Annotated in this window: 95 protein-coding genes and 1 tRNA gene (1 of these 96 running past the window's edge); 56 read left to right on the top strand and 40 right to left on the bottom strand. The window is 65.2% G+C overall.

Features of this window, described 5'->3' with window-relative positions; all coding sequences use genetic code 11:
* The 7 genes in view from ACODS0_RS18395 to ACODS0_RS18365 are tightly spaced (at most 60 nt apart) and all read right to left on the bottom strand, a layout consistent with a single transcriptional unit that may run on beyond the window.
* Positions 1–1,164 carry the 5' portion of an ABC transporter substrate-binding protein gene (locus tag ACODS0_RS18395; RefSeq protein ID WP_488836292.1) on the bottom strand. Its footprint begins 72 nt before the window's first position, so only the first 1,164 of its 1,236 coding nucleotides appear in the window; it begins with the start codon at positions 1,162–1,164; its stop codon lies beyond the left edge, outside the window.
* Between the two features lie 60 nt (positions 1,165–1,224).
* The gene (locus tag ACODS0_RS18390; RefSeq protein ID WP_488836290.1) at positions 1,225–2,490 is read right to left on the bottom strand and encodes an MFS transporter; all 1,266 of its coding nucleotides are present in this window, start codon (positions 2,488–2,490) and stop codon (positions 1,225–1,227) included.
* Positions 2,490–4,409: an IucA/IucC family protein gene (locus ACODS0_RS18385; RefSeq protein ID WP_488836289.1), complete on the bottom strand. Its 1,920-nt coding sequence runs from the start codon at positions 4,407–4,409 to the stop codon at positions 2,490–2,492. The genes ACODS0_RS18390 and ACODS0_RS18385 overlap by 1 nt, the downstream gene beginning before the upstream one ends.
* Before the next feature lie 25 nt (positions 4,410–4,434).
* On the bottom strand, positions 4,435–5,574 hold the full coding sequence (locus tag ACODS0_RS18380; protein ID WP_488836346.1) for an NAD/NADP octopine/nopaline dehydrogenase family protein: 1,140 nt from the start codon (positions 5,572–5,574) through the stop codon (positions 4,435–4,437).
* Positions 5,575–5,585: 11 nt separating this feature from the next.
* On the bottom strand, positions 5,586–6,629 hold the full coding sequence (locus tag ACODS0_RS18375) for a PLP-dependent cysteine synthase family protein (protein WP_436131619.1): 1,044 nt from the start codon (positions 6,627–6,629) through the stop codon (positions 5,586–5,588).
* Between the two features lie 4 nt (positions 6,630–6,633).
* Positions 6,634–8,139, bottom strand: coding sequence for a Y4yA family PLP-dependent enzyme (locus ACODS0_RS18370; RefSeq protein WP_488836287.1), 1,506 nt, complete (start codon positions 8,137–8,139; stop codon positions 6,634–6,636).
* A 9-nt stretch (positions 8,140–8,148) separates the two neighbouring features.
* Entirely contained in the window at positions 8,149–10,374 is a 2,226-nt protein-coding gene (locus ACODS0_RS18365; RefSeq protein WP_488836286.1) for a TonB-dependent receptor, read from the bottom strand.
* Positions 10,375–10,629: 255 nt separating this feature from the next.
* On the opposite strand from ACODS0_RS18365, the gene ACODS0_RS18360 reads away from it, so the two are divergent.
* A complete protein-coding gene (locus ACODS0_RS18360; protein ID WP_488836284.1) occupies positions 10,630–12,450 on the top strand; it encodes a chorismate-binding protein in 1,821 nt (606 codons plus the stop codon).
* Between the two features lie 118 nt (positions 12,451–12,568).
* Here ACODS0_RS18360 and ACODS0_RS18355 read toward each other — a convergent pair whose 3' ends face one another.
* Positions 12,569–12,928 carry a 5-carboxymethyl-2-hydroxymuconate Delta-isomerase gene (locus ACODS0_RS18355; protein WP_121507342.1) on the bottom strand — a complete coding sequence of 120 codons (360 nt, stop codon included), beginning with the start codon at positions 12,926–12,928 and terminating at the stop codon, positions 12,569–12,571.
* 397 nt (positions 12,929–13,325) lie between these two features.
* On the opposite strand from ACODS0_RS18355, the gene ACODS0_RS18350 reads away from it, so the two are divergent.
* Entirely contained in the window at positions 13,326–14,084 is a 759-nt protein-coding gene (locus tag ACODS0_RS18350) for a carbonic anhydrase (protein ID WP_121421052.1), read from the top strand.
* 65 nt (positions 14,085–14,149) lie between these two features.
* Here the strand turns inward: ACODS0_RS18350 and bioF are convergent, their stop codons facing one another.
* The 9 genes from bioF to ACODS0_RS18305 all read right to left on the bottom strand — a co-directional run bounded on the left by bioF (position 14,150) and on the right by ACODS0_RS18305 (position 21,678).
* Positions 14,150–15,418, bottom strand: a complete 1,269-nt coding sequence (gene bioF / locus ACODS0_RS18345) for an 8-amino-7-oxononanoate synthase (RefSeq protein ID WP_488836281.1) — start codon at positions 15,416–15,418, stop codon at positions 14,150–14,152.
* Complete coding sequence (gene bioD, locus ACODS0_RS18340) at positions 15,415–16,086, bottom strand: dethiobiotin synthase (RefSeq protein ID WP_121507339.1); 672 nt, start codon at positions 16,084–16,086, stop codon at positions 15,415–15,417. The genes bioF and bioD overlap by 4 nt, the downstream gene beginning before the upstream one ends.
* A complete protein-coding gene (gene bioA, locus ACODS0_RS18335) occupies positions 16,086–17,411 on the bottom strand; it encodes an adenosylmethionine--8-amino-7-oxononanoate transaminase (protein WP_488836279.1) in 1,326 nt (441 codons plus the stop codon). The genes bioD and bioA overlap by 1 nt, the downstream gene beginning before the upstream one ends.
* Positions 17,412–17,413: 2 nt before the next feature.
* On the bottom strand, positions 17,414–17,794 hold the full coding sequence (gene panD, locus ACODS0_RS18330; protein WP_488836277.1) for an aspartate 1-decarboxylase: 381 nt from the start codon (positions 17,792–17,794) through the stop codon (positions 17,414–17,416).
* A gap of 62 nt (positions 17,795–17,856) precedes the next feature.
* Positions 17,857–18,231, bottom strand: a complete 375-nt coding sequence (locus ACODS0_RS18325; RefSeq protein ID WP_008903449.1) for a 6-carboxytetrahydropterin synthase — start codon at positions 18,229–18,231, stop codon at positions 17,857–17,859.
* 23 nt (positions 18,232–18,254) lie between these two features.
* Positions 18,255–18,890, bottom strand: a complete 636-nt coding sequence (queE, locus tag ACODS0_RS18320; protein ID WP_488836276.1) for a 7-carboxy-7-deazaguanine synthase — start codon at positions 18,888–18,890, stop codon at positions 18,255–18,257.
* On the bottom strand, positions 18,887–20,476 hold the full coding sequence (nadB, locus tag ACODS0_RS18315) for an L-aspartate oxidase (RefSeq protein WP_488836274.1): 1,590 nt from the start codon (positions 20,474–20,476) through the stop codon (positions 18,887–18,889). The genes queE and nadB overlap by 4 nt, the downstream gene beginning before the upstream one ends.
* 67 nt (positions 20,477–20,543) lie before the next feature.
* Positions 20,544–21,407, bottom strand: a complete 864-nt coding sequence (locus tag ACODS0_RS18310; protein WP_370641480.1) for a segregation and condensation protein A — start codon at positions 21,405–21,407, stop codon at positions 20,544–20,546.
* A gap of 64 nt (positions 21,408–21,471) precedes the next feature.
* Entirely contained in the window at positions 21,472–21,678 is a 207-nt protein-coding gene (locus ACODS0_RS18305; protein WP_055402867.1) for a DUF3460 family protein, read from the bottom strand.
* A gap of 77 nt (positions 21,679–21,755) precedes the next feature.
* Between ACODS0_RS18305 and ACODS0_RS18300 the strand changes: the two genes are divergently transcribed.
* The gene (locus tag ACODS0_RS18300; protein WP_488836272.1) at positions 21,756–22,268 is read left to right on the top strand and encodes an outer membrane protein assembly factor BamE; all 513 of its coding nucleotides are present in this window, start codon (positions 21,756–21,758) and stop codon (positions 22,266–22,268) included.
* Positions 22,269–22,294: 26 nt separating this feature from the next.
* On the opposite strand, the gene ACODS0_RS18295 is transcribed toward ACODS0_RS18300, so the two are convergent.
* Positions 22,295–23,974: a SulP family inorganic anion transporter gene (locus ACODS0_RS18295; RefSeq protein WP_488836270.1), complete on the bottom strand. Its 1,680-nt coding sequence runs from the start codon at positions 23,972–23,974 to the stop codon at positions 22,295–22,297.
* A 324-nt stretch (positions 23,975–24,298) separates the two neighbouring features.
* Here ACODS0_RS18295 and ACODS0_RS18290 point away from each other — a divergent pair, with 324 nt between their 5' ends.
* Together ACODS0_RS18290 and ACODS0_RS18285 are read left to right on the top strand one after the other, a co-directional pair.
* Positions 24,299–24,949, top strand: coding sequence for a YitT family protein (locus ACODS0_RS18290; RefSeq protein ID WP_176888632.1), 651 nt, complete (start codon positions 24,299–24,301; stop codon positions 24,947–24,949).
* Between the two features lie 398 nt (positions 24,950–25,347).
* Entirely contained in the window at positions 25,348–27,528 is a 2,181-nt protein-coding gene (locus ACODS0_RS18285) for an FG-GAP repeat protein (protein WP_488836268.1), read from the top strand.
* A 116-nt stretch (positions 27,529–27,644) separates the two neighbouring features.
* Here ACODS0_RS18285 and metG read toward each other — a convergent pair whose 3' ends face one another.
* A complete protein-coding gene (gene metG, locus ACODS0_RS18280; protein WP_431152090.1) occupies positions 27,645–29,744 on the bottom strand; it encodes a methionine--tRNA ligase in 2,100 nt (699 codons plus the stop codon).
* A 174-nt stretch (positions 29,745–29,918) separates the two neighbouring features.
* On the opposite strand from metG, the gene ACODS0_RS18275 reads away from it, so the two are divergent.
* Positions 29,919–31,034, top strand: a complete 1,116-nt coding sequence (locus ACODS0_RS18275) for an SMP-30/gluconolactonase/LRE family protein (protein WP_488836266.1) — start codon at positions 29,919–29,921, stop codon at positions 31,032–31,034.
* A 19-nt stretch (positions 31,035–31,053) separates the two neighbouring features.
* Here the strand turns inward: ACODS0_RS18275 and ACODS0_RS18270 are convergent, their stop codons facing one another.
* The gene (locus tag ACODS0_RS18270; protein WP_218298618.1) at positions 31,054–32,319 is read right to left on the bottom strand and encodes a patatin-like phospholipase family protein; all 1,266 of its coding nucleotides are present in this window, start codon (positions 32,317–32,319) and stop codon (positions 31,054–31,056) included.
* Between the two features lie 68 nt (positions 32,320–32,387).
* Here ACODS0_RS18270 and pyrF point away from each other — a divergent pair, with 68 nt between their 5' ends.
* Positions 32,388–33,212 carry an orotidine-5'-phosphate decarboxylase gene (gene pyrF / locus ACODS0_RS18265; RefSeq protein ID WP_488836264.1) on the top strand — a complete coding sequence of 275 codons (825 nt, stop codon included), beginning with the start codon at positions 32,388–32,390 and terminating at the stop codon, positions 33,210–33,212.
* Positions 33,213–33,300: 88 nt separating this feature from the next.
* On the opposite strand, the gene ACODS0_RS18260 is transcribed toward pyrF, so the two are convergent.
* Positions 33,301–33,870, bottom strand: a complete 570-nt coding sequence (locus ACODS0_RS18260) for a restriction endonuclease (RefSeq protein ID WP_488836344.1) — start codon at positions 33,868–33,870, stop codon at positions 33,301–33,303.
* Between the two features lie 142 nt (positions 33,871–34,012).
* Here ACODS0_RS18260 and apbC point away from each other — a divergent pair, with 142 nt between their 5' ends.
* The 24 genes from apbC (at position 34,013) to ACODS0_RS18140 (ending at position 61,388) form a co-directional block, all read left to right on the top strand.
* A complete protein-coding gene (gene apbC, locus ACODS0_RS18255) occupies positions 34,013–35,104 on the top strand; it encodes an iron-sulfur cluster carrier protein ApbC (RefSeq protein ID WP_487262120.1) in 1,092 nt (363 codons plus the stop codon).
* A 25-nt stretch (positions 35,105–35,129) separates the two neighbouring features.
* Positions 35,130–36,086, top strand: a complete 957-nt coding sequence (locus tag ACODS0_RS18250) for a LysR substrate-binding domain-containing protein (protein ID WP_488836261.1) — start codon at positions 35,130–35,132, stop codon at positions 36,084–36,086.
* A gap of 197 nt (positions 36,087–36,283) precedes the next feature.
* Complete coding sequence (locus ACODS0_RS18245) at positions 36,284–38,182, top strand: NAD(P)H-dependent oxidoreductase subunit E (RefSeq protein WP_488836259.1); 1,899 nt, start codon at positions 36,284–36,286, stop codon at positions 38,180–38,182.
* Complete coding sequence (fdhF, locus tag ACODS0_RS18240; RefSeq protein ID WP_488836257.1) at positions 38,179–41,079, top strand: formate dehydrogenase subunit alpha; 2,901 nt, start codon at positions 38,179–38,181, stop codon at positions 41,077–41,079. The genes ACODS0_RS18245 and fdhF overlap by 4 nt, the downstream gene beginning before the upstream one ends.
* 66 nt (positions 41,080–41,145) lie before the next feature.
* Positions 41,146–41,697 carry a DUF3305 domain-containing protein gene (locus ACODS0_RS18235; RefSeq protein WP_121507325.1) on the top strand — a complete coding sequence of 184 codons (552 nt, stop codon included), beginning with the start codon at positions 41,146–41,148 and terminating at the stop codon, positions 41,695–41,697.
* Entirely contained in the window at positions 41,690–42,451 is a 762-nt protein-coding gene (locus tag ACODS0_RS18230; RefSeq protein ID WP_488836255.1) for a DUF3306 domain-containing protein, read from the top strand. Before ACODS0_RS18235 ends, ACODS0_RS18230 begins: the two co-directional genes overlap by 8 nt.
* Positions 42,411–44,492 (top strand): 4Fe-4S binding protein, encoded by a 2,082-nt coding sequence (locus tag ACODS0_RS18225; RefSeq protein WP_488836342.1) that lies wholly within the window; start codon positions 42,411–42,413, stop codon positions 44,490–44,492. The genes ACODS0_RS18230 and ACODS0_RS18225 overlap by 41 nt, the downstream gene beginning before the upstream one ends.
* On the top strand, positions 44,489–45,124 hold the full coding sequence (locus tag ACODS0_RS18220; protein ID WP_488836253.1) for a TorD/DmsD family molecular chaperone: 636 nt from the start codon (positions 44,489–44,491) through the stop codon (positions 45,122–45,124). Before ACODS0_RS18225 ends, ACODS0_RS18220 begins: the two co-directional genes overlap by 4 nt.
* 147 nt (positions 45,125–45,271) lie before the next feature.
* Entirely contained in the window at positions 45,272–45,481 is a 210-nt protein-coding gene (locus ACODS0_RS18215; RefSeq protein WP_055402831.1) for a formate dehydrogenase, read from the top strand.
* A 13-nt stretch (positions 45,482–45,494) separates the two neighbouring features.
* Positions 45,495–48,455, top strand: a complete 2,961-nt coding sequence (locus tag ACODS0_RS18210) for a formate dehydrogenase subunit alpha (protein ID WP_488836251.1) — start codon at positions 45,495–45,497, stop codon at positions 48,453–48,455.
* Between the two features lie 23 nt (positions 48,456–48,478).
* Complete coding sequence (fdh3B, locus tag ACODS0_RS18205; protein ID WP_108616030.1) at positions 48,479–49,096, top strand: formate dehydrogenase FDH3 subunit beta; 618 nt, start codon at positions 48,479–48,481, stop codon at positions 49,094–49,096.
* Complete coding sequence (locus ACODS0_RS18200) at positions 49,096–49,338, top strand: hypothetical protein (protein ID WP_055402825.1); 243 nt, start codon at positions 49,096–49,098, stop codon at positions 49,336–49,338. The genes fdh3B and ACODS0_RS18200 overlap by 1 nt, the downstream gene beginning before the upstream one ends.
* An 8-nt stretch (positions 49,339–49,346) precedes the next feature.
* Positions 49,347–50,564, top strand: coding sequence for a formate dehydrogenase subunit gamma (locus ACODS0_RS18195; RefSeq protein ID WP_436131597.1), 1,218 nt, complete (start codon positions 49,347–49,349; stop codon positions 50,562–50,564).
* A gap of 11 nt (positions 50,565–50,575) precedes the next feature.
* Entirely contained in the window at positions 50,576–50,962 is a 387-nt protein-coding gene (locus tag ACODS0_RS18190; protein ID WP_121508802.1) for a hypothetical protein, read from the top strand.
* Positions 50,963–51,105: 143 nt separating this feature from the next.
* Positions 51,106–52,095, top strand: coding sequence for a formate dehydrogenase accessory sulfurtransferase FdhD (locus tag ACODS0_RS18185; RefSeq protein WP_488836248.1), 990 nt, complete (start codon positions 51,106–51,108; stop codon positions 52,093–52,095).
* Positions 52,096–52,204: 109 nt separating this feature from the next.
* On the top strand, positions 52,205–53,836 hold the full coding sequence (locus ACODS0_RS18180; RefSeq protein ID WP_488836246.1) for a C13 family peptidase: 1,632 nt from the start codon (positions 52,205–52,207) through the stop codon (positions 53,834–53,836).
* Positions 53,837–53,876: 40 nt separating this feature from the next.
* A complete protein-coding gene (locus tag ACODS0_RS18175; protein ID WP_055402814.1) occupies positions 53,877–56,396 on the top strand; it encodes an ABC transporter permease in 2,520 nt (839 codons plus the stop codon).
* A gap of 94 nt (positions 56,397–56,490) precedes the next feature.
* Positions 56,491–56,922, top strand: coding sequence for a group II truncated hemoglobin (locus tag ACODS0_RS18170; RefSeq protein WP_488836243.1), 432 nt, complete (start codon positions 56,491–56,493; stop codon positions 56,920–56,922).
* 72 nt (positions 56,923–56,994) lie between these two features.
* Positions 56,995–57,477 carry a RidA family protein gene (locus tag ACODS0_RS18165; RefSeq protein ID WP_121507317.1) on the top strand — a complete coding sequence of 161 codons (483 nt, stop codon included), beginning with the start codon at positions 56,995–56,997 and terminating at the stop codon, positions 57,475–57,477.
* A gap of 75 nt (positions 57,478–57,552) precedes the next feature.
* Complete coding sequence (locus ACODS0_RS18160) at positions 57,553–57,960, top strand: GFA family protein (RefSeq protein WP_488836241.1); 408 nt, start codon at positions 57,553–57,555, stop codon at positions 57,958–57,960.
* 5 nt (positions 57,961–57,965) lie between these two features.
* Positions 57,966–58,358: a GNAT family N-acetyltransferase gene (locus tag ACODS0_RS18155; protein WP_228898553.1), complete on the top strand. Its 393-nt coding sequence runs from the start codon at positions 57,966–57,968 to the stop codon at positions 58,356–58,358.
* A 14-nt stretch (positions 58,359–58,372) separates the two neighbouring features.
* Positions 58,373–58,591, top strand: a complete 219-nt coding sequence (locus tag ACODS0_RS18150; RefSeq protein WP_488836239.1) for a DUF7661 family protein — start codon at positions 58,373–58,375, stop codon at positions 58,589–58,591.
* 125 nt (positions 58,592–58,716) lie between these two features.
* Complete coding sequence (locus ACODS0_RS18145; RefSeq protein WP_488836238.1) at positions 58,717–60,738, top strand: bifunctional 2',3'-cyclic-nucleotide 2'-phosphodiesterase/3'-nucleotidase; 2,022 nt, start codon at positions 58,717–58,719, stop codon at positions 60,736–60,738.
* A gap of 122 nt (positions 60,739–60,860) precedes the next feature.
* A complete protein-coding gene (locus ACODS0_RS18140) occupies positions 60,861–61,388 on the top strand; it encodes a midcut-by-XrtH protein (protein WP_228898550.1) in 528 nt (175 codons plus the stop codon).
* Between the two features lie 105 nt (positions 61,389–61,493).
* Here ACODS0_RS18140 and ACODS0_RS18135 read toward each other — a convergent pair whose 3' ends face one another.
* Positions 61,494–62,243: a Smr/MutS family protein gene (locus ACODS0_RS18135; RefSeq protein ID WP_488836340.1), complete on the bottom strand. Its 750-nt coding sequence runs from the start codon at positions 62,241–62,243 to the stop codon at positions 61,494–61,496.
* Positions 62,244–62,428: 185 nt separating this feature from the next.
* Positions 62,429–63,142, bottom strand: a complete 714-nt coding sequence (gene radC, locus ACODS0_RS18130; protein ID WP_488836237.1) for a RadC family protein — start codon at positions 63,140–63,142, stop codon at positions 62,429–62,431.
* 90 nt (positions 63,143–63,232) lie between these two features.
* Between radC and ACODS0_RS18125 the strand changes: the two genes are divergently transcribed.
* Positions 63,233–63,697 carry an FKBP-type peptidyl-prolyl cis-trans isomerase gene (locus tag ACODS0_RS18125; RefSeq protein ID WP_488836236.1) on the top strand — a complete coding sequence of 155 codons (465 nt, stop codon included), beginning with the start codon at positions 63,233–63,235 and terminating at the stop codon, positions 63,695–63,697.
* A complete protein-coding gene (ispH, locus tag ACODS0_RS18120) occupies positions 63,697–64,692 on the top strand; it encodes a 4-hydroxy-3-methylbut-2-enyl diphosphate reductase (protein WP_436131589.1) in 996 nt (331 codons plus the stop codon). The genes ACODS0_RS18125 and ispH overlap by 1 nt, the downstream gene beginning before the upstream one ends.
* A 134-nt stretch (positions 64,693–64,826) precedes the next feature.
* Here ispH and ACODS0_RS18115 read toward each other — a convergent pair whose 3' ends face one another.
* Positions 64,827–65,555, bottom strand: coding sequence for a CBS domain-containing protein (locus tag ACODS0_RS18115; protein WP_487262136.1), 729 nt, complete (start codon positions 65,553–65,555; stop codon positions 64,827–64,829).
* A 168-nt stretch (positions 65,556–65,723) separates the two neighbouring features.
* Here ACODS0_RS18115 and ACODS0_RS18110 point away from each other — a divergent pair, with 168 nt between their 5' ends.
* From ACODS0_RS18110 to mnmH, 4 genes are all read left to right on the top strand, one after another.
* Positions 65,724–66,665 (top strand): threonine/serine dehydratase, encoded by a 942-nt coding sequence (locus ACODS0_RS18110; RefSeq protein ID WP_055402251.1) that lies wholly within the window; start codon positions 65,724–65,726, stop codon positions 66,663–66,665.
* A gap of 32 nt (positions 66,666–66,697) precedes the next feature.
* Positions 66,698–68,020: a serine--tRNA ligase gene (gene serS / locus ACODS0_RS18105; RefSeq protein WP_488836235.1), complete on the top strand. Its 1,323-nt coding sequence runs from the start codon at positions 66,698–66,700 to the stop codon at positions 68,018–68,020.
* 142 nt (positions 68,021–68,162) lie between these two features.
* Complete coding sequence (selD, locus tag ACODS0_RS18100) at positions 68,163–69,233, top strand: selenide, water dikinase SelD (protein WP_488836234.1); 1,071 nt, start codon at positions 68,163–68,165, stop codon at positions 69,231–69,233.
* 2 nt (positions 69,234–69,235) lie between these two features.
* Complete coding sequence (mnmH, locus tag ACODS0_RS18095) at positions 69,236–70,348, top strand: tRNA 2-selenouridine(34) synthase MnmH (protein WP_488836233.1); 1,113 nt, start codon at positions 69,236–69,238, stop codon at positions 70,346–70,348.
* Between the two features lie 293 nt (positions 70,349–70,641).
* On the opposite strand, the gene ACODS0_RS18090 is transcribed toward mnmH, so the two are convergent.
* The gene (locus ACODS0_RS18090) at positions 70,642–71,568 is read right to left on the bottom strand and encodes a LysR family transcriptional regulator (RefSeq protein ID WP_488836232.1); all 927 of its coding nucleotides are present in this window, start codon (positions 71,566–71,568) and stop codon (positions 70,642–70,644) included.
* 111 nt (positions 71,569–71,679) lie between these two features.
* Here ACODS0_RS18090 and ACODS0_RS18085 point away from each other — a divergent pair, with 111 nt between their 5' ends.
* The 4 genes from ACODS0_RS18085 (at position 71,680) to ACODS0_RS18070 (ending at position 78,458) form a co-directional block, all read left to right on the top strand.
* Positions 71,680–72,885 (top strand): alpha-hydroxy acid oxidase, encoded by a 1,206-nt coding sequence (locus ACODS0_RS18085; protein WP_488836231.1) that lies wholly within the window; start codon positions 71,680–71,682, stop codon positions 72,883–72,885.
* 384 nt (positions 72,886–73,269) lie between these two features.
* A complete protein-coding gene (locus ACODS0_RS18080) occupies positions 73,270–76,059 on the top strand; it encodes a type II secretion system protein GspG (protein WP_488836230.1) in 2,790 nt (929 codons plus the stop codon).
* Positions 76,060–76,066: 7 nt separating this feature from the next.
* Positions 76,067–77,419, top strand: coding sequence for a hypothetical protein (locus ACODS0_RS18075; protein ID WP_488836229.1), 1,353 nt, complete (start codon positions 76,067–76,069; stop codon positions 77,417–77,419).
* A gap of 319 nt (positions 77,420–77,738) precedes the next feature.
* Positions 77,739–78,458, top strand: coding sequence for a hypothetical protein (locus ACODS0_RS18070; RefSeq protein ID WP_488836228.1), 720 nt, complete (start codon positions 77,739–77,741; stop codon positions 78,456–78,458).
* A 489-nt stretch (positions 78,459–78,947) separates the two neighbouring features.
* Here ACODS0_RS18070 and ACODS0_RS18065 read toward each other — a convergent pair whose 3' ends face one another.
* The gene (locus ACODS0_RS18065) at positions 78,948–79,331 is read right to left on the bottom strand and encodes a hypothetical protein (protein WP_488836227.1); all 384 of its coding nucleotides are present in this window, start codon (positions 79,329–79,331) and stop codon (positions 78,948–78,950) included.
* 168 nt (positions 79,332–79,499) lie between these two features.
* Positions 79,500–79,589: transfer RNA gene (locus ACODS0_RS18060), tRNA-Ser, on the bottom strand.
* A 234-nt stretch (positions 79,590–79,823) separates the two neighbouring features.
* Here ACODS0_RS18060 and ACODS0_RS18055 point away from each other — a divergent pair.
* The 7 genes from ACODS0_RS18055 to ACODS0_RS18025 all read left to right on the top strand — a co-directional run bounded on the left by ACODS0_RS18055 (position 79,824) and on the right by ACODS0_RS18025 (position 89,452).
* The gene (locus ACODS0_RS18055; protein ID WP_218298593.1) at positions 79,824–80,444 is read left to right on the top strand and encodes a hypothetical protein; all 621 of its coding nucleotides are present in this window, start codon (positions 79,824–79,826) and stop codon (positions 80,442–80,444) included.
* A 110-nt stretch (positions 80,445–80,554) separates the two neighbouring features.
* A complete protein-coding gene (locus tag ACODS0_RS18050; protein ID WP_121421007.1) occupies positions 80,555–81,172 on the top strand; it encodes a hypothetical protein in 618 nt (205 codons plus the stop codon).
* A gap of 91 nt (positions 81,173–81,263) precedes the next feature.
* A complete protein-coding gene (locus tag ACODS0_RS18045) occupies positions 81,264–84,203 on the top strand; it encodes a hypothetical protein (RefSeq protein ID WP_488836338.1) in 2,940 nt (979 codons plus the stop codon).
* On the top strand, positions 84,200–84,841 hold the full coding sequence (locus ACODS0_RS18040; RefSeq protein ID WP_488836226.1) for a tail fiber protein: 642 nt from the start codon (positions 84,200–84,202) through the stop codon (positions 84,839–84,841). The genes ACODS0_RS18045 and ACODS0_RS18040 overlap by 4 nt, the downstream gene beginning before the upstream one ends.
* Positions 84,842–84,882: 41 nt before the next feature.
* Entirely contained in the window at positions 84,883–86,292 is a 1,410-nt protein-coding gene (locus ACODS0_RS18035; protein ID WP_488836225.1) for a hypothetical protein, read from the top strand.
* Entirely contained in the window at positions 86,279–87,136 is an 858-nt protein-coding gene (locus tag ACODS0_RS18030) for an FkbM family methyltransferase (protein ID WP_488836224.1), read from the top strand. Before ACODS0_RS18035 ends, ACODS0_RS18030 begins: the two co-directional genes overlap by 14 nt.
* Entirely contained in the window at positions 87,137–89,452 is a 2,316-nt protein-coding gene (locus ACODS0_RS18025) for a glycosyltransferase (RefSeq protein ID WP_488836223.1), read from the top strand. It begins immediately after the preceding gene.
* A gap of 12 nt (positions 89,453–89,464) precedes the next feature.
* Here the strand turns inward: ACODS0_RS18025 and ACODS0_RS18020 are convergent, their stop codons facing one another.
* Together ACODS0_RS18020 and ACODS0_RS18015 are read right to left on the bottom strand one after the other, a co-directional pair.
* The gene (locus ACODS0_RS18020; protein WP_488836222.1) at positions 89,465–90,976 is read right to left on the bottom strand and encodes a protein kinase domain-containing protein; all 1,512 of its coding nucleotides are present in this window, start codon (positions 90,974–90,976) and stop codon (positions 89,465–89,467) included.
* 17 nt (positions 90,977–90,993) lie between these two features.
* Positions 90,994–91,989, bottom strand: coding sequence for an FHA domain-containing protein (locus tag ACODS0_RS18015; protein WP_121421001.1), 996 nt, complete (start codon positions 91,987–91,989; stop codon positions 90,994–90,996).
* A 520-nt stretch (positions 91,990–92,509) separates the two neighbouring features.
* Here ACODS0_RS18015 and ACODS0_RS18010 point away from each other — a divergent pair.
* The 3 genes from ACODS0_RS18010 to ACODS0_RS18000 are packed head-to-tail and all read left to right on the top strand — an operon-like array spanning position 92,510 to position 95,627.
* Positions 92,510–93,178 (top strand): hypothetical protein, encoded by a 669-nt coding sequence (locus ACODS0_RS18010; RefSeq protein WP_488836221.1) that lies wholly within the window; start codon positions 92,510–92,512, stop codon positions 93,176–93,178.
* A 4-nt stretch (positions 93,179–93,182) separates the two neighbouring features.
* Complete coding sequence (locus tag ACODS0_RS18005; protein ID WP_488836220.1) at positions 93,183–93,821, top strand: glycoside hydrolase family 25 protein; 639 nt, start codon at positions 93,183–93,185, stop codon at positions 93,819–93,821.
* A gap of 57 nt (positions 93,822–93,878) precedes the next feature.
* Positions 93,879–95,627, top strand: coding sequence for a hypothetical protein (locus tag ACODS0_RS18000; protein WP_488836219.1), 1,749 nt, complete (start codon positions 93,879–93,881; stop codon positions 95,625–95,627).
* A gap of 275 nt (positions 95,628–95,902) precedes the next feature.
* Here the strand turns inward: ACODS0_RS18000 and ACODS0_RS17995 are convergent, their stop codons facing one another.
* From ACODS0_RS17995 to ACODS0_RS17965, 7 genes are all read right to left on the bottom strand, one after another.
* Positions 95,903–98,254, bottom strand: a complete 2,352-nt coding sequence (locus ACODS0_RS17995) for a CHASE2 domain-containing protein (RefSeq protein WP_488836218.1) — start codon at positions 98,252–98,254, stop codon at positions 95,903–95,905.
* 42 nt (positions 98,255–98,296) lie between these two features.
* Positions 98,297–100,060: a FecR family protein gene (locus tag ACODS0_RS17990; protein ID WP_488836217.1), complete on the bottom strand. Its 1,764-nt coding sequence runs from the start codon at positions 100,058–100,060 to the stop codon at positions 98,297–98,299.
* An 80-nt stretch (positions 100,061–100,140) separates the two neighbouring features.
* Complete coding sequence (locus ACODS0_RS17985; protein WP_010463363.1) at positions 100,141–100,839, bottom strand: response regulator transcription factor; 699 nt, start codon at positions 100,837–100,839, stop codon at positions 100,141–100,143.
* A 97-nt stretch (positions 100,840–100,936) separates the two neighbouring features.
* Complete coding sequence (locus tag ACODS0_RS17980; RefSeq protein ID WP_488836216.1) at positions 100,937–102,001, bottom strand: formylglycine-generating enzyme family protein; 1,065 nt, start codon at positions 101,999–102,001, stop codon at positions 100,937–100,939.
* 8 nt (positions 102,002–102,009) lie between these two features.
* Entirely contained in the window at positions 102,010–102,273 is a 264-nt protein-coding gene (locus tag ACODS0_RS17975; RefSeq protein WP_055393485.1) for a hypothetical protein, read from the bottom strand.
* A 249-nt stretch (positions 102,274–102,522) separates the two neighbouring features.
* Positions 102,523–103,827, bottom strand: coding sequence for a tryptophan--tRNA ligase (locus ACODS0_RS17970; protein ID WP_488836215.1), 1,305 nt, complete (start codon positions 103,825–103,827; stop codon positions 102,523–102,525).
* Between the two features lie 35 nt (positions 103,828–103,862).
* Positions 103,863–104,531 carry a site-2 protease family protein gene (locus ACODS0_RS17965; protein WP_055393480.1) on the bottom strand — a complete coding sequence of 223 codons (669 nt, stop codon included), beginning with the start codon at positions 104,529–104,531 and terminating at the stop codon, positions 103,863–103,865.
* A gap of 277 nt (positions 104,532–104,808) precedes the next feature.
* Here ACODS0_RS17965 and ACODS0_RS17960 point away from each other — a divergent pair, with 277 nt between their 5' ends.
* A complete protein-coding gene (locus ACODS0_RS17960; protein ID WP_488836214.1) occupies positions 104,809–105,966 on the top strand; it encodes a methyl-accepting chemotaxis protein in 1,158 nt (385 codons plus the stop codon).
* A 146-nt stretch (positions 105,967–106,112) separates the two neighbouring features.
* Here ACODS0_RS17960 and ACODS0_RS17955 read toward each other — a convergent pair whose 3' ends face one another.
* On the bottom strand, positions 106,113–106,748 hold the full coding sequence (locus ACODS0_RS17955; protein WP_121420991.1) for an L-threonylcarbamoyladenylate synthase: 636 nt from the start codon (positions 106,746–106,748) through the stop codon (positions 106,113–106,115).
* Between the two features lie 18 nt (positions 106,749–106,766).
* The gene (locus ACODS0_RS17950; RefSeq protein WP_176888678.1) at positions 106,767–107,636 is read right to left on the bottom strand and encodes a 3',5'-nucleoside bisphosphate phosphatase; all 870 of its coding nucleotides are present in this window, start codon (positions 107,634–107,636) and stop codon (positions 106,767–106,769) included.
* 276 nt (positions 107,637–107,912) lie between these two features.
* On the opposite strand from ACODS0_RS17950, the gene ACODS0_RS17945 reads away from it, so the two are divergent.
* Together ACODS0_RS17945 and ACODS0_RS17940 are read left to right on the top strand one after the other, a co-directional pair.
* The gene (locus ACODS0_RS17945; protein ID WP_488836213.1) at positions 107,913–109,721 is read left to right on the top strand and encodes a methyl-accepting chemotaxis protein; all 1,809 of its coding nucleotides are present in this window, start codon (positions 107,913–107,915) and stop codon (positions 109,719–109,721) included.
* A 164-nt stretch (positions 109,722–109,885) separates the two neighbouring features.
* Positions 109,886–110,110, top strand: coding sequence for a tautomerase family protein (locus tag ACODS0_RS17940; protein ID WP_488836212.1), 225 nt, complete (start codon positions 109,886–109,888; stop codon positions 110,108–110,110).
* A gap of 347 nt (positions 110,111–110,457) precedes the next feature.
* On the opposite strand, the gene recJ is transcribed toward ACODS0_RS17940, so the two are convergent.
* Both recJ and ACODS0_RS17930 read right to left on the bottom strand, forming a co-directional pair.
* Entirely contained in the window at positions 110,458–112,173 is a 1,716-nt protein-coding gene (gene recJ / locus ACODS0_RS17935; RefSeq protein WP_488836211.1) for a single-stranded-DNA-specific exonuclease RecJ, read from the bottom strand.
* The gene (locus ACODS0_RS17930; RefSeq protein ID WP_488836210.1) at positions 112,170–113,126 is read right to left on the bottom strand and encodes a phosphoglycerate mutase; all 957 of its coding nucleotides are present in this window, start codon (positions 113,124–113,126) and stop codon (positions 112,170–112,172) included. Before ACODS0_RS17930 ends, recJ begins: the two co-directional genes overlap by 4 nt.
* Positions 113,127–113,206: 80 nt before the next feature.
* On the opposite strand from ACODS0_RS17930, the gene ACODS0_RS17925 reads away from it, so the two are divergent.
* Positions 113,207–114,460, top strand: a complete 1,254-nt coding sequence (locus ACODS0_RS17925; protein ID WP_488836209.1) for a lipoprotein-releasing ABC transporter permease subunit — start codon at positions 113,207–113,209, stop codon at positions 114,458–114,460.
* Complete coding sequence (lolD, locus tag ACODS0_RS17920) at positions 114,453–115,142, top strand: lipoprotein-releasing ABC transporter ATP-binding protein LolD (RefSeq protein WP_121422573.1); 690 nt, start codon at positions 114,453–114,455, stop codon at positions 115,140–115,142. The genes ACODS0_RS17925 and lolD overlap by 8 nt, the downstream gene beginning before the upstream one ends.
* Positions 115,143–115,343 lie beyond the last annotated feature (201 nt).

The raw sequence follows: 115,343 nt of genomic DNA, 5'->3' as shown, positions 1-115,343 counted from the left end.
GCCGGGTTCATAGGGCACGGGCAGAAAGCGTTTGTGCATCTCACGGTAGGTGGCGTCCGGGTCGAGGTCTGTGAACAAGGCTGGGTGGAACCACTTGGCCAACTGCTGGATGGCTACAAACTCGTACGGGCTGTTGTAAAACTGGTGCCAGATGGCATGGAACGCGCGGTCTTGCGCAGCTCGGATGCCTGCGTAGGCGGGGCGGCGGGTATAGGTTTCGAGCTTGCGCCGGGCCTCTGCCAGGTCGGCACCGGGGCCCACGCCAATCCAGTGGCCGGAGGGTACGTAGGCCTCCCAGTTGGCGCTGGTGACCACGACCTGGTCGGGGTTGGAGGCGATTACCTGCTCAGGGTTGAGCTGGCCGAAGGTGCCGGGAATCACGCCCTTGGCAACGTTCGTGCCCCCCGCCACTTCCACGTATTTGCCGAAGTTCTCGTTGCCAAAGCTCAAGCAGCAGTCTTCGGTGTAGCCGCCGATGCGTTCGATGAACACCTTGGGGCGCGGGGGCTGCTCGGCGGCGATGGTGTCTGCCACGCGCCGGATCTGCGCCGCGCGGTACGCGATGAACTCTTCAGCGCGCGCTTCCTTGCCAAGCAGCCGGCCCATCAGGCGCATGGTGGGCTCGGTGTTCTCCATGGGGCGATGGCGAAAGTCCACATACACCACCGGAATTCCCAGCGCCGCCAGCTTCTCGATGTAGCGGGCGTCATCGGTGGCCCGTTGGGCCTCGATGTTCAGCAGGATCACATCGGGCTTTTGCGCAATGGCCTGCTCGATGTCGAAGGTGCCGTCTTCAAAGCCCCCAAAGGTGGGAATGTCGGCGATGCGCGGAAATTTCTTGGCGTACGCCGAATAGGTGTCAGGGTCGGCCTGGATCAGATCCTTGCGCCAGCCCACGATGCGCTGGATCGGGTTGTCCGTATCGAGTGCGGCCACCAGGTACAGCTGCCGCCCTTCGCCCAGGATCACGCGCTGCACAGGCACCCGCACCTGCACGTTGCGCCCCAGCAGGTCGGTCACCGTGACGTGGTGGCTGCTGGAGGTCGTGGGGGATGCAGCGCCTTCGGGGGCTGCGGCCGGGGAAGCCAGAAAAATGCCGGCGGCGGCGATGCCTGCCAGCACAAGGATAAGAAGCGCGATGCGCCAGCGGTGACCCATTGCCATGTCAAAGACTCTTTGTGAATGAAGGGGTGGGGAGAAAAAAGATGCGATGCGCCGTGGGGGTCATGGCCCGGCAAGGCTGGCTGCGCCTGGCCGGGTGCGGCGCATGCGCAGCACGGCGACGATGACCGCGAGGGCGCAGGCATAGGCCCCCGCTACAAGGAAGTAGGTGGTGTGCAGGCCCAGCAGTTGGGTCAGGCCCCCGCCCAGTGCGATGCCGGCCATGGACGAGAACTGGGCGGTGCTCTGCGCCACGCCCAGAATTCGCCCCTGGTGTTGCCCGCTCGTGGCATGCGAAATCTGGGCCATCAGCACAGGTGTGGTGGCGCCCAGCAGCACGCCCCAGGCAAAGTGCAGTGCAATAAAAATAGCCACGCTGTGAGTAGCCCCCGCCAGCACCATCAGCAAGGCGCAGGCGGCAGCCACCCAGGCCATGCGGATCAGGGCGTCGGGGCCCTGCAAGCGCTCGAAGTAGCGCGCCCAGAGCGTGGCCGACACGATGAACCCCATGGAAAGAAGCCCGTAGCACAGGCCCACCACCCAGTTGTCCACGGCAAACACCGAGCGGACATACATCGCAAACGGGGTTTGCGTGAGCATGCGGGCCACCAGCAGGATGCCCAACACGGCCAGCAGCCCGGCCACGGGGGACGCAAACCAGGATGGTGGTTGCAGCGGCGCTGCGTTGCCTGACGTGGGTGGCAGTGATGGCACTGCCTTCACGCCCTGGGCGCTGCCTGCGGCAGGACGGGGCGGCAGCAGCACGGCCACGGCTGCAGCGCACACTGCGCACAGCAGCGCTGCGATGAGGTTGATCCAGAAGAACGTGGCGTGGTCCAGGATGAGCCCGCCCGCCAGCGCCCCTGCCAGCGAGCCCACGTTGGTGGACACCTGCAGGTAGGCAAACAGGCGCCCCCGGACCGCAGGCACCACGGCGCTCACACCGTAGGCCTGCGCCGGTGCCAGATAGCCTGCGCACGCCCCTTGCAGAAAGCGCAGTGCAAGGATTGTCCAGACATCCTGCGTAAAGGCCAGGGCCAGCTGTGTGATGGCCAGCCCCAGGAGCGCACGGACCATCATGGGCTTGTGCCCGAAGCGGTCCCCCACCTTGCCCCAGAACGTGCTGGTGAGCGCCACGCCCAGCATGGGACCCACATACACGGCAATGCCCGCAAACGCCAGCACGCCGGGCGATGCGCCCAGGGACTGCAGGTGCACCGGCCAGAAGGGCCCGCTCATTTCCATGGCGCCCATGGAAATGAGCTGGATCACGAACAGCGCGTGAACCAGGCGGGGCAGGGCCCCGGAGGCGGCTGGCGTGGGGGCCATCACACCTTCCCGCAGGTCGGGGGCGCGCCCAGCGGGTTGGGCAGCCGGTGCTGCAGGCGGTAGTCTGCGTATTGCTGCAGGTGCATGCGCAACACCGAGCGCGTGGGCCAGGCCGCATGCAGAAACTGTTCGCGCTCCGCGCGCCACAACTGCGGCTCGACACGCGCCTGCACCGCATCGAAGGCGCCCTCGGTTTCCTCGCGAAGAATCTCCCAGAGCCAGGTAGGGGGCAACCGGTACTCGTGTGTGAGCGCCAGGGCCAGTTCATGCAGATGACACACAAAACAGGCGTCCAGCACGAAGGTGCGTACGGGTTCGATGTCGTCCCGGAAAACAGTGGGCAGGATGCCCGGGTGCACATAGGGCTGCAGGGTGTAGCCACGCGCTTCCAGGAGCGGGGCAAACGTGCGCCCGTCGCCAAAGTCCCGGATCAGCAGGCCCCGGGGGCTGCCATCCTCGGAACACAGCACGGACGTGTTTTGCTGGTGGGCCTCCAGGCCGATGCCGTAGAGCAGGTAGATCGCCACCACAGGCCGTGTGACGGCGCGCGCGTATTGCCTGAAATACGCGCCCACCGTTTCAGGCGTGGCACGGCCTGCAGTGCGCTCGATCAGTTCCGTCACCAGCGGCCGTCCGTCCAGCGGCGAAGCCGTGAACAAGGTGGCCACCGTGATGGGCAGCAGACCGTCGCTGCGGTCCAGCGCTTGGCAGGCCCCGCGGTAGGCCACCGAGAGGTGCCGCCCCGGGCGGTCCTCCTGGCGGACCGCGTGGCGGTAGTGCAGCGCCACTTCTTCGGGAAAAATTTCAAGGCGGCGGTCAAAGCCGTTTTCCTCGGCCAGGATGCGTTCGATCACTGCGCTGATGCGCGGCCCCATGTGGATCGACTTGGCCTGCAGGCTGCGTTGTTCGCTGGTGAGCCACAGCGCCAGGGGCAGCTTGATGAACGGCGTGGCCCCGGGCAGCTGCGGCACCATGGTGCGAAAAGACATGGTGGGGCGGGTGTCGATGTCGATGCCGTCGGTGATGAGCACACCCTCGGCAATTTCGTCCGCGTAGGCTTCCTTCACGTAGTGCTCCAGGTGCCACGTGTGGATGGGCAGGGGCAGCCAGTCGTCAGCGTTCTGCTGCCGTCCCCGAAGGCTATCGCTCCAGCGCTGCCACACGTCCGGGAACTGCTGGGAAAACCAAGTGCGGTAGTCCTGCACATGGGGCATGCGTTCCACATAGGCCATGTCGGCCCGCAGTGCAGCGATGCGCACGGGCACGCACGCATTGAATTCCGGTGACAGCTGTGCGACTTCGGTGGGGCTCAGCTGGGGCTTGGTTTTCCAGGTGGGGTAGAAGGGGTGCCCTTCGAGCGAGCCCCACTGCTCCAGCAGCACCGCAGCATCCCGCGCGGTACGGTGGTGGCGCACATAGTCCACCAGGCCTTTGGAGCCGGTGTCCAAAATGGCTTGCCGCAGTTCTTCGTTCCAGTGGCGGCGGTGGCCGCGTGCCAGCGCGTCATTGGCGACGCTGTTGGCCATGTCGTTCTTCAGCCCGGCGAGGCCCTGCGCTGTGGCGGTGAAATCAAGGTAGGGCGCGAGCAGATCGATGAGTTGGCCGGGTGTGTCGATGGCCGTGTTCTTGCCGCTTGGCTCCACGAGGGTGATCGTGCCGTCGAGCAGGAACGTGCGGGCGGGTGCGGCCCGCAGCGCGGAGAAATACACCAGGGCATGGTGCTCCCACAGCGGGAACCAGGCCGTATCGCCGTGCGGGGCAAAGACCAGCGACCCACTGTCGAGAATGCCCTCGGCGAACAGGCAGCGCACCAGGCGCCGCAGTGCGTTGTGCTGCGCGAGAGCCTGTGCGTCTTGTGGCGGAGGGATGGAGGCCGAGCTGGGTTCTGGCCGGGCCAGGGTATGGGTAGAGAGGTGCATGGGAAAGCAGGGCAGGGCACGCCCGTCAGGCGGGCCAGGTGGATGGGAAGTAGTCGAGCGCCGAGCCGCGCAGGCCCTGCATGTAGTCCACGTTCCAGTCGAAGATCTCCTGGATGTGGGGTAGTGGCACGTTGAGCCGCCGTCCCATTTCCACCAGCACGGCCAGGCCGTAGGCGACATCCTCCTGGAACGCGCGGCTGTCCTTGTCGATCACGTAGCCGGGCTGGCCAGCGGCCTGCACCATCGGGGCTTCGATCGCGTCATAGGCCTGGTTGGAGCGCAGCACGGACAGCAGGGTGCGGGGGTCGCGTACCTGGTCTCCGTAGGCTTCGACGATCTCCTGGTGCAGGGGTTTGACCGACGACAGGTTGATGCCCAGGCGTTGCTCGGCGGCCTTGCACAGCCGCTGGTTTTCTTCGTCGCTGCGCGCGAGAAAATACGCGCCCAGCTCGGTGCAGTCCGTCCACCAGCAGACGGGTGCAGGAAAGGTGCGCTCGTGCCACTGGCTGTAGGGGCCTGCCAATCCATAGACCACCGAGCTGTGCATGATGGGATTGCCCGGCGTCAGCGTGATTTCGAGGTAGTGGTCGAGCAACTCCACCGGTGCTGCGTACAGGCGCTGCAGCATCCGTTGCAGGGCAGTGCGTGCGCTGGCGCCCTCTCGGGCGTGGGTGCCCACGTGCAGCACCTGCTTGGCGCCCCCCATGCGCACCGAGACACCGGGGTGCAGGTCGTACGCGGTGTGGGGCACGTCCTTCATGCCCCAGATCACCGCGTTGGGCCGTTCTGCCAGGATCTGCTCGGCCAGCCAGTCAAAGCCGCAAAAGCCCGGGATGGCCCCTACATACACGGGCTTGTCGCGCGGGAGCGCCTGCACCATGCCGCGCAGCCAGGCGGCGCGCACGTGGGCCGGCACTGTGAGGATCACGAGGTCTGCGTCGGCGACCAGGGTGGCATCGTGGCCCACTGCATCCAGCCGCGCCCGCAGCGGGGGCGAGTCCGGCACCAAGGCGGTCAGGCCGTCGGGACTCTTCTGGTGGCGCGCGATGACATCCTGCCGCGTGGTGAGCAGCGACACGCGAACGCCGGGCACCTGCTTGAACAGCACCGCGTTCAGGTGCCCCGTTCGCCCGCCGCCGCAGACAACCACGTCCAGGTCTTGCATGGCATCCACGTTCAGGCCACCTTCAGCCGGTCGTTGGTACGCGGCAGTTCTTCCACCACGTCCTTGGCCAGCCAGCCGTCGAGCTGCGCCCAGACCGTAGGGTCGATGATGTTGCGTTCCTTGAGCCATGCCTCGTTGAACACGGTGTGCAGGTACTTCTCGCCCCCGTCCGCCACCACCGCCACCACGTTGCCCGCGATCATGCCGCTGTGGATGAACTCCAGGGCCTTGTAGAGCACGCCGCCGGTGGAGCCGCCCACCAGCAGGCCCGTGTGCTGTGCGAAATAGCGGGCGGTTTCAAAGGCCTGCGCATCGGTCACCTGCACGCCCAGGTCGATGCAGCTGTAGTCCAGCACCAGACCCACGGTGTCGCCCTTGGGTGTGCCCGTGCCCGACTGGTAGTACGGCCGCCCAGGCTGCCCGAAGATGATGGAACCTGCAGGTTCGACTGCGATGGTGCGGGTGCGGGGGTTGTGCAGCTTGAGTCCGCGCGCAATGCCCGTCATCGAGCCGCCCGTGCCCACGCAGCCCACATACGCGTCCACCGGGCCTTGGACCTGGTCGATCACTTCGCGCACGAAGTCGAAGTAGCCGCCCGCATTGGCCACGTTGTCCGACTGGTTCATGAACACCGCACCGGGAATCTTGGAGGCCACCTCGGCCGCCAGGCGCTGGCGCTCCACCACGGCCACCTCGTCCTCGCGGTAGTCGCCCTCCACGTAGCGGATCTCCGCGCCCAGTGCGCGCATTACGGCGATCTTGTCGGGCGCGGCATGGTGGTCTACCACCGCGATAAAGCGCAGGCCGAACTCGATGGCGGCAATGGCCAGTCCAATGCCGGTGTTGCCTGACGAAGACTCCACCACCACGCCCCCGGGCTGCAGGCGGCCGGAGCGCATCGCCGCGACGATCATGTTGCGCGCCATGCGGTCCTTGATGCTCCCGCCCGGGTTGTTCTTCTCGATCTTGAGCAGCAGCCGCGTTTTCTTCGAAGGAATCGGGATGCCCAGGATGGGCGTGTTTCCGATCAGGTCCGTCACTTTGCTGAGAATCATGTCTTTACTCCGTTCGGTCGTCGTCTGGCGAAAAGGCCATGGCACCTGCCGCAGTGCGGGTGACTGCAATGCGGCGGGGCATGGGATGGCGGTGAAACTCGTTTTCCAGCAGGTCCATCTGGTAGCCCGCTGTGTTGGCATACACCAGCAGGTCACCGGCCTGCGGTACACGCGCAAAACTGATCCAGCGGTGGGTCAGAACATCGTCGTCCAGGCAGCTGTGCCCGGCGATGTAGGCATGGCAAGCCTGTGGCGGCGTGGGGGGCGATCCATGGGCACTCCCTGGCACCAGCACCGGGTCCACCAGGAACTCGGAGCCGAACCAGGTCTCGCAGGCGCTGAAGCTGCTGCCTTCCACAAAGATCACATACCGTCCGTCGGCCAGCGGTTTCACCCGCGTGGCGCGAAAGACCGAGATGGCGGCTTGGTCCACCAGGCTGCGCCCGGGTTCGATGGCCAGTGTCAGGCCTGCCGCGTTCAGGGCCTGTGCCACGGTCATGCCATCCATGCACGCCGAGCACAGCAGTTGCTCCATCCACATGCAGGCGTCCACAGGCCCGCCATAGGGGTAGAACGATGTGGGCACCTTGCCGCTGCGGTAGTGCGCGCCATCCTGCGCTGCGAGAAAAGCGCTGTAGGCGGCGGTGTCCACATACCGAATGGGCAGGCCGCCGCCGATGTCCAGCATCCGGGCGTTCAGCCCCATGCGGCGGGCTTCGTGCACCCAGGGCAGCAGCTCGCGCACGGCTTGCACACGCGGCTCGACCGCATAGCCCGACAGATGAAAGTGAAAGCCCTCCAGAACCATGCGTGCTTCTGGGTTGGCCAATCGGGCAAGGCCTGCGCGCAGGTCGCCAGCGCCCATGCCAAAGCGACTGGTGGGCAAGGAGTGGGGCCGGTAGCGCAGCAGCACGCGCGTCCCCTGGCCCGCGCCAGCAGACTGCAGGCAGTGATCCAGGTCCTGTAGCTCCTGCAGCGAGTCGACGGAAATGAGGGATGCGTTGTCCAGCAGCAGCTTGTGGAACGCCCGGTTCTTGGCCGGGCCGGTGGCGCACAGCCGCGTGGGGTCCGCACCCGCACGCAGTGCGTCACCCGCCTCGTAGAGGCTGGATACGTCCACGCCGATGCCAGCCTGCACGGCCGCGCGGACCAGGGCGGGCGACTTGTTGACCTTGGCCCCGTAAAAAATCTCAAAGGGCATAGGGTGGGACTGCAGCACGGCCGCCAGCTTGCGCACGTTGTCTTCCAGCTGCTGGGGCCAGACGAGGTGCAGCGGCGAGCCGTATTGGGCAACCAGGCCCGGCAGCATTGCGGGTGATGCGTGCACCAGTGCTGCCACCGCTTCATCCAGCAGCGGTGGCAGGGCTGGGTACACCTTGGCTGCCGTGGCCGCTGGCGGGGGCAGCGGCGTTGGCGCCGCTGCGGGTACGGGTGGTGCATGCCGGTGCGCCACCGTAACTTTGTTCATGCCCGCCAGGTCCGCCAACTCACCATGGTGCTGGGCTCGCATGGTGGTGCCTCAGAAATCAACGGTGGCCGACACGACCAAGGAACGTGGCGCACCCTGCACCAGGCTGCCGTACTGCGATACGCTGGCCCAGTAAGCGCGGTCTGCCACGTTGCGCAGGTTGGCACGGAACGTCGTGGGCTTGCCGGCGATCTGTGTGCGGTAGCGGGCGCCCAGGTCTGCGGTGGTCCACGATGGAATGCCCAGCGTGTTCGCGCGGTCCACATACTGCTTTCCGGTGTGGGTGATACCCCCGCTCAGTGCCAGGCCCGGCACCCAGGGCAGATCCCACTCCAGCCCCAGGTTGGCTTGCACCGAGGGGACGCCGATGGCTTTCTTGCCCTGCGTGGCCGCGCTGTTGGTCTGGCTCAGCACACCTTGCAGCAGCGTCACGCCGCCGGTGACGGACACGCCAGGCACCACACGGCCGGAGGCGTTCAGTTCCACCCCCCGATTGCGCTGCTTGGCATCCACTGCAAACAGGCCGTTGGTCTGCTGGCCGCTGGGCTTGGTGATCTCGAACAGGCTCAGCGAGCTGATCATCCGGCCCCATTCGAACTTGGCGCCGATTTCCTTTTGTTTGGCCTTGTAGGGCGCAAACACCTCGCCCGCGTTGGAGGCCGTGGCCGGAGCGATGTCGCCCTTGCTCAGGCCTTCGATGTAGTTGGCGTAGAGCGATACGTTCTGCCAGGGCTTGACGACCAGGCCCGCCAGCGGCGTCACTGCGCTCTGGTCGTACGACGAGGTGACGGCGCCTGTGGTGGTGTTGAAGTTGTCGGATTCCACACGCTGGCGGCGCACGCCCAGCAGTACCTGCACCCGGTCGTCCAGCATCGACAGGGTGTCGGCCAGCGCGATGCTGGACAGCTCTGTGTCGGCCACCCGCGCGACCTGGGCCGGGGCGGCCACGTTCTGCGCCGGGCTGTTCACCGGCGCGTAAATGTTGGACAACACGGTGGTGCCGTTGACGGACCCACGGCCCAGGCGGTCGTGGTAGGTGCTGGCCTGCAGCGTGACCGTGTGGCGGACGCTGCCGGTGGCGAACTTGGTGCGCAGCCCGGCGTCCGCCGTGCTCCGGTCCACCTCGAACTGAAAGCGTTGCGGCAACGTGCTGGTGTCGCCCTGCACATTGAGCAGGGTGGGGTTGCCAAAGAGCCGGTCTACCCGTGTGCGTCCGCCGCCTGCGTTGGCGAACGCGGTGGTCTGGTCGTTCAGATCGTATTCCAGGCGCAGCAGCAGGGAGCGGTCGGTGGTTTCAAACCATTCCCAGGGCTGGCTCACGTTGCGCCGGCCATCGGGTGCGGCCGGTACGGCCGTGGCCCCTGCGGCCAGAAATGGCCGGCGCTGTGGCGCATCGGCACTTTCCTTTTGCGCGATGGCGTCCACGGTGGCGCGCAGCAGTTCGCCCTGGTAGTCGAGCGCGATCGCTCCCACGTCCGCCTTGCGCGACTGGTTGTCCAGCAGCGTGTCGCCCTGGTGGTGGCTGCCGTTGATGCGCACGCCCCACTGGCGTTCGGGGCCAAACCGGCGGCTCAGGTCGATCTGGCCACCCCCCTGTGCGGAGGGGCCAACGTCGGCGGAGATGCGTGTGAGCGGGGCGCTGGTGGCACGCTTGGGCACGATGTTGATGGTGCCGCCCACGCTGCTGGCCGGGGACATGCCAAACAGCAGCGCTGCGGGCCCTTTGACCAGCTCGATGCGCTCCGCGTAGTCGGCCAGCACGCGGTAGTTGGGGGCGATGCCATAGACGCCGTCAAAGGCGACTTCGCCTGAGTTCTGATCGCCCACAGGGAAGCCGCGGATGAAGAACGAGTCCAGCTGGTCGCCGGAGTGGCCCGAGAGCCGGACCGACGAATCGTTCTTCACGATGTCGGCAATGGTGACAGCCTGTTGGTCCTGCACCATCTGCGACGTGTAGCTGGTGGCGCTGAGCGGTGCGTTCAGGGTGTCGGTGTTGCCCAGCAGCCCCAGTCGGCCGCCGCGGGCTGTGTGCCCGTTGCCGATGGTGGCGGGCAGCCCTGCATCGCCGCCTGCCGTGACCTGGACCTCGGGCAGGGCATGGGGGCGGTCGGCGGCGTCCGGAGATGCGGTCTGAGCGTCTGCCGGGGCCATGATGCCGGCCGTGACCAGACTGGCGAGCGCCAGGCGTGTGGCGGCCGCGAGGGGGTGAAGGGGGGCCGCGCGAGCGGCGTCCAACGAAGAAGAAGGCAGAGAGCCTGGCACGGTCGGTGGCAGCACAGTGGTTCCTTGAGGGGGCAGGAGGCTGGCTGGCGACGGCTGGCTGCTTGGGGCGCATGGCAATGCACCGTATGGCAAAAATTATAAACAAGAATTATTCGCATTTGATGGATTTTTTGCTTGCACTTGCAACAGGACCGCGCTGCCCACCCTCCGCAGAGTCCGTGCCCTGCGGCGTTTACGATAGGCAGCTGCCCTTGTTTGCCTCAAGGCGCCCGTTTCCTTCAAGGTGCTGCCGCCGCGCCCGCCATTTCCATGAATTCCTGCATCGACTTCAGTGCCGCGCTGGCCCCGTCAGCGCCCCGCCTTCGCCATGCCTTCCGCGCGCCCCGCGCCGTGCTGTCGGCCCGTGACCTGGCCGAGGTGCGCCCCGTTCTCGATGCCGTGTTTGCTGCCGCGCAGGCAGGCGCATGGTGCGTGGGCTACGTGCGCTACGAGGCGGCTCCGGCCTTCGATGCAGCCTTGCAGGTGCATGCCGCCCAGGGGCCGCTGGCCTGGTTTGCCGTCCATGACGAAGCGCTGCCGTGGCCCGGGGAAGCCGCTGCAGATTCGGCCGATGGGGCCCATGTGGAGTGGACCTCGGGCCCCTCGCGCGCGGAGTTCGATGCAGCCTTGGCCCGCATCCACCAGGCCATCGGCGATGGCGAGCTGTACCAGGTCAACTACACCGCGCCGCTGTCGGGCCAGTTGCTGCAGGGCAGCGCGCAGGCCTTGTTCCAGGCTTTGCAGCGCTCGCAGCCCGGCGGCTATGCCGCGTTCATCGACACCGGCAACGAACAGGTGCTTTCGGTGTCGCCCGAATTGTTCTTTGACTGGGAAAGCGGAGCCCATGGTGACCCGGCGGGTGGAGCCATCCTGGCGCGCCCCATGAAAGGCACCGCGCCACGTGGCGCCACGCCTGCGCAGGATGTTGCCAACGCTGAGCACCTGCGCTCGTCGCCCAAGGAGCGGGCTGAGAACGTGATGATCGTGGACCTGCTGCGCAACGACATATCCCGCATCGCGCTGCCGCACAGCGTGCGTGTGCCCGCGCTGTTTGCCACCGAAGCCCTGCCCACCGTGTGGCAGATGACGTCGGACGTGACGGCCCGCACGCGGCCCGGTACCACGCTGACCGACGTGTTTGCTGCGCTGTTTCCCTGCGGCTCCATCACCGGTGCGCCCAAGGTGCGCGCCATGCAGATGATCCATGCGGTGGAGCCCGCACCGCGCGGCGTGTACTGCGGCGCCGTGGGCGTGGTGCGGCCTGTGGGTGCCGGCGGGGCAGATGGGCGGCACCGCGTGGCGGCCACCTTCAACGTGCCCATTCGCACCGTGGTGCTGCGCACCGACGGCGGCCACACCCAGGCCACCTGCGGCATTGGCAGTGGCATCACCTCGGGCGCGCAAGCGGACGCCGAATGGAACGAGTGGCGCCACAAGCGCGCCTTCGTGGAGCGTGCGAGCCAGCCTTTTGACCTGCTGGAAACTTTGGCGCTGGTGGACGGCCAGTGGCGCCATCTGCCCGAACACCTGGCGCGACTGCAGGCGGCGGCGGTGCATTTTGGCTACCCCTTTGATGACAAACTGGTCGAGCAGTGCGTGCGGATGCTGGCAGCGGGACATGGCGCAGGCCTCTGGCGTGTGCGCCTGCTGCTCAATGCCGCAGGTGAGCCCCGGGCCGAGGCCTTTGCACTGGCCCCCACGCCCGAGCCCGTGCGCCTGCAGCTGGCGCGCAGCCCACTACCGGAGGCCCATGGCGAATTCGTGCGCCACAAGACCACGCGCCGCGCGCACTACGCGGCCTTTGCGCCCACGGCCGCCGGGGTGTTCGACACGGTGTTGTGGAACGAGGCGGGTGAGATCACCGAAAGTACCTTCGGCAATATCGCCCTGCTGCTCGATGGCCGCTGGGTCACGCCGCCGCTGGCCTGTGGCCTGCTGCCCGGCGTGGGCCGCGCGGTGGCGCTGCGCGAGGGGCGTGTGGCAGAAGCCGTGGTGCAGCTGCAGGACCTGCCCCGCGTGCAGGGCTGGGCCTTCATCAACAGCCTGCGCGGCTGGTTGGCTGCGGAGTTGGTGGCAGAAGACCCAGGCTGATGCATCAAGGCACCCGCGGGGCTTTTGGGGTACACAGTTTGTGCTATAAAAATAATAGCTAACAATGACTGTGGATAAGCGATAGGGCTAAATTTATTCAAAAATTGCCGCCGCTGGTTCAGAGTCGCTCCTTGGCGTACGAGCCCCGGTCCATATCGACGATCTCCACGCTCAGCTGCACCATCACGCCCTGGGGCTTGGGCGTGCGTTCGCGCAGCACGGCGGCGATGCGGTCGGACAGCTCCTTCTTGGCCTCTGGCGTGCGGCCCGCGAGCAGGCGCAGTTGGGCATGCACAAAAGCGCGGTTGGCGGGCGCGATGCCGATCTCGAAGCTGTCGGCCACGATGAAGCGGGTCTTCAGGTCCGCCTCGTCCTGCACCTGGGGGTGGGCGCACAGGGTGGCATTCAGGGCCGTCAGCGTTTCGGCCTCTGGGTAGTGGGGCAGGTTGGCCGAGTATTCAATGGTCAGGTGGGGCATGGAGTGGGTCCGGTTCGGTCGAGTGAATTCACTTCAAAGCCATGGTAGACAGGTTCTAAGAACCTGTTCAAGATCTTTTCAGGGTCGCACAAGTGCCGCAACGCCGCAGGCCGCCCTGCAAGGCACTTGCCCGAAGGGTTGGAGTGAAATCGGGCGATTGGAAGCCTCTGCTGCTTGCATGGGCATGAGCCCATGCGGCGCCTCCGAAGCATCCACGTCCATCACGATGGCACTCCAATGCGATCCCCGAAAAGATTCTGAACAGGTTCTTAAGCCAGCAACCCTTGGGCCGTCAGTGGCACCCAGCAGTTTAAGCCGCCGTTAAGCAAGGCTGCTGACTATCACGCGGCTGCTTGCAGCAGCTTGTTTTTCATCAACTTGTTGTTCCTTAAGAGCCATGACACCCCCCTTCTTGATCCAAAAAACCACATTGTTTGCCCTCCTGCTGTGCGCCGCCACCTGGGCCAGCGCCGAGGGCGCCCACCCGCACTGGGAATACAAGGGCAAACACGGCGCCGCCCACTGGGGTGCGCTGGAGCCTGGTTTTGAGGCCTGTGCACGTGGTGCGGCGCAAAGCCCCATCGACATTCGCAATACCGTGAAAGAGGCGCTGCCCGCGCTGGACTTCCAGTACACCGCAGGCGCCCCCACGCTGGTCAACAACGGGCACACGGTGCAGGTGAACATGCCTGCGGGCAGCAAGCTGGTGGTGGACGGCAAGGCGATGGAGCTGCTGCAGTTCCACTTCCACACCCCCAGCGAAGAGGCCATTGGCGGCAAGCACGCGGCCATGGTGGCCCACTTTGTGCACAAGGCTGCGGACGGAGGACTGGGCGTGGTGGCGGTGCTGATCCAGCCGGGCAAGACGAATGCGGCCTGGGCCCCCATCTTTGCGCACCTGCCGCGTGTGGGTGAGCAGGTGACGGTGGACGGGCTCACGCTGGACGCCAGCACCCTGTTGCCCGCCAAGAAGGGTTATTACAGCTTCGCAGGGTCGTTGACCACGCCGCCCTGTTCCGAAGGCGTGCAGTGGATGGTGCTCAAGGAACCCGTGAAACTGGGTGCCCAGCAGATCAAGGCGTTCCGCCAGCTCTATAACGCCAACGCGCGCCCAGTGCAGCCGCTCAATGGCCGCATCGTGAAAGAAAGTACCTGACTGTGACCAGCCGGTCCGCTGGTTCCAGGGGGCGGCTGAGTCGCAGGTCGATGTTCAGGCCATAGTCAGGCTGTAGCGGCCGCAGGCGCCACGCTGGTGTCTGCGGTTTTTTGGTGAAGAGCCACCACGCAGTCGGCGGCATGTGCCGCCAGCGCTGCCAGCAACGCATCCACATCCGTCGCCGTGTGCGCGGCCGATAGCGCAATGCGCAACCGGGCCGTACCCACGGGCACCGTGGGCGGGCGGATGGCGGGCACCCACAGGCCCCGCTGGCGCAGGCTTTCCATCGCGGCCAGGGCCGCTTCGTTGCTGCCGATGACGAGCGCCTGCACCGCCGTGTGGGATGGCAGCAGGTGCCAGCCCAGTTCCGGGGGCAGCGCGGCCAGGCCTTCGCGCAGTTGCGCAATGCGCTTGCAAAGCCCCTCTCGCAGGTCGTCCGCAGTCGCGATCAGCTCCAGGCTTTTGCGCAATGCGCTTGCCAGCAGGGGTGGTGCGGCCGTGGCAAAGATGTAGGTGCGGGTCTTTTGCAGCAGCCATTCAATGAGTGCAGCATCACCCGCCACAAAGGCGCCCGCCACGCCCGCTGCCTTGCCCAGCGTGGCCATGTAGAGCACGCGGCGCGAGGCGGTGGTGCCCGTCAGGCCCGCTTGCGCCAGGCTACCGCGCCCTTGGGGGCCGAGCACGCCAAAACCATGGGCGTCGTCCAGCAGCAGCAGCGCGTCGTAGCGCTCGCACAGCGCCAGCAGGGCGGGGATGTCGATCAGGTCGCCATCCATGCTGAACACTGCGTCGCTGACCACCAGCTTGCGCCGTGCAGGGCTGGCGGCCAGAGCAGTCTCCAGCGCGGCCAGGTCGGCGTGGGCGTAGCGGTGGATGGTGGCGCGCGACAGGCGCGCGCCATCGATCAGGCAAGCGTGGTTGAGCGCGTCGGAGAACAGCGCATCGCCAGCGCCCACCAGCGCGGGGATGATGCCGGCGTTGGTGGCGTAGCCCGCGTAGAAGTACAGCGCACGGGGCAGCTGCACAAAGGCGGCCAGGTCGCGCTCCAGTGCATCGTTCGCGGCGCTGTGGCCGCTGACCAGGGGTGATCCGCCCGAGCCCACGCCAAAGGTGTGCGTGGCGTCCCGAGCGGCCTCGGCCAGCGCAGGGTGGCCGGCCAGGCCCAGGTAGTCGTTGCTGCAAAAGGCCAGCATGGGCTGGCCGTCCACCAGCAGGTGGGCACCGCCCGCGGGTTGCACCACGCGGCGGCGGCGCAGCAGGTGGGCGCGCTCGATGTCGGCCAGGCGCCCCGGGATCTCGTCGAGCCAGGAGGTGGGGTGGGATTCCTGCGTCATAGCCATTCCCCGGGCAGTTCAAACACCAGGCTGCGCGCATCGGGAAGGTCCTGGTACGGCACCTCGGCCAGCAGCGGCACGCCCAGGCGCGCACGCAGGTAGGCGATGTTCTCGTCAGCGGCCTCCATCTCGGGGTCCACACGGTTGGCCACCCAACCCACCAGCACGAGGCCACGCGCACGGATGGCCTCTGCCGTCAGCAGAGCATGGCTGAGGCAGCCCAGCCGTAAACCCACCACCAGCACCACGGGCAGGGCCAGGGCCTGGGCCAGGTCGGCACCGGTCTGGGTGTCGGTCAGTGGCACATGAAAACCGCCCGCGCCCTCCACCACCACGGCATCCGCCTGGGCGGCCAGCGCCTGGTAGCTGCGCACGATGGCCGCGATATCAATCTGCACCCCGGCACGTTCGGCCGCAATGTGGGGCGACAACGGGTCGAGCAGCAGCACGGGGTTGTCCAGCTCGGGTGCGACGGCCAGGGTGGAGGCCGAGCGCAGCGCGATCGCGTCCTCGCTGGCCCAGTCCTCGCCCCAGGGCACCACACCGGCCGCCACGGGCTTCATGCCGACCACACGGCGGTGGTGCGGCGCCAGGGCGTGCAACAGGCCGGTGGACACCAGCGTCTTGCCGACGCCGGTGTCGGTGCCGGTGACAAAACATCCAATCATCAATTCTCCTCTTGCAGCGTGGCGTTCAGCGCAGCGAGCGCGCCGCTGGCCAGGCATTGCACGGCTTGGTCGTCGAGCACGTAGGGCGGCATGGCATACAGCGTCTTGCCGATGGGCCGCAGCACCAGCCCCCGCGCCATGGCGTGCTGGGGGTAGCGGCGGGAAAAGTCGGGCAGCGTGGTGTCCACATCCCAGGCCCAGATCATTCCGAGGCTGCGCGCATGGCGCACACGTGGATGCTGTGCCAAGGGTGCGCACGCCGCATCGATGCGTTGCGCCAGTGCCTTGTTGGCATTCAGCGCATCCAGCTGTTCAAACAACTCCAGCGTGGCCAGCGCCGCGCGGCAGGCCAGGGGGTTGCCGGTGTACGAGTGCGAATGCAGAAAGCCGCGTGCCACATCGTCGTCGTAGAACGCCGCGTACACCACATCCGTGGTCAGCACGGCCGACAGCGGCAGCGTGCCGCCCGTCAGGCCTTTGGACAGGCATATGAAATCCGGCCGGATGCCCGCCTGCTGGTGCGCGAACATGGTGCCCGTGCGTCCAAAGCCCACGGCGATCTCGTCCACCACCAGGTGCACGTCATAGCGGCTGCACAGCGCGCGCGCCAGGCGCAGGTACTCGGGGTCGTGCATGGCCATGCCCGCAGCACATTGCACCAGCGGTTCAACAATGAATGCGGCGGTGGTGGTGTGGTGCTCCTGCAGCCAGGTCTCCAGCGCGGCGGCGGCGCGCCGGGCCACGTCTTGCGCGGTTTCGCCAGGGGCTGCATTGCGCGCATCGGGGCTGGGCACGGTATCGGCCAAACGCACCAGCGGGGCATAGGCCTCGCGGAAGATCGCAATGTCGGTCACAGCGAGTGCGCCCACGGTCTCGCCGTGGTAGCCGCCGGCCAGGCCTACAAAGCGGCTTTTGGCAGGGCGGCCTGTGTTGCGCCAGTAGTGCGCGCTCATCTTGAGCGCGATCTCGGTGGCGGCTGCGCCGTCGCTGCCGTAGAACGCATGGCCCAGGCCGGTGAGGGCGGCCAGGCGCTCGGACAACTCCACCACGGGCGCGTGGGTAAAGCCCGCCAGCATCACGTGGTCGAGCTTGCCCAGTTGGTCCACCAGCGCGGCTTGGATGTGTGGGTGGCTGTGGCCGAACAGGTTGACCCACCAGGAGCTGATGCCGTCCAGGTAGCGCTTCCCATCGGTGCCGTAGAGCCACGGGCCCTGGGCGCGCGCAATGGCCACGGGCGGCTGGGTTTCGTGCCGCTTCATCTGGGTGCAGGGGTGCCAGACGCTGGCGAGGCTGCGGGCCACGAGTCCGTCGTGCGTGGGCTGCATGGTCAGACGCCCTGGGTGGGTACGGCGTGGCGCAGCTCGGTCTGGCGGTTGTGCTCGTCCACGAAGACCAACTGAGGCTGGTGCGTGCCCACCTGGTCTTCATGCACCTGCGCAAAGGCAGCAATGATGATGAGGTCGCCTGCGGATGCGCGGCGTGCGGCCGATCCGTTCACCGAGATCATGCCGCTGCCGCGCTGGCCCTTGATGGCGTAGGTGACAAAACGCTCGCCGTTGTTGATGTTCCAGATATGGATCTGCTCGTTCTCTGCGATGTTGGCGGCGTCCAGCAGGTCTTCGTCGATGGCGCACGAGCCTTCGTAGTGCAGCTCGCACTGGGTCACGGCCACGCGGTGGATCTTGGATTTGAGCAGAGTGCGGAACATCGGCTTCCTTCAGTGAAGTCTGTGAATGGGGGAGGGTCTGCCGGTGGCAGGGCCGTGGTCGGTCAGGGCTGCGGAAAGTCCAGCACGCAGCTGTCGCCCAGCGCTTCGCGCCACACGCGCACGCGGCTCACGCTGGCGCGCAGGTCGGCGGGCAGCGCCTGGGCGATGAAAACGCACAGGTTCTCCAGCGTCGGCGTGCCCAGGCCAGGCACGTCGTCCAGCATGTGGTGGTCCAGCTGCTCGCGCACCACCTCCAGGCCCCTGCGCAGCAGGCCCAGGTCCAGCACCATGCCGGTGGCGGGGTCGCGTGGGCCGCTCAAAAAGACCTCGGCGTGGTAGGTATGGCCGTGCACGCGGCGGCTGCCTTCGGCCTCGATCTCGCGGCGCAGGGTGTGGGCAGCGTCGAAGAAGAAGCGCTGGGAGATGGTGAACAACATACGGGAACCAAAAAGAAAACCGCTCACCGGATACCGGTGAGCTTGTGAGTTTGCAGGCTCAGGCGCCATGCGGGGTGGGCCAGGCAGGCGTCAATGCAAGCGGCAGTGTTCTGTCGCTGCAGAAGGCCATCCATGGGCTGCAGAAAGCGGTGGGTGAACTGCGTGTCCTGCTCCAGCGCCTGCAGGTCAAAGCCCGGCTGGGGCCACACGAGCTTCAGTTCCTGCCCGCTGCGCTGCACCCACGGGGCACCCGCCTTGGGGCTGATGCACAGCCAGTCGATGCCCTCGGGCGCAATCACGGTGCCGTTGCTTTCAACCGCAATGCGAAATTGCTGCGCGTGCAGCGCGTCGATGAGTGCCGTATCGACCTGCAGAAGGGGTTCTCCACCCGTCAGCACCACCAGGCGATGGCCTGCGCCCGCAGGCCATTGGGCGGCGATCAATTCCGCCAGTGCCGTGGCCGTCTCGAACTTGCCGCCCAGCGTGCCGTCCGTGCCCACAAAGTCGGTGTCGCAGAACTGGCAGATGGCCTGCGCGCGGTCCTGCTCGCGGCCCGTCCAGAGGTTGCAGCCCGCAAAGCGGCAGAACATGGCGGGTGTGCCCGCCTGACCGCCTTCGCCTTGCAAGGTGTAGAAAATTTCTTTGACGCTGTAGGTCATCGGGCCACCGGTGGTACGAGAAGGGTGGGGGCCGCAGGCGCGGCCATCTCGGGGTAATCGCGGCTGAAATGCAGGCCCCGGCTTTCGCGGCGCAGCTGGGCGCTTTTCACGATCAGGTCGGCCACCTGCACCAGGTTGCGCAGCTCCAGCAGGTCGCGTGTGATGTGGAAGTGGGCGTAGAACTCCTGGATCTCGCCCTGCAGCATGGCAATGCGGTGGGCGGCACGCTCCAGGCGCTTGTTGGTGCGCACGATGCCCACGTAGTCCCACATGAAGCGGCGCAGCTCGTCCCAGTTGTGGGAGATGACGACCGATTCATCCGCATCGGTCACGCGGCTGTCGTCCCACGCGGGCACGGTGGGCAGTTCTGTGGTCGGGGCTGCAGCGATGGCCTGCGCAGCGGCGCGGGCGAACACCATGCATTCGAGCAGCGAGTTGCTGGCCAGCCGGTTGGCGCCGTGCAGGCCGGTGCAAGCCACCTCGCCCACGGCGTACAGGCCGGGCAGGTCGGTGCGACCCGCCAGGTCGGTCAGAACGCCGCCGCAGGTGAAGTGGGCCGTGGGCACCACGGGGATGGGTTCCTTGGTGATGTCGATGCCCAGCGATGCGCAGTGCGCGAGGATGTTGGGGAAGTGCTCTTGCAAAAACGCGGGGCTCTGGTGCGAGATGTCCAAGTGCACGCAGTCCAGGCCGTGCTTTTTCATCTCGAAGTCGATGGCGCGGGCCACCACATCGCGCGGGGCCAGCTCGGCGCGCGGGTCGTGGTCCAGCATGAAGCGGGTGCCACCGGCAGAGGGGGGGAGCTTGAGTTGCCCGCCCTCGCCGCGCACGGCCTCGCTGATGAGGAAGGACTTTTCGTGCGGGTGGTACAGGCCAGTGGGGTGGAACTGGATGAACTCCATGTTCGCCACGCGGCAGCCCGCGCGCCAGGCGGCGGCAATGCCGTCGCCCGTGGCGGTGTCGGGGTTGGTGGTGTACAGGTACACCTTGCCTGCGCCGCCCGTGGCCAGGATGGTTTGCGGCGCGCGGAAGGTGACGACCTCATCGGTGTCGCTGTCGAGCGCGTACAGGCCTAGGCAGCGGTTGCCCGGCAAGCCCAGCTTGCGCGTGGTGATCAGGTCCACCAGCGTGTGCTGCTCAAACAGCGTGATGCCGGGCGTGCTGCGCACCACGTCGATCAGTGTGCGCTGCACGGCCGCGCCGGTGGCGTCGGTCACGTGGGCAATGCGGCGCGCGCTGTGGCCGCCTTCGCGCGTCAGGTGCAGCTGGTCGCCTTCGAGCGTGAAGGGCACACCCAGCTCGCGCAGCCAGGTAATCGATGCGGGCGCGTTCTCCACCACAAAGCGTGTGGTGGCCAGGTCGCACAGGCCTGCACCGGCCACCAGCGTGTCTTCGATGTGCGCTGCAAAGCTGTCGTCGTCAGCCAGCACGGCGGCAATGCCGCCCTGGGCCCAGCCGCTCGATCCATCCTGCAGCGTGCGCTTGGTGATGACGGCCACGCGGTGGGTGGGCGCCAGGTGCAGCGCGGCCGAGAGGCCGGCGAGGCCGCTGCCTACGATGAGAACGTCGAAGTCGTGGGGTGCCATGGCTTGCGGGTGAAGAAAGGGGGTAGCGCCACGGCCACCGGCCAGGGCGGTGAACAGGGGAGCCAGCCTAGACCGGCGTGTAAGCGAGGCGCACGTAAATGGGGGCAAAAGCCTCGGCCTGCGTGATCTCGATCAGCGTCTCTTTGGCCAGCTCCAGCAGGGCGATGAAGGTCACCACCAGCACGGTGCTGCCTTTTTCGGGCTCGAAGAGTTCTTCAAACTCCACAAAGCGGCGGCCCTGCAGCGTTTTGAGCACCATGCTCATGTATTCGCGCACCGAGAGTTCCTCGCGCGTGATCTTGTGGTGCTGCACAAGCTTGGCGCGTTTGAGGATGTCGCGCCAGGCGTCCTGCAGCTCCACCACGTGCACGTCTGGAAAGCGCGGCTGCAGGCTTTGTTCGATGTAGACCTGGGCCTTCAGGAAGTCGCGGCCGTACTGCGGCATGTGCGACAGGCGCATGGCCGCCATCTTCATTTGCTCGTATTCGAGCAGGCGGCGCACCAGCTCGGCGCGGGGGTCTTCGGGCTCCTCGCCGCCTTCCTGCTTCTTGGGCGGCAGCAGCATGCGCGACTTGATCTCGATGAGCATCGCCGCCATCAGCAGGTACTCGGCTGCCAGCTCCAGGTTGCGGCTGCGGATCTCGTCCACATACGCCAGGTACTGCTTGGTGACCCCCACCATGGGGATGTCGAGGATGTTGAAGTTCTGCTTGCGGATCAGGTACAGCAGCAAATCGAGCGGGCCTTCGAAGGCTTCCAGGAAGACTTCGAGCGCATCGGGCGGGATGTACAGGTCTTGCGGCAGCGCAAACAGCGGCTCGCCGTACAGGCGTGCCAGCGCCACCTGATCCACCACCACGGGCATGCCTGCCGCGTCCAGCGCGGACAGATCCGGCGAATCGGCCACGTTGGCTTCGTTCGCTGTGGTCATGGTTTGCTATAAAAAAATGAGCTACTAGAGCTTATTGAATAAGCGCTAGAGGCCATTTTGATGCTTAATCTGCGTTGGTCTGGTAGACGTACGGCTTTTGCTCGACCTGGCCTTCGCGGTACTCGGTCCAGATGCTGCGGTCCACCTTCTTGTCCCACAGCAGGGCACGGCCTGCCAGCTGCTGGCTTTCCAGTTCGGGGCGGCTGGCCTTGAGCTGGTTGATGAACTGGGTGGCGTCGGATTGGTAATCGGGGCGGCGGAAAATAGACATGGACTGTGAATCTCTTTCTTGGAACGCATCAGGCACAGTGACGCACCAAAGGTCCAAGATTTTACCGGGACGAATTTATGCGCTTGATATATCGCGCCGCTGCCCTGGCGGCCGCCACCTTTTCCCTGCTGGTGCTCACTGCCTGCGACCCGCAACGCATCAGTGAACTGAAGGAGGGTGTATCGACCGAAGCCGATGTGCGCGACCGCTTTGGCGCCCCCGAGAACGTGTGGGACGAACCCGGCGGCGCCCGCACCTTCGAATACAACCGCCAGCCCGCAGGCCAGGTCAACTACATGATCACCATCGGCCCCGACGGCCGCATGACCGCGCTGCGCCAGGTGCTCACGCCCGAGACCTTCGCGCGCGTCGTGCCTGGCATGCGCATGGACGAGGTGCGCCGCCTGCTGGGCAAACCCGCCAAGGCCACGCCCTACGAGCTGAAGAAAGAAACCTGGGTGGACTGGCGCTATCTGGAGGCGCCCAACCAGGCCAAGGTGTTCACGGTGGTCCATGGGGCTGACCTCGTGGTGCTGCGCACGCAGACGGGGGCCGACCTGGACGCGCCGGAGTTCAAGGGAGGCAAGTAAACCGTTGCCCCGCGCCCTGCCGACAACTACACATCCACGCTGGCGCCGCCCTGGGCGGCCAGCCGGTCGGCAAAGCCCGATCGCTCGATCAGCGAGCGTGGCTGCTCGTGCAGGTTCACCACCGACATGCGCCCACCGCGCGCTGCCACGGCTTTGAGGATCTGCTCCAGCGCATCCAGCCCGGTCGTGTCCAGCGCCACCAGCTCGCAGGCGTCCAGCACCACATCCATGCCGGGCGGGCCGGTTTCCACCGCCTGCACGATGGGGTCGATCTTGGCGGCTGCGCCAAAAAACAGCGCGCCGTGCAGGCGCCAGCGGGCCACAGTGCGCTGGCCCGGCGCAGCGCTCGGCGGTGGAGGAGTGGGTTCGGGCTCGCGCGCCGCGCGAAACAACCCGCTCATGCGCCGCACAAACAGCGCGCAGGCCATGAACAGGCCCACCTCCACCGCCACCGTGAGGTCGAACACCACCGTGAGGAAAAACGTGCCCAGCATCAGCAGCCGATAGTGGTTGCTGAAATGCTTGAGCCGCACAAACTCGTGCCACTCGCCCATGTTCCAGGCCACAAACAGCAAGATGCCCGCCAGCACCGCCAGCGGAATGTGCAGCGCCAGCGGCGCAGCCACCAGCACGATCGCCAGCAGCGTGAGTGCATGCACCATGCCCGCTACCGGCGACGTGGCGCCCGCGCGGATGTTGGTCACCGTGCGCGCAATGGTGCCGGTGGCCGGCATGCCGCCAAAAAACGGCACGATCATGTTGGCCGCGCCCTGGGCCATCAGCTCCTGGTTGGGGTCGTGTTTTTTGTGGTGCGGGTCGGTGGCCAGCTGGTCGGCCACGCGGGCGCACAGCAGCGACTCGATGGCACCCAGCAACGCGATGGTGAGTGTGGGTGTGACCAGCAGCCGCACCGTCTCCCACGAAAAATCGGGCAGCGCAAACACCGGCAGCGCCTGCGGAATGCCTCCAAAGCGCGAGCCGATGGTCTCCACCGGAAACCTGAGCCCCCAGGCCAGCAGGCTCAGCGCCACCAGCGCCACCACGGGTGCGGGCACCCGGGCAAACCGGCGCACCGTATGCCCCTCCATGAGCCGGATCACCGGCGAGCCCTTGAGGAACAGCCGTGGCCAGAGGAACAGTAGCGCCACACACGCCAGCCCCAGCCCGAACGCATAGGGGTTGAAGGTGCCGATGTGCTGCGCCAGCGTGCTCACCTGCGAGAAGAAGTTGCCCGGCATGCGGTCAATCGACAAGCCCAGCCAGTCTTTCACCTGTGACAGCGCAATCAGCACCGCAATGCCGTTGGTAAAGCCGATCACGATGCTGACCGGCACAAACCGCACCAGCGTGCCCAGGCGAAACAACCCCAGCAGCACCAGAATCACGCCCGCGCAGGCGGTAGAGATCAGCAGATTGGCCACGCCATAGCGCTCCACAATGCCGTAGACGATCACGATGAACGCGCCCGCCGGCCCACCAATCTGCGTGTTGGCGCCCCCCAGGGCCGAGATGAGGAAGCCCGCAATGATGGCCGTCCACAGCCCCGCCTCGGGCTTGAGGCCACTGGCAATCGCAAACGCCATGGCCAGCGGCAGCGCCACAATGCCCACCGTGACCCCCGCGCCCACGTCGGCCAGCCAGCGGCTCTTGGTGTAGCCGCGCAGGGCGTCGATCAGGCGGGGGCGAAAGGCGGGCGAAAACGGCATGGAGGCAACCAGTGTAGTGAGCGCTTCTTGAAGTGCAACCGATGGCGGTCCCAACCACCCGATGGCGTCACACCGGCGCTGCAATAGCGCCACAACAGGGCCGCAACAGGGCCACAAACAGAGCCTCCGCAACTTGGGTAGCTTCAGCTCCATGTCGGTGTTGTACTGGATTTGCTCATAATTTGATAGCTTTTGGCGCTTACTGTATAAGCGCTAGATGCCAAAAAATGCTTGAAATCTGCCAAGGCTGGCAAGGGAAAGCCGCCCCTGCGCACTGGCGCGTTGCTTGCTAGTTATGGATGCACTGCATCCCCACCTGCTCCCATGCCCGACACCCTTCACCCTCCTGCCATGCCGACGCCCGAAATGTCCCCCCCGCCATCGCTGCGCCACGGCCTGTTCGAAGACGCGCAGGCCCTGTTCGCGGGCACCTTGTTTGTGGCCATGGCGCTCATGCTTTTCAACCAGGCGGGCCTGCTGGTGGGCGGCACCGCGGGCGTGGCGTTTTTGCTGCACTACGTCACGGGCATTTCGTTCGGCAAGCTGTTTTTTGTGGTCAACCTGCCGTTCTACTGGTTTGCCTGGACGCGCATGGGCCACGAGTTCACCATCAAGACCTTTGTCTGCGTGGGCCTGCTGTCGCTGCTGACCGAGCTGTTTCCGCACGTGATGCATGTGGACTACCTGAACCCGCTGTTCGCCTCGCTGCTGGGCGGGCTGCTGCTGGGCACGGGCTGTTTGTTTCTGGCGCGCCACCGCTCCAGCCTGGGCGGTGCCACGGTGGTGTCGCTGTACCTGCAAAGCCGCTATGGCATGCGGGCGGGCAAGGTGCAGATGATGATCGACGGCTCCGTGGTACTGCTGGCGCTGTTCGTGGTGCCGGTCGAGCGTGTGGCGTATTCGGTGCTGGCCGTGCTGGTGATGAGCGGGTTCTTGTGGATCAGCCACCGGCCAGGGCGCTACGTGGGGCATTAAGGGACGGGGCCGCCAGCGCGACGGCCGCCTGTCTCCGATCGTGACCGAGTCCTCAGGGGCCTGAGCTCCCGCCGAACGCCCCTGCGCGACTCCATTGCACCCGTCAACCCTGCTTCAGTGGGGGTGTGTTTGCGCGTCCACCCACCATAGAGTTCGTGCTACCCCGCCTGCGCCCGCACGAGGGGCGCCGGGCTCGCCCGCGCCTCCTAAATGGGTGAAGTGCCCACCCCGTTCACATGCCCGGAGAACCCTTGATGTACCGAACTTTTTCCGCCAGCGCTGAAGCACTGTGGGCGAGGCTTGGTGGGGCGGCAAGGCTGCTTCTTCTGATTGCGAGCGGAGTCTTGATGGCCTGCGGCGGTGGCGAAGACCCTGCTGCGCCCCCACCGCCCCCGCCCGTGGCGCAACATGCTGTGGGCGGCACTGTGACGGGGCTGGTGGGCACGCTCGTCCTGGCCAATGGCACGGAGGCGGAGCTGACCATCACGGCGAACGGCAGCTATGCCACCAACGTTTTGCAGGGCCAGGCCTACAACATTGTTGTGCGTACCCAGCCCGCCGGGCAGACCTGTGTTGTGGAAAACGGTTCGGGTGTGGTGGCAGGCCCGGTTACCAACATCTTGGTGACATGCACCACCAATACCTACTCCGTCGGTGGATCGATCACGGGCCTGCTGGGCGTGGTGACGTTGCGGCTCAACGGCGCTGCGGATCTGTTGGTGGCCACCAATGGCGTTTTCGGGTTTGCCTCACCGCTGACCCATGGCAGCTCTTACGCCGTGACGGTGCATGTACAGCCTGCGAATCAGGTTTGCACAGTAGAGGCTGGCACCGGGGTTGTCGTGGCGCCCGTGACCCAAGTGAGAGTGCGTTGCAGCACCGTCTCATCGCCTCCGCCTCCTGCTCCCCCCCCTCCACCGGCTCCCCCCACGCCGGGTGGCCTGGGGATTGCCTATGGGACGAAGGCACTGGTCTTTTCGTGGACCTCGACGCCCGGCGCAACCCGCTACACGGTGTACGAAGACCCGGACGGCGCGGGCCCGCTGGCACCCGCGCAAATCGGGTCGACCGCGGCCACCGGGCTGACCTACGCAGTTCCGGTGCTGCTGCACCTTCGGGTGAATGCGACGTACACCGTGCAAGCCTGCAACGCGGGCGGGTGCAGTGCCCCATCGGCCTCCATGGCGGCAGACATGGTGCGTGCCATTGGCTACTTCAAGGGATCGACTACCACCGTCGAAGGCCGGTTTGGCAACCGCGTGGCCTTGTCCAGCAACGGCACCACCCTGGCCGTGGGGGCGTATGGAGAGGGTGGCAATACCGGGGCGGTATACGTATTCACGAAGAGCGGCGCCACGTGGTCGCAGCAGGCGCGCATTGCGGCCCCCAACGGCGAGGCCAACGATTATTTTGGCAATGCCGTGGCCTTGTCGGCCGACGGCAACACGCTGGCCATCGGCGCGGATGGCGAGAGCGGCGACCAGAAGGGCACGTTCTCGACGATGCCGACCACCAATAACCTGGCCAGCAACTCAGGCGCCGTCTATGTCTATTCCCGCACGGGCGCCGTCTGGTCGCAGCAGGCATTCATCAAGGCGAACAACGCGGATGCCGACGATCTTTTCGGTTCATTCGTAGCCCTCTCGAGCGACGGCAACACCCTGGCGGTGGGGGCCTACAACGAGGATGGTGACCTGACTGGAACACACGGCAATGGAGCCTATGCTGCGTCCGGGGCTGCCTACGTCTTTGCCCGCACGGGCACCAGCTGGGCGCAGCAAAGTTACCTCAAGGCCTCCAACGCAGGCTCGGGAGATTTCTTCGGCATCTACCTCAGCCTGTCTGGCGCAGGCGACACCCTGGCGGTGGGCGCGTTCTTTGAGCGCAGCGCCTTGGCGAGTGATCCTGCGGACGACACCCTGGCCAATGCCGGTGCGGCCTACGTGTTCCAGCGCAATGCGGGGGCATGGTCGCAGCAGGCCTATCTGAAGGCTCCGAATCCCAAGGCGCAGGACCGCTTCGGTGTATCGGTCATCCTGTCAGGCGACGGCAACACGCTGGCGGTTGGCATGGACGGAGACAGCAGCAACTACACAGGCACCTTCGTCGTGCCTCCACCCAGCAACACCCTTGCACTCAACTCTGGCGCGGTGTTTGTGTTTACTCGCGCAGGTGGCGTCTGGCAGTCACAGGCGTACTTGAAAGCCTCCAACACCCGCACCCCCCACCGGTTTGGCAACAACCTGGCGATGTCCAGCGACGGCAACACGCTGGTGGTGCCGTCGTACCGCGACGACAGCAATGCGCGCGGATTCAATGGCGACCAGGCCAACACCGCCGCAGCGGATGCGGGCGCTGTGCTGGTGTTCCGCCGCAGCGCAGGCACCTGGGCGCAGCAAGCCTACCTGAAGGCTCCCAATACGGGCGCTGGGGACCGGTTTGGTGGACGTGTGGCGATATCGGGTGACGGCACTACGCTGGCCGTGGGGGCATCCACCGAAGACAGTGGATCGACTGGCATTGGGGGCAATCAGTCGGACGAAAGCAGCGCCAACGCGGGCGCGGTGTACCTTTACTGAGAGCTTGCTTCAGGGCGGCAGTCAACATGCCGCCCCTTCCTCTATCGGCGGATGGCGAGGGGCTCAGCACCCCTCGGCATCCTTGACGGTTGCTTTGTCTATGAGCGTTGCACGCCTTACCGCACCCGCATGCCGGGCGTGGCGCCGGGCCAGGGATTGAGCACGTAGATGCCGGGGTTGGCCTTTTCGTCGCCATGGCTGGCGGCCAGCACCATGCCTTCGCTCACGCCAAACTTCATCTTGCGCGGCGCCAGGTTGGCCACCATCACGGTGTGCTTGCCCACCAGATCTTCGGGCTTGTAAGCGCTGGCAATGCCGCTGAACACGTTGCGCGTACGGCCTTCGCCCACGTCCAGCGTCAGGCGCAGCAGCTTGGTGGAGCCCTCGACCGGCTCGCAGTTCACGATCAGCGCAATGCGCAGGTCGATCTTGGTGAAGTCGTCGATGGTGATAGTGGGGGCGAGTTCTTCGCCGCCAGGATGGGAGTTGGCTGCTACGGTTTCAGTAGCTGCTGGCGCTTGTTCTGCTTGCGCTGGGGCTTCAAACAGTGCTTCAAGCTGTTCGGGGGTGACGCGCTGCATCAGGTGCTGGTAGGGCTGGATGGCCTGCACGTCCCCCGCCACGTTCCACTGCTGCATGTTCACGCCCACAAAGCCTTGCACCGCCTGGGCCAGGCCCGGGAGCACAGGTGCCAGGTAGCGGGTGAGTGCGGCGAAGGCGTTCACGAGCACCGAGCACACCTGGTGCAGGGCCTCGTTGTTGGCCGCGTCCTTGGCCAGATCCCAGGGCTTGTTCTGGTCCACATAGGCGTTGACCTTGTCGGCCAGCAGCATGATCTCGCGCGTGGCCTTGCTGTATTCCCGCGTTTCGTACATCTGCGCGATGGCGTCGCTGGCACCGCGCACCTCGGCCAGCAGGGCTGCGCCCGTGGTGCCAAATTGGTCGGTCAGCTTGCCGTCAAAGCGCTTAGTCAAGAAGCCCGCCGCCCGGCTGGCAATGTTCACGTATTTGCCGATCAAATCGCTGTTCACACGCAGCATGAAGTCTTCGGCATTGAAGTCGATGTCCTCATTGCGTGCGCTCAGCTTGGCCGCCAGGTAGTAGCGCAGCCACTCGGCATTCATGTTCAGGCTCAGGTACTTGAGCGGGTCCAGGCCCGTGCCCCGGCTCTTGCTCATCTTCTCGCCGTTGTTCACCGTGAGGAAGCCATGCACGAACACGTTGTTGGGCGTCTTGCGGCCGCTGAAGTGCAGCATGGCGGGCCAGAACAGCGTGTGGAAGGTGACGATGTCCTTGCCGATGAAGTGGTACTGCTCCATCACCGGGTCGGCCATGTAGGCGTCGTAGCTCTCGCCGCGCTTTTCCAGCAGGTTCTTCAGCGACGCGAGGTAGCCCACGGGGGCATCCAGCCACACGTAGAAGTATTTGCCGGGCGCGTCGGGGATCTCGATGCCGAAGTAGGGTGCGTCGCGGCTGATATCCCAGTCGCCCAGGCCTTCGCTGGTGGTGCCGTCGGGGTTGGTGCGGACGGTGAACCACTCCTTGATCTTGTTGGCCACCTCGGGCTGAAGCTTGCCGTCCTGCGTCCAGTTTTCCAGAAACTCCACGCAGCGTGGGTCCGACAGCTTGAAGAAGAAGTGCTCTGAATTCTTCAGCTCGGGCTTGGCACCCGACAGGGCCGAGAAGGGGTTGATCAGGTCGGTGGGGGCGTACACCGTGCCGCACACCTCGCAGTTGTCGCCATACTGGTCCTTGGCGTGGCACTTGGGGCATTCGCCCTTGATGTAGCGGTCGGGCAGGAACATGTTCTTCTCGGGGTCGAAGAACTGCTCGATGGTGCGTACTTCGATCAGGCTGCCGTCGGCGCGGTCGCGCAGGTCGCGGTAGATCTGGCGGGCCAGCTCGTGGTTTTCGGGCGCATCGGTGCTGTGCCAGTTGTCAAAGCTGATGTGAAAGCCATCGAGGTACTGCTTGCGGCCGGCCGCGATGTCGGCCACGAACTGCTGGGGCGTTTTGCCCGCTTTTTCGGCCGCAATCATGATGGGCGCGCCGTGGGTGTCGTCCGCACCCACAAAGTTGACCGCGTTGCCCTGCATCCTTTGGTACCGCACCCAGATGTCGGCCTGGATGTATTCCATGATGTGGCCGATGTGGAAGTTGCCGTTGGCATACGGCAGGGCGGTGGTAACGAAGAGTTTGCGGGCGGAGGTCGTCATGGGATGCGGCTTTCTCAGGCGGAACCCGCGATTTTAGGCGGTCGGCAGTATCCCTGGCCATTACGGGCGCTGCGGTGGCCTCCCCAGGTCGCGCAGGTGCCAAACAGGGCGTGCGTGCAGGCCGCCTATGGAGCCACAATGCCCCGCAGTCAAATAATCATGAGGAGACAACACATGGCCAGAACATGGGCAAAACGGGTGGGGTGGGGCGTGGGTGGCGCGATATTGGTGGTGGCTGCCTATCTGGCGGCGTGGCCTGTGCCCATTCAGCCGGTGGCCTGGACTGCGCCTGCCGCCCCTGGCTACCAGGGCGTGCACGCCCCCAACCAGCGCCTGGCCCAGCTGAACATCATTGATCTCAAAGGCGAGGTGGGCCCCGAGCACATCGCCTTTGGCAAGGACGGCAAGCTCTACACCACCGTGCTCAGTGGCAGCATTTTGCGCATGAACCCCGACGGCTCGGGTCAGGAGGTGTTTGCCAACACCGGCGGGCGGGTGCTGGGGTTCGACTTCGATGCGGCGGGCCACCTGATCGCGGCCGATGCCATCAAGGGCCTGCTGTCCATTGCGCCCGATGGCAAGGTCACCGTGCTGGCCGACAAGGTGGGCAACGACCCCATCCGCTATGCCGACGCTGTGGTGGTGGCCCAAAGCGGAAAGATGTACCTGAGCGACGCCTCCACCCGTTTTGCCCCCAAGGACTGGGGCGGTACGTTTGAAGCGAGCGTGCTCGACATCCTGGAGCAGGCCAGCACCGGCCGGGTGATCGAATACGACCCTGCGACGCGTGCCACTCGCGTGGTGGTTCGGGGCATCAGCTTTGCCAATGGCGTGGCGCTGAGCCAGGACGAAAAACACCTGTTCGTCAACGAAACCGGCAAATACCGGGTGTGGAAGATTGCGGTGGATGCGAAAGACCTCGACATTGGCCAGGCCAGCCCCCAGGCCCGCGTGCTGCTCGACAACCTGCCCGGCTACCCCGACAACCTGATGCGCGGGCAGGGCGGCAAGGTATGGTTGGGCTTTGCCAAGCCGCGTGGGGCGGCCATCGACAACATGGCGGGCAAGCCCTGGCTGCGCAGCCTGACCCTGCGCCTGCCGCGTGCGCTGTGGCCCATTCCCCAGCCCTACGGCCATGTGATTGCGTTCACCGACGATGGCAAGGTGGTGGCCGACCTGCAGGACCCGAGTGGCGCCTACCCTGAGACCACTGCGATCACCGAGACGGCGGACCGGCTGTATGTGCAGAGCCTGCACGCGCACGGCCTGGGGTGGCTGCCCAAGCCGTAGGGTTCAGGCCTGGGGCGTTTCAGGCGGTTTCCCCATGGTGCCGGGTCTTCACCTCGGCACCTGTATCCGTCCACCCAAAGAACCTGCACACCTCGGCCCGCATTGCAAGGGTGTCGGCCCGGCCCAGGGCCATGAGCTCCTGGGTGTAGCCGGATTCGAACAGCAGGTAGCTGGCCAGCGCCGCGCCGCGCACATCGGCCATGTTGGACGTGACGCCCAGGGCGCCCAGCATGGTGCGCACGGGCGTGGGCAGGTCGCCCACATGGCGCGCGGCCACGGCATCCAGGCGCTGCGAGGGGGCAATCACCAGCAGCTCGATGGGGCGCAGTGCGCTGTGCAGGCGCTTTTCTTCGGGGATGAGCGACAGGGTCTGGTTGATGCGCTGCACGCGCTCCACATCCACGGCCAGCGCATCCAGAAAGATGTTGGACAGCGCATGCCCCGCAATCTGCGCCAGCGTGGGGTAGGTGGCCGTGGGGTTGGCAGCGGCATCTCCCTTGGGCTCGTGCATGCGGCCCGCGCCGATCACCAGGATGCGCTCGGCCCCCAGGTGAATGGCCGGAGCAATGGGCGCCGACTGGCGCATGGAGCCGTCGCCGAAATATTCGACGTGGTCATCCACCTCGATGCCCTTGGCCGGAAAGATGAACGGAATGGCCGAGGACGCCAGCAGATGCTCGTGCGTGATGCGGTCGCTGGCCGCCTTGCGCTGCGAGCGCACCCAGGGCTTGACGGGTGCGGCGGCTTCAAAAAAGGTGACATGTTCGCCCGAGCTGTAGCTCGACGCCGTTACCGCCAGCGCTGTGAGATGCCCTTTGCGGATCAGCCGGGGCAGGCGCACCAGCGGCACCATCTTGACCAGCAGTTTTTCGAGCGGGGTGTTGTCCAGCAGCGACTTGGGCCGCATGCGCCGCCAGCGCGCCAGCGCCCAGCCCAGCGACACCAGCGTGAGCCAGCGCGCGCCGCTGCGCATCACGCTGAGCGAGTCGGCGCCATACACCTGGCTGGCGTGGAACTGCCGCCACACGCGCGCAATGCGGCGCACGGCGCGGTCAAAATTGTCGGCCCCGCAGGCCAGCGCCGCCGCGTTGATGGCCCCGGCCGAGGTGCCGGTGATGATGGGGAAGGGGTTGGGGCCGCTCCCTTCGCCGCAGGCCTGGCGCAGGTCGGCAATGGCCTCGAGCACGCCCACCTGGTAGGCGGCGCGGGCACCGCCGCCGGTGAGTAGCAGGCCGGTGGCGGGTCGGGCTTCGGCGGGGATATCAGAAGTTACCAAGGGCGGCATGAATGTGTGTGGGGTGGTGTCCCAAGTGTCGGTGGGTGGCTGGGAGCCTTTCATGTGGGAAAACCCGCATGGTTGAGGCGACACTTCGCTTTTCGCTGGGGCGTTCAAGCTTGACAGGGGAAGTCAATTGTTTGCGCCAGAAGTGGGTTCGTGCTGCTCCCCGGCCTGTGGCATGCTCAAACGCATTTTTTTGGGGAGATGGCTTGAATCCGAGCATCATCATTTCGCTTGATTTCCCTGCTGCTGCGCCTGCGGTAGATCTGGTCGGGCAGCTGGGCTCTGCTGCGTCTGTCTACAAGGTGGGTTTGCAATTGCTCACGGCGGCTGGACCGTCCTTCGTCCGCGATCTGTTGGATGCTGGCAAGCAGGTCTTTTTGGACCTCAAACTGTTTGAAATCCCGAGCTCGGTGGCTGACGCAGTTGCGGCGGCGGGGCAACTGGGGGCTTCTATGGTGACGGTTCATGCGTCGGCAGGATCTTCTGTGCTGGAGGCTGCAGTGGCGTCGGCAGCACACTTCCCTGAGCTCAAAGTGCTGGCACTCACTGTGATCACCAGCATGGACGACGAGGCGCTGCGCGAAGTGGGCGTGGCATCGACAGTGCCAGAACAGGTGCTGCGTCTTGCGCGCCTTGCACACGCAGTTGGCTGCCACGGTGTGGTCGCATCGCCGCTAGAAGCCAGGCTTCTGCGCAACGCGCTGCCGCGGGGCGCGCTCATCGTCACGCCTGGCATACAGCCGCTGGAGTTTGCAAAAGGCGACCACGCCCGTTTCACCACTGCTAGCGAGGCCATCAAGGCGGGTGCAACGCACGTCGTGGTGGGTCGGCCGATATCGCGCGCTTTGAACCCTGCCGTTTCCTTTGCTGCCCTGTGCGCAGAACTAGAAGGTTGAAACTTTGGCCCGGGATGGGGCGGATCGCCGTTTTTCTGCAGCGTTACAGCTGTGATTCTGTGGGCCGGAGGCCCCGGCACATCGCTGTCTACGGTTGGCGCAGCAGCAGCTGTGCCACCGCGTCACCCTGCAGCACCACAATGCCGTGCTCCCGGGCAAAGGCGTGGGCGTTGTCGCTGACCTGCCCCAGGGCAGCCACATAGACGCCTGCGGGGGCCTCGCTGGCCAGCATGGCCGCGTGCAGCTCGCGCAGGGGCTCTACGCCGTGGGTGGCCGCTTTCCAGCGTTTGGCGCTGACCAGCGTGGTTTTGCCACCCTGGGTCAGTCGCATGTCAGGGCCTGCGTTGTTGCCGTGGATCCGCTCTACGGAGTAGCCCGCCCGTGCCCAGGCCGATGCCAGGGTGTCGGCAAAGCTGCGCCAGGGCATGCTGGCCACGGCCTCCAGCATCTCCGAAACCCGGGCGGGGTTGGGGGCGCGCAGCTGCTTCCACGCGGCGATGCAGCCCACCACGAAGATGGGGAAACCGGCCAGCGCACCCACCACGAAATATTCCTTGGGCAACAGCGCACCTGCCGCCAGAACGATGATGCCGACCACCACAAAGCTGATCCACCAGGGCGAGCGCAGCAGCATGGCAAACAGGGATTTCTCGGCCATCTTGAATTTCACGGGGGTCCTTTTCGTTCGGTTTCTCAGGGTGCCAGCTGCTGTGGAGCCAGGGGCAAAGCGTGCGCATTGTCCTTCACGCGCCGGGGGAACAGCGCTTGGATAGACTACCGGCCCCACAGGAGTTAATTGAATGGCAGTCACCGAACAGGGCCTTTTGGCCGCACTTTCCAGCGTGCTGGACCCCCATACGGGCAAGGATTTCGTCAGCACCCGCGCCCTGCGCAATGTGCAGATCAGCGGCGGCGACGTGGCCTTCGATGTGGAGTTGGGCTACCCCGCCAAGAGCCTGGTGCCCGAACTGCGCCGCAGTCTGGTGGCCGCCGCCAAGGGCGTGGCGGGCGTGGACAACGTGTCGGTCAACATCACCACCAAGGTCATCGCCCATGCCGTGCAGCGCGGCGTGCAGCTCTTGCCCCAGGTCAAGAACATCATCGCCGTGGCCTCGGGCAAGGGCGGCGTGGGCAAGAGCACCACCGCCGCCAACCTGGCCCTGGCGCTGGCCGCCGAGGGCGCCAGCGTGGGCGTGCTCGACGCCGACATCTACGGCCCCAGCCAGCCCATGATGCTGGGCATCAACCGCCGCCCTGAAAGCGACGACGGCAAGACCATGGAGCCGCTGGAGAACTACGGCGTGCAGGTGATGTCCATCGGCTTCCTAGTGGACCAGGACGAAGCCATGATCTGGCGCGGCCCCATGGCCACGCAGGCGCTGGAGCAACTGCTGCGCCAGACCAACTGGAAAGACCTCGACTACCTCATCATCGACATGCCCCCCGGCACCGGCGACATCCAGCTCACCCTGAGCCAGCGCGTGCCCATGACCGGCGCCGTGATCGTGACCACGCCGCAGGACATCGCCCTGCTCGATGCCAAGAAGGGCATCAAGATGTTCGAGAAGGTGGGCGTGCCCATCCTCGGCATCGTCGAGAACATGGCCGCGCACGTGTGCAGCAACTGCGGCCATGTGGAACACATCTTTGGCGCCGATGGCGGCAAGAAGATGGCAGCCGAGTACAACATGGACTACCTGGGCGCGCTGCCGCTCGACATGAGCATCCGCCTGCAGGCCGACAGCGGCAAGCCCACCGTGGTGGCCGACCCGGACGGGGACGTGGCCAAGATCTACAAGAAAGTGGCGCGCGACGTGGCGGTGAAGATCGCGCAGCAGGCCAAGGACTTTTCGAGCAAGTTCCCGACGATTTCGATCAGCAAGAACACCTGATCTTCCTGAGTCGCCCCACCGTGCCATGAACCTGCTCGCGTCCCTGCGCTACCTGGTGGCGCTGCACGAGCACCGGCACTTTGGCCGGGCGGCGCAGGCCTGCCACATCACGCAGCCCGCGCTTTCCAACGCACTGCGCGCGCTGGAAAAGGAGTTTGGCGTGGTCGTGGTGCGCCGGGGCCGCAGCTTCGAAGGCTTCACGCCCGAGGGCGAGCGGGTGCTGGCCACAGCCCAGCGCATGCTGCACGAGCACCAGGTGCTGCAGCAGGACCTGAGCAGCGACGCCGCCCACCCGCGCGGCACGCTGCGCCTGGGCGCGGTGCCCACCGCCATGCCCATCCTGGCGCGGTTTGCGGCGCAGCTGCAGGCGCGGCACCCGGGCATTGTGCCGGTCGCGCTGTCGATGAGCTCGCAGGCGCTGGAGGCGGGGCTGGAGAGCATTGCACTGGACCTGGCGCTGGGCTACACCGAGCGCATGCCTGCACGCGGCGGGCCATTGCGTGCTTGGCCGCAGTATGTGGAGCACTATTTTTTGCTGCGCCGGGCGCCGAGTCAGCGCAAGGGGCCGGCGCGCGGGCTGCAGATCGGCCCTCCCATGGCCTGGGCCGATGCGGCGGCCTTGCCGCTGTGCCTGCTCACCCCCGAGATGCACAACCGCAGCCTGGTGGATGGCGCGTTTCGCAGCGCGGGTGCTACGGTGCGGCCCGCCATGGAAACGGATTCGGTATTGACCCTGGCGTTGAGCGTGGTGGCAGGCCAGGTGTGCAGCATCCTGCCCGGGGCGCTGGTCGATGCCGTGCGCGGCCATGACGGGTTGGAGGCGCTGCCGCTGACGGGCCCGGTGCTCACCACGGCGATTGGATTCATGTCGCACCGGCAGGTGCAGCCAACGCGTGCACTCGATGCGGCGCTGGCGCTGGCGCAAGACTCCGATTGGCTGCAGCATGCCGCCGCGCACAGCGGGCTGTTGGCAGTCCACTGACCCAGGCTCGACCCACCGCCGGGGCGGCCATAGGCGATTAGCAGGGCATCGCAAACCCGGCTGTTTCATTTGTTTTTGTGATCGACCCATGTGCATCGGCAATTTGACGCTGCATGCGCCCCTGGCCGACACTGCGGCATCGCGCCCGGCCTATGCAGGCGCTTTCATACAAAACAACGCCCCCACGCCCCCGCTCCATGCACCTTGCCCCCGAAGCCCCTACCGTTGCCGCCGTGTCCGTCAACGACATGCGCGAGCGCATCCGCCGCAAAAGCCGCCTCAAGGGCCGCCAGCCCGAGGACGCAGCGATGGCCGATGTGGCGCAGTTGCTGGGCCCGCGCCCGGCCGAAGGCTTCCGGCGCGACCTGCTCATTGAATATCTGCACCGCCTGAACGACCATTTCGGCGTGCTGCACGACCGGCATCTGGTGGCGCTGGCCAAGCAGCTGAATCTGCCCATGGCCGAGGTGTACGAGGTGGCGAGCTTCTACCACCACTTCGAGATCGTGCGCGGCGAGGATGCCCTGGCCCCGCGCCTGGTGCTGCGGGTGTGCGACAGCCTGAGCTGCAGCCTGGCGGGTGCGCGCGAGCTGCTGGCCGCGCTGCCCGAGCGCCTGCGCGCCGCCGGGCAGGGCGATGTGCAGGTGCAGGCCGTGCCCTGCGTGGGCCGCTGCGAACAAGCGCCCGTGGCGGTGGTGCACCAGTGCCCCGTGCCACACGCCACGGTGGATACCATGCTGAAGGTGGTGAAATCCAGGCCAAATCGGGCTCTAGCGCTTCATCCACAATCGCTAGTAGCTATTAATTTTGATATTTCTGAGCTGTCCGAGAAGAGCGTGCCAACGCAGCCGGACGGGATCAGCCCCGCGCACACCGACCTCGTCACCTACCGTGCCCACGGCGGCTACCAGACCGCCGCCGCGCTGGTCAACGGAGAGATGGACGCCGAGGCCGTGCTCGCTGCCATGGAGGACTCGGGTTTGCGCGGCCTGGGCGGCGCGGGCTTCCCGGCGGGGCGCAAGTGGCGCATTGTTCGGGACCAGCCCGCGCCGCGCCTGATGGCCGTCAACATCGACGAGGGCGAGCCCGGCACCTTCAAGGACCGTACCTACCTGGAGCGCGACCCGCACCGCTTTCTGGAAGGCGTGCTCATCGCCGCCCAGGTGGTGGGTACCGAGGCCATCTATATCTACCTGCGCGACGAATACCACGGCTGCCGCGCACTGCTGCAAACGGCGCTGGACGACCTGCGTGCCGAGCCGCCATGCCCGCTGCCGCACATCGAGCTGCGGCGCGGTGCGGGCGCCTACATCTGCGGCGAAGAGTCGGCCATGATCGAGAGCATCGAAGGCAAACGCGGCGAACCCCGCATGCGCCCGCCCTACATCGCGCAGGTCGGCCTGTTCGGCCGGCCCACGCTGGAGCACAACTTCGAGACGCTGTACTGGGTGCGCGACATCGTCGAGCGCGGGCCGCAGTGGTTTGCCAGCTTCGGCCGCCACGGGCGCAAGGGGCTGCGTAGTTTCAGCGTGAGTGGGCGCGTGAAGCACCCCGGCGTCAAGCTCGCGCCTGCGGGCATCACGGTGCAGGAACTCATCGACGAATACTGCGGCGGCATGCTGGACGGCCACCTGCTTTATGCCTACCTGCCCGGCGGCGCGTCGGGCGGTATCCTGCCCACCAGCCTGAGCCACATACCGCTCGACTTCGACACGCTGCAGCCCTACGGTTGCTTCATCGGCTCGGCCGCCGTCATCGTGCTCAGCCAGCACGACCGGGCGCGCGATGCGGCGCTCAACGTGATGCGCTTCTTTGAACACGAAAGCTGCGGCCAGTGCACGCCCTGCCGCGTGGGCACGGCCAAGGCGGCCACGCTGATGCAAGCGCCGAAGTGGGATGAAGAACTGCTCGACGATCTGGCACAGGTAATGGCCGACGCCTCCATCTGCGGCCTGGGCCAGGCCGCGCCCAACCCCATCCGCTGCATCCACAAATACTTTGCGCACGAAGTGGGCGAGGGCCCCTGGCCGGGCGATTTGCCCAAGCCGCGCAACAGCCCGCTCACCGAGCAATTGCCCGGAGGGTTGAAGCCATGAGCGCCGTGTTGACATCTACTGCTGCGGCGCAGCCCGCCGTGGCCTTCGAGCTGGACGGCCAGCCCATCACCGCCCGCCCTGGCGAAACCATCTTGAAAGCCGCGCAGCGCCACGGGGTGGAGATCCCGCACCTGTGCTACAGCGATGGCTTGCGCCCCGACGGCAACTGCCGCGCCTGCGTGGTCGAGATCGCGGGCGAACGCACGCTGGCCCCCAGCTGCTGCCGTGCGCCGACCGAGGGCATGAAGGTACAGGCCGCCAGCCCCCGCGCCCGCAAGAGCCAGCAGATGGTGGTGGAGATGCTGCTGTCCGACATGCCGGACGTCGGGTATCGGTGGAACGACCAAAAGGCCGAAACTCCTGAATTGATAGCTGATATCGCTTATCCATCAAGCGCTAGCGGCCAATTTGACTCAAAAAATGCAGAAACGATAGGCCAGCACGGCGAGTTGAGCGAATGGGCGGATCGCCTGGGCGTCTCCGTGCGCCCGGCGCTCAAAGCCCTGTGCCGCGAGCAGCCCGCACCCGACCTGAGCCACCCCGCGATGGCCGTCAACCTGGATGCCTGCATCCAGTGCAACCGCTGCGTCCGCGCCTGCCGCGAAGAGCAGGTCAACGATGTGATCGGCTACGCGCTGCGCGGCTCGAATAGCAAGATCGTCTTCGACCTCGACGACCCCATGGCCGAGAGCACCTGCGTGGCCTGCGGCGAATGTGTGCAGGCCTGCCCCACGGGCGCGCTCAGCCCCAAGACACACATCGGCCCGCAGGCGGTGGACCGCAAGGTCGATTCGGTCTGCCCTTTCTGCGGCGTAGGCTGCCTCATCACCTACAACGTGCGTGATGAAAAGATCATCAGCGTCGAAGGTCGCGACGGCCCGGCCAACCATGGGCGCCTGTGCGTGAAAGGGCGCTTCGGTTTCGACTACGCCCACCACCCCGACCGCCTGACGGTGCCGCTGATCCGAAAGCCCGGCGTGCCCAAGGAGGTACGGCCCTACGGCGCCGACTGGCGCGACACCTTCCGCGAAGCGACCTGGGACGAGGCGCTGGACCTGGCCGCCGGCACGCTGAAAAGTCTGCGTGACACGCATGGCCCGAAAGCGCTCGCAGGTTTCGGCTCGGCCAAGGGCAGCAACGAAGAGGCCTACCTGTTCCAGAAGCTGGTGCGCACCGGCTTTGGCAGCAACAACGTGGACCACTGCACGCGGCTGTGCCACGCCTCCAGCGTGGCCGCGCTGCTCGAAGGCGTGGGCTCCGGCGCGGTGAGCAACCCGGTGCACGACGTGGAGCATGCCGAGCTGATCTTCGTGATCGGCTCCAACCCCACGGCCAACCACCCCGTGGCAGCCACATGGATGAAAAACGCCGCACAGCGCGGCGCGAAGATCGTGCTGGCCGACCCGCGCATCACGGACATCGGCCGCCGCGCCTGGCGCACGCTGCAGTTCAAGGCCGACACCGACGTGGCCATGCTCAACGCGCTGATCCACACGGTGATCGACGAAGGCCTGGTGGATGACGCCTTCATCCGCGACCGCGCCAACAACTTCGAGGCCTTGAAGGCCAACGTGATGGGCTGCAGCCCCGAGGCCATGGCCCCGGTGTGCGGCATCCCGGCCGAGACGCTGCGCGAGGTGGCGCGGGCGTTCGCAAAAAGCAAAGCCTCGATGATTTTGTGGGGCATGGGTGTGAGCCAGCACGTGCACGGCACCGACAACGCACGCTGCCTGATCGCGCTGTGCGCCGTCACCGGCCAGATTGGCAAGCCCGGCTCGGGCCTGCACCCGCTGCGCGGCCAGAACAACGTGCAGGGCGCGAGCGACGCGGGGTTGATCCCCATGATGTTCCCCAACTACCAGCGCGTCGACAACGCGGGGGCGCATGCCTGGTTCGAGGACTTCTGGGGCACCCGGCTCGATGGGTCACCGGGCTACACGGTGGTCGAGATCATGCACAAGGCCCTGGCCGACGACAGCGACCCGCACAAGGTGCGCGGCATGTACATCATGGGCGAGAACCCGGCCATGAGCGACCCCGACCTGAACCACGCGCGCCACGCGCTGGCCAGCCTGTCGCACATGGTGGTGCAGGACATCTTTTTGACCGAGACCGCCTGGCTGGCCGACGTGGTGCTGCCCGCCAGCGCCTGGCCCGAAAAGACCGGCACCGCCAGCAACACCGACCGCATGGTGCAGATGGGCCGCCGCGCCCTGAACCCGCCGGGTGATGCGCAGCCGGACCTTTGGATCATTCAGCAAATCGCGGCGCGGATGGGTTTGGACTGGCACTACGAAGGCGAAGAATCCGGCGTAGCGGCTGTCTACAACGAAATGCGCCAGGCCATGCACGCGAGTATTGAGGGCATTACCTGGGACCGGCTGGAGCGCGATTCGAGCGTGACCTACCCTTGCCTTACGGCCGACGACCCCGGCCAGCCCATCGTCTTCACCGAAAAATTCCCCACGCCCACGGGCCGCCTGCAACTGGTGCCCGCCAGCGTGATCCCGGCGGCCGAAAAGCCCGATGCCGACTACCCGCTGGTGCTCATCACCGGCCGCCAACTGGAGCATTGGCACACCGGCAGCATGACGCGGCGCAGTGTGGTGCTCGATGCCATCGAGCCCATGGCCACGGCCTCCATGCATGGCGACGAACTTGCGCGGCTGGGCGTGGTGCCGGGTGCGCTGGTCGGCATTCGCTCGCGGCGCGGCATGCTGCAGGTGCGCCTGCGCCGCGACGACGGCACGCCGCGCGGCACGGTCTTCATGCCTTTTGCGTACGTGGAGGCGGCAGCCAACCTGCTCACCAACGCGGCGCTGGACCCGTTTGGAAAGATCCCGGAGTTCAAGTACTGCGCGGTGGCGGTGGAGGTGCTGGAGGGGGCTGCAAGCTGACCGTGCGCAGAGGGGCTTTACGGACAAAGCTGCTGGTGGTCTTGCTCCGGGGTAAAGTCTGCGCCCATGACTGAGCGCCCCTACACCGACGTTGCCGTGATCATGCGGTGCGAGCACATCGACAACCGCTGGCAGCCCTGGCGGTGGTCGCTGGCCGAGGTGGTGATCAACGAGCCCGCCTTTGGCACCGAGCCGCGCCAGATCCTCCGGGACGAGCGCGAGCAGCGCTGGTTGTTCCCGGGGTTTCGGGCAGAGCTGTTCCGCGACGACGCCGAGGGCTACCACCTCAACCTCACTTCGCCCGCCCCGTGCTGGTTTGTGATGTGGCGCCGCGATGACGACCCCGGCACTGGCGAGATCCCGCTGGCCCGCCCCGTGGCTGTGAGCCTGAGCTACCACGACGCCGGCCGCTGGCTGGACGCGCAGGAAACCGTGGAACAGGTGCCAGCCGCGCCCGAAGTGGTGGAAGCGCTGCGCGCCTTTGTGGCCGAGCACTACCAGCCCGAACCCAAACGCCGCAAGCGGCCGGACAGTTTTCGCACGCTGCAAGACCGGTTTGGTAACCCTGCATCTGTGTCCACTGAAAAAACGCGTGGTGGAGGTGGCGGTCATGGCTGACGGGTTCCTGGGCCGCTGGTCGCGCCGCAAGCAGGAGGTGCGCGAAGGCAAGCCGGTGGAGGAACCACCACCACCCGCGCCGTCGTTGCCACCGGCCGCGTCTTCGTCGTCACCGCCTAACCCGTCCTCCGTGGCAGCCGGCGCCGCCCCCACCGCCGCAGAAGGCGCTGCCCCTGCTGCAGAAGCCCCTCCGCCACCCACGCTGGCCGATGCCCAGGCGCTTACGCCGGCATCCGATTTCAAGGCCTTTGTGGCCCGCGATGTATCGCCCGAGGTGCGCAACCTGGCCATGAAGAAGCTCTTTGCCGACCCGCACTTCAATGTGATGGATGGCCTCGATATCTACATCGGCGACTACACCCAGCCCGACCCGCTGCCCGAAGGCATGCTGCGCAAAATGGCCAGCGCCCATGCGATGGGCTTTTTTGATCACGAAAAGAAGGCTGATGCAGCGCCTGATGTTCCAGTCAATGGCGCCGCCGTAGAAGCCAGTGCAGACGCAGAGGCAATAGCCCCTGCCCTTGCTCAGCCTCGGGATGATGCGGAGGGGCACGCCCCCGCAGACGTGGCACAGTCCGGGGTATGCAACGCTATTCCTAGCGCCCCCTCCAGCGAGCTCGAGATGGCCGCCCGCCCCCATAAGGATGCGGTGGCCCTGCCAGCCAGCCACATAGAACATGACCACGACGCTCATCTGCGACTGCAACCAGACGATGCCCCTCAACGCGAAGGCGTTGGGCGCGGCGCTGCATGAAGACCTGACACTCCACTCCACCCTGTGCCGCCGCGAGGCGGGGGCCTTTCAGAAGGCCATCCAGTCCGGTGACGATGTGGTGGTGGCTTGCACCCAGGAGCAGCGCTTGTTTGGCGATCTGGGCCAGCAGACCGAAGGCGCGGTGTCGCCCATCCGGTTTGTGAACATCCGCGAAACCGGTGGCTGGAGCCGCGATGCCGCCAAGGCCAGCCCCAAGATCGCCGCGCTGCTGGCCGCCGCCCGCCTGCCTGATCCACCGCCCGTGCCCACGGTCACTTACAAGAGCACGGGCCACTTGCTCATCATCGGCCCCCTCGACCAGGCCGAACAGGCTGCCGCCCTGGTGTCGGATGTGCTGGATGTGACCCTGTTCACCCAAGGCCCCGGCAATGCGGGTGGTGCGCAGGCGCGGCGTTTTCCCGTGCTGGGTGGGCGCATTACGGGCCTTACCGGCTGGCTGGGTGCGTTTGAGCTGCAGTGGAAGGCCGACAACCCCATTGACCTGGACCTGTGTACACGCTGCAACGCCTGTGTGGCGGCCTGCCCCGAGAACGCCATCGGCCTCGATTACCAGATCGACATGGCGGCCTGCAGCTCGCACCGCGACTGTGTGAAGGTGTGCCAGGTGGCGGGTGCCATCGACTTCACCCGTGACGCCCCGGCGCAGACCGAGCGTTTTGACCTGGTGCTCGACCTGCGTTCGCCCACCGCCACGCCCACCTTCTTGCAGCACGCGCTGCCGCAGGGTTACCTGCGCTGGGACGGGCGTGGTGATGGGGTCAATATGGCCACGCTGCTGAAGCTGCGCGAGCTGGTGGGCGAGTTCGAAAAGCCCAAGTTTTTTGTCTACAAACAAAAGCTTTGCGCCCACAGCCGCAACGAAACCGTGGGCTGCAATGCCTGCGTGGACATCTGCTCGGCCGAAGCCATTGCCAGCGACAAAAGCCGTCAGCAAATCAAGGTGAACCCCAACCTGTGTGTCGGCTGTGGCGCCTGCACCACCGTGTGCCCCACGGGCGCGCTGACCTATGCCTACCCCAGTGCGACAGAACAGGGCACCAAGCTCAAGACCTTGCTGTCCACTTACACCGCCGCGGGCGGCAAGGACGCCGTGGTGCTGCTGCACAGCCAGGAGCGCGGCCAGGCGCTGGTGGAAGAGCTGGGTCGTGCCGCCCAATTGAAACTGGCGCAGGGCGTGCCTGCCAACGTGATCCCGGTGGCGCTGTGGCACACCGCCAGCACCGGGGTGGACCTGTGGCTCAGCGCCATTGCCTACGGCGCCTCGCAGGTAGTGTTGCTGACGACCCAGGAGGAAGCGCCGCAGTACCTCGACGGCCTGCAGGCGCAGATGGATGTGGCGCAAGCCATCTTGCGGGGCCTGGGCTACACGGGCACCCATGTGCAGCTGCTACGCGCCACCCATCCCACCGAGCTGGACTCCGCCTTGCAGGCCCTGGGCCAGACGCGCCAGAAGACCCCGGCCGTGGCCGCGCGCTTTGCCGTGGCGCAGGAAAAGCGCAGCACGCTGGAGATGGCTCTGGACCATCTCATCGAGCAGGCCCCGATATCTGTGGCCGAGCGACCTGCAGCCATTGCCTTGCCCGCAGTGGGTTCGCCCCTGGGCACGATTGAAGTCAACAAGGACCGCTGCACCCTGTGCCTGAGCTGCGTGAGCGCCTGCCCAGCCAGTGCGCTGCAGGACAACCCGCAGCTGCCGCAGCTGCGCTTTATCGAAAAGAACTGCGTGCAGTGTGGCCTGTGTGCCACCACCTGCCCCGAAGACGCCATCACCCTGCAGCCGCGCCTGCTGCTGGCGCCGGAGCGTGCGCAACTGCGCGTGCTCAACGAGGCCAAACCCTGGGCCTGTGTGCGCTGCAGCAAGCCCTTTGGCACCGTCAAGGCCATCGAGGCCATGCTGGGCAAACTGTCGGGCCACGCGATGTTCCAGGGAGACGCGCTGGAGCGCCTGAAGATGTGCAGCGATTGCCGCGTGATTGACCTGTATTCCTCCCAAAGCGAAACGAAAGTGACGGACCTGTGAGCGCCCAACCTGCTTCTTTGACCCCCCCTGGCGGCAGTTCTGCGCTGGATGAGGAAACGGCACGCGCCGAACTCTATGGTCTGCTGTCGCAGCTGTACTACGCCGCGCCCAGCGCCGAGTTGTCGTCTGCCTTGCGGGTAGCCGTGACCGAGGCACCCGCCGACGGCGCCTTTTTGCAAGAGCCTTGGCAGGTGCTGGTGGGCGCGGCCCGCGAACTGAGCGATGCCGCCATCGCGCAGGAGTTCGACCGTCTCTTTGGCGGTGTGGGCAAGCCCGAGGTGTTTTTGTATGGCTCGCATTACCTGAGCGGTTTTCTGAACGAAAAGCCACTGGCCCGTTTGCGCACCGACCTGGATCGGCTGGGGCTGGCACGCGACGATTCCATGTCCGAAACCGAAGACCACATCGCATACCTGTGCGAGGTGATGCGCTACCTGATCGCGGGGGATGACGTAGCTGTCTGCAACCTGACAGCACAGCGCGACTTTTTTGCAACGCATCTGCAGCCCTGGGTTTTGCAGTTGTGTGATGCCTTGGCTGCCCAACCGCAGGCGCGCTTCTATGCAGCGCTGGCCCAGTTCACACGGGCCTTCGTGTCGGTGGAGGCCCAGGGCTTCGACATGCTCGACTAACCTCTGGGAGGCTCGAAAAGCCTGCTCAGGTTGCTACAAAAGATGAGTGTCTTAGTGGGAGGTGTAAAGCTCGATTGCAGGCTTTTACACACTGACATAGACTGTATGAATTCCGTTTCATAGCTGCCAGCCATTCTGGAGACAAGCATGCAGAACCGCCAGCCCAATTCCTCACGCCGGAGCTTCTTCTCCGGCGCTGCCACCGTAGGGGCTGCAGCCGCAGCCGTCGTGGCACTCCCCCATGTAGTTCCCTCAGATGCCGTCGTGTCTGAACCCGCTCGGGTGGCGCCAGAAAAAGGCGGTGGCTATCACCTGTCTGCGCACGTGAAGCAGTACTACAAGACCACCCAACTCTGAAGCGGGGCGTGCCATGTTGCTAACCAAGAAGTCCTCCCACGCTGCGCAGGTCGCATCGTCTCCTTTTGTGCACAGCTTGCGCCGTGGCCTGTCGCAGGCGCTGCCCACGATGGACCGCCGCTCGTTCCTGCGCCGCTCCGGCCTGGGAGTGGGCGTAGGTATTGCGGCGTCGCAGCTCACGCTGGTCAAAAAATCCAATGCTGCCGAGGGTGCCAAGGTGGGCATCGGCGACAGCAAGATCGAAGTACGCCGCACCATCTGCACCCACTGCTCGGTGGGTTGTGCGGTGGATGCGGTCGTCGAGAACGGCGTGTGGGTGCGGCAAGAGCCTGTGTTCGATTCGCCCATCAACCTGGGCGCCCACTGCGCCAAGGGTGCGGCACTGCGTGAACACGGCCACGGCGAATACCGCCTGCGCTACCCCATGAAGCTCGTCAACGGCAAGTACGAGCGCATCAGCTGGGACACGGCCCTGAACGAAATCACGGCCAAGATGAAAGAGCTGCGTGCCGCCAGCGGCCCGGATAGCGTGTACTTCGTCGGCTCGTCCAAGCACAACAACGAGCAGGCCTATCTGCTGCGCAAGTTTGTGAGCTTCTGGGGCACCAACAACTGCGACCACCAGGCACGCATCTGCCACTCCACAACAGTGGCCGGCGTGGCCAACACATGGGGCTATGGCGCCATGACCAATTCGTACAACGACATGCAAAACAGCAAGGTCGCTCTGTACATCGGCTCTAACGCGGCCGAGGCCCACCCGGTGAGCATGCTGCACATGCTGCATGCCAAGGAAACCGGCTGCAAGATGATCGTGGTGGACCCACGCTTCACCCGCACCGCAGCCAAGGCCGACGAATACGTGCGCATCCGCTCGGGCACCGACATCCCGTTCCTCTTCGGCCTGCTGTATCACATCTTCAAGAACGGCTGGGAAGACAAAAAGTACATCAACGACCGTGTCTATGGCATGGAGAAGGTGCGCGAGGATGTGCTGGCCAAGTGGACACCCGACAAGGTGGAAGAGGCCTGCGGCGTCAAGGAAGACCAGATGTTCAAGGTCGCCAAGATGCTGCACGACAACAACCCCGGCACCATCGTATGGTGCATGGGCCAGACCCAGCACACCATCGGCAACGCCATGGTGCGTGCCTCGTGCATTTTGCAACTGGCACTGGGCAATGTGGGCAAAACGGGTGGCGGCACCAACATCTTCCGCGGCCACGACAACGTGCAAGGTGCCACCGATGTCGGCCCCAACCCCGATTCGCTGCCCGGCTACTACGGCCTGGCCGAAGGCTCGTGGAAGCACTTCGCCGCAGTCTGGGGTGTGGACTTCGAGTGGATCAAAAAGCAGTACGCATCGCCCGCGATGATGACCAAGAGCGGCATCACGGTGTCGCGCTGGATCGATGGTGTGCTGGAGAAGAATGAGCTGATCGACCAGGACTCCAACCTGCGCGGAGTATTCTTCTGGGGCCACGCGCCCAATTCGCAGACCCGTGGCCTGGAAATGAAGCGGGCCATGGACAAGCTGGATCTACTCGTGGTGGTGGACCCGTACCCCTCGGCCACCGCCGCCATGGCCGCCATGCCCGGCAAGGCCGAAGACCTGAATCCCAACCGTGCGGTGTACCTGTTGCCAGCCGCCACGCAGTTCGAGACCAGTGGCTCGTGCACTGCCTCCAACCGCTCCATCCAGTGGCGTGAGAAGGTGATCGAGCCGCTGTGGGAGAGCCGTTCGGACCACATGATCATGCACCAGTTCGCCGAAAAGCTGGGCTTTGCGGCCGAGCTGTCCAAGAACTACAAGATGCAAAAGGTCAAGGGCATGGACGAGCCCGTGGTCGAAGACATCCTGCGCGAAATCAACAAGTCGGTCTGGACCATTGGCTACACGGGCCAGAGCCCCGAGCGCCTGAAGGCCCACATGCGGAACATGCACCTGTTCGATGTGAAAACCCTGAAATCGAAGGGTGGCAAGGACAAGGAAACCGGCTACGACTTTGGGGGTGACTACTTTGGCTTGCCATGGCCCTGCTACGGCACGCCGGAGCTCAAGCACCCTGGCTCGCCCAACCTGTACGACACCTCCAAACACGTGATGGAAGGCGGCGGCAACTTCCGCGCCAACTTCGGCGTCGAGAAGGATGGCGTCAATCTGCTGGCCGAGGACGGCTCGCATTCGGTGGGCAGCGAGATCACCACGGGCTACCCCGAGTTCGACCATGTGCTGCTGAAAAAGCTGGGCTGGTGGGACGACCTGAGTGACGCCGAGAAGGCCAAGGCCGAAGGCAAGAACTGGAAGACCGACCCTACGGGTGCGATCATTCGCGTGGCCATGAAGCATGGCTGCCATCCGTTTGGCAACGCCAAGGCCCGCGCTGTGGTGTGGAACTTCCCCGATGCCATTCCGCAGCACCGCGAACCGCTGTATGGCACCCGGCCCGACCTCATGGCCAAGTACCCCACCCACGACGATAAGAAGGCCTTCTGGCGCCTGCCCACGCTGTACAAGAGCGTGCAGGAGAAAAACGTGGCGGACAAGGTGCACGAGAAATTCCCGCTCATCCTCAGCTCTGGTCGTCTGGTCGAGTATGAAGGCGGTGGCGAGGAAACCCGCTCCAACCCCTGGCTGGCCGAGTTGCAGCAGGAATCGTTTGTCGAGATCAACCCCAAGACTGCCGCAGACCGGGGCATCCGCAACGGCGAGCGCGTGTGGCTCAGCTCGCCCACCGGCGCGCGCATCAACGTCCAGGCGCTGGTGACGCCACGTGTGGCGCCCGATACGGTGTGGATGCCGTTCCATTTCTCGGGCCGCTGGCAGGGCGCGGACATGCTGGCTTATTACCCCAAGGGCGCGGCGCCTGTGGTGCGCGGTGAAGCCGTGAACACCGCAACGACGTATGGCTACGACAGCGTGACCATGATGCAAGAAACCAAGACCACGATCTGCAACGTGGAACGCGCCTGATCGCGCCACGCAAGGAGACACACATGGCACGAATGAAATTCATCTGTGACGCAGAGCGCTGCATCGAATGCAACGGCTGCGTGACCGCCTGCAAAAACGAACACGAGGTGCCCTGGGGCGTGAACCGCCGCCGCGTGGTCACGCTCAACGACGGTGTGCCGGGCGAAAAATCCATCTCGGTCGCGTGCATGCACTGCAGCGATGCACCCTGCATGGCTGTTTGCCCCGTCAATTGCTTTTATCGCACCGAAGAAGGTGTGGTGCTGCACGACAAGGATGTGTGCATTGGTTGCGGCTATTGCAGCTACGCCTGCCCCTTTGGTGCGCCGCAGTTCCCTTCGTCCGGCACCTTCGGCGTGCGTGGCAAGATGGACAAGTGCACCTTCTGCGCCGGTGGCCCCGAGGCCCACGGCAGCCAGGCCGAGTTTGAAAAATACGGCCGCAACCGCCTGGCCGAGGGCAAGCTGCCCGCCTGTGCAGAAATGTGCTCCACCAAGGCCCTGCTGGCCGGTGATGGCGATGTGGTGGCAGATATCTTCCGCAACCGGGTGGTGCAGCGTGGCAAGGGCGCCGAAGTGTGGGGCTGGGGCACGGCCTATGGGTCACAACAGGCAGGCCAGCCTGCAGGAGGCAAGTCATGATGATGAAGCGTCTTGTTCATTCGGCCCTGGCCGCCGCTGTGGCGCTGGTGGCGCTGACCGCCTGTGGCGAGAAGCCGCAGACCGGCGCGGGCATCCGTAGCGATGCAGCTCCCTATGCAGGTACGGGCAGCAATTTCATGCAGCCCGGCTGGAAGGCCGGAGACAAAGCCGGTTGGGAAGCGCAGTTGAAGGCGCGTCAGCTGTACGGCCAGAACGAATACACCCGCACCCAGTCCAAGTGAGGCCCGCCATGAAACACATCATGTGGTCCCTGGCTTTGGCGGCGGGATGTGCCTGGGGGCCAGCGGGTGCCCAGGCTCCGGCAGCGCCAGATGCCGCCGCGCCTGCGGTCACGGCACCGGCTGCTCCCGCAGCGACAGGCGGCATTCAAAGCCAAAACATTTTCGAGGTCAAGCCAGACGCCAGCGCAGACCCCAAATACGCCGAGCAGACCAATGGCGAACGCGCCAAGGTGCAGCCCGGCAACAACGCGCCCATGTGGCGCCAGGTGGGGCAGGGCGTGACGGGCTACAGCAGCCTGCCGAAAAGCCAGGCGCCCGAGGCGGGCAACCTGATCCAGCCGTTCGTGCAGTACCCAGGCTCGCGTTTCACCAACGCAGGCGAGGCATGGCGCCAAGTACGCAACCACTGGATCATTCCTTACGGTGCGGCCTTGTTTGCCATCGTGTTGCTGGCGTTGGGCATCTTCTACTTTGTCAAAGGTCCGCTGGGGCATGAACACCCTGACGGCACCGGAGCCCGCCGCATCGAACGCTTCACACCTTTCGAGCGTGCTGCGCACTGGTCCAATGCCTTTGCGTTCATCGCGTTGGCCATCTCTGGCATTGTCATGGCGTTTGGCAAGTTCTTCCTGCTACCCATCATGGGGGCCACGCTGTTTGGCTGGCTTACGTATGCGCTCAAGAACGTACACAACTTCATGGGACCGCTGTTTGCTGTCTCATTGCTGGTGATCATCCTTACCTTCGTCAAGGACAACATCGCCAACCGGGCCGACTTTGTGTGGCTGTCCAAGGGCGGCGGCATGCTGGGGGGTGACCACCAGGTTCCTTCCCACCGCTTCAACGCCGGCGAGAAGGGCCTGTTCTGGTGGGGCATCACCATCCCCGGCATCTTTGTGGTGGCCACCGGCTTGGTGCTCGACAAGCTCATTCCTGGCTTTGGTGACGTGCGCGGCGACATGCAGATCGCCCACATGATCCACGCCACCCTGGCGATCTGGATGATGGCGCTGATCTGCGGCCACATCTACATGGGCACGGTGGGCATGCGCGGCGCCTACAAGGCCATGAGGACGGGGTACGTGAGCGAGGGGTGGGCCAAGGAGCACCACGAGCTTTGGTACGACGACGTGCAAGCGGGCAAGATTCCCCGCCAGCGCAGCGCCAACCCATCCGCAGCCGATGCTGCAGCTACACCATCTGCGGGCCAGCCCGCGCAGGTATGAGGTTCCGCACCATGATGCAATTTTCTCGATCTTCCCTGCTGGCGTTGTGCGCGGCCAGCGTCTGTACCCTGGCATCGGCCAAGCTGCCTGCGCCTTCACCGGAGTCTGCCGCCAAAGCTGCAGAGGCGGCGGCCAAAGCCGCCTGGGCCGGCAAGGTGGACAACTACAAGTTGTGCCTGTCACAAGACCGTGTGGCGGCCCACTACCGCAAAACCACGCCAACAGCCAAGCCTGCAACGGCAGCAGGCGCTGCGTGCACCGACCCCGGCCCCTTCGCCTACACACCTCCCGCTGCCAAGCCCATTGAAGCGGCGGGTGCCCATTCGCCACCGGGCACGGCCAGCAGCCCACCCAGCACGCTGGCACCTGCCGCAGCTGCGTCAGCGCCCAAATCCTGACGCCAACCACTGTCCCGCCGTCAAAAAGAGCCGCGCCCACTTGGTGGAGCGCGGCTTTTTTTTGGTGGTCGCCGTACGTGCTTTTCCCCGATTCAGATGCCCCATGCCCCTCCTTGGGGAGAGGTACTGCGTATATTCGCACCATGTCTCTTTCATCACCGTCCGCCTCCCCGGCTGCGCCCGTGCTGCCGCGCCTGACGCAGGCGCATGCGCCCCTTACCCACAGCGTGGAGGTCGTGAACGAACTGGGCGAGCGCGAGCAGGTACAGATCCCCGCCGAGCGACCGCTCACAATCTATGTCGACAAGCGTGAACTCGTCACCCTCATGACCCTGGGCGCGCAGCCGGAACTGCTGGTGCTGGGCTATCTGCGCAACCAGCGGCTGGTGGAGTCCGTGTTCGACATCGAATCCATCACCGTCGATTGGGAGGTGCACGCCGCCGCCGTGCGCACGCGCCACGGCATCGCCCGCATTGAAGAGCGCACCGCGAGCAAGGTGGTCACCACCGGCTGCGGCCAAGGCAGTGTGTTTGGCGGGCTCATGGACGAGGTGGACCGCATCACCTTGCCTGAGGCACGCCTGACGCAAGGCGAGCTGTACGGCATCGTCAATGCCATCCGCCTCAAGGAAACCACCTACAAGTCCGCGGGCTCCGTGCACGGTTGCGCCTTGTTCCGGGGGGAGGCGCTGCTCACCTTCGTGGAAGACGTGGGGCGCCACAACGCCATCGACACCATTGCAGGGTGGATGTGGATGAATACAGATGGCAAGGGTCCGGAAAGTGGCGCTTCCTCCACGCTATCCGGCGGCACGCCTGCAGAAAATGCCGCTTCGGAGAGCCTGCACGCGCCCATGTCCGGTGCAGACAAGGTGTTCTACACCACGGGCCGACTCACCAGCGAAATGGTCATCAAATCTGCGCAGATGGGTGTCCCCATCGTGGTGTCCCGCAGCGGCATGACCCAGATGGGGCACGCCGTAGCGCAGCAACTGGGCCTGTGCGCCATCGGGCGCGCCACCAATCGCCGGTTTGTCTGCTACAGCGGTACAGATCGGCTGGTGCTGCAGCCGGAGCTGGCGCAGGTACCCGTCGTACCGGTGGCCAGAGGCGGAGCTGGAACTGCCTCCTGAGGAGGCGGGGCTGTGTGAAGGGGGCGTTACGCGATTTCGGGAATCATCGCAGTGCGAACTGCCGGCTGGTGGTTGAAAGAAACCGCTCCCGCAATGGCATGATCGCCCCATGAAAGACCTGAACGCCAAGAGCGCCTGGGCCGATACCCTGCCCAGCCAGTGGGGGCCCGAGTCCGCCAAGATCGAAATACCCTTGGGGGAGCAGGCGCCCGCGCCATCTGCCGGCGCCGCATCCACCATGGCCCCGGCTTCCGCCAAGTTGTCCCTGTGGGACTGGATGCGTGAAGGCCTGCGGGCCGCGTTGTTCCTGTCGCCGCGCACTGCTGCTGCAGCGCCTTCACCCTGGCAGGTGCTGGTGCTGTCGCTGCTGGGTGGCGCGTTGCTGGTGGGGGCTGCGCGGTTTCAGGTGGCGGGGCCTGTGCAGTTCAATCTGCGGGGCTGGCTGGCGCCGATGTGGAGCAGCCTGGTGCTGATGTGGCTGGCCTGGTGGGCCATGGCCCCGGCACAGCGTGCGGCGGCACAAGAGCCCTCGGAGGGTGTTTCGGGGCCTTCGGGCGGGCTGGCGGCCTGGTATGTGTTGTCCGCGTGGGCTCCGCTGGCGCCTTTGTTGCTGCTGTATGCCTTGATGGGGGCCGTGGCGCACAAGCCAGACCTGTGGGGCGGGGCGGTGGCTGGCAATATTTTCTGGGTGGCCTATGGCGTGCTCACGCTGTGGGTGCTGGCCACGCTGGTGGTGGTGAGTGCACGCTTCATCCGCTCGCGGCTGCGCACGGCCATCTTTTCGGTGGCGATGGCAGCCGTGATCGGGGTGGGCATGTGGCAGTTCCAGGACCAGCCCTGGGAGCTGGACGCCTTGGCCGCTGCATCTGCCCAGTCGGGCGAGGAGGGACAGGCACAACCGGAGCCCGCGCACCTTGTGCTCTCGCAAGCAGTTTTTGAAAACCAGCAGGCGCTCTGGGATCGGCAAGTGCAGGCCCTGCCTGCTGGCCGCGATGGCGTGGTGGATGTCTATGGGCTCGTGTTCGCCCCCTACGCCAGCGAAAACGTGTTCCGGCGTGAAAGCACCATGGTCAGCACGCTGCTGCAAGAGCGCTTTGACGCCCAGGGCCGTGTGGTTCACCTGCTCAACCACGCAGAAACCGCCGATACGCATGCCTGGGCCACGCCGCAGAACCTGCAGCGTGCCATCGCTGCGCTGGCCCAGCGCATGGACCGTGACAGCGATGTGCTGGTGATCTACATGACCTCGCACGGTGCGCGCAACCATGAGCTGGCGGCCTCGCACTGGCCGCTGGAGGTGCCCCCCGTCACGCCCGAAATGCTGCGCGCCATGCTGGACGAGGCGGGCATCCGCCACCGCGTGATTGCCGTGTCGGCCTGTTTCTCGGGCGGCTGGATCGAGCCCTTGGCCACCGACAGCAGCCTCATCATGACCGCCGCCGATGCCACGCACACGTCATATGGCTGCGGCACGCGCTCCGAGCTGACCTTCTTTGGCCGGGCGGTGTTCCACGAACAGCTGCGCCAGACACATTCGTTCACCGAAGCCTTTGCCAAGGCCGTCCCCGTGATTGCGCAGCGCGAGGTGGAGGCGGGCAAGCAAGACGGCTTCTCCAACCCGCAGATCCATGTGGGCGCGCAGATTGTGCCGGTGCTGCGTGTGCTGGAGCATCGCCTGCAAACGGCAGAGGCAGAGGGCAGCGCGGAGGCCCAGGTGGCCGCAGCGGGCGCAAAGCCCTGAGCTTCGCCAGAGCGTTCCATTTGCGCTAAGGTTCAGCGCCATGAACCTGTCTTTTTTACGCTTGGGCTGGCGCACGCTGGCCCGTGACCTGCGCGCGGGCGAGTTGCGGCTGCTGATCGTGGCCGTTACGCTGGCGGTGGCAGCCCTCACGTCGGTCGGTTTTTTTGCCGACCGCCTGCAAGGTGGCCTGCAGCGCGATGCCTTGCAGCTGCTCGGCGGCGATGCCGTAGTGGCCAGCGACAACCCCACGCCCCCCGCCTTTGTCGAGCAGGCCAAGGCCCTGGGTCTGCAGACCGTGACCACGCTGGGCTTTCCGACCATGGGCCGCGCCAGTGACGCCCAGGGCGGCGCCAGCAAGCTGGTGGCGCTCAAAAGCGTGCCCCCGGGCTACCCGCTGCGTGGCAGCCTCAAGGTGGCAGACGCCCCCGGCGCGCTCGACCAGCCCACCCGCGACATCCCGGCGCGCGGCGAGGTGTGGGTGGATGCCCCGCTGCTCGAATCGTTGAACCTGGCGATGGGCGACATGCTGCTGCTGGGCGATTCGCAGCTGCGCATTGCACGCATCATCGTGATCGAGCCCGACCGCGGCGCCGGTTTCATGAGCTTCGCCCCACGGGTGATGGTGAACGAGGCCGACCTGCCCGCCACCGGCCTGGTGCAGCCCGCAAGCCGCCTGACCTACCGCTTCGCCGTCATCGGGTCGGCCCCTGCGGTCAAGGCGTTCAGCGAATGGGCTGTTGCCGAATCGAAAAAGCCCGACGTGCACGGCGTGCGCGTGGAGTCGCTCGAAAGCGGCCGCCCGGAAATGCGCCAGACGCTGGACCGCGCGCAGAAATTCCTGAGCCTGGTGGCCCTGCTGGCAGCGCTGCTGTCGGCCGTGGCCGTGGCCCTGGCCGCGCGCGGCTTTGCGGCCGAGCACCTGGATGCCTCGGCCATGCTGCGGGTGCTGGGCCAAAGCCAGCGCACCATCGCGGGCGCCTACACGGCCGAATTTGCGTTGGTGGGCCTGTTTGCCAGCTCATTGGGTGTGGCGCTGGGCTATCTGGTGCACTACGCGTTTGTGCTGCTGCTGGCGGGCCTGGTCGAGTCGGCCCTGCCGCCGCCCAGCCTGTGGCCCGTGGCGTTTGGGCTGGGCATGGGGCTCACGCTGCTGTTTGCCTTTGGTCTGCCGCCTGTGCTGCAACTGGCCCAGGTACCGCCGCTGCGGGTGATCCGGCGCGACGTGGGCGGGCTCAAGCCTGCCTCGCTGGCGGTGCTGGGCATTGGGGTGGCAGGCTTTGCCGCCTTGCTGCTCACGGTCAGCAGCGACATCACGCTGGGCCTGATTGCCGTGGGTGGCTTTGCCGGGGCGGTGGCCCTCTTTGCCGGGCTGTCGTGGGTGGCGGTGAAGCTGCTGCGCAAAAGTGTGAACGAGGCCACCGCGCCCCGCTGGCTGGTACTGGCCACACGGCAGATTTCTGCGCGACCGGCCTATGCCGTGGTGCAGGTCAGCAGCCTGGCCGTGGGGCTGCTGGCTCTGGTGCTGCTGGTGCTGCTGCGCACCGACCTGGTGGACAGCTGGCGCAAGGCCACCCCGCCCGATGCGCCCAACCGTTTTGTGATCAACGTGATGCCCGACCAGGCCGACGCCTTCCAGCAGACGCTCAAGGACGGTGGCGTGGCCAAGTACGACTGGTACCCCATGATCCGGGGCCGCCTGTTGGCTGTGAACGGCAAACCCGTGGGCCCGGCCGACTATACCGACGACCGCGCCAAGCGCCTGGTGGACCGTGAGTTCAACCTGTCGAACGCCGTGGAGGCACCGCCCCACAACCAGGTGGTTGCCGGTGCCTGGACGCCGGGCGAAGAGGGCGCGATCAGCGTCGAAGAAGGCATTGCCGAAACCCTGGGCCTGAAGATGGGCGACCGCCTGCTGTTCGACATGGGCGGCGTGCAGAACGAGGCACGCATCACCAGCCTGCGCAAGGTGGACTGGGGCTCGATGCGGGCCAACTTCTTCGTGATGTACCCCGTGGCCACCGTCAAGGACGTGCCCGTGACCTACCTGGCGGCCTACCGTGCGCCCGAGACCAACGGCTTTGACAACGGTCTGGTGCGCCAGTTTCCCAACATCACCAACGTGGACATGGGCGCCACCATTGCCCAGGTGCAGCGCGTGCTGGAGCAGGTGATCCGCGCGGTCGAATTCCTGTTCGCCTTCACCCTGGCTGCTGGGCTGGTGGTGCTGTTTGCCGCCGTCACGGCCACGCGCGAAGAGCGTGCTCGCGAATACGCCATCATGCGTGCCGTGGGCGCCCGCGCCAGCCTGCTGCGGCAGGTGCAGCGCGCCGAGCTGATGGGCGTGGGCCTGCTCGCGGGCTTTCTGGCCAGCGCCGTGGCGGTGGGCGTGGGCTGGGCGTTGGCGCGCTTTGTGTTCGACTTCACCTGGACGGCTGCCCCCTGGGTGCCCCTGGCGGGCGCCGTGGCTGGGGCCTTGCTGGCGCTGGCTGCGGGCTGGTGGGGCCTGCGTGAGGTGTTGCTGCGCCCGGTGGTCGATACGCTGCGGCGCTCGGCAGAGTGAGCAGGTGCATGGCCTTGGCCTGTGTTGTAGTTGATTTGCTATATTTTCGATAGCTTGTTGCGCTTTATGGATAAGCGCTAGGGCCTGTTTTGCTATGAATTCTGATACCCCCCAAGCTGGTAGCGAAGGCACCGAAGCCGTGGCTGCCGTCATCCCCTTCGAATGGATCGGTGGCGAAAGCCGGGTGCGCGCTCTGGTCGAGCGCTTTTACGACCTGATGGACCTGGAGCCAGGCTACGGGGAGCTGCGGGCCGCCCACGGCAGCGACCTGGGTCAGGCACGGCAAAAGCTGTTCATGTTCCTCTGCGGCTGGCTTGGCGGCCCCTCGTACTACACCGACCAGTTCGGCCACCCCCGGCTGCGCGCGCGCCACATGCCGTTTTCCATCGGTATCAAGGAGCGCGACCAGTGGGTGGCCTGCATGGACCAGGCCATGGGCGAGACCGGCGTTCCCGCAGACCTGCGCGCGCGCTTGAAGGAGAGCTTCATGGGCACGGCCGACTGGATGCGCAACAAGGGCGTTTGACAACCGCTGGGTTTTTGTGGGCGTGCATCCGCTGTGCTGTGCGCTGTTTTTTGAGAAAAGGAGCTGTTTTTTATGTCCCGCGATGCCCGTTTTCAGGAACAGGCCCAGACCCTGGGCTACAGCTTTGATGGCGAGATCAAGATCGGCGGCAACTACGTGCCCCTGGTCCGCGATGGGCACCACATCTACCTGAGCGGCCAGATCCCGCGCGTGGGCGACACCGTGGTGGTCACAGGTGCGGCCGGCGCAGATGCGACGCTGGACCAGGCGCAGACGGCGGCCAAGGTGTGTGTGATGCGCGCGCTGGCCCTGCTGCAGCGCGCGCTGGGCTCGCTCGATGCGCTGCAGGCTATCCTGCGCATCACCGTGTATGTGCAGTCGGCGCCGACATTCACGCAGCAAAGTGAGGTGGCGGACGGCGCTTCCGAAGTCTTGTTCACCGTGCTGGGCGACGCCGGGGCACATACGCGCACGTCGGTGGGCGTGCTGCAACTGCCCAAGAACGCGACGGTCGAGGTGGACCTGATCGCCACCGTGGCACCCTCGGCCCTCTGACCACCCAGCACCAGACGCCAGGGGCCAGGCGCTGCGCACGTTCCCTGGCAGAAACCGTAGGAGAGCCCGATGACCATGACGGAACCCGTTCACCGTGGAAGCTGCTTGTGCGGCGGCGTGCGCTACGAGACCACCGCACCTTTGCAGGCCGCCTCGCATTGCCACTGCTCGATGTGCCGCAAGGCGCATGGCGCGGCGTTTGGCAGCTATGCCAGCGTGCGGCGTGAGCACCACCGGTTTGTGTTGGGCCAGGCGCTGGTGCGCACCTACCAGTCTTCGGCCCAGGTCACACGCACGTTCTGCTCGGTGTGTGGCTCGCCCCTGCTGTGGCACAGCGAGGGCGCCCACGCCGACTGGGTGGCCGTGCCGCTGGGCACGCTGGACACGCCCTACGACACGCCGCCCCAGAAACACATCTACGTGGACTCCAAAGCCCCCTGGGTGGTGATCGGGGATGGCTATCCGCAAGAGCCGCAGGGGTAGGGGCCATGGCGGTCAGAGACCTTGTTGATCAGGACCTTCCGCAGGTGTATGCCTTGCTGGTTGCGCACGGCTGGTCGCACCGGCTAGGCACCCTGTCGAAGTTCGAGGCGCTGGTGGCTGCGTCGCAGTGCAACCTGGTGGCGCTGCACGGGGACGAGGTGGTGGGCTATGCGCGCGCCATTACTGACGGGCTGAGCAATGGTTATTTGTCCATGCTGGTCGTGGCCCCTGCGTTTCGGGGCCGGGGGCTGGGGCGCGCGTTGGTGCAACAAGCATTGGCCAAGGCGCCCGCAGCCACCTGGGTGTTGCGCGCTGGCCGTCCGGGTGCATCCGAATTTTTTGCGAGAATGGGTTTTGCCCCGTCGGCGATTGCAATGGAGCGCACACGCTCCACCTGACACGCTTGAATCCCATGAACCACCCGCGTTTCCATGTTTTTGGCCGCATCGTCGAGGTGCGGCGCGAATGTGCGCTGTGGCAGGCCTACCGCGTGGGCGCTGATGGTAAACGCACACCCTCAGGCTTTGTGATCCCCGACTTTGTCGAAGAACATGAACTGGCGCAGTTCCTCGAAGACCTGTTCCACGAAAGTGCTTCCCCGCACAACGGCGACGTGCACCGCATCGACTGACATCCTGACGACGGGGTGCCGCGTCACACCGCTGTCAAACCCCTGCCAGACACTCGGTCCCTTCTTTCACCCAGGGACTGTTCATGTCTGCGCGCACTCCAATCCATTCGCTTCTTTCTTCGCACATGCCGCGCCGCGTTGCCGCGCTAGGCATGGTGGCACTGGCGGCTTCGCTGGCTGCTTGCGGTGGCAGCGACGACAGCAGTAACAATGCGGGCGCCACGGCGACGCTGGCCGTGCTGGAGACCACCGACCTGCACTTCAACGTGCGCAGCTACGACTACTTCAAGCTGGCCGAGGACAAGAGCTATGGCTTTGAGCGCATGGCCACGCTGGTGCGCGCCGCGCGCAAGGAGTTTGCCAATACGCTGCTGGTGGACAACGGCGACACCATCCAGGGCACGGCGCTGGCCGACTACGAAGCCACCATCAACCCCATCCCCTGCACGCAGCAGCTGTCGATGTACAAGGCCATGGGCTCCCTGGGCTTTGACGCGGGCACCCTCGGCAACCACGAATTCAACTACGGCTTGCCCTTTCTGAACCAGGTGCTGGGCGGCGGCCTGGATGTGGACGGCGTGGATGGCTCCAAGAAGTGCGCTGGCGCGGGCTTCCCGGTGGTGCTGGCCAATGTGGTCAGCAACAAGACCAAGAAGCCGCTGGTGCAGCCCTACACGTTGCTGGAGCGCACTCTGGTGGCCAAGAGCGCGGATGGCAAGGACGTGAAGCTGCCCATCAAGATCGGCGTGATCGGCTTCACCACGCCGGGCATCATGAACTGGGACAAGCGCTACCTCGAAGGCAAGGTCACTACCGAAGGCGCGGTGGAGGCGGCCAACAAGTACGTGCCCGAACTGCGCGCCAAAGGCGCTGACCTCGTGGTGGCTCTTCTGCACGGCGGGCTGGACGGCGCGACGTATTCGCCCACCATGGAGAACCCCGGCCTGTACCTGTCGAAGGTGGCTGGCATCGATGCGATGGTGATGGGCCACCAGCACGGCGTGTTCCCCGACACGGCGGCCATCCCCGGCTTCAAGCTGCCGGGGGTGGACCACAAGGCGGGCACCATCAACGGCGTGCCAGCGGTGATGGCCAGCTCCTGGGGCAAGGCCTTGGGTGTGGTGCAGCTCGCGCTGCAGTGGGATGGCACCAAGTGGGTGGTCAACAAATCCGCCAGCAAGAGCGAGTTGCGCAACATCCAGAGCAAGAACGCTGCGGGCACGACGGTGACCGTGGATGCCGACCCTGCCATCGCCCCGCTGATCGAGACGCAGCACCAGGCCGCGATCCAGTACGTGAAGACGCCCATCGGCCAGACCGACTTCCGCATGAGCACGCTGTTTGCCGATGTGGGTGACCCGGGCGCAATCCAGATCGTGAACCAGGCGCAGCAGGCCTATGTGGCGGCCTATGTCAAGGCCAACCTGCCGCAGTATGCGCAGCTGCCCGTGCTGTCGGTGAGTGCTCCGTTCAAGAGCGGCTTCCAGGGCGGCGCCGACTACACCGACGTGGCCGTGGGCCCGCTGGCCATCAACAACGCAGCCGACCTCTACCTGTACCCCAACACGGTGTACGCGGTGAAGGTCAATGGTGGCGACATCAAGAACTGGCTGGAGGCCGCCGCCAAGCGCTTCAACCAGATCGACCCTGCCAAGACCACCGAGCAGCAGCTCATCAGCACGTTCCCTGGGTACAACTTTGACATGTTCACCACCGCCGACATGCAGTATGAGATCGACGTGACCCAGCCCGTGGGCAGCCGCATCAAGAACCTCACCTACCTGGGCAAGCCCATCGACGTGGCGCAGGAGTTTGTGATCGCCACCAACAACTACCGCGCCACCAGCGGCAAGAGCTTTATCGACAAGCTCGATGGCTCGGGCACGATCTGGGCCTCACCCGATGCGAACCGGGATGTGGTGATCGACTACATCCGCAAGAACCCGGCGGTGACCCGCATGGCCAACGGCGCGGCCAAGAGCTGGTGCTTTGCCAAGGCCACGGCGGCGGGCCCGGTGGTGTTCAGCTCGGGTGCCAATGCGCTGAGCGTGGCACAGGCGGGCGGGCTGGCCAATGTGTCGCTGCTGGCGGCCGATGATGGATCGGGCAAGGGCACGTCGAAGTACGCGATCGACCTCTCGAAGTAAGCCTGGACGGACACAAATACCGCTCTTGGAGACAAAGTGTTACGTGTTAGAGTGACCGCCATGGGTGGAGCAGGCTCCTCTATTGGGGGCTCATTGCCCGCCATTCTCTTTTTGGAGCCACTATGAACCGAACCGCTATCCGCCGCTGGGCCTGTGCTGGCTTGGGGTTGTTTTCCTCTTTGGCAGCGCTGGCGCAGCCGGCTTCCGGCGGAGTCATCAGCTTTGGACTGAGTTCCTCGATCCCCACGTTGTCTGACTTGGGGATGCTGGCTTTGGTGGGTGCCCTGGGATTGCTGGCTTGGAATGCCTTTCGGCGCCAGGGGCAGAGCGCCAGGTTCTACTCGCTGCTGGCGGCAGCCGTGGGGGTGACCCTGGTGCTGGGCGGTGTCTTTGGTGCACGCAATGCGTACTCGAACGGCAGCATTGATGCGGCCAACTACATCGGGTCCTCGTACAACTTCCCCGCCAATATTGATGAGGTGGTCTACAACTCCGGGGATGAAGATGTGTTGATCCTGAGCATCCAGGCAACCCCCGGTTACACCATCGTTACGCCAAATACCTTGCCCCAGTGCCAGGTAGGTATGCGGATCCCTGCCCACAGCGCCATCCCCTTCTGCTACGTCCGGGTGCAGGGTGGTCCGGTTTGACCGGAAGCTTCACGGCCAAATTCTGGAAGCGTATCGTGCGGATGATGCTGTAGTGATTGCTCTGAAATAGATAGCGCCCAGTGCTTTTCTGTCAAGCGCTAGGCCCTATTTCCGCAGCATCTTCTGCGCCGAGCGTAGCAGGACCACCAACGCACCTGCTCCACCTTCATCCCCCCGGGCTTGCACAAAGGCCAGGACTTCGTTCTTCTGCACCAGCCAACTGTGCACCCGGCCTTTGAGGACCGGGCTCTTTCCCGGTGAGCCCAGGCCCTTGCCGTGCACCACGCGCACGCAGCGCAGGCCGGTCTTGTGGGCGTGGCGGATGAAGTCGGCCAGCGCCTCGCGCGCCTCGTCCACGCGCAGGCCGTGCAGGTCCAGCTGGCGCTGGATGCTCCAATGGCCCGCGCGCAGGCGGCTCGTCACTTCCACGCCGATGCCGGGGCGGCGGAAGCTCAACTGGTCGTCCGTGTCCAGCAGCGTGGTCACGTCAAAGTCGTCGCTGATGGATTCGCGCAGCACGCGCTCTTCATCCAACCAGTGCTGCACGGGCAGCGGCGGGGGCTGGTGCTTGCGCAACCGCGCCACGTTGGGGTTGCGCAGTGGCGTGACGGGGCCCACGCTGCGGCTGAAGAGGTGGCGCTCGGCCTCGGCCCGGGCGGCGGCTTCGCGCTGGGCTTTCTCCTCGGCCTCGCGGCGTTCCTGGTCCTCGCGCAGGCGGCGGGCCACGGTGGCCAGGTCCTGCAGCTGGGTGATGCGTTCGCCTGCCCGGCGAGGGGCAGGTGGTGCGCGGCGTCGGGGCGGTGCCGGGTTGTCACCGATGGCGGGCGGCGCGGGGGCATGACGGACAGGCCGCATCGCCGCCTTGGCCGCAGCCTTCTTGTCGGCCAAACCTGCGCGCCGGGCGGACCGGGGCACGGCGGTGGTGGTGGGGGCAGGGGCAGGCTGGGCGGCGCCCATAGGGCCTTCGGGGCCGCGCGTAGCGCGTGCCAGTGCGGCGTGCAATGCCGTCGTCGGGTGGGCCGGTGCGGGCGCAGGCGCAGTCACACCAGGCCCTTTTCGGCCATCGACAGCGCCTGGCCGGGCGCCACGATCACATGGTCGAGCACGCGCACGTCCACCAGTGCCAGCGTGGTCTTCAGGGTCTGGGTCAGCGCCTCGTCGGCGCGGCTGGGCTCCACGCTGCCACTGGGGTGGTTGTGGGCCAGCACCACGGCGGCCGCCTGGTGGTGCAGGGCGCGCAGCACCACCTCGCGCGGGTACACGCTGGTCTGCGTGAGGGTGCCACGAAACAGCTCCTCCAGCGCCAGCAGGCGGTTTTGTGCATCGAGGAACAGCACCGCAAACACCTCGTGCCCCTTGGCCGCCAGGTGCAGTTGCAGGTAGTGCTTGACGGTATCGGGCGAGTCGAACACCTCGCGTTCGCGCAGCTGCTGGGCCAGTGCGCGGCGGGCCAGCTCCAGCACCGCCACCAGCTCGGCGCGCTTGGCGGGGCCCAGGCCCTTGATGCGCACCAGGTCGGCCGCGCTGGTGTGCAGCAGGCCGGCAATGCCGCCAAAGCCGCCGGTGATGGCGCCCGTGTCCGGGTCGATGCCGGGCGGGTCCAGCAGCTCCTGCGCCATCTGCAGCACGCCCTTGCCCACGATCCCCGTGCGCAGCAGGATGGCCAGCAGCTCGGCATCGGCCAGGGCGGCGGGGCCGCGTGCCAGCAGTTTTTCGCGGGGCTGGGCGTCGGCGGGCAGGTCTTTGAGGGGCATGGCGCGAGGGTCTTTGACGCCTGTCAGGGAGTGACGGGCGTAGGGCTTTGCCCGGTTTTCTACAATGCAGGCCAGTTTATCGGGACTTTCATGACCTCTATCGATGCCTCCGTTCCCACCGTCCAGCCGGGCTCTTTCCTCACCTTGCACTACCGTCTGGCGGGCCCTGCAGGCGATGTGATCAACACCTTTGCCGACAAACCCGCCACCCTGTCGCTGGGCGCGGGCGAGTTGTCGCCCGCCATGGAGCAGCGCCTGCTGGGCCTGGCCGAGGGCACGCGCACCACGTTCGAGCTGCCTGCGGGCGAGGCCTTTGGCGAGCGCAACCCCGACATGCAGCAGTGGGTGGCGCGCAAGCTGATGAACGAGCTGGGCGACCCTGACGAAAAGTACAACGTGGGCGACGTGGTGCAGTTCCCCACGCCCGACGGCCAGGGCAGCTACGCGGGGGCCGTGATGCAGGTGCGTGACGACGGCGCCGTGCTGTTCGACTTCAATCACCCTCTGGCGGGCCAGCCGGTGACCTTTGAAGTGCAGCTGATCGGGATCCTGTGATGCAGGCGCCGCAAGAGATCCTGCTGGCCGAGCCGCGCGGATTTTGCGCAGGGGTGGACCGCGCCATCGAGATCGTGGAGCGCGCCATCCAGAAGTTTGGCGCCCCCATCTACGTGCGCCACGAGATCGTGCACAACACCTACGTGGTCAACGACCTCAAGGCCAAGGGCGCGATCTTCATCGAAGAGCTGTCGGACGTGCCGCCCGGCGCCACGCTGGTCTTCAGCGCCCATGGCGTGAGCAAGGCCGTGCAGCAAGAGGCCGTGGCGCGTGGCTTCAGCATTTTTGACGCCACCTGCCCGCTGGTGACCAAGGTGCACGTCGAAGTGGCCAAGCTCGCCAAAGAGGGCTACGAATTCATCATGATCGGCCACAAGGGCCACCCCGAGGTCGAGGGCACCATGGGCCAGCTCGACCATGGCATCCACCTGGTGGAAGACGTGGAAGACGTGGCCCGGGTGCAGCCGCGGCAGACCGAGAAGCTGGCCGTGGTCACGCAGACCACACTGAGCGTGGACGATGCGGCCGAAATCTCTGCCGCCGTGCGCGCGCGCTTTCCCAGCGTGCGCGAGCCCAAGCAGCAGGACATCTGCTACGCCACCCAGAACCGGCAGGACGCCGTCAAGGTGCTGAGTCCGCAGGTGGACGTGGTGATCGTGGTGGGCAGCCCCACCAGCTCCAACAGCAACCGCCTGCGCGAGCTGGCTGCCAAGCTGGGCACCACCGCCTACATGGTGGACAGTGCCGAAGAGCTCAAAGGCGAGTGGTTTGACGGCCTCGCCCGCGTGGGGCTGACCGCCGGAGCCTCGGCGCCGGAAATCCTGGTGCAGCAGGTCATCGACCGCATCAAGGCGCTGGGCGCTGTGTCGGTACGCACCATGGCGGGCATCGAGGAAACCATCAAGTTCCCGCTGCCCAAGGGGCTCAAAATCGACGCGACCACCGGCTTGAGCATCACCGAACGCACGCCAGAGACCGGGCCTGCGGGGCATTGATCTGGGGGCAGCGGGCGCCTTATGGGAAGGTGTTCGTTGGTTTTTGCTTCTTAATTGATAGCTGCTAGCGCTTGATGGATAAGCGATAGGGCCTGATTTGGATCCTATTTTGTCGCCGTGCAGGATGGGTTGCGCTACAGCGCCATCGCAGGCCCGCTCCACAAATCCAGCGGTGGGTCCGCCGCCACCGCGCGCAGGATGTCGGTGCGGGAGATAAAACCCGACAGCACGCCCGCCTCGTCGGTCACCGGCAGGCCGGGCAGGCCCGTGTCCAGCAGCACGGCGGCCACGCGGCGCAGCTCGGTGTCGGGCGACACGGTGGGCACGGGGCTCACCATCACTTCGGATACCGGGCGGCGCGCCAGGTCGATGGCCTGCTTGACGGCACCGGGCTCGGGCAGCAGGTCCAGCGGCGCCATGTCGGCCCGCAGCAGCAGGCCAATCACGCGGCCCAGCGCATCCACGACCGGCGCCTGCGCCACCTTATGCTCGGCCAGGGTCTGCCAGGCATCGTTCACGCGCACACCGGGCGCCACACTCACGCCACCGGTGGTCATCACGTCGCTCACCTTGGTCAGCGGCTGGCGGGCGGTGGCCTGGGGGCCTTGTTCGGTTTGCGCATAGGCGCTCACGGCGTCGTGCATGCGCAGGTTGACGATGGCGGCAGGTGCGGCAGCGCTGGCATGGGCCGCAGTGGGACGGGGCGAGGCCGTGAAGATGGGCCCCGGCTGACCATCTTGCGCGTCCATGGCCCGCGTGCGCAGGGCCTGCGGGCGCTGCACGCTGCGCACCGCAGAAATACGCGCCAGGTTTTCAGGGCCACCCCGGTACATCTGGCCCGACGGGCCGAACACAAAGAACATGCTTTTTCTCCTGCGCGCAAGCCGACCACCGCGTTGGGGTGGGGGCTGCTCTGCCCATGTTATCGGCAGTTGTGCGGCGCGCGTGCAGTCAGCGTTGTGTCTGCATGTTGCGGGCAACCCCTACACTGCCCCTTCTTTTGACCCCACCAGCTTCACCGGAGCCCCTGCATGATCGACCGCGCCGCCATCGCCGCCGCCCGCCACCAACTGGCCACCCAGCCTGATTTTTTGCGCACCACGCCGCTGATGCGCGTTTCTGGCAAGTCCCTGGGCGTGGATTGCGCCGAGGTCTGGCTCAAGCTGGAGCACCTGCAGGTGGGCGGCAGCTTCAAGGCGCGCGGCATGTTGTACCGCCTCCTGGCCAACCCGGTGCCCGAGAGTGGCGTGATCATTGCCTCAGGCGGCAACGCCGGAATTGCCGTGGCTGCTGCCGCCAAGGCGCTGGGTGTGCGCTGCGAGGTGTTTGTGCCCGAGGTGTCGCCCGAGGCCAAGCGCGCCCGGCTGCGCGCGCTGGGCGCCGAGGTGGTCGTCACCGGCGCTGCCTATTCACAAGCCTTCGAGGCCTGCGTGGCCCGCCAGAAGGCCACCGGCGCGCTGCAGGCCCACGCCTACGACCAGCCCGAGGTGGTGGCCGGTGCAGGCACCTTGGCACTGGAGATGGAAGAGCAGGGTGGCCGTCTGCCCGACACGGTGCTGGTCAGTGTGGGCGGCGGTGGCCTCATCGGCGGCGTGGCCGCGTGGGTGGAGAGCCGCGCCCATGTTGTTGCGTTGGAGCCGGAACTTGCGCCCACCCTGCACGCGGCGCGCGCCGCAGGCCAGCCGGTGGATGTGGACGTGGGTGGCGTGGCCGCTGATTCCCTCGGCGCGCGCCGCATCGGCGCCATTGGCTGGGAGGTCAGCCAGCGCCATGTGCACGATGCCCTGCTGCTGCCCGACGACGCCATCCGCGCCGCCCAGCTGTGGCTGTGGAAAGAGTTGAAACTGGCCGTGGAGCCCGCTGCCGCGCTGGGTTTGGCGGCGTTGCAGATCGGTGCCTACAAGCCCCAGCCGCAGGAAACGGTGGCCCTCATTCTCTGCGGCGCCAACTTCGACCCGGCAATCCTTGCCTGAGCCCAGTCCGACCACACCTTTAAAATCCAGCCATGCTTGACATTCTTCTCCTCCGCAAAGACCTCGACACCGCCATCGCGCGGCTGGAAACCCGCAAAAAGCCCCAGGCCTTCCTGGACGTCTCCGCTTTCCAGGCCCTGGAGTCCGAGCGCAAGACGCTGCAGACCCGCACCGAAGAGCTGCGGGCTCAGCACAACCAGCTGTCCAAGCAGGTCGGCATGCTCATAAGCCGGGGCGACAAGGACGGCGCCGAAGCCATCAAGGCCCAAGTGGCTGCAGGCAAGGTGGAACTGGAGCAATCCGCCGCCCGCCTGGAACAGATCCTGTCCGAACTTCAGGCCATGTTGGTGGCCGTGCCCAACCTGCCGCATGAATCGGTGCCTGTGGGCAGCGACGAAGCGGGCAACGTGGAAGTGCGTCGCTGGGGTACGCCCGGCACCTTTGCCTTCGAAGTGAAAGACCACGTTGACGTAGGTACCCCGCTGGGGCTCGATTTCGACATGGGCGTCAAGCTCTCGGGCTCGCGCTTCACCGTGATGAAGGGGCCCATTGCCCGCCTGCACCGTGCCCTCAGCCAGTTCATGCTGGACGTTCAGACCCAGGAGCATGGCTACACCGAGTGCTATGTGCCCTACGCGGTGAACGCCGATTCCCTCAAGGGCACCGGCCAGCTGCCCAAGTTTGAAGGCGATCTGTTTGCCGCCAAGAAGGGCGGCCAGGACGGCGAGCCTGTGCCGGACAACGCTGCGCTGTACCTGATCCCCACCAGCGAAGTACCGCTGACCAACTTTGTGCGCGACGTGGTGGTGGCCGAATCCGACCTGCCCATCAAGCTCACGGCCCACACGCCGTGCTTCCGTTCTGAGGCTGGCAGCTATGGCCGCGACACGCGCGGCATGATCCGCCAGCACCAGTTCGACAAGGTCGAGATGGTGCAGATCGTGCATCCCGACAAGAGCTACGAAGCGCTGGAAGAAATGACCCGCCACGCAGAGACCGTCCTGCAGAAGCTGGGCCTGCCCTACCGCGTGATGAGCCTGTGCACCGGCGACATGGGCTTTGGCGCCGCCAAGACCTACGACCTGGAAGTGTGGCTGCCCGCGCAGAACACCTACCGTGAGATCAGCTCGGTGAGCAACTGCGAAGCCTTCCAGGCCCGCCGCCTGCAGGCCCGTTTCAAGAATGCACAAGGCAAGAACGAACTGCTGCACACGCTGAATGGCTCCGGCCTGGCCGTGGGCCGCACGCTGGTGGCGGTGCTGGAAAACTATCAGCGTGCGGACGGAACCGTCGAGGTTCCGGCCGTTCTCCGCCCCTACATGGGCGGAGTGCCGGAGCTGACACCCGCGGCCTGACCGGCCACGTGTTGCGCCCCGGATCGGCTTTGGCCGGGCGCACCCCTCAGGGCCTCCCCACGCAAATCAAATGCGTGGGCAGGCCCTGGTGTTTTTGCGGCCCCGCAATGGTAGTAGCCCGCCGATTCGGGACAATGCGGCCATGACTTCTCCCGACACCCCTCCTGGCATCGCCTCCCCCAGCACCCCCATCCGTCTCACCCAATACAGCCACGGTGCAGGCTGTGGATGCAAGATCAGCCCCAAGGTGCTCGACGTGATCCTGGCGGGCAGCGGCGCCCAGAACCTGGACCCGCGCCTGTGGGTGGGCAATGCGTCGCGGGACGACGCTGCCGTGTACGCGCTGGACGACGAACGCGGTGTGGTGTCCACCACCGACTTTTTCATGCCCATCGTGGACGACCCGTTCGACTTCGGGCGCATTGCAGCCACCAACGCCATCAGTGACATCTATGCCATGGGTGCAGACCCCCTGATGGCCATTGCCATCCTGGGTTGGCCGGTGAATGTGCTGCCGGCCGAGGTGGCACGCGAGGTGGTACGCGGCGGACGCGCGGTGTGCGACGCTGCAGGCATTCCGCTGGCCGGCGGGCATTCGATAGATGCGCCGGAGCCCATCTTCGGGCTGGCCGTGACGGGCGTGGTGGAAAAACGCCACCTCAAGCGCAACGACACCGCCACGGCGGGCTGCCGCCTGTACCTGACCAAGCCGCTGGGGATCGGCATCCTCACCACCGCAGAGAAAAAGGCCAAGCTGCTGCCCGAGGACGTAGGCCGCGCGCGCGACCTGATGTGCACCCTCAACCAGCCCGGCAGCCGTTTTGGCAAGTTGCCGGGCGTCATGGCCATGACCGATGTCACGGGCTTTGGCTTGCTGGGCCACCTGGTCGAGATGGCCGATGGCAGTGGCCTGACGGCGGTCCTTGACTATGCCGCCGTACCGCGCCTGAGCGGCGTGGAGTACTACCTGGCCGAAGGCTGCGTGCCCGGCGGCACCCAGCGCAACTTCGACAGCTATGGCGCCAGGATTGCGCCGCTGGACGACATGCAGAAGCAACTGTTGTGCGACCCACAGACCAGCGGCGGCTTGTTGGTTGCCGTGGCACCCGAAGGCGAGAGCGATTTTCTGCAAGTGGCAGCCGGGTGTGGCTTGCAGCTTGCGCCCATCGGCCACTTGACGGCGCGACAGGCCTTCGCTGTCGTTTTGGGCTGACCATGGAGAACCTGGCCGACTACCGGCACATCTTTCTGAACGATGTGCCCATGATGGATGTGCGTGCACCCGTGGAGTTTGCCCAGGGGGCTTTCCCTGCAGTGGTCAACCTACCCTTGATGGACGATGCCGAGCGCCAGCAGGTGGGAACCTGCTACAAGCAGCGGGGCCAGCAGGCGGCCATTGCGCTGGGGCACTCGCTGGTATCCCGCGACATCAAGCGGGCGCGCATCCAGGCCTGGGCCGAGTTTGCGCAGGCACATCCGCAGGGCGTGCTCTATTGTTTTCGCGGCGGCTTGCGCTCCCAGATCGTCCAGCAGTGGCTGCAGAGCGAAGCGGGCATCGACTACCCCCGCGTGATTGGTGGTTACAAGGCCATGCGCACCTTCCTGCTGCAGACCACGCAGGCTGCTGCCCAGGAATGCCGGTTTGTGGTGCTTGGCGGGCTCACGGGCACCGGCAAGACCGAGTTGATTGAACAGCTGGCCAGCGGACTTGACCTGGAGCGGCACGCGAACCACCGGGGATCCAGCTTTGGCCAGCGTGTGAGCGGCCAGCCCGCGCAGATTGATTTCGAGAACCAGCTGGCCATCGACATCCTCAAGAAGCGCGCGGCAGGGCAGCGGCTGTTCGTCGTCGAGGACGAGGGCCGGCATGTGGGGCGCTGCGCTGTGCCGCTGGAGCTGAGGCTGTGCCTGGAGCAGGCCCCGATGGTGTATGTCGAGGAGCCCTTTGAAGCCAGGGTCGAGCGCATCCTGCGGGACTACGTGGTCGCGCAGTGCGCCGAGTTTTGTGCTGCGCAGGGCGAGGTGCAGGGGTTTGACGCCTTCTCTGCCCGCCTGCTGGAAAGCCTGGACAAACTGCACAAGCGCCTGGGGGGAGATCGTCACCAGATGCTGCGGGCGACGATGCTCCGCGCCCTGGCCCAGCAGAAGGCGCAGGGCGATGCTGCGCAGCACCGCGACTGGATCACGGCGCTGCTGCGGTGTTACTACGACCCCATGTACGCCTACCAGCGCGAGAGCCGGGCAGGCCGCACTGAGTTTCAAGGGACCTACGGTGAAGTCCTGGCGTATTTGCGGGAACGCGCCGGGCTCTCAAGCTGCCAATCGTAGGGACCCTCTGCACGAATCACCGCGCCGTGTGCATCTGCGGCCTCGGGCGGTCTGTGGCGTTGCAAATACTCGCGCTAGCTACGGCTATTGCTGCGTTTTTGCGCCTTGCAGCCCATCCCGCTCCGCAGCGCCCACTTGCCGTTCAATTCGTGCAGAGGATCCCTAGGGATGTCGTGCATAACTCCCTGCGGTCTGTGATAGCGCGGTCTCGGGCAGTCCGCTGCGTTGCTTTTCTTGCCAATAGCCCGGCTATTGGCTGCCAAAAGACGCCTTGCGGCCCCACCCGATCCGCACTACCACCGACTCGCGAGGGTTATGCAGGACATCCCTAGCGCATGCGACACCGAAAAGTCCACCTCTGCCTGCGCCAGGCGTTGCATGGCGGGGATCAGTGCCCGCGCATCACCCCGGCGCCACTGGAAGCTGTACTGCAGCGGCGCTAGTGGCGTGCGTGCGCCCGGGGCGCGCAAGCCCAGCGGGCCCACCCACCCCGAGGGCAGAAACCCCACACCCACTCCTGCGCGCAGCATGCCCGCCACAGCCCCCAGGCTGTTGCACAGGATGTGCTCGCGGACGGTGACACCTTGCGCCAGCAACCAGTCGTCCAGCAGCCGCGTGGTGCCAGCGCCTGGCGGCAGCGTGACGAGGGGATGCTGCTGCAGCAACGCTTTGATGCCCAGGCGGCTGGCGCCCGCCAGGCTGGGTGACAGGGCCCAGGCGAAGCGCGCGGCGCCCACGGGCTGCGATAGCAGTGTGCTGCGCGACGAGCGTCCTGCGATCACGGCGAAGTCCAGTTCGCCGTCGTCCAGGCGGCGCTCCAGCACCCCGCCCACATCCACGCAAGGTTCCAGAGCCAGGCGTGGGTGCGTTCGCCGCACTGCCGCCACAAAGGTGGGCAGCCACGTGAGCGCAGAGAGGTCGCCCACGCCAAAACGGCAGCGGCCCGCAAGCTCCTCGCGGGAGCCCAGCGTATGGCCCAGCGCCGCCATGGCGTTGAGTACTTCCAGTGCGGCCGGCAGCAGACGCTCCCCCGCCTTGGTGAGCACGGCACGGTGCCCGCTGCGGTCGAACAGCGACTGGCCCAGCGTGGACTCCAGTTCGCTGATGCGTTTGGACAGCGAGGAGACCGACAGGTGCACCCGCTCCGCTGCCGTGGCGAAATTGGCGCAGGTGGCCGCCCACCAGAAGGCTTCAAGTTGTTTGACCGAGGGATGGGGCATGTGCAGAGAGATTGGCAAAAAGCGAACAAAGTCATTCTAAATATTCCGCTTTTATTCACTGATGCGGAAATCTACAGTGGCGCTGATCCCTCAACGCAATGACCATCTGCCATGCCCGTCTCCACTGCTACGCCGTTTACCACCGCGCCGCGCTCGCCTGCTGTATTGCGCCGCATGCTGTCGCTGCACGACTTTGAGGACGCCGCGCGCAGGCGTCTGCCCCGGCCCATCTTCGGGTACATCGCCGGTGCGGCGGAGGACAACGCCTCGCTGCGCGACAACCGCGCGGCGTTTGGAGACTTTGCCTTCGTGACGCGGGTCCTGCGCGATGTATCGCAACGGTCGCAATCCGTCGAGCTCTTTGGCGAACGCTACAGCAGCCCTTTCGGGATAGCGCCCATGGGCATCAATGCGCTGTCCACCTACCGGGGCGATCTTGTGCTGGCGCGTGCTGCACGGCGCATGGGCATTGCGTCTGTGATGAGCGGTACGTCGCTGATTCCGATGGAAGACGTGGCCCGCGACAGCCCGGGCACCTGGTTCCAGGCCTACCTACCTGGCGATCAGGCACGCATTGAAGCGCTCATCGATCGCGTGGAGCGTGCGGGTTTTCGCACCCTCGTCGTCACGGTGGATATCCCCATCTCCGCCAACCGTGAGAACAACATCCGCACGGGTTTCTCCACACCCTTGCGCCCCAGCCTGCGTCTGGCATGGGATGGTCTCGTTCGGCCGCGTTGGGTGGCGGGAACCTTTTTGCGCACGCTGCTGCGCCACGGCATGCCGCACTTTGAAAATTCGTTCGCCACGCGCGGTGCGCCCATCGTTTCTTCCACGGTCCTGCGCGACTTCTCGGCGCGCGACCATTTGAGCTGGCGCCACATTGAGGCCATTCGCCGCCGCTGGAAGGGGTCCTTGGTCGTGAAGGGCCTGCTCAGCGTGGAGGACGCGTTGCAGGCGCAGCATGCCGGGGCCGATGGCGTGGTGCTGTCCAACCACGGGGGGCGCCAGCTCGACGGGGCCATATCGCCCATGCGCGTGCTGGAAGACGTGGTCGCGGCCGTGGGCCCGAGTTACCCGGTGCTGGTGGATGGGGGCTTTCGGCGCGGCTCCGACGTGCTCAAGGCCATTGCGCTGGGCGCGCGCCTGGTTCTGGTGGGCCGACCCTTCAACTATGCAGCCGCCGTTGCCGGTGAAGCGGGGGTGCTCCACGCAATCACCCTGCTGCGCGACGAGGTCGATCGCAACCTCGCCATGCTCGGCGCCACGGGTTGCAGCGAACTGGGGCCCCAGCACATCGCGCGCCAGAGAAGCTGAGGGATGGATTGCAGGGAGCGGCGCAGTGGGGCCACCCTTGTTCATCCACGACGGCCCCAAAGGAATAGGGCGCTGTGCATGCCTTGGCCGGTGTATAGAGTTCATTCAAATTCTTTTGCTCTTAACTTCGTCATATTTGCTTACAAGAGTGGCTAATTTTTCCATTTACGTCCATTCTGCCTGGACGATATAGTCCCGCTCGTGCGTTCGAGAATCCCTCATAGGTGTCGGTCAACCGGTAACTTCGGGAGTGCGACGATGGCAGAGCTTGGCAATTCCAAACGAACCCTTAACAGGGCAACCTACACGCCTATCAAGCCTGATAAAAAGCCTGGGGGCAGGCCTCCGCGGCGGGCGCTGGACAAGTGGAGCGGTCTGGCGGCCATGAAAATCGCCGCTATCGAGCTGCCTGATTTGCGCAAGGCCCTGAGCCGCAACAAGGCTGCGCTGGCTGTGCTGGAGGTGGTGGAAGCGGCTGGTGCAACCACCGCTGGGCCGACGGCATCGGGCAATCTCGGCGCGCTACCGCAACTGGCCCAGGCTGATCCGGCGCACATCGTGCAGGTAGGGCAGGCGCTGCTGGCCTTGCGCCAGCGCAAGGCGCAGGAGGTTGAAAAAGCCGCACGTACGCTGGAATCGCACATGCAGGGCAGCATGGATTCCAAGCCACAGGGCATCAAAGTCACCGCGGCCTCCTTGGGCAAAGCCTACAAGGTCGATGCCACTTTCATCAACGAGCGCTTTCCGGGCGCCGCCTTGTTTCGCAAGACGGCAACGCTCAAGGCGACCGCCTCTGGCAGTGCGGCAGCACGGGCCGCAGCGATGGGCACAGTGCTGCAAGAGCATGTGGTCATGCAACTGCCGCAGGATTACGAGACCACGCTGCCGCTGCCGGTGAACGCGCTGCCCATGCAGATGCAACATTTGGCCCAGGTGGCCGGGTCGAGTGCGCAGGGACGGCAGGCCTATGAGGTGGTGCAGGCGGTGGCACAGTCATTTTTTCCGGGGGCTAACCTTCAATCCTTGTCGCTGAAAACGGTGCCGGCGGCGGCCTTGGCTTCGATCCAGGTGGCCAAGGATGCGCTGTTTGCCTTTGGCAAGCGACTCGAAATCGAGCCCGTGGGCTATCTGCATTTGGAGCGCATCGGATTCACCCCCGTGGGCATTGAGCGTGGTGAACTGGTCTATTCGGTTCCGTTGAGTCCGAAGGAAGAAGTCAACATCACGCACAAGGAGTGGTCGAATACCTCCGAGGAGTTCGAGCGCATCGTCACGGATTACCTGGAAACCTTCAGCGAAGAGGGCGTCACTGAAAAGTCCGAGCTGTCCCAGGCAACTGCTTCGCAGCAGCAGCATTCGAGCGGTTTTAATATGTCGGTCACAGCGTCTGGCGGTTATGGCCCGGTGAGCATTTCTGCCAGCGCTGGGTACAACGCGTCGGATTCGGCCAGCAGTTCGCAGCAGTTTGCACGCAACCAGAGCAATGAGTTCACGCGCAAGGCTTCTTCGCGAACCAAAAAAGAGCACAAAGTCAGCTTCAAGGTGGCGTCGGCTTCCGGCACCGAGGACCAGGCGGTTCGCAAGATCGTCAACCCTTTTGATCGCGCCACCCGTGCGGACTACTATCAACTCATCCGCAAGTGGCAGGTCGATCTCTTTCGCTACGGCATCCGGCTCACCTACGACGTAACGTTGCCCGAGCCGGGGTCGGACATCCTCTCCAAAATCGTGGAAATCCGAGAGATTCAGACCGCACTGGGTCAAGGCTTTGGCGCATCCGGATCCACGCAACCCTGGGCGCGCTTTGACCTCCAGCCCACCATGCTATCGCGCAGCAACTACCAGGCGCTGGCCGCAACGTATGGCGTCGCCATCGAGCCGCCGCCTGCTGCTGAAGTTCGCATCGTGCGCGGCTTTTCGCGCCAATGGTCATCGTTCGACGAATCCAAGCGGGCCGAGAACACCTCCTACGACATCGAAGTGCCCCAGGACTACTTCGTCTCCTCGGTGCAGACCGAGTTGCCCAACAGCTGGTGGGAAGGCAAGGATCATCACTGCTTCCTCAATACCGACGTTGGACGCTGGATCAATGCCTCGGGGCGGTTGACCATTACGGTCTTTAGCTGGCAACTCTCGGCATTCACGCTGGATGTAGTGGTGGTGGCACACCTCAAGACAGAGGTATTCCAGTCCTGGCAGATGCGGGCCTGGGGTTCGCTCCGGGACGCTGCGCAAGCCCGCTATGAATCCAACCGGGCCAACCTCAAGTCCCGCTTGGCGCAGTTGCAAGAAGAGCTGGGAGCGCAAGACGCCTTGTCTCTGCGCAAGATTGAGCGCGAAGAAGTCTCCAAAGGTGTGTTGCGCTGGATTTTTGGCCCAGATTTTCACTTTGTACCGCCAGGCGTTCCGGCCAATCTGTATGGCAGCGGGCAGACGGTGGCCACGCCAGATATCTGGGCCAAGGTCATGGCGCAGGGCGAAATCATCAAGTTCTTGCACCATGCGATCGAGTGGGAGAACATGCTGTATTTCCTCTACCCCTACTTCTGGTCGCACACCAGCCGTTGGGAGCTCAAGAAATACCTCGATCACCCGGACTTCATGCACCGCACCTTTTTGCGTGCCGGCAGCGCGCGCGTGGTGCTGACGATTCGGCCTGGCTTTGAAAAAGACTTCATGGCCTTCATCGACGGCGGAGTGCTGGGTGCATCGGCGACCGAGCATTACCTGACGATCGCCCAGGAAATGGAAGCCTATGCCAAGACCAACTACCCTGGTATCCGCCCGGCCAATCCGGTCGAGGATGCGCGGCCGCAACTGACTCCGTTGCAGCGCCGCGCCTGGGATGAGATGCAGGCCATCATGCGTGCGCTAGATCGGTTCCGGGATGACCGTGGCAGTTACCCCACCACGGCGCAGGGGCTGGCTGCACTCGCGTCCTATGGGCCGCTGGCGGCCAATGATCCCTGGGGCAATGCCTACGTTTACCAGTCGCCCGGTACAGTCAGCGATTACGACTTGAGCAGCCTGGGCGCCGATGGCGAGCCGGGCGGCGAGGGCGAAGATGCCGACATTCACAGCGCCGCAGATGCCACGCTGATCGGGCGCTGGCACGAATACACGCCTACGAGCGCATTGGACATCGCCTTCGACGACACCTTGCCATCGGCCTGATCCTGCCGTGGACATCGTCGTTGACAGCTCCACGCGCCTGGATCGCCTGCTGAGGCGAAGTGGCGTGCAGGCATGGCGCATACCGCTGCTGATTGCGGGCAATGCGGTATGGGTCATGCGCGAACGCAGCCGGCTCACACCCATCGCAGAAGACACCCGGTTGCAAGCAGGCGATTTTGTCCGGATTGTGGATCCCTTACCGTCTTCGGTGGCTGCCACGCTCCAGCGCGAGGTGGATCGCAATGCCCGTGACCTGGCTTTCGTGCCGGGGACTTCGGCATTCGATCTTCAGATGCGCTTTGTGCTTTCGCAAAGGCCTGCTACCCAGGTATTTGCAGATCCTTTGGTGGATAGCTTGCGATCATTGATTCAAGCCCTTGCACGCAGTGATCAAGTAACGCAACCCATCCGTCATGTGATCCTTGCTTCGCATGCCAATCCCGAAGGGTTGCTGTTCATGAAGCTCGATAGTTTGGGCGTGGGACACATCACCTACGAAGACCTGGAGCAGGCGGTGAGCCAGCGCTACCTCGAAATCGCCAACGAATGGCTGAATCCACGCCCTCATGACGCCGCTTCGGGTAATCCTGTTCCGGCGCAGGTGCTGATTCGAGGGTGCCGCATCGGGCGGGCACCGCCCTACCTGCGCAAGCTCAAAGAGGCGCTGGGCAATCGGCTGGCGGTGGTGGCGCCCAAGCATTTTCATGTGGTTGCACGGCAAAGTCGTCCTGCTGGCGGGGTTGAATACATGGACTATGGGTTTACCTTAGCTCGCCCAGAGGTGTTTGCCAACCGCGCCGGTGCCATTGCTGCGTTCACCGCAGGCGGATTCAGTCGGGTGGATGGCACACCTGTACCATCCCTTAGCTGGAACGACTGGGTGCCGCGCAGTATCCGGGCCACATCGCAACTGGCGGTACGCGCAGTCTCTCCCATCACCGGCGCTCGCGACCAATTCTTGGGGGAATTTCGTGTGCGTTCCCGACAGTTTCTGGATCAGGAGGGCTCGGTGTCAGCCACGTCGGATCCCGGTAGCGATACTGCAAGAAAGCGCGTGGTCCGCGATCAACTGGTAGCGCAGTATGCGCGCTACCAGACCACTCACCCATTTCCTGAATACGTGCGCTATGGGCATGCCACCATGGATGAATTCATGGATAGCTGGACCTGGCAGTTCCGCTACGACGCCGCGCAGCGCTTGCTGCACTTCAACGCAGCCCGGGTCGAATATACGGTGGTGCAGCCCATCATCAATCCCAGCAATGGTCAAGTGTTTGTTAACTTCTACCCCAGCGGCAGCACTGGCACGGTGATCGAACAACTGTCGCCTACCGATGCCCGCTTTTTTGAGGCGGTGTAGCGCAATGCGGATTGGCATCAACTATCCCTGGATCCACTACGACTGGGATTTTGGTGAACCGCCCAGAGGTGTCAGCGGACACCCATGGGGCACCCGGGCGGACTGGTACACACGGCTTGAGGATGACCTGAATCGTTTTCGCCGCATGGGCTTCTTTGCCGTGCGGTGGTGGCTGCTGGGCAGTGGTCTTACCTATGGTGTCGGGGCAGACGCGCCACAAGCGGTGGCCGGCACATGGCGCGTAACTACGGTTCCAGCCTTGTCGCAAGCGTTCATTGATGACTTTCGGGTAGCGCTGAGAATCTTTCGTTCCGCCAACATGCAAGTGATGCCAGTGTTCTGCGATTTTCATATGTTTCTGGCGGGTCGTGCAGATGGGTTGGCATCCGGCTTTGTCAAAGGCGGCAGGCGGGAGCTGATCGCCGATGCAACCAAGCGCCCCCAGTTTTTGCACAACGCATTGCGCCCTTTGCTGGATGCGGCCAGCACCTTTCGGGATGTGATCTACGCCTGGGACCTGATCAATGAACCAGAATGGTGTGTGACCAACCCAGGCGGCAACATTCGCGCAGGCAGAAGCCCGACGCTGGACAGAGTATCCATGCTCGCGTTCTTGCGCGAAGGGGTGACCATGATCAATCGTGCCGACTATCGCTCCAGTATTGGTTTTGTGCAGCGCGCCACCGTGGACGACTGGAACTCCATCGATCTACAAGTGCGACTGCACCAGTTTCACTACTACGGCTCAGACCCGCTACCCCACCATACTTTTCACCCGGACTACCCGCTCATCGTGGGAGAGTTTGCCAGCGCATTGCATCGCACCTGGCCCGACATTGCCACCCAGGAAGCAAGAGACCCAGGGCACATCGTCGTGAACCGCTTGCGCTATCTGGAGCGGCAGGGCTACCCCGTGGCATTCATCTGGGCGGCACAAGAGCCCGCGCCATCGGTTGACCCGGGCGAGCTCCAAGCCGTGGACTGGAGCGACCGCACACGCGCACAGGTGTGCAGCTATGTGGGGCGCTCCATACCCTGATTGATCAGATTGCGATGGCCATGCGTCAGCGAGCCCTTGACGCGTGGTGCTTGGGGGCTCCTTGCTCATCGAGGGCTTTTTTGCGCAGCAGATTTGGCGAGACCTTCCAGTTTTGGCCATCGTTGGTATGAACGCTGGGAGTTTTTTTGTTCTGGCGCAGCACAACGCCAAGTTTGATGCTGCCATCTGGCCGTGAATTGGACACCGTCGCCTTCAGAGAACTGGGCCAATTGCGTCGCGCTGTGGGCTTGTGCCAGCAGGTTCAAGCGCTCGACAACCATCCGTTGAGGTAGAGCTGGTCTTCCTCTCCCATGTGGTGCAAGGCCTGCGTGAACAACTCACGGTCCAAAAGGGTTTGCTTGGAATTCGTCATCCAAGCCCGCAAAGTACAGCAAAGTACAGGCCAGAGTCCGGCAATGGAACGAATTTTCAGAGTCCATAAAGGAGAGTCCCCGCTGTGGGATTCGTGCTGGTGCTGGACAGCTCTTTTTAGGGGATGACATATCCCGGTCGAACGTTACGCGCGCGCGAGGCGGCTTGCTCGGAACGAAGCTCCGAAACCAAAGCAAAAATTGCTACGTGAAAGCTCTTAAGTGGGTCCTCTCGGCAAAACTTTTCTGCGTAAAGAAGAATGGTTGGCGTTTCTGGAACAAGAACCTTTTGCAGACTGGAATTCAGGTTGTACCCAGAGATATATCCCATAGCCCATTGGCCGTAGAACAAATCAGCACCAGCGGTGTCCCGTTGCTTCATGAACTCGCCGCATGAGACGTAGCCTGCGCCGCGAATGTGAACTGGCTCTTGCTGCGCTGCTGCATGGTTAGCGCCGAGGAACAGCATAGAAAGGCCAATGGCGAGGGGCCGATTCTTCATGGATTCAATGACGCTAGGCCCGTGCTCATTGCGAGGGCAGACTGGATATTGTGTCCAAAGATGCGCGCCAAGGTAAGGTGGAATTGGACGAAGTGCCTACAGATTGCCTACAAGCAACGGCAAAAGAAAAACCCCGCTACCAAACTGATAGCGGGGTTTCTTTTGTACTGGCGGAGAGGGTGGGATTCGAACCCACGGTAGTGTTGCCACTACGCCTGATTTCGAGTCAGGTACATTCGACCACTCTGCCACCTCTCCTGTGTGTCGAAGCCTGCGATTATAGCCAGATTTTCAGGGACACCAGCGCCTCTCTCTCTATCTTCCACGCCAAATGCGGTCTCCTGCCGTGGGGCCAGCGCGCGCCGTTTGGTGGAGCTCCTGCCTGTAATTGCCTGTAATCGCTTTGCTTTGCGGGCCTGCCTACAGTCGCATCACTGCTTCAAAAACGCAGTGCCAAGCAACCCAGCGACAGGACATCAGGTAGGAGTCCCCATGGATATCAAGCTGCGATTTGTGAACCAGTCCCGCGACGGCAATAAGTCGGAGGTGGTGATGTATCAGAAGAACCAGCTCACCGGCATGGCCTCGCTGGCAATGGCCTGGAAGGTGATCCGGTTCTGCGGACGTGACTGTTACCACCCCTTTGTTTTCCCAGCGGGTTTCGAAGTGGGCGTTGCCGATGAGTACGGCAATTTTTCACCCCGCATGGCCGCAGAAAACGGCCAGATGCTCAGGCTGGAGTCCACCGCATCGGGGGGGCGACGCCTGCGGCGTGCGGGGCTGGCCAGTGCCTCCAATGAGCTCGATGTGCTCAACGACCTGGGCCAGGGCGCGGTCAATATCTGCGTCTTCAGGGATGGCCGGATGGTGGGCATGAAGACTGCCGTCACACCTGGCCAGAAGGCCGTGTTCCAGTACCAGCCGGTGCTGTGGATTGGCGTTGCATCCCAGGTGGCGCAGGGCGTGGCGATCAGCTCTGCAGTCATGAGCAATGCGAACACGGAACTGTCGCTGTTGGGCATCGCCAGCGCAGACATCGTGATGTCGGGCGGTGGGCCAGGCGAGGGCTCCACCCCCTACGAATTCAATCTTGAAAACATCGTGCAGATCTGACCATCCGGGCAGGTCCGCAACCACAGAGTTCGCTTCTCGGGCTTCAAGGCCGGGGGGCAAACGGGCAACGCATGGCGTGTTGCCACCACTTTCACCAACAGGAGAAACTCATGGGCGTTCAACTCAACTTCATCAACAACTCCAACGACACGAACAACTCGGAGGTCGTGATATTCCAAAAGAATGTCGCCACCAATTTCGACGAGCTGTCGGTGGCCTGGCAGGTCATCAAGTACTGTGGCCAGGGCGACAACCATCCGTTCACGTTTCCCATGGGCATGCAGGTGGGGGCCAGTGACAGCTACGGCAACTACACGCCACAGCTGGATGCCCAGAACGGCGAGCTGTTCCAGATGTCCTTGACCACGTCTGGCGACCGGCTCGTGCGCGCAGGCAGCGGCACCAGTTCCAAGGAAGTGCAGGTGCTCAACGCGCTGCCCAAGGGGGCCATCAACGCCAGTTGCTACAAGGACGGGAAGCTCCTGGCCATCAAGACCTCGATCGCGCCCCAGCAAAAAGCGGTGTTTGAGTTCAAACCCACCATATGGATTGGTGTGGCCTCCCAGGTCGTGCAGGGCCAGGTCATGAACTCGGCCATCATCTCCAACATCAACACCGAGCTGTCCCTCCTGGGCATTGCCAGCGCGGACATTGTGATGACGGGTGGCGGTCCTGGCGCCAACTCGACGCCGTTCGCGTTCAACCTCGAAAACATTGTGATGTGCTGAAGCGGTGCGTCGGTGCGTGGGGCTGTTCAGCGCCCCCGCGCCGATGCTCCGCAGCCCTCGCCGTCCACCCAGGAAGCATGCCGTGAACGAAATGGTCCAAAGAAGATGGAGCGCCATGGATGGCTGCCTGATCTTCGACATCACCATCAACCGTGCACCCCACGACGATGTCCCTTCCTGTGTCAGCGTGTCCTGCAGTTCGGGGGAGTCGGAGCGCCAGCGGGTCACCGTCACCAGACACTGGCCCGCACAGCCGTTTGAATTCAGATTCTCCTCGGGCTGCTATGTGTCGGGCTACCTGCAGCAAAAAACGCCGGTGCACATCGACGGCGTCCCCAATACGGCCATCTTTGCCGACATCCACTATGGAATGCGAGGGCAGGCGGATGACCACCACTTTGAAGGCCTCATGGCAGCGTGCCCCATGCGTGGGCCCCTTCCGCCCCCTCAGCCTCCCAGTCCATTGCCGCCTGTTCCCACGCCGGTGCCGCCAGCCCCGCCGGTCGATCCCGTCGAGCCGCTGCCTGTCCTCAACAGCCATCCGGAGGAGCTGTTTCCTTACGTGTACGTGCGCCGCTGGCCCAAGATCTCAGCCTCGGATCTTTTGCATGGCTTTGTCCAGTACGCCAGTGCCAGCCCTCCTTGCTGCAGTTTCTTTGAGGACCTGGTAGCGGCACGCGCCCAAGGCCGTGAAGCCGTGCAGTCACTGGCGCTGCGGTTCATTGACGGAGATGCCCCTTACCAGGGGCTCTTCATCGGAGACCTGGACAGCCTTCCCGGGCCCATGGGCCAGTTTGCGTCCTTGCTGGAGCAATTACCCGCGCCTCATGACAAGCCGCTTGAGTGGCTGGCGACCGCCCGTGCAGAAGTCGTGCAGTTGCTGCAGCGGTACGCCCTGACCTGGAGCTGTTTGGAATCTGGAAACTACCTGCAGACCTTGGACAGGGTCTGGCAGAGTTACTTCGCCCTGGTCATCACCCTGGGGTATGACGCTGCCTTGCTGGATGGGTTGACCCGCACCTTGCAGATGGCCCATCTGATCGCGGTGGCATTGCAGCCCAAAGCCCAGGACATAGCTGCAGTCGGCGCCGCATCAGAGACGCCAGCGCCCTTGCAGCCGGCCCCCATCAGTGCCGCCCAAATTGCATTGCTGCGCGAGGCCACTGTGGTGCTGCCGGCCCAGGTTTTTCCTTTGCCACCGGCTCGCACTGCAGAAAGATCTCCGCCCGTGGCCCCCGACGGTTGGATCGAGCCCTATGCCATTGGCGACTTGCAGATGGTGCGCCAGCGCCTTCTGCGCTACCAAAGCGGAGAGATCGCACGCATAGAAAACGTGATGCGCGGTGAGCGCCGGGAGGTCACGCACAAACGAACCCACCGGCAAAAGGATGAGCAAAAGCAGACCCTGGCCGAGATGCAGGTCCTGCAAAACGATGCAGCGGACGAACGCAGCAATCTCCAGGAAGAGTCGCGCAAGACAGTGGCCGAGGCGACCGAGACCCACCAGTACAACAAGTTCACCAGCAGCTACGGCCCTCCCACGCAGGCCACCCTGGATGGTTCCTGGACCAAGGCCGTGCAGCAAGGCGCCAACCCGGGGCTGGACGACACCACCCGCTTTGCACGCGACATCCTGAACAAGACGGTCAACCGCATCAGCCGCAGTGTCAGCCACACGCGCTCCAGCAGCACGATGAGCCAGACCGAGGACGCGGTGGTCAGCCTGATCGACAACACCTCGGGCACCCGGAACATGCGCGCCGTGTTCCGCTGGGTGAACAAGGTGTACGAGGCGTGCGTTGTGAACTACGGCCGGCGGTTGATGACGGAGTTCATGGTGTGCCAGCCCGCAGCGGGCTTCATTGCGCAGGAGCAGGCGCTGGCGGGGCAGGACTTCGCCAAGCCGCTGTCTCCGCTGCAAATGGGGGTTGCCACCTTTGAGGACATCAAGGTGGACGGCCCTCGCAACTACGCACGGCTCGGGGCCTACTACGGCGTGCTGGATCTGGATCCGCCCCCGCTGGCAGAGCGCTTCGCCTCGGCCACCCTGCGCAACGGTGAAGAAAAGCAGATCGCCGTTCCCGCAGGGTACGGCGCTACCCAGGCCTTTGTCAGCTGGGTAGGAGCGTCCCCTGGCCAACAGGCGCCTGTCGTGCTGGTGGGGCGGCAAACCGTGACCCCTGGCGCTGCGGCCAGTCCCGTGGCTCTTCACGGAGAGGACGAAACCGTACCGGTGTCCGTGATGGACTATCCACCCGGCTTCTCGCCACCCGGCGACCAACCGTTGCAGGTCAACGTGGAGATCGGCTGCGCACCTTCCAGTCGATGCATGGACCAGTGGCGCATCCGTACCTACGCCAGCATCGTGCGTGGCTATCAGGAGCGGATGGCGGCATACCATGGCCGCGCCCACGGCGGCGCGCCGTCTCCCGCACCGGTCTGTTCGCCGCTGGCCCGTCGGCAGATCGAGCAGCGCGAGCTGAAGAATGCCTGTCTGCGCCTGTTGCTGGAACGCCTGCTGACCCTGACCGGCATGTCCGCAGGTGCCGTGTGGGGGTCTCCGCCATCGCAATTCATGGTCAATGAGCCCCGCTATCTGCAGTTCTTCGACGAAGTACTGGAGTGGAACGAGATGGCCTACAGCTTCTATGCCAGCCCCGGCCTGGGCGCTGCAGGCGGGGTGCCGGAGCTGGGGAGCCTTGCGGCCGACGACGATGCCTTGTTCGCCAGTTTCTTGCAGGCTGGACAGGCACGTGTCCTGTTGCCTGTGCAGCCAGCGTATGTCATGGCCTTTCTCTATTTTTACTCGGCGGGCATGCTCTGGAGCGCCCCGGATCGGCTTGCCCCTGTCAATGCGGACGACATCGCTTTGGTCAACGACCTCAAGCATGCAGAGCCCCGGCAACAGAGTCCTGCGCACCGCCTGGGGCCGTGCTGGCAGGTGGTGGTGCCTACCTCCATGCAGGTGTTGGATGCGCCGGGCGACGAAGGGGGTGCGGACCTGCCCGCCCTTGGGGGGGCTGCATCATGATCGTGGTACCGGGGGCAACCAGCCCCTTCTTCTGTCGGCCAGCTTTTGGCGACCTCCCCGTGGGTTCGGTGACGGCGTTTGCTGGCACGTTGGGGCCGCCCGACAGCGCGAGCCCTGCTGCTGCGGTGAGCCCAGCCGCATACACCACCAACCCCCTGGAGGCGTGGGGATGGATGGTTTGCGATGGCCGATCGTTGCCCTGTGTGGACTACCCCGAACTGTTTGCCGTGCTGGGCTACGTGTATGGCGGTGCTGACGACAACTTCAACATCCCCGACTACCGTGGTTACTTTCTTCGCGGTATTGGCACGGGCACCCGCAACGATCCGGACATCGACCAACGCAGCCAGCCGCCTGGCGGCCAGGGTGCGAGCGATGGTGTGGGTTCCATCCAGCCGTTTGCCGTACAGACGCATGAGCACACCTACAGCAGCGCACCAGCCCCTTCGGCCACATCCCCCAGTGGAACAGCAGCAGGCGCGCCCAGCGTCGCCAGCACGCTGACCACGGGTGGTCCGGTTGCGGGCGCGGGCCAGGCGCAGGCGGTGCAGGTGAGCCCGAACGAGACGCGCCCCCTCAATGTGTACGTCAACTACCTCATCAAGTTCACCTACGGACTGCTCCCGCTTTTGAGATGACCGCGCACGTGTCCCCAGAACCCTTTCCAAGGAGAAATTGCATGGCATACACCAACGTCCAATTCATCGGCTACGTGCTCGACACGGCGCCCCAGGTGAACCCCGATGGATCCAAGACCTATCTGGGGTTGAACGATCCAAAGCTCGACATTGAAGCGCGCTGCGATGTGATGTTGCGCGCCATGCAAACGGCCCGGGATGCGTTGCCGCAGGCGTCTCCACCGACACCCGAGGGGGAAACCCTGAAGGTCTTCATGGCCCCTGAGTTCTTTTTTCGAGGTGCCTCGGGGGCTTACCTGATGGATGATGTCCAACGCGCCATTACCTCCTTGCAGCGCATGGCGGCCGATGACCAGTGGGTGGACTGGGTGTTTGTGTTTGGCACTATTTTGGGCGCGTCGTCGGCCACCCAGCAGACGCCGCCGTACGACATTGACCCACTCGCGAGCACCGAGATCTACAACTTTGCGCTGGTGCAGCAAGGGGGCGTGGCGGCGCAGGGCGATGCGGGGGCGCGGATGGTGATGAAGGAGTTGATGTCGGGGGTTGATTTCATCGCCACTGCCGTGAATCCGGGCGGCCTGTTGCTGGGCGACGTGGAATACTGGCCTGCATCGACCGGCGGTGGGCTGGGACGTGAGCAGCAAGAGGTCAACTATGACGGTGCCGGCGTGTTCGAGTTGGCAGGCATCACCTGGGGGCTTGAGGTCTGCCTGGACCACAGCGGCACGGTGCGCCGACTACAGAGGTCGCCGCAATTGCCGGGCCAGAAGCTGATTCAGCTGCAGGTGGTGCCATCGTGTGGCATGGGCATCCAGGCGCCGAGCGTGATCACGCAGGCGGGCGGCTATGTCTTCAATTGCGATGGCTCGGGCGCGGCAAGCCACTCCACCTTGGTGCAGCAGGTGCCACCGTTGGCCAATGTGCCCATGCTTTGCAGTGCGCCGGTCAGCGATGCCGATGTCGCGCTGCAAAGCACCTCGCCGGTGGAGGATGTTGCTCTCAGTGCCCTGTACGCCAGGGGACCGGGCGTGGTCAATATCTATCCGGCACAGGCCTTGCCTGCACAGCAGGTGGTGGTGGGTAACACCGTATGCCTCGACTGGCCCGCCAGCCCCGACTACCGTTTCATCTTCCAGCTGGTCTACAACAGCAGTGGCAGCTTCGTGACGCTGGTGTGCGAGATACGCAGCAAGAAGGCCAACTTCTACGGAAACAACTATTTCCTGCCGCTTTCGCTGCAGACGCAGGACTCCTGGAAACAGGACGTGCGCATCCAGATGACATTGGCGGCGGGCAGCAGCCCCTACGCTGGTGCCGTGTGGTGCAAGATCAACGTGCCCGGATTCATCTTTGAAGGCAATGCCTTTGAGTTCAGCGCCACGTATGGCGGCCCCGCGCCGTTCACCATCTGGCAGTCTACGGATGGCGCGGGCGATGACAACCTGTGACCCTGGCGCCGAGAGCGCACTGCAAGCACTGAGCGTGTCGGTGGGCCCGCAGGCCTTCCTGGTGCGCGCCAATGCAGCCCGGTGCGCGTTCTGGCACCGGGTGCAGGCCGGCGCGTGGGAGCCGCAAACCTTCGAGGTCTTCCGGCGCTTCCTGCAGCCCGACCGCTCCTACATTGACCTGGGTGCTTGGATCGGCCCTACGGTGCTTTATGGCGCAGCACTGTCGCGCTGCGTGCATGCCTTGGAGCCCGACCCGGTGGCCTTCGCAGAGCTGGACCGCAACGTGCAAGCCAACCCTGGGCTGTGCGAAAAAATCCACCTGCACCCCTTCGGCATTGGCCCCGAATCTGGCCCGCTGCATCTCTACGCCGGTGGTCTTTACTACGCAGGGCACAGTGAGTTCGGGGACAGCATGTCGGGCATGTTGGCCGCGCCGGATGTGCCTGGCCAGCCTTGCCAAAAGGCGCGGGGTGTGGACATGGAGCGCTTTCTGGACATGTATGCCGGGAAGGACTGCAACTTCATCAAGATGGACATAGAGGGTGGCGAATACGCTGTGATTCCCGGCCTCTGGCGCCGTTTGTGGCGGTGGGGGCCACCCACCCTTTGTGTATCCTTCCATGCTCCGGAAATCGCCCGGCGCGAGTCCTTGGTGCGGGCCTGCATCGAAGAGCTGCTGCTGTGTTACCCGCGCTTTTATGCGGCTGCCGACACCAAGGCCGTTGCGCTCGAAGAACTGGCGGACGCGGTGCATGACTGGGGCGACGAAGCCCCTGGCAGCCCCTGGCGCAAGCTGGAAGCGCTGCTCGGAGCCGGTTTGGTGGCGACCAGTGAGGAGTGGTGAATGACTGCTGCACCAGATCGCCAGATCCTGATTGGGGTGCATGTGACAGGGGCGGGCGAAGGCCTGGCCGCCACGCTGTCCAGTGTTTTCGAGAACACGCCGCTGCCCTTCGGGCTGCGGATATTGCCGGACAGTGCCGCCGCATCCCAGGACCCGGGTTTGCTGCAGTTGCGGCTTGCCCCTGTGTCTATGGTGCAGCGGCTCAGCCCGGCGCAGCCGGGGGCCGCTGCCTGCTTCAACCAGCTGGTGAGCGAGCCTGCCGACATCTATGTGTTTCTGGAAAACGGCGTGCGGGTCTGCCCCGGCTGGCTGGAGCTGCTCTTGGCCGCGCTGGACAGCGACGCCAGCCATGGCCTGGCGGGCCCCTCCACCAACCGGGGGTGGAATGAACAGGCCGTGGCACCAAACTGTGGCAGCACCCAGGAAGCGCTGTGGGACCAAGCGGATGCCTTGCTGGCGCGCTATGGCAATGCCTGGGTACCCCTGTCACCTCTGCACAGCCTGGCGGACTTCTGCTATGTGGTGAAGAACGAGGTGGTGGCCGCCATTGGCGCAGCGGACACGGCGTACACGCAAGGCCCATGCTGGGAGATGGACTACAACGTGCGCGCCGCCCGCGCCGGCTTCCTGGGTGTTTGGGTGCAGGGCGCCTTTGTGCACCGTGCGCCCCGCTGCGCGGTGCTGGCGCCTGTCCACGATGGACTGCTGGAGGCGAACAAACGGCTGTACCAGGACCGGTTCTGTGCCTGGCGCCGCGAGAGCCACCCGCAGGCGCCGCCCTACCACGGCCACTGCGTGGGAGACGATTGCCGCTACTTTGCCGTGCCCGAGCAGATGCGTATCTTCGTGCCACTGCCTGGCAATGTGGATCCCGCACCACTGGTGCCTGCGGCCACCTCATCACCTTTGCTGAGCTGTGTCATGCCCACGCGGGGGCGAGCGGCCTTTGTTGCGCAGTCGATCCGCTACTTCCAGCGGCAAGACTATCCCGCGCTGGAACTCATCATCGTCTACGAGGAGCAGTCCGACCTCCCTGCTGGCATTGATGACCCGCGCATCCGCTGCATCCGAATGCCGGCCCGCACCAGCATCGGCGCCAAGCGCAATGAAGCGGTCCGCGTGGCGTGGGGCGAACTGATCGCGCATTGGGACGATGACGACTGGTATGGCGCGCAGCGCCTGAGCCGCCAGGCCGCGCCCATTTTGCACAACCTGGCGGATGTCGCCGGGCTCAACGACATGCTGTTCATGGCCCGGCCGCTGGCGGAGTTCTGGGCCAGCAGCCGGGCACTGTTTCGCCGGTTGTTTGTAGAAAACGTGAGCGGCGGCACTTTGGTTTTCAGGCGCAGCCTGTGGGAGCATCATGGGCGGTATCCCGATACCTCGCTGCGGGAGGATGCGGATTTCCTGCTGAAGACCCTGCGGGGCGGTGCGCGGCTGTGCCGCATCTCGGGGCGTTCGCTGTGCATCTATGTGCGCCACGATGGGAACACCTGGAAGTTCAAGGAAGGCCATTACCTGCAGCAGGCCGCCTGGACCCTGGTGCCTGCCCCGGAATGCCTGTCGGACGATGATCGCGATTTCTACTTTCCTGCCGCCCCCGGTGGCACAGGCGACACTGTTGGCGCTGTTGGCGCAGTTGGCACAGAGGGCTCGCCGACGCCCGCGATGCCGCTGGTGTCGTGCATCATGCCCACCGCAGACCGGCGTGAGTTTGTGCCCCAGGCCATTCGGAACTTTCTGGCGCAGGACTATGAGCCCCGCGAACTGATCGTGCTGGACGACGGGCGCGACAGCGTCGCCGATCTGATCCCATCGCACGGCAGCATCCGATACCTGCGCCTGGACCGCAAATCCACCCTTGGTGCCAAGCGCAACATGGCCTGCGAGTTGGCGCGCGGCGAGGTGATTGCACACTGGGACGACGACGACTGGATGGCGCCCACCTGGCTCAGTTCGCAGGTCAAGGCCTTGCGCGGCCAGGGGGCCGACATCTGCGGCCTGGACAAGGTGTTCTTCTATGCGCCAGACGCGCGCCGGGCCTGGCAGTATGTGTATGACGGGCGCACACCCTGGGTGTGTGGGGGCACGCTGTGTTACCTGCGCGAGTTCTGGCGCAGTGCGCCGTTCGCCGATATCGATGTGGGGGAGGACAACGCTTTTGTCTGGTCGGTGCGGGACAAGCGCATTGCCACCAACCCGGACCAGCACCTGTATGTGGCCCGCGTCCACGACCGCAACACCAGCCCCAAAGACACATGGAACCGGCGCTGGCACAGTTACCCGGTGGAGCACGTCGAGAGGCTCATTCGCTGACTCTGTTCAGGCCTACTGGAGGGTGACGGGTGCCAGCCGGTACACCGGCTCGGGTTCCGGCGGGTGGGTCTTGCTGGTGCTGGCGTAGGCCTCCATTTTCACGCTGCCAGCCAGCTCATGGTGCGCGCGGTGGCTCAGCAGAACGGTTCCGGGGCCTGCTAGGCTGTTCAGGTGCAGCGTCACGTTGGCCGCGTGGTGGCTGTCCAACGGCTCACCGTGGGCTTGCAGGGTGGCCGTGTGCATGCTCCCTGATATTTCCAGGCGCACGCCATGCTGCACCTCCAGCATGCGGCTTCTTCGTTGCACCCGGATGCACAGGTCCTGTGCCAAGGCTGCTGCCTGCTGCAGGTTCTGTGCGCTGCTGGGGCCCTGCTCGAAGTGGAACAGCATGCAGTCTCCCAGCGTCCCCGCGCCATGGCCCTGGCCCGACTGCACGGCGTTGGCGCACCAGCGCAGCTGCTGCTCGCGAATCTCCTGCAGGTCGGACAGGGCCAGGGAAGCATCGCGGGCGGGGTACAGGCGCAGGGTCAGGCACAGGATGGCGCGCGAAGGAGCATCGACGTTCTGCGACCTGGGACGTTCCAGCGAATCCATGGTGGCCTGCTGCGCCTGGCCGGATGTGGACGGACCTGCAGGGCTCGGCCCTGCCGCGTGGCTGGGTGGGCGAAGTTGGCGCACCTGCGCTGCGCACTGGGCAAGGTCACCGTACAGTTGCGCGGCATCGGCGGTACGCCGGCGCACGTCTTTTTGCAAGGCCCGCTGGAGCAGCGCGGCCAGCGGACTGCCCTCTAGTTCCTCTGGCAAGGCGACGATATCTGTGCTCAGCTGGCGCTGCAGCACCTCGGTCAGGCTGGAGCCCTGGATGCTTGGTCGTGCGCTCAGGCACTCCACGAACATCAAGGCCCAGGCATAGATGTCGGTGGCGGGCCCGCACACCTCGCCGCGCAGCTGTTCGGGTGCGCAGTAGGCGGGCGTGCCCTCGGCTCCCGCGGTGAACTGGGGTTCTCCGTGGTGGCTGGCAAGCCCAAAGTCCAGCACCTTGGCGTGCAAGGTGGTGCCGCTGGAGATCACCATCACGTTCTCTGGCTTCAGGTCGCGGTGCACGATATGGTGGGCATGCAGGAAAGCCAGGGCATCGAGCAGCTGCGCCATCAGCCCCACCGTGTCCGGCAATGAGAGCCGGCCCTGGCGCTGCAGGAATTCGCGCAGCGTTTCGCCAGTCACGTACTCGAGCACGGCAAACGGCACGCCCTCCTGGGCCAGGCCTTTATCGATGAGCCGGACCACATTGATGTGGTGCAACAAAGACAGCACCCGGGTTTCCTGGTGCAGCCGCTGCTGCACACGCCGCCGGTTGGCGGGATCGCGCGCGGCTGGGGTGCTTGGAATCTTGATGGCCACGAACTGGCCGGTGCTGCGCTGCCGGGCCTTGAAAACCTGGCCCGATGCGCCCTGGCCCAGCAAACCCAACGATTGATAGCCCGGCACACCCACGGGAAAACCGTGCGTGGGCACTCGTGTCATTGCGATGGGGGGCAGGCTCAGGCCGCAAGCGACTCTTCAGCGTGGATGGGGCTGATCAGGGCCAAGGGGTCGAAATCGGCTTCCCGCTGGGTACCCCGTGTGATGCTGAAACGCAGGCAACCAAAGCGCAATGAGCCACGGCGCCTTTCGATCAGCTCGGGGACATGGGAGTCGCCGGGCATGGCCAGTGCAAGTTGCTTGCGCATGCGGAAGATCTGGATGTTGAGGTGCCCGGGCTCCACACCCAGCATCTTCGCCAGGCGCTCCAGCTCGACCCAGCCATGGGCCTGGCTGTCCCGGTGGCGCTGCGCATCGGCCCATCGCAAACGTGCCAGCGTCAGCAGTGCGTAGTGGTGGGTGCGCTCGCCCAGGTCGAACTGCCGCTCTCCCTCCTGCACCTGCAGGCGCACATGTTCCTCATCCAGGCTGACGTTGAAATGCAGGCTCGTGCGTGGACGAATACACGGCGCTGCGCCAACCATGGCCTCCATGGTCGATGTGACCTCCTGCGCCGCAAGGAAGCACCAGGCCTGGTTGGAAAATCGGACCTCGTCGCCGTCTTCCAGCACCCAGCTGCCCTGGGGCGTGGTGCATATCCACCGGCCTTGCTCGGCGCAGTGGATGGACACTTCGGCATGCTGGCCCTGGGGCAGCAGGTTGGACCGCTCCAGTGGCACGGGAGCGCTGTCGTGCCCCAGCGGCCAGAGCAGATTGGCGGGGGCTGCAAGGTCTTCCACAACCCAGCCAGAGCCGTCGTCACGCCCGAAGCCGATGGTGCTTCCTACGCGGAGTGCAAAGGCTCCGCTGTGGGACAGCAGCTCGCCATCGAGCAGGGTTCCGTTGCGGCTGTGGTCGTGCAGTTCCCAGGTGCTGCCCGTCCAGCGGATCGATGCATGCAGTTGCGAGGCATCCGGGTTTTCCAGCAAGGTGTCCGAGGAACGGCCTCGCCCAAACACGTGAAGTGTTCGCAAATGGATCTTGCGCTGTGTTGCGCGGTTTTTCAGGATTGCCATCAGTCAGTCCCTCATTTTTTCTTCGTCACACCTTGCGGCGCGGTTTCCTTTGGCCCCGCGCATGGCTGAATGTGATGCCTCGCAGCCCGTGGCATGCCGCTGTGCAGCGGACGCGGGTTTCCTGTCCGGGCGTTCGCCAAGAATTCCCGATGCAGCCCAATGAGTGTGTTGGCGCTGTCCTCCCCACGCAACTACCAAATCTGGTAGTTAACGTTCTGCTTGCAATTGCGCGGGATATCAACGGCGTGACGCCCCGTTGCAAGGCATCGCGCAGCCCAGCCGTTCAACTGATTTTTGACCCCGCTGTTTGCAGGGCCAGGTAGTTTTGGGATTGACTGCAGCGGCACGACGGTGCAAAGAATCTGCTCCCCAGGCCGGCTGCAGACTGGTGTGCAGAGCGGTGGGTCAGTACCTGTGATGGCGTGTAATGGGCTGTAATCGCCAAGCGAGGAAAGGGTCTCCACAATGTATCGAGCGAGATGAGCTTGCCATCCGCACCGATCCATTGACGGAGAAAACCATGCCTTACCTGTCTGACACTCAACGCAATTTGCTGGCTCCTGCGGGCCAGCCACATCCTCGCAACGGTGCCACGGTGCCAACCTCGCAGCAGGCGCCCTTTGTGAACGCCGCCTGCTGGGGTTGGGCGTTGAATGGTGAATACGTGAATGCCGACGACCCCTACGCAGCCACCACCATCTATACCTCGGACAACGGCGCCTTCGTGTTCAATGCCGAGCGTGTTCCCACCGGTCTGAATGCGGAGTTTTTTGCGGTCACCGATGTGATTTTTCCGCAGACGATGCCGTATCACACCACACTGGCCGCCAATTTTGCCAACGCACTGGGTGGCAATGTGGCAGCGCAGGACGCCTGCCGTTCTGCCCTGATGAAGCTCACGGCAGAACTCAATGGGCATACGGTGTTGCCCGACAACGGCTCAGCGGTCTACACCATGGTCATGAAGTCGCCGAGCTGGTACGGCTGGTGCCATTGGGGCATTGGCATTCAGGGAGCAGGCGGTGGGGACACGACCTACCAGCAAAAGGTCAACGGCAGCGTCCTGAACCCCAACACCCTGCAATACAACTGCGGCGTGATGTGGGATGAAGGCCAGCCGCTGACCACGACGATCCGCATTGATGGCCTGTTGCAAACGCAGGTCGACATGCTCAACCGCGTGGTGTGATGCCATGACAGTCCAAGCCCGTGGCATCGACGTCAGTCACTACCAAGGCAACGTCAACTGGCCCAGCGTGGCTGGCAGCAACGTGGCCTTTTCCTTCATCAAGGCCACCGAAGGCATCGCCTATGTGGACCCGCTTTTCCGTGCCAATTGGTCCGGCAGCGCCGCCGCAGGATTGCGCAGAGGCGCCTACCACTTCGGCCATGCTGGCAGCGATGCCGTCGCCCAGGCACAGTTTTTCTACAACACGGTCAGCGCCGATGGAACGCTGGGGCCCGGGGACTTGCCGCCGGTGCTGGATCTGGAAACCCTGGATGGGCAAAGCCCCGCCGAAGTCCTGCAGTGGGCCCTGGCATTCCTGTCTGAGGCCGATGCGCTGTTCGGGCGCCAGACCATGGTCTACACCGACACGGGCTTCTGGCAGGCGCTTCAGGCGCTGCCCGGTTGCCAGGTGCTGGCCTCCCGCCCGCTGTGGCTGGCCGCGTATTCGGCCTACCCGCACGTGCCACCGCCCTGGTCGTCCTGGACGTTCTGGCAGTACAGCGATGGCTCCTCCAATGGCGGCAGCCCGGTGGCGGGTGTGGTGGGTGCCGTGGACCAGAACTGGTTTGCAGGCTCGGAGGCGCAGCTTGCCACGCTGGGCTGATGTCGTTTGTTTGCTGAGAAGGGCAACGGCCCAATTTTTCCAACAGAAGGAGTAGCCATGAACACCGAATCAATCACGATCGTGTTGTCCGATAACACGGGTCTTCAGGCGACTGATGGAATAGCCTATGTGGCAGGCTGGATCAACGCAGCGCCGAGCGGGGCGTTTCAGTTTCAATTTCTCGGGAGCGGTGGAGCATTCGTCGCGGCGCCCTCGGTGCTGCCGATTGCCGTGCTCGCGATACAGGCCTGGCAGAGTACCGGTATCGACGTCAATCCATCCGCTACTCCGGTGACGATTGCGTATGTGGGCGGTGGTTGGAGTGCGGACCCCGACACGAATAGCGGACAGCTCTACGATGCGGCCGGTTGTCCTGATCTCAATGTTCCGACCGATCAGACGCAGTACCCCATTGTCGGTGTGCCGATGGGCGGACTCATCGGCAGGATTGGCAGTACAGGTTCACCGTTCTTCATTGGCAGGGGGCCGTATTTGATGCCATCGACCTTTCCCAGTGGCGAGCTCCAACTCTGCATCAACGATGATTTGACGGGTGCATATGGTCCTGGCTTGAAAGACAACAGCGGCAGCGTGAGTGTTGCGGTCTTCAACCAGGGGCTTGCTTTCCTTGAGATGTCCTCGGTTCCGAGCATTGCGCTTACGACGGCAACCAATGGCAACGAACGGCTGGTCTTCGCTGTCGCTCCGACTCAGCCGGCACCTTTGCCAATTTACGCAGCCTCACCACCGATAGCGACTCCACCGCCCGTTGCCCCCACGCAAGCGGTCCCGGCATTTGCCGTGATGCAGTATCCGCCGCCGCCCTACGGCAATCAGCCACAGCCTTCACCTCCCGGACCGTTCGATTTCTTCGAGTTCGGTTACAACGCAGCAGCCGATGTCAGCGCCGTGAATGGCTTTGGCCTCAACCTGTCGTTCAGCTCCGCAGGCGAGAGTTTCGGTGTGGACCCCCGCATCAGCCGCGCGACCATGGCAAGTGCGTACACGGACTTCATTGCCAAAGAGGGCGCGAGCGCAGCAGCCTATGGCGAACTGCTGACGGTCGGTGCGCTTGGCTCCAGCTACACGCCGCCCACGGTGAAGGGCGAGTTCTTCGCTATCTCTGATCCCAGCGACATGCTGATCGCGAAACAGGCGGCAGGGGTGCTCGACTCCGATTCCCTCGCAAGTTACTGGGACGCAACGCTGAACGCTTTCTTTGCGGTGAACAGTTACCTCAGCATTGATCTCAGTGGCGACGGCACGAATGTCTATACCGGGCAGTGCACGATGCAGAGCCTCAACACCGTCAGCACAGCGGCCTATACGCTCTCGAATGGCACGAACACCTACACGTTCTACCAACCGCCGCAGGGCCTTCAGAGTGCGCTCTATGTTTTCCAGCAGGCGTTCAGCCAGTACCAGGAGGGAGGATCCGGCGGCGATGCCGGGCTGCTGCAGATGAACATCTGGGAAGCGTTGTGCAGGGGCGTTGCGGTGGCGGGAGTTGCGACCCAGAGTCCCCCTAGCGGCTTCTCCACCACCGCCTGGAATGATTCGGCACAGTGGTACGGTGCAGGTTCAACCTGCAACTACTATGCCAAATTCCTTCATTGCGCGAATGCGCAGGGCGAGGATGCACGGATCGCAGGCAATGGCCCCCCCATCTTCCTCGGCGGGGCGGCGTATGGATTCAGCGCCGATGAAAATCCCAACGGGTCGTACAGCGGTCCCAATGTGCCCTCCAAGACACAGGGCAATGTGGCGCCGGGCTCGACCGTCGCGATCACGCTCGGCCCCTGGTAGGGAGATGGCAAGGCCGAACCCACCGCAAGGGGGGGGGCTTCGCACGGTCGCTGCCAATGAAAGTGGCCCGTGCCCGTCATTGCGAGTGCAGCGCCGTCTTGGTCTGGATCGGTGCGGCCTGTAGGTGGGGTGATTTTCTGTGCGAATTCATGCACGGGAGTGGTCGATTTATCGATTGATCTCGGATAAAAATTGGCTCTAGCGCTTTATGGTCATGAATTAATTGCTATAAAAATCGTAGCAATTCTGGGGTTTGCGAGTTTTGCCTCCTGGAGTCAGGCGCCCAGGGGCAATACCAGCCTGAACTCCGCTCCCCGTCCCACATCGCTGTCCACTTCCAGCGTTCCGCCGTGCCGGTGGATCACGGTGTGCACCAGGGCCAGCCCCAGGCCGACACCGCCGATGGCGGGGTGGCTGCGGTCGTGCAGTCGCTGGAACGGTGCGAACAGCTGGCCCTGCAGTTCCGGTGCGATGCCGGGGCCTTCGTCGCGCACTGACACGATCCAGTGGGCCCCCCGTTGCACGATGGAGCACTGCACCGTGCCTTCTTCGGGGCTGAACTTGACGGCGTTGTTCAGCACGTTGGCCAGCGCGCGGGACAGCAGGGCGCGGTCGCCCACGGTGGGGGCGGTTTCCGGCGCGGTGGCGATGGTTACCTCCACGCCCCGGTCGCGGGCCAAGGCCCAGATGTCGTCCACGGTTTCGGCCAGCACGGCCACCAGGTCCAGGGGCGCCATGCGGTATTCCTGCGACTCGGCGCTGGCGAGCTTGACGAAGTTTTCGGCCATGCCCAGCGACGCGCGTGCATAGCGCTCGATGCGCAGCATCAGCTCGTCATCCGGCATGCGGCCAGGGTAGGCTCGCTGCATCTCCAGCAGCGTGAGGATGGATGCATTGGGTGCACGGATGTCGTGCGAGATGAAGTTCATCGCCTGGTCGCGCTGCAGCTGGGCGCGGCGCATGTCTGTCAGGTCCACCAGGGTCAGCAGCCAGCCGGCCTTGGCCAAGTCGGTGAAGGGCTTGCACAGCACCAGCAGGTTGCGGCCTTGGGCATCGCGGCCTTCGCTCTGTTCGGGCATGTGGTGGTTGTGCAGTTTGTCCTGCGTGACCAGGGGCTGGCCGGTGCCGGTGTGCACCAGGTCGTGCAGCAGTTCGACCACGGACTGGCCCTGCAGCGGCACCTGGGGGTCTCCGCCCACGTGCCGGCGTGCCGCCATGTTGGTGAGCAGGATGCGCCCCTGCGGGTCGCAGACGATGGTGGGGGAGGGCAGCTGCTGCAGGCTTTCGCTTACGAAGTGGTGCAGGTCGCGCAACTGGCGCGATGCGCGTTCCACAGCATTGATGCGTTTTTCCAGAAAGTCACCGGAATCCCCGGGGCGGTGCAGCAGTCGCATCGACAGGCCGTCGCGTTGCAGGCGCTCCATCTCCAGTCGCAGGAAGTGTGCGGCTGCGCTCAGGCGCCGCCAGCTCCACAGCGGATAGGCCAGCACCAGCCCGGTCAGAGCCGCAGCGGGTGCGAACTGCAGGCCTATCCACGAAGGCAGGGCCACGCTGAGCAGCAGGGTGACCACGCCCAGCGCTGCGCTGGTGAGCAAGGCCACGAAGGGGCCCAGCAACAGCAGAGCCAGCAGCGCGCACACCACGGGCGCCAGGTTGAACAGGGTGTTGAGGGCGGTGGCGGCAGGCTCGATCCGCACGCCCGACAGGCGGCCGTCCAGCACCTGGGCCACCACCTCCACGCCGGGCATCAGCCGCGATTGCTCGCTCACGGGTGTGGCAAACATGTCGCCCAGGCCCGAGGCCGCAGCGCCCACGATCACGTACTTGCCGCGAAACGCATCTGCCGGCACCTGGCCGCGCAGCACATCGATGTAGGAGTACGTGGTGAAGTGGCCGGGGCCGCCGGCATAGGCAATCAGCGTGCGGTCAGCGCGTTGCCAGGGGCCACTGCCTGGAGGCTCTGTGGCTGCAGCGCCGCCGGCCACCGGTGCGGCGCGCGCTGCATTGCACTGGGGCGATTTGTGTGATGCGGATGTGGAAGCGGCCACGCATTGCAGCGCCATGCTGAAGTGCTGCCAGGACGCGGCGGCGGGTCCTTCCTGCAGGTAGAGGCTGCGCACCACGCCGTCGTTGTCGGGGGCCACATGCACATGGCCCAGGCCGGCTGCGGCGTCTGCAAATGCGGGCCAGGGCAGGTCGGCTATGTTGGCTGCCGGGCCATGACCGCGCCGCAGCACCGGAAGCACCACCCGCCCACTGCGCCGCATGGCGTCGGCCAGCAGCACATCGTCCTCGGGGTAGTCCAAGTCTTCTTCGTTGAACAGCACGTCCATGCCGATGGCGCGGGGCTGCTGTGCCGATACGCGCGCGATCAACTCTGCGTGTAGCGCCCGGCGCCAGGGCCAGCGGCCAATGGCCGCGATGCTAGGGTCGTCGATGGCAACGATGACGATGTCGGGGTGCGCGGGGCGCGAGAGCAGGCGCAGGCCAGCGTCCTGCACCAGGTGGTTCATCCGGCTCAGGCTGTCGGCGGTGCTGAGCCAGGCCACCAGCCCTAGCAAGGCGGCGGCCAGAAGGCTCCATTCCAGGCGCCGCTGCTGGCCCCGGGTGCGTCCGGCGGTCATCATGGGCTCAGAACCCTCGGGCCCAGGGCAAACGGCGTGCGCGGCTCAAGGGCGTGCCACGGGCTGGCCGTTCGAGGTGGAGACCGGCAGACCCGAACCCGTGCTGATGCCCGAGCCGACCCGGATCTGGCGCGGCGGCGAAAAGTCGCTCTGCAGCCCCGTGGGATCCAGCACCTGGATGCGCACGAGGTAGTCGCCTGCAGGCAGGTTGCTGGCGGTCCATGCAGGGGTGTCGAGCTGGGTGTCTAGCACGACCTTGTCAAACGCCAGGTCGTTGGCTGGGGCCAGTTGCAGGCGGAACCGCTGGCCAGGCTGCGCGGGCCAGTGCACCCGCACCGTGGTGTCGCCATCCTGCGCTTGCAATGACTGGGGCGACAGCGTGGCGGGGCGGTCTGCCACCGAGAAGGGCTGGGGCGGGGCAAACGGACCTTGGTCGGCCTGACTGCTCGGACTGTTTGGCAGCTGCAGCAGGCTGGCCGCACGCCAGAAATAGTTGCCTACCGGCAGCGTGTTCAGCGGCAGGCGGCATTCGGTGAGGCGTTGCTCGTCCAGCACGGGCTGGGTGAACTGCGCATCGCGGGCCACCTGCAGGCGGTACCAGGTCACACCGGGCACCTGCGTGCACCGCAGCTCGCCCGTTCCGCTGGCCAGCACCGCGCCGGGCGCAGGTTGCTGGTACAGCGGGGCCACGGGGCGCGTCTTGACCACAAAAGGCTGCACGGCCGGTACACCGGGGATGCCCGCGTCGTCCAGGGCGCGCACCGACAGGTAGTAGCGCCCGTCTTCCACGGCTTTCCAGCGCAGCTGGCCGTCGGCAAAACTGCCGTGGCGCAGCACCTGGGTGAAGTCGGCGTCCTGCGCCACCTGGGCCTGGTAGCGCGCGGCGCCCGGCAGTGGTGGCACGTTGATGGCCAGAATGCTCGCATCGCTGAGCATGGCAGGGACGCCCGATGTGTCGGGCGCCACCAGCAGCGGGCGGGGTGCGCCCACGCTGCCATCGGCCGCCACGGCCAGCCCTTGCCCCGGGGCCAGCATCGAGGCCGCTGCCGCAGACGGATTGGATGGGCCAGTGGTTTCTTGTTGGCGGGACTGTACGGCCACCGAGCCGCTGAGCACCGATGCGGTGGTCTGGCCCGATTCACCCATCGCCACGCCAAAGTGGGTGCCGCGCACACTGGTCACGGCCAGGGGCGTGCGCAGTTCAAAGCGGCGAAAAGCCTCGGCATTGGGTGGCACGCTGGATTCCACCGCACCGCTGCGCATCTCCAGCACCGACTGCAGGCTGCCCGCACGCCCCCGGCGGCGCAGCTGCCGCAGCAGCAGCTCGGACTGCGCCTGCACCCGCACCACCGTGCCATCGGCCAGCTTGACGGAGACAAAAGCATCCGGCCCCACCTGCAGCGCGGTACCCTCTTCAAGCTTGCCGCCCTGGGTGACGGGCGCCGGGGCGTCGCCCGCGCGGGCTTGCGCGGTGACCGTGCCGTGCACGAACTCCACCGTGGCCGACTCGGCGGGCTGCAGGCGCACCGGAATCCACACCACCGAACCCGGCACCAGGCGCCGGGGGTTGGTCACCTTGTTGCGGGCCTGCAGCAGAGGCCACTGTCGGGGCGCGGCCAGATAGGCCTTGGCCAGGCCTTCGAGCGTGTCCCCTTCCTGCACGGTGTGGGCAATTTCATCGCCCTGCGGCGTGGTGGCGGCTGGGGGAGCCGCCTGGACGCTGGTGCCCGCCAGGCTACCGAGGAAACCCAGGGTGAGTGCCGCGCTGGCGCGCAGGGCCCAGCGGGGGCGGCCGGTGTTCGTTGCCACGTGAAATCTCCTTCGTGCCGCTCGGTGCAGGCGGGCTGGCGATGGCGTCCTGTGAGGATGCCGCCGTTGATAGTTGGGGGTCAGGCCCTTCGCTGGGCCTCAACAGCTTCAAAACGGTAACCCACACCGTAGACCGCCGAGACGATGAAGCCGTTGGCGGGCCGCAGGTCCAGCAGGGTGCGCAGGCGCGAGATGTGGGTGTCCAGCGAGCGCGACATGACATCCGCCACCTGACCCCAGACGATGTCCTTGAGGTGGTCGCGCGACAACAGTCGGCCCATGTTCTGAAACAGAAACAGGGCGAGATCGTACTCGCGGTTCTTGAGCTCCACGGGCACGCCGTCAATTTCGATGGACCGGGTTTCGGACAGGAAGCGGTAGCGCCCGAATTCCACCACGCCCCCCACATTGGCTGGGTAGGCCCGCCGCAGCAGGGCCGAGACGCGGGCATTGAGCTCGCCAATGCGCACCGGCTTGACCATGAAGTCGTCGGCGCCACTGCCCAGGCCTTCGACGATGTCGCGCTCTTCCTGGCGGTGCGTGACGAACAGGATGGGCAACTGGGTGCCCACATTTTTGCGCACCCAGCGCACCACTTCGGGCCCTGTGGTGTCTGGCAGGTGCCAGTCCACGATCAACAGGTCAAAGGTCTCGCGGCGCATCTCGCGCAGCAAGTCGGCACCGTTGAGGTGGGTGTGGCAGACATGGCCCATTGCCTCCGTGGCCTGTTTGATCAGATCCAGCTGGAGCGCATCGTCGTCCAACGCGGCTATGCGCATGGTTTTCTCCCCTGTCGAAAATGCAATTGCGGATTATTCGCGACAACCGCTGTCTGCGCTGCAGCGCACCGGCCTAACGCCCGGCAGTTGACATTTGTTAACGCTCTGTCGTTCGCCGCGACCGGGGACGTGGCTGGGGAGAGATTTCGCGCACCAGCCGCATGCCGACCAGGGTGTACCGAGTTTGCGGGCTGTTCCAGTTGCGGTAGCCGCAGCGGGCATAAAACGACCAAGTGTGCCACGAGCCCCCACGGCGCACCCGCACGGTACCGTCTGCGGGGCCTTGCGGATCGCTGCGCGGGGAGTGCGCATAGTAGGTGTCCCCGTGCCAGTCCGACACCCACTCCCAGGCATTGCCCAACATGTCGTGCAGGCCAAAGGCATTGGGTGCATAGCTGCCCACCGGGGCGGTGAAAATATGGCCGTCGCTGCCCGCCAAGGCGTGCTGCTGCCAGCGGGGCCACAGCGGGGCGGCCTCCTGGTCGAAGGTGTTGGCGGTGTGCAGCAGGCCCTGGGGGGCGTCGCCGTGTGGGTAGCGGGTGCGGGTGCCAGCGCGGCATGCGTATTCCCATTCGGCCTCGGTGGGCAGGCGGTAGTGGTGGCCTTCGGTGCGGCTCAGCCATTGGGCCAATGCCTGGGCGTCGTTCCAGGTGACGTTCACGACGGGATGGTCTTGCCCCTGCGCAAAACCCGGGTTGCGCCACGAATAGCGAGGGTCGCGGCCCTCAAAGGCATCGCCGCGCTGGGTGGTGGCGGGGTCGTACTGCGCGTTGTAGCCGTAGCCGCCCGTGCCATCGGCTTCCGATTCGGGCTGGTAGCCCGAGGCCTCCAGAAAGCGCTGGAACTGCCCCACGGTGACCTCGTGCCGACCCAGGTAGAACGCCCGCCGGATGTGCACCGTGTGCGCGGGGCCTTCATCGGTCAACTCGGTAAAGCGCCTGGCCTCCAGCGACGGGTACGCGCGTGCCAGGGTATCGGGCGGCTCCACGCCTCCCATCGTGAAGCGGCCTGCCGGGACCTGCTGGAAGACCATGCCCAGGCTGTTGGTCCAGGTGGCGGGGGCGGTGTTTTGCGCAGGCCCCGCATGGGCGCAGGCGCAGACCAGCGCGGCTGTCAGGCCCACGCCATGCGCCCTGAGGGGGCGCCGCAGAAACCAGGCCATGTCGGGGATCAGGGTTGGCGGTCGGGGGCTTCGCTCACGCATTCAAAAATCAGGCGCGAGCCATCGTTGCGCAGCAGCTTGGGGAACAGCGCCAGCCGCTGGCATTCGCGCGTGGCCGCTGCATAGGCGGGCGACGTGTCGGTGCCGTACACGGGCACGCTGAAGGTGCGGTCACGGCCCGATGCCATGGGCCCCGAGGGGTGGTGGGGGCTGGTAGCGTTGCAGCCCGCCAGCACGGCGAGCACGGAGAGGGTGGCAACTGGCAGTTTCATGGGAGTCTCCAAGAACAGAACGGACAGTTTACGCACAAGGCCCACGCCGACAGCGTAGGCGCATTGCGCACACTCCACCATCTTCTGTCGCAGCCAGGCGGGTATTCTGCGGATTCTCCCTGGAGATGAATATTTGAATGATTTTGGCCGCTAGCGCTTATTGGTAAAGCGCGAGCAGCTATCAAAAAGTGACCGCTTCCCCCAGCGCATTCCGACCTCGGATCCCGCGTTGGACAGGGACAGAGCGGTTTACGCGGCGGCTGCAGCCTCTGCCAGCGCCTGCAGCGCGGCTGCCACATCGTCGGCGCTCACGCCCTCCACCGGTGCCAGGCGCTGTGCCAGTGTCTGAAGTGCGTCCGGGTCTTTTTGCAACTGGGCAATGGCCTGGCCTGCTTCCTTGGGCGCGTCAAAACCGGTGCTTTGCAGCAGCAGGCGGCCATCGGCATCCACCAGCTTGAAGTAGAACTTGCCGTCGGCTTCGCGGTATTGCTTGAACGAAGGCAGCGCTGTCTTCGCGGCCTTGGCGGGCTTGGGCGCCGCAGTGGCCTGGGCCAGACTGCGCAGGCCCACAGCGGCGCGCAGCTCGCGGATGAACGGCGTGGCCAGCGCACGGGCGCGTTCGGCACCGGCCAGCAGAGTCTGCTCGATGCGGGCGGGGTTGTGGATGAGTTCTTCGTACTGCGCACGCATGGGGGCGATCACCTGGTCCACACGTTCGAACAGGGTGTTCTTGGCATCACCCCAGGCGATGCCGTCGGCGTAGGCCTGGCGCAGGGCGGCGGTTTCGTCGGGCGTGGCAAACGCCTGGTAGATCTGGAACAGCGCCGATCCCTCGGTGTCCTTGGGCTCGCCGGGTGCGCGCGAATCGGTCAGGATTCCACCGATCAGCTTCTTGAGCTGTTCGCGCGAACTGAACAGCGGGATGGTGTTGTCGTAGCTCTTGCTCATCTTGCGCCCGTCCAGGCCGGGCAGCGTGGCCACATGGTCGTCAATGGCGGCCTCGGGCAGCACAAAGTGTTCGCCATACAGGTGGTTGAAGCTCGCAGCCATGTCACGCGCCATTTCGATGTGCTGGATCTGGTCGCGGCCCACGGGCACCTTGTGCGCCTTGAACATCAGGATGTCGGCGCCCATCAGCACGGGGTACATGAACAGGCCGGCCTTCACGCCGTCGTCGGCATCGCGGTCGGCGGCAGTGTTCTTGTCCACGCTGGCCTTGTAGGCGTGGGCGCGGTTGAGCACGCCCTTGCCCGTCACGCAGGTCAGCAGCCAGGTCAGTTCGGGGATCTCGGGGATGTCGGACTGGCGGTAGAACGTGACCTTCTCGGGGTTCAGCCCTGCGGCCAGCCAGCTGGCGGCGATCTCCAGCGTGGAGCGCTGGATGCGCACCGGGTCTTCGCACTTGATGAGCGCGTGGTAGTCGGCCAGAAAGTAAAAGCTCTGCACGCCGGGCGTGAGGCTGGCGGCCACCGAGGGGCGGATGGAGCCCACGAAGTTGCCCAGGTGGGGTGTGCCCGTGGTGGTAATGCCGGTGAGAAAACGCGTGATGCTCATGGGAAGGATGTCAGCAAGAAACGGGGGGAGAAAAATTAACGCAACAGTGCTGTGAGCGGGGTGAGCAGAAACTGGATGACGCCGTAGCCCAGCGACATCAGCGGGCGTAGCCACAGCGTGCCCACCACCCCAGCGATCACCAGGCCCATCACAATGAAAAAGCCCCAGGGCTCGATGCGAGAGACCATGTGCGCCTGTTTCCAGGGCAGCAGGCCCACCAGGATGCGCCCGCCATCCAGCGGCGGCAGCGGAAACAGGTTGAACGCCCACATCACGAGGTTGACCAGCACGCCAGCACGGGCCATCTCGATGAAAAAGCGCTCCTCCACGCCAGAGCCCACCAGTGCCACCAGCAGCACGGCCCAGCCAATGGCCTGGATGAAGTTGGACGCCGGGCCCGCCAGCGCCACCCAGACCATGTGTTTCTTGGGATTGCGCAGGTTGCCGAAATTGACCGGCACCGGCTTGGCATAGCCAAACAGGAAGGCTCCCGAGGTCGCAAAGTACAGCAGCAGCGGCATCAGGATGGTGCCCACCGGGTCGATGTGTTTGATCGGGTTGAGGGTGATCCGGCCCATCATGTACGCGGTGTTGTCGCCAAAGTGGCGCGCGGCGTAGCCGTGGGCTGCCTCGTGCACGGTGATGGCAAACAACACCGGCAAGGCGTAGATCAGAACGGTTTGGATGAGATTGGAGATGTCCACCCAGCGATTGTCTCAGACGCCCGTCACCCCAGCCGTTGCCGGGGTGACCCGCGCGGCACACATGGAGCGCCGATGGCGGCAGGACTGACTAAACCAAGACCGGGGCAAGCGGCTCCCCCCAGGCAAGGCGGTAGTTGCATCCCGATTCGCGCAAGTTCTATGTGGGATGTACGTATGCCGATGGCACCCGCAGCGCCGTGATCATTGCTAGCATCTGACAGTTGCCCCCGGGGCGACCCAAAAAACCAAAACAACAGCCCTGGAGAGGCACAACATCATGTGGAACAACCTGAAAATTGGAACGCGCCTGGCCCTGGCGTTTGGCGGTATGGCACTGCTGGTGCTGCTGTTGATGGTCATGGCGCTGGCTGGCATCGGCGGGGCCGAGCAGGCACTGCAGGGCGCGCCTGTGACGGCGCCCCAGGCCCAGGCAGCACAGGCGCACCTGCAAGGCGCCCGGGCATGGATCATCGGCTGCAGCTGTGTGGCGTTTGTGCTGGCGTTGCTGGCTGTGTTCAGCCTGCGCATGAGCATCGTGGCTCCGCTCAATCAGGCCATCCTGATTGCAGAAACCGTGGCCTCGGGCGACCTGAGCCAGGAGTTCAGCTCCGATCTGCAGGGCGACTTTGGCCGGCTCCTGAACGCCCTGGGCACCATGGAGGACACGCTGACCGACCTGGTGTCGCGCATCAAGCAGGACGCCGATGCCATCAGCGCCTCTGCCGCAGACATCGACCATGGCAACACCGACCTTTCCCGCCATGCGGAAGACCAGGTCTCTTCACTCACCGAAACTGCTGCCAGCATGGAGCAGCTGACCGCCACCGTGCGCCAGAACGCCGAGCGCGCCCATTCCGCCAGCGACCTCGCGGTGAAGGCCTCGGGCATTGCAGAGCAGGGGGGCGCGGTGGTGGGCGATGTGGTGTTGACCATGCAGGCCATCAGTGGCAGCTCGCGCAAGATTGTGGACATCATTCAGGTCATCGAAGGCATTGCATTCCAGACCAACATCCTGGCGCTCAACGCGGCGGTGGAAGCCGCCCGTGCGGGCGAGCAGGGCCGTGGCTTTGCCGTGGTGGCCAGCGAGGTGCGCAATCTGGCCCAGCGCAGCGCCGTGGCCGCCCGCGAGATCAAGGCGCTGATCAGCGCGTCGGTCGAGCAGGTGGAAAACGGTGCTGGCCAGGTGGGCAAGGCGGGCAAGACCATGCAGGAGATCGTGGCGGCCGTCGGGCAGGTCAGCGCACTGCTCGGCGAAATCTCCCACGCCCTGCGCGAGCAGAGCGATGCCATCAGCCATGTGAACGGCGCCGTGTCGCACATGGACGGCACCACCCAGGAAACGGCTGCGCTGGTTCAGAACGCGGTTTCCACCGCCACCTCGCTCACAGCCCAGGCGCGCGATCTGGAGCAGGCTGTGGGTGCGTTTAAGTTATAGCCCCCTGAGCGGCTGCGCCGCTTCCCCCTCAGGGGGACGCCACCGGTGGCCTGGCAAAGCCAGTTCCACGGTGGCGCTGGGATGGGGCCGCGCCAGTTGTGGAGGCCCCGGGCAAGCGCTATGGCAGTCGAGGTGAGGAGCTGCGGCTACAACCCCAGCGCCTGCAGGCTGCCCCGGCCTTCGCGCACCACTTCGGGCTCGCCACCGCTGCCCATGGGCGTCAGGTCCACCACGGTGGTGGGCTCCAGCGGGCAGGCGCCTGCGTCCACGATGGCGTCCACCAGCTTTTCGTAGCGTTCGCGGATTTCCTGCGGGTCGTTCAGGGGCTCGGTCTCTCCGGCCGGGATCAGCGTGGTGGCCAGCAGCGGGGCGCCGTGCAGCTCCAGCAGCAGCTGCAGGCCCTTACGGTCGGGCACGCGCAGACCGATGGTCTTGCGCGAAGGGTGGCTCACGCGGCGCGGCACTTCCTTGGTCGCTTCGAGGATAAAGGTGTAGGGCCCGGGCGTGCCCAACTTGAGCAGGCGGTACTGGCGGTTGTCCACGCGGGCATAGTTGGCCAGTTCCGACAGGTCACGGCATAACAGGGTGAGGTGGTGCTTGTCGTCCACTTGGCGGATGCGCCGCATGCGATCGACGGCATCCTTGTCGTCCAGGTGGCAGACCAGCGCATAGCTGGAATCGGTGGGCACTGCCAGAATGCCGCCCTTTTGCAGCAGCATGGCGCCCTGCTTGAGCAGGCGCGGCTGGGGGTTGTCGGGGTGGACTTCGAAATACTGGGCCATGAAATGGTGCGTCTCGTCTCAAACGGCAGCGGGGTGCCGGATGCGTTCAGCCAGCAGTTCCCAGACCGGGGTGAGCTGGCCGGGTAGCAGCGGCAAGGTCCCCAGGTCGGTGTGGGACTCGTCCGGGCTGTGGAAGTCGCTGCCGCGCGAGGCGGCCAGCCCAAACTCCTTCGCCATCGCGGCGTAGGTGACATATTCGGCTGCGCTGTGGCTTCCGGTGACGACTTCCACCCCGCGCCCGCCGTGGGCCTTGAATTCGGAAAACAGCGCAAATTCTTCATTCGCACTGAACTTGTAGCGCGCCGGGTGGGCAATGATGGCCATGCCGCCTGCCTCGGTGATCCAGCGCACGGCGTTGCCCAGCGACGCCCAACGGTGCGGCACATAACCAGGCTTGCCTTCGATGAGGTATTTGCGAAATACCTCGGAGGTGTCCTTGCAGACCCCGGTCTCCACCAGAAAGCGGGCGAAATGGGTGCGTGAAATCAATGCCGGGTTGCCTACGAACTGCAGCGCGCCCTCGTAAGCGCCCGGAATACCCGCCTGGGCCAGTTGTTCGGCCATGTCCTTGGCGCGTTCGCCGCGCCCACCGCGTGTAGCGGCCAGGCCCTCGGCCAGTCGGGTGTCGTGGGGGTCGAAACCCAGGCCGACGATGTGGACGGTGGTGTCGGCAAAGGTGACCGAGATTTCGACGCCCGTGAGGTAGGCCATGCCCTGCGCATGGGCAGCGGCGGCGGCGCGGTGCTGGCCGCCGATTTCGTCATGGTCGGTGAGTGCCCACAGCTCGACACCGTTGGCTTTCGCGCGGGCGGCCAGATCCTCCGGGGTCAGGGTTCCGTCGGATACCACGGAATGGCAATGCAGGTCGGCGTTCAGTATGGATGTCACCGTGCCATTTTAGGGCTTGTACCGATATCGCGCGCCACCGCCCAACCCCTGTGCCGTCGTGGACGGGTTCTCCGGAGTCTTGCCAGGTGCCGCTGACCCCCGGGTGGGCCGTCCTGTCACCTTCAGCACCCTGGGTGCGGGTTTTTCCCGGGAAAAAGAGGGCAGGGCAGTGCCTGGGCTGGCGTAGGCTTGTGGCCTGCTGTTGACGCAATCGGATGTTGCGTGCCGCGCGTTGGCCGCACACTTACATTTCCAGGTCCACGAGGAAAAAGAACCATGCAAATCGACAATATCCGCGTTTCGCGCAAGCTGTGGGGAGCATTCATCCTGCTGATGCTGGCCATGCTGTTGATCTCCGGCTTCCAGCAGTACCGGGCCAACAGCTCCATGTCGGCTGCGATGGACCAGGTGGTCGAAATCGAAGAGCGCATCTCGGCGGCCATACGCTGGCGGGGGGCCACAGAAACCGCCGTCAATATGGTGATGGGCGGTGCCGTCACCACCGACGCGGTGCTGGCCCAGCAGTACGACGCAAAGGTCAAGGAAATCATTGGCGGCATCAACAAGATTCAAGAGGGGATCGTGGCCGGTGCCACGGCGCCCGAGGAAAAGGCGGCGCTCGACAAGGTGCTGGCCGAACGCAAGCTGGTGCTGGCCGCCACCGCCAAGACCTGGGAGCTCAAGGGCGCGGGCGATGGCGTGGCCACCCAGCAGTTTGCCGACAATGAACTCACCCCCATGGTGGCGCGCTACCTCAAGGCGCAGGATGATTTTGTTGCTGTCCTGCAAAAGCGCCGCGAGGAGATCCGGGCCGAGACGACACAGCGGCGCGTTGCCTACGCCATCCAGGGCCTGGTGGTGTCGGCCGTGCTGGTTGTGGTGGTGCTGCTGCTGGCCTGGAAGCTGGTGCGCTCCATCACCGTGCCATTGGACGAGGCGGTGGAAACCATCGACGCCATCGCCGCTGGCGACCTCACGCGCGAGCTGCAATCCACCCGCAAGGACGAGTTCGGCCACATGCTGAGGTCCCTGTCGGCCATGTCCACCCGCTTGCGGGGGGTGGTGAGCGAGGTGCGGGTGGGTGTGGATTCCGTCTCATCGGCCTCGATCCAGATCGCCAACGGCAACCACGACCTGTCGGCCCGCACCGAGCAGACCGCCTCGAACCTGGAAGAAACCGCTGCCAGCATGGAAGAACTTACGGCCACGGTGAGCCAGTCGGCCGACACCGCGCGCCAGGCCAACCAGCTCGCGGGCACGGCGGCCCAGGCGGCTGCGCGCGGCGGCGAAGTGGTGGGCCAGGTGGTCACCAGCATGCAGCAGATCACCGACAGCAGCCGCAAGATCAGCGACATCATCGGCGTGATCGACGGTATTGCCTTCCAGACCAACATCCTGGCGCTCAACGCCGCTGTGGAAGCCGCCCGCGCGGGCGAGCAGGGCCGGGGCTTTGCGGTGGTGGCCAGCGAAGTGCGCAGCCTGGCTGGGCGCAGCGCCGAGGCCGCCAAGGAGATCAAGAACCTGATCAGTGCCTCGGTGGAAAACGTCGAGTCGGGCTCTGCCCAGGTGGCCCAGGCGGGCCAGACCATGGGCGAGATCGTGGCCAGCGTGCAGCGCGTGAGCGACCTGATTGGAGAAATCACGGCATCTTCCTCCGAGCAGCGCGACGGAATTGCCCAGGTCAACCAGGCCGTGACGCACCTCGACCAGATGACGCAACAGAACGCGGCGCTGGTGGAGGAGTCCACCGCCGCCGCAGCCTCGATGCGCGACCAGGCCCAGCGCCTGGCCGAGGTGGTGGCGGTGTTCAATGTGGGCGCGATGGCGGTTCGCGCACCGGCAGCGCCCCGCCCGGCTCCGTCTGCGGCGCCCCGGCCAGCGCCAGCGGCCAGAACCGCCCTCGGCAACCAACCCGCAGCACCCAAGGCAACCAAGCCGACCAAGGCACCCGCCGCCGCTCGCTTGGCACCACCGGCCCCCGCCGCTGCACGCCCCGCTGCCGCCCCTGGCCCATCGGCCGCGCCCGCTGCACCTGCGCCCCGGGCTGCAGCCAAAGGCGGGGATGACGACTGGGAAAGCTTCTAAAGGCCGCTGGGTGTGGTGGATTTTGCTATTTAAATGCTAGCTGTTTGCGCTTTTCTATCAAGCGCTGGCGGCCAAAAAGGCCCTTAAGTTTTTGCTCCGCACCCCAGAGGCAGCCCCGGCTGCCTTTGTCTTTGTTTTTTTGCGATGGACGAAAGGATCTGCCCATGCCCCTGGTCAACATCCGCCTCGCGCGGCGCGAACTGCCCACCACCGCGGCCCAAAAGGCAGCCCTGATCGCCGGTGTCACCCAACTCATGCAGCAGGTGCTGGACAAGCGCCCTGACAGTGTCACCGTCATCATCGACGAGGTGGACCCTGAGAACTGGGGCCAGGGCGGCGAGCCGGTGACGGTGATCCGCCAGCGCAGCAAGGGCCCTGTACAGGCCTGAGCGGGGTGGGGCCTTGCCCTAGGGATGACCTGCACAACTCCCTGCGGTCTGTGATAGCGCGGTCTCGGGTGGTCCACTGCGTTGCTTTTCTTGCCAATAGCGCGGCTATTGGCTGCAAAAAGATGCCTTGTGCCCCATCCCGATCCGCACTACCACCGCCTCGCGAGGGTTATGCAGGTCATCCCTAGGAGTCTGTCGGACTTGGAAATCGTCGGCTGCAAATTGACCTCAGCGGTCCATTTTCCACCGTCTTTTTGCCCCATAGCTCGCTATGGGGCTGCAAATCCGGCAAACACTGTCCTCGCTGGGGCCAATTTTCGCTTCGACGCTCCAAGTCCGACAGACTCCTAGATCTGAGCCCCTTCGACCAAGAACTGCACCTTCCGCTCGCCTTTCCACTCGTTCACATCGAGCCGAAAGGCCAGCAGCACGCGCGCAGGCAGCTGCTCGGTGTGGCCGAACCAGATGGCGTCCACGGGGTTGCCCTGGTGCATGAGCTTGATCGACAGGTGATTTTTGGATTCGCCCACCAGGCGCTGGCTCACGATCTGCACTTCTTCGCTGAATGTGGGGGGCGCAAAGCCCTGGCCCCACACCTCGTGGTGCAGGGTGTCCACCATGTCGGCGCGGCAGTATTCGGGCGATAGAGGTCCGTCGGTCTCGATGCGGCGCGTGAGGGTGGCGGCGTCCAGCCATTCCTGGGCGACCTGGGCCAGCGCCTGCTCGAAGGTATCGAACGAGTCTGCGTCCACCGTGCAGCCCGCCGCCATGGCGTGGCCGCCAAATTTCAGCAGCACGCCCGGGTGGCGCTTGGCCACCAGGTCGAGCGCATCGCGCAGGTGAAAGCCGGGGATGGAGCGGCCGGAGCCCTTGAGTTCGTGGCCTTTGCCCGGTGCGCTGCTGGCCGCGAACACAAAGGTGGGGCGGTGCAGTTTGTCCTTGATGCGGCTGGCCACGATGCCCACCACGCCTTCGTGAAAGTCCGGGTCGAACACGCTGATGGCCGGGGGCGGTTCTTCGTCTTCCTGGAACAGGCTTTCGGCCATCAGCATGGCCTGGTCGCGCATGCCGCCTTCGATCTCGCGGCGCTCGCGGTTGATGCCGTCGAGCGTGCCCGCCAGCTCGGCGGCGCGGCCTGCGTCGTCGGTGAGCAGGCATTCGATGCCCAGCGTCATGTCGGCCAGGCGCCCTGCGGCGTTGATGCGCGGTCCTAAGGCGAAGCCAAAGTCGAAGGTGGTGGCCACGGGCGCCTTGCGGCCGGCAGCGGTGAACAGCGCGGCTACCCCGGCGGGCATCTGGCCTGCGCGGATGCGCTTCAGGCCCTGGGCGACCAGGCGGCGGTTGTTGGCGTCGAGCTTGACCACGTCGGCTACCGTGCCCAGCGCCACCAGGGTGAGCAGCGGGTCGAGCTTGGGTTGGGTGGTCGCGTCAAAAATGCCGCGCGCCCGCAGCTCGGCGCGCAGGGCCAGCAGCACGTAGAACATCACGCCCACACCGGCCATGGATTTGCTCTCGAAGGTGCAGCCGGGCTGATTGGGGTTGACGATGGCGTCGGCCGCGGGCAGCTCGGGGCCGGGTAGGTGGTGGTCGGTGACGACGACCGTGAGGCCCAGCGCCCTGGCCTCGGCCACGCCGTCCACGCTGGCGATGCCGTTGTCCACGGTGATGAGTACGTCGGCGCCGCGCTCGGCCACGCGGCGGGCGATGGATGCGGTGAGGCCATAACCGTCCGTCACGCGGTCGGGCACGAGGTAATCCACCTGTTGAGCGCCCAGCAGCCGCAGCCCGCGCACGCCCACGGCGCAGGCGGTGGCGCCGTCGCAGTCGTAGTCGGCCACGATGACGAGGCGCTTGTTCTGCGCCATGGCGTCGGCCAGCAGGCGCGCGGCGGTGTCAATGCCTTTGAGGCCCGCGGGGGGCAACAACCTGCCCAGGCCGTCGTCCAGCTCGTCCTTGGCACGCACACCGCGCGCGGCATACAGGCGCGCCAGCAGCGGATGCACACCGGCCTGTTCCAGCGCCCAGGCGGCACGGGGGGGAATGTCTCTTGCTACTATTTTCATAGCTTATCGCGCATGTCTGTAAAGCGCTGGGGCCTGAAAAGGCTTTGAAAACGCTGGGCCAGGGTGCGGGGGGCGGTGTGGAAGGCCAGCGTGTTGCGCTCGCCGCACAGGGTCAGTTGCACCGGCTCGCCGCCTTCGGACTTGCGCAGCAGATCGGCCACCGGACCTGCGTCCAATGCGGTCCACGCGGCGGCCCAGGCGCGCCAGTCCTCGTTCAGTGCCGCATCGCGCAAGGTGGTGGGCACCGTCGGCGTGGGGAGGGCAGACGGGGCAGGGGTGGGTATTGGGCCGGTGCCATGCACCCAGAACGAGTTGATCACCGGCAGCCCGCGCTCCGAGCGCTCGTCGTTGAAGGCGTGGGTGTAGAGCAGCATCTGCATCTCGCTGTGCAAACGGTGCAGGGTCCGGGCCGCCTTTGCGTCCGGCATCCAGGCGCGCACGTCGCGCTGCAGCACGCGCTCCAGCGAGGCGGTGGCCAGGTCGGCAAACAGGGGGCTGGTGGCCAGCCAGCGTGTGGGCTGGTCGTAGTGCAGGGTGATGCCGTCTTCGGCAAACCAGGGTGAGACGATGGCCAGCAGCGCGCGCGATGCGGCGTCATCCAGCGCGAGGTGCTCGGGGTTGCGCAGCGTGACGTGGTCGGTGCTGACCTGCCACTGGCAGGGCGTGACAAACGCCCAGGCGTCACCTTCGGGTGACGGGCCTTGCTGGTGGCGGTGCCACGCGGCCCACGGGATGCGCCCGTCCTGCGCTGGCAGTCCCAGCGCGCGCGCCAGGGCGCGTTCGTGGGGGGCGGAGAAGCTGGTCTCCTCGCCGCTGTCACTGTGGGTGGGATGGGGGCTGAGCCGGGCCAGAAGCCGGTCCAGGTGGGGCAGGGCCAGGCCCTGCAGGGCTTGCTGGCATCCGGTGGCTGCGCTGGCGGCGTAGGGAATGAGCAAATGGTTGGTGTCCGACATGGGCCTATTGTCCGGGATGCCACAATCTGGCCGGCCTGTGGCGTGCATTCCGCACTCTGCAGTGCCTTCTTTCCTTATCCATGCAAATCCCCTACGAACTGGCCCTGGGCTGGCGCTACACGCGCGCGGGCCGCGCCACGCGGCGCAATGGCTTTATCTCGTTCATCTCGGGCGTGTCCATGCTGGGCATTGCGCTCGGGGTGGCGGCGCTCATCATTGTGTTGTCGGTGATGAACGGCTTTCAGAAAGAGGTGCGCGACCGCATGCTGAGCGTGGTCTCGCACATCGAGATTTTTGCGCCCCAGGGCGCTGCCTTGCCCGACCCGGCGCGCACGCTGGCCGAGGCGAAGCAAAACCCCAACGTGGTGGGCGCAGCACCGTTCGTGGCCGCGCAGGCGCTGCTGGCGCGCGGCGAGGACATGAAGGGTGCGCTGGTGCGCGGCATCGACCCGGCGCTGGAAGGCGCCGTGACGGACCTGGCCGCCACCAACGAAAAGACACTGAATCTGCTGGTGCCCGGCGAATTCCGCGCTGTGCTGGGGGGCGAGCTGGCCCGCATGCTGGGCGTGCGCGCTGGTGATGTGGTCACCCTGATCGCGCCCGCAGGGCAGGTCACCCCGGCGGGCGTGGTGCCGCGCCTCAAGCAGATGACCGTGGCGGGCACGTTTGATTCGGGCCACTACGAATACGACTCGGCCCTGGTGCTGCTGCACCACGAGGATGCGCAGCGCATCTTTCGCCTGGAAGGCCCCACGGGCGTGCGCCTGAAGCTCAAGGACCTGCACCAGGCGCGCGAGGTGGCCCAGCAACTGGCGGGCAGTCTGAGCGGCCAGTTGCTCATCCGCGACTGGACGCAGCAGAACCGCACCTGGTTTGCGGCCGTGCAGCTCGAAAAACGCATGATGTTCATCATCCTCACCCTCATCGTGGCGGTGGCGGCGTTCAACCTCGTATCGACCCTGGTGATGACGGTGACCGACAAGCGCGCCGACATCGCCATCCTGCGCACCCTGGGCGCCAGCCCCAAGAGCATCATGGGCATCTTTGTGGTGCAGGGCGCCATGGTCGGCGTGATCGGCACGGCCGTGGGCCTGCTGCTGGGCCTGGGCATCGCGTTCAACATCGATGTGATCGTGCCCGCCATCGAGAAGGCGCTCAACGCGAGCTTCTTGCCCAAGGACATCTACCTCATCAGCAAGATGCCGAGTGAACCCCAAAGCAGCGACATCATGCCCATCGGCATCATCTCGCTGGTGTTGGCTTTTGTGGCCACCCTGTACCCCAGCTGGCGCGCCAGCCGTGTGAACCCCGCCGAGGCGCTGCGCTATGAGTGATCAGAAAGTTGGAGTGGTGGTCTTGGAGGCCAAGGGCCTCACCAAGCGATTCACCGAAGGCCGCCTTGATGTGACGGTGCTCAAGGGCGTGGATCTTCAGATCCGCGCGGGCGAAACGCTGGCCATCGTCGGCGCATCGGGCTCGGGCAAGAGCACGCTGCTGCATTTGCTGGGCGGGCTGGATGCGCCCACGGCAGGCACCGTGCGCCTCAAGGGCGAAGAGATGTCTTCGCTGTCAGCAGAGCGCCAGGGCCAGCTGCGCAACCAGCACCTGGGTTTTATCTACCAGTTCCACCACCTGCTGCCCGAGTTCAGCGCGCTGGACAACGTGGCCATGCCGCTGCGCATCCGCCGCCTGCCGCTGGCGCAGTGCCATGCCGAGGCTGAGCGGGTGCTCACCTCCGTCGGTTTGAAAGAGCGTCTGATGCATCGACCCGCCGAGCTATCGGGCGGCGAGCGCCAGCGTGTGGCGATTGCGCGTGCCTTGGTGACGCGGCCCGCGTGTGTGCTGGCGGATGAGCCCACGGGCAACCTGGATCGCAGCACCGCCGACGGCGTGTTTGACCTGATGCTGCAGCTGGCGCGCGACCAAGGCACGGCGTTTGTGATGGTGACGCACGATGAGTCGCTGGCGGCGCGGTGTGATCGCGTCTTGCGGCTGGTGTCTGGGGTTCTGGGGTGATTTTGGAGCCTGGCGCTTGTCTAGAGAGCGCGGGGTGCTATTGTTTTTGTAGTCTTGTGGTGCCCTCCTGTCCGTTCGGGCTGAGCTTGTCGAAGCTTGTTCTTGCTGGTTGGGACAGCATGCTTGGGTTGAGTGCGGAGGCCGGTAGTCGCCCGGCATGCGAGTAACTTTCTTTTGCTTCGCCAAAAGAAAGTCACCAAA

The organism is Acidovorax sp. FG60 (assembly GCF_057808995.1).
The sequence above is the reverse complement of the archived record's forward strand: the minus strand, read 5'-3'. Positions and strand labels throughout refer to the sequence as shown.

Bases quoted from the DNA above. Each gene is read 5' to 3' on its own strand.
- ACODS0_RS18390 (WP_488836290.1), bottom strand. From the start codon at position 2,490: ATGGCCCCCACGCCAGCCGCCTCCGGGGCCCTGCCCCGCCTGGTTCAC.
- ACODS0_RS18385 (WP_488836289.1), bottom strand. From the start codon at position 4,409: ATGCACCTCTCTACCCATACCCTGGCCCGGCCAGAACCCAGCTCGGCC.
- ACODS0_RS18380 (WP_488836346.1), bottom strand. From the start codon at position 5,574: ATGCAAGACCTGGACGTGGTTGTCTGCGGCGGCGGGCGAACGGGGCAC.
- ACODS0_RS18375 (WP_436131619.1), bottom strand. From the start codon at position 6,629: ATGATTCTCAGCAAAGTGACGGACCTGATCGGAAACACGCCCATCCTG.
- ACODS0_RS18370 (WP_488836287.1), bottom strand. From the start codon at position 8,139: ATGCGAGCCCAGCACCATGGTGAGTTGGCGGACCTGGCGGGCATGAAC.
- ACODS0_RS18360 (WP_488836284.1), top strand. From the start codon at position 10,630: ATGAATTCCTGCATCGACTTCAGTGCCGCGCTGGCCCCGTCAGCGCCC.
- ACODS0_RS18355 (WP_121507342.1), bottom strand. From the start codon at position 12,928: ATGCCCCACCTGACCATTGAATACTCGGCCAACCTGCCCCACTACCCA.
- ACODS0_RS18350 (WP_121421052.1), top strand. From the start codon at position 13,326: ATGACACCCCCCTTCTTGATCCAAAAAACCACATTGTTTGCCCTCCTG.
- bioF (WP_488836281.1), bottom strand. From the start codon at position 15,418: ATGACGCAGGAATCCCACCCCACCTCCTGGCTCGACGAGATCCCGGGG.
- bioD (WP_121507339.1), bottom strand. From the start codon at position 16,086: ATGATTGGATGTTTTGTCACCGGCACCGACACCGGCGTCGGCAAGACG.
- bioA (WP_488836279.1), bottom strand. From the start codon at position 17,411: ATGCAGCCCACGCACGACGGACTCGTGGCCCGCAGCCTCGCCAGCGTC.
- panD (WP_488836277.1), bottom strand. From the start codon at position 17,794: ATGTTCCGCACTCTGCTCAAATCCAAGATCCACCGCGTGGCCGTGACC.
- ACODS0_RS18325 (WP_008903449.1), bottom strand. From the start codon at position 18,231: ATGTTGTTCACCATCTCCCAGCGCTTCTTCTTCGACGCTGCCCACACC.
- queE (WP_488836276.1), bottom strand. From the start codon at position 18,890: ATGACCTACAGCGTCAAAGAAATTTTCTACACCTTGCAAGGCGAAGGC.
- nadB (WP_488836274.1), bottom strand. From the start codon at position 20,476: ATGGCACCCCACGACTTCGACGTTCTCATCGTAGGCAGCGGCCTCGCC.
- ACODS0_RS18310 (WP_370641480.1), bottom strand. From the start codon at position 21,407: ATGACCACAGCGAACGAAGCCAACGTGGCCGATTCGCCGGATCTGTCC.
- ACODS0_RS18305 (WP_055402867.1), bottom strand. From the start codon at position 21,678: ATGTCTATTTTCCGCCGCCCCGATTACCAATCCGACGCCACCCAGTTC.
- ACODS0_RS18300 (WP_488836272.1), top strand. From the start codon at position 21,756: ATGCGCTTGATATATCGCGCCGCTGCCCTGGCGGCCGCCACCTTTTCC.
- ACODS0_RS18295 (WP_488836270.1), bottom strand. From the start codon at position 23,974: ATGCCGTTTTCGCCCGCCTTTCGCCCCCGCCTGATCGACGCCCTGCGC.
- ACODS0_RS18290 (WP_176888632.1), top strand. From the start codon at position 24,299: ATGCCCGACACCCTTCACCCTCCTGCCATGCCGACGCCCGAAATGTCC.
- metG (WP_431152090.1), bottom strand. From the start codon at position 29,744: ATGACGACCTCCGCCCGCAAACTCTTCGTTACCACCGCCCTGCCGTAT.
- ACODS0_RS18275 (WP_488836266.1), top strand. From the start codon at position 29,919: ATGGCCAGAACATGGGCAAAACGGGTGGGGTGGGGCGTGGGTGGCGCG.
- ACODS0_RS18270 (WP_218298618.1), bottom strand. From the start codon at position 32,319: ATGCCGCCCTTGGTAACTTCTGATATCCCCGCCGAAGCCCGACCCGCC.
- pyrF (WP_488836264.1), top strand. From the start codon at position 32,388: ATGGTTGAGGCGACACTTCGCTTTTCGCTGGGGCGTTCAAGCTTGACA.
- ACODS0_RS18260 (WP_488836344.1), bottom strand. From the start codon at position 33,870: ATGGCCGAGAAATCCCTGTTTGCCATGCTGCTGCGCTCGCCCTGGTGG.
- apbC (WP_487262120.1), top strand. From the start codon at position 34,013: ATGGCAGTCACCGAACAGGGCCTTTTGGCCGCACTTTCCAGCGTGCTG.
- ACODS0_RS18250 (WP_488836261.1), top strand. From the start codon at position 35,130: ATGAACCTGCTCGCGTCCCTGCGCTACCTGGTGGCGCTGCACGAGCAC.
- ACODS0_RS18245 (WP_488836259.1), top strand. From the start codon at position 36,284: ATGCACCTTGCCCCCGAAGCCCCTACCGTTGCCGCCGTGTCCGTCAAC.
- fdhF (WP_488836257.1), top strand. From the start codon at position 38,179: ATGAGCGCCGTGTTGACATCTACTGCTGCGGCGCAGCCCGCCGTGGCC.
- ACODS0_RS18235 (WP_121507325.1), top strand. From the start codon at position 41,146: ATGACTGAGCGCCCCTACACCGACGTTGCCGTGATCATGCGGTGCGAG.
- ACODS0_RS18230 (WP_488836255.1), top strand. From the start codon at position 41,690: ATGGCTGACGGGTTCCTGGGCCGCTGGTCGCGCCGCAAGCAGGAGGTG.
- ACODS0_RS18225 (WP_488836342.1), top strand. From the start codon at position 42,411: ATGCCCCTCAACGCGAAGGCGTTGGGCGCGGCGCTGCATGAAGACCTG.
- ACODS0_RS18215 (WP_055402831.1), top strand. From the start codon at position 45,272: ATGCAGAACCGCCAGCCCAATTCCTCACGCCGGAGCTTCTTCTCCGGC.
- ACODS0_RS18210 (WP_488836251.1), top strand. From the start codon at position 45,495: ATGTTGCTAACCAAGAAGTCCTCCCACGCTGCGCAGGTCGCATCGTCT.
- fdh3B (WP_108616030.1), top strand. From the start codon at position 48,479: ATGGCACGAATGAAATTCATCTGTGACGCAGAGCGCTGCATCGAATGC.
- ACODS0_RS18200 (WP_055402825.1), top strand. From the start codon at position 49,096: ATGATGAAGCGTCTTGTTCATTCGGCCCTGGCCGCCGCTGTGGCGCTG.
- ACODS0_RS18195 (WP_436131597.1), top strand. From the start codon at position 49,347: ATGAAACACATCATGTGGTCCCTGGCTTTGGCGGCGGGATGTGCCTGG.
- ACODS0_RS18190 (WP_121508802.1), top strand. From the start codon at position 50,576: ATGATGCAATTTTCTCGATCTTCCCTGCTGGCGTTGTGCGCGGCCAGC.
- ACODS0_RS18185 (WP_488836248.1), top strand. From the start codon at position 51,106: ATGTCTCTTTCATCACCGTCCGCCTCCCCGGCTGCGCCCGTGCTGCCG.
- ACODS0_RS18180 (WP_488836246.1), top strand. From the start codon at position 52,205: ATGAAAGACCTGAACGCCAAGAGCGCCTGGGCCGATACCCTGCCCAGC.
- ACODS0_RS18175 (WP_055402814.1), top strand. From the start codon at position 53,877: ATGAACCTGTCTTTTTTACGCTTGGGCTGGCGCACGCTGGCCCGTGAC.
- ACODS0_RS18170 (WP_488836243.1), top strand. From the start codon at position 56,491: ATGAATTCTGATACCCCCCAAGCTGGTAGCGAAGGCACCGAAGCCGTG.
- ACODS0_RS18165 (WP_121507317.1), top strand. From the start codon at position 56,995: ATGTCCCGCGATGCCCGTTTTCAGGAACAGGCCCAGACCCTGGGCTAC.
- ACODS0_RS18160 (WP_488836241.1), top strand. From the start codon at position 57,553: ATGACGGAACCCGTTCACCGTGGAAGCTGCTTGTGCGGCGGCGTGCGC.
- ACODS0_RS18155 (WP_228898553.1), top strand. From the start codon at position 57,966: ATGGCGGTCAGAGACCTTGTTGATCAGGACCTTCCGCAGGTGTATGCC.
- ACODS0_RS18150 (WP_488836239.1), top strand. From the start codon at position 58,373: ATGAACCACCCGCGTTTCCATGTTTTTGGCCGCATCGTCGAGGTGCGG.
- ACODS0_RS18145 (WP_488836238.1), top strand. From the start codon at position 58,717: ATGCCGCGCCGCGTTGCCGCGCTAGGCATGGTGGCACTGGCGGCTTCG.
- ACODS0_RS18140 (WP_228898550.1), top strand. From the start codon at position 60,861: ATGAACCGAACCGCTATCCGCCGCTGGGCCTGTGCTGGCTTGGGGTTG.
- ACODS0_RS18135 (WP_488836340.1), bottom strand. From the start codon at position 62,243: ATGCGGCCTGTCCGTCATGCCCCCGCGCCGCCCGCCATCGGTGACAAC.
- radC (WP_488836237.1), bottom strand. From the start codon at position 63,142: ATGCCCCTCAAAGACCTGCCCGCCGACGCCCAGCCCCGCGAAAAACTG.
- ACODS0_RS18125 (WP_488836236.1), top strand. From the start codon at position 63,233: ATGACCTCTATCGATGCCTCCGTTCCCACCGTCCAGCCGGGCTCTTTC.
- ispH (WP_436131589.1), top strand. From the start codon at position 63,697: ATGCAGGCGCCGCAAGAGATCCTGCTGGCCGAGCCGCGCGGATTTTGC.
- ACODS0_RS18115 (WP_487262136.1), bottom strand. From the start codon at position 65,555: ATGTTCTTTGTGTTCGGCCCGTCGGGCCAGATGTACCGGGGTGGCCCT.
- ACODS0_RS18110 (WP_055402251.1), top strand. From the start codon at position 65,724: ATGATCGACCGCGCCGCCATCGCCGCCGCCCGCCACCAACTGGCCACC.
- serS (WP_488836235.1), top strand. From the start codon at position 66,698: ATGCTTGACATTCTTCTCCTCCGCAAAGACCTCGACACCGCCATCGCG.
- selD (WP_488836234.1), top strand. From the start codon at position 68,163: ATGACTTCTCCCGACACCCCTCCTGGCATCGCCTCCCCCAGCACCCCC.
- mnmH (WP_488836233.1), top strand. From the start codon at position 69,236: ATGGAGAACCTGGCCGACTACCGGCACATCTTTCTGAACGATGTGCCC.
- ACODS0_RS18090 (WP_488836232.1), bottom strand. From the start codon at position 71,568: ATGCCCCATCCCTCGGTCAAACAACTTGAAGCCTTCTGGTGGGCGGCC.
- ACODS0_RS18085 (WP_488836231.1), top strand. From the start codon at position 71,680: ATGCCCGTCTCCACTGCTACGCCGTTTACCACCGCGCCGCGCTCGCCT.
- ACODS0_RS18080 (WP_488836230.1), top strand. From the start codon at position 73,270: ATGAAAATCGCCGCTATCGAGCTGCCTGATTTGCGCAAGGCCCTGAGC.
- ACODS0_RS18070 (WP_488836228.1), top strand. From the start codon at position 77,739: ATGCAAGTGATGCCAGTGTTCTGCGATTTTCATATGTTTCTGGCGGGT.
- ACODS0_RS18065 (WP_488836227.1), bottom strand. From the start codon at position 79,331: ATGAAGAATCGGCCCCTCGCCATTGGCCTTTCTATGCTGTTCCTCGGC.
- ACODS0_RS18055 (WP_218298593.1), top strand. From the start codon at position 79,824: ATGGATATCAAGCTGCGATTTGTGAACCAGTCCCGCGACGGCAATAAG.
- ACODS0_RS18050 (WP_121421007.1), top strand. From the start codon at position 80,555: ATGGGCGTTCAACTCAACTTCATCAACAACTCCAACGACACGAACAAC.
- ACODS0_RS18045 (WP_488836338.1), top strand. From the start codon at position 81,264: ATGGTCCAAAGAAGATGGAGCGCCATGGATGGCTGCCTGATCTTCGAC.
- ACODS0_RS18040 (WP_488836226.1), top strand. From the start codon at position 84,200: ATGATCGTGGTACCGGGGGCAACCAGCCCCTTCTTCTGTCGGCCAGCT.
- ACODS0_RS18035 (WP_488836225.1), top strand. From the start codon at position 84,883: ATGGCATACACCAACGTCCAATTCATCGGCTACGTGCTCGACACGGCG.
- ACODS0_RS18030 (WP_488836224.1), top strand. From the start codon at position 86,279: ATGACAACCTGTGACCCTGGCGCCGAGAGCGCACTGCAAGCACTGAGC.
- ACODS0_RS18025 (WP_488836223.1), top strand. From the start codon at position 87,137: ATGACTGCTGCACCAGATCGCCAGATCCTGATTGGGGTGCATGTGACA.
- ACODS0_RS18020 (WP_488836222.1), bottom strand. From the start codon at position 90,976: ATGACACGAGTGCCCACGCACGGTTTTCCCGTGGGTGTGCCGGGCTAT.
- ACODS0_RS18015 (WP_121421001.1), bottom strand. From the start codon at position 91,989: ATGGCAATCCTGAAAAACCGCGCAACACAGCGCAAGATCCATTTGCGA.
- ACODS0_RS18010 (WP_488836221.1), top strand. From the start codon at position 92,510: ATGCCTTACCTGTCTGACACTCAACGCAATTTGCTGGCTCCTGCGGGC.
- ACODS0_RS18005 (WP_488836220.1), top strand. From the start codon at position 93,183: ATGACAGTCCAAGCCCGTGGCATCGACGTCAGTCACTACCAAGGCAAC.
- ACODS0_RS18000 (WP_488836219.1), top strand. From the start codon at position 93,879: ATGAACACCGAATCAATCACGATCGTGTTGTCCGATAACACGGGTCTT.
- ACODS0_RS17995 (WP_488836218.1), bottom strand. From the start codon at position 98,254: ATGATGACCGCCGGACGCACCCGGGGCCAGCAGCGGCGCCTGGAATGG.
- ACODS0_RS17985 (WP_010463363.1), bottom strand. From the start codon at position 100,839: ATGCGCATAGCCGCGTTGGACGACGATGCGCTCCAGCTGGATCTGATC.
- ACODS0_RS17980 (WP_488836216.1), bottom strand. From the start codon at position 102,001: ATGGCCTGGTTTCTGCGGCGCCCCCTCAGGGCGCATGGCGTGGGCCTG.
- ACODS0_RS17975 (WP_055393485.1), bottom strand. From the start codon at position 102,273: ATGAAACTGCCAGTTGCCACCCTCTCCGTGCTCGCCGTGCTGGCGGGC.
- ACODS0_RS17970 (WP_488836215.1), bottom strand. From the start codon at position 103,827: ATGAGCATCACGCGTTTTCTCACCGGCATTACCACCACGGGCACACCC.
- ACODS0_RS17960 (WP_488836214.1), top strand. From the start codon at position 104,809: ATGTGGAACAACCTGAAAATTGGAACGCGCCTGGCCCTGGCGTTTGGC.
- ACODS0_RS17955 (WP_121420991.1), bottom strand. From the start codon at position 106,748: ATGGCCCAGTATTTCGAAGTCCACCCCGACAACCCCCAGCCGCGCCTG.
- ACODS0_RS17945 (WP_488836213.1), top strand. From the start codon at position 107,913: ATGCAAATCGACAATATCCGCGTTTCGCGCAAGCTGTGGGGAGCATTC.
- ACODS0_RS17940 (WP_488836212.1), top strand. From the start codon at position 109,886: ATGCCCCTGGTCAACATCCGCCTCGCGCGGCGCGAACTGCCCACCACC.
- recJ (WP_488836211.1), bottom strand. From the start codon at position 112,173: ATGAAAATAGTAGCAAGAGACATTCCCCCCCGTGCCGCCTGGGCGCTG.
- ACODS0_RS17930 (WP_488836210.1), bottom strand. From the start codon at position 113,126: ATGTCGGACACCAACCATTTGCTCATTCCCTACGCCGCCAGCGCAGCC.
- ACODS0_RS17925 (WP_488836209.1), top strand. From the start codon at position 113,207: ATGCAAATCCCCTACGAACTGGCCCTGGGCTGGCGCTACACGCGCGCG.
- lolD (WP_121422573.1), top strand. From the start codon at position 114,453: ATGAGTGATCAGAAAGTTGGAGTGGTGGTCTTGGAGGCCAAGGGCCTC.